The sequence below is a fragment of the Mesobacterium pallidum genome, assembly GCF_019966535.1.
Classification (GTDB): Bacteria; Pseudomonadota; Alphaproteobacteria; order Rhodobacterales; family Rhodobacteraceae; genus Mesobacterium; species Mesobacterium pallidum.
In genome coordinates, this window is record NZ_JAIMID010000002.1 from 455,250 (window position 1) to 570,592 (window position 115,343).

General features: G+C 67.7%; 83 protein-coding genes and 1 pseudogene (2 of these 84 cut by a window edge). 36 read left to right on the plus strand and 48 right to left on the minus strand.

Annotated features, from left to right (window positions below; genetic code table 11):
• From MF270_RS04810 to MF270_RS04820, 3 genes are all read left to right on the plus strand, one after another.
• Positions 1-255 carry the end of a phosphoadenylyl-sulfate reductase gene (locus MF270_RS04810; RefSeq protein WP_238364715.1) on the plus strand. Its footprint begins 522 nt before the window's first position, so the window shows 255 of its 777 coding nt (coding positions 523-777); the start codon falls outside the window, past its left edge; its stop codon occupies positions 253-255.
• Complete coding sequence (locus MF270_RS04815; protein WP_238364716.1) at positions 252-665, plus strand: DUF934 domain-containing protein; 414 nt, start codon at positions 252-254, stop codon at positions 663-665. Before MF270_RS04810 ends, MF270_RS04815 begins: the two co-directional genes overlap by 4 nt.
• A gap of 117 nt (positions 666-782) precedes the next feature.
• The gene (locus MF270_RS04820) at positions 783-1,637 is read left to right on the plus strand and encodes a ferredoxin--NADP reductase (RefSeq protein WP_238364717.1); all 855 of its coding nucleotides are present in this window, start codon (positions 783-785) and stop codon (positions 1,635-1,637) included.
• Positions 1,638-1,714: 77 nt separating this feature from the next.
• Here the strand turns inward: MF270_RS04820 and MF270_RS04825 are convergent, their stop codons facing one another.
• A complete protein-coding gene (locus MF270_RS04825; protein WP_238364718.1) occupies positions 1,715-2,548 on the minus strand; it encodes a translation initiation factor 3 in 834 nt (277 codons plus the stop codon).
• A gap of 245 nt (positions 2,549-2,793) precedes the next feature.
• Here MF270_RS04825 and infC point away from each other — a divergent pair, with 245 nt between their 5' ends.
• The 4 genes from infC to MF270_RS04845 all read left to right on the plus strand — a co-directional run bounded on the left by infC (position 2,794) and on the right by MF270_RS04845 (position 6,408).
• Positions 2,794-3,288 carry a translation initiation factor IF-3 gene (gene infC, locus MF270_RS04830; protein ID WP_238364719.1) on the plus strand — a complete coding sequence of 165 codons (495 nt, stop codon included), beginning with the start codon at positions 2,794-2,796 and terminating at the stop codon, positions 3,286-3,288.
• 97 nt (positions 3,289-3,385) lie between these two features.
• A complete protein-coding gene (locus tag MF270_RS04835; protein WP_238364720.1) occupies positions 3,386-3,979 on the plus strand; it encodes an SAM-dependent methyltransferase in 594 nt (197 codons plus the stop codon).
• Positions 3,980-4,080: 101 nt separating this feature from the next.
• Positions 4,081-4,656, plus strand: coding sequence for a hypothetical protein (locus tag MF270_RS04840; RefSeq protein WP_238364721.1), 576 nt, complete (start codon positions 4,081-4,083; stop codon positions 4,654-4,656).
• 24 nt (positions 4,657-4,680) lie between these two features.
• Complete coding sequence (locus MF270_RS04845) at positions 4,681-6,408, plus strand: methyl-accepting chemotaxis protein (protein ID WP_238364722.1); 1,728 nt, start codon at positions 4,681-4,683, stop codon at positions 6,406-6,408.
• 96 nt (positions 6,409-6,504) lie between these two features.
• On the opposite strand, the gene MF270_RS04850 is transcribed toward MF270_RS04845, so the two are convergent.
• Entirely contained in the window at positions 6,505-8,346 is a 1,842-nt protein-coding gene (locus tag MF270_RS04850; RefSeq protein ID WP_238364723.1) for a feruloyl-CoA synthase, read from the minus strand.
• Between the two features lie 100 nt (positions 8,347-8,446).
• On the opposite strand from MF270_RS04850, the gene MF270_RS04855 reads away from it, so the two are divergent.
• The 7 genes from MF270_RS04855 (at position 8,447) to hpaR (ending at position 14,094) form a co-directional block, all read left to right on the plus strand.
• Positions 8,447-9,223, plus strand: coding sequence for a crotonase/enoyl-CoA hydratase family protein (locus tag MF270_RS04855; RefSeq protein WP_238364724.1), 777 nt, complete (start codon positions 8,447-8,449; stop codon positions 9,221-9,223).
• Complete coding sequence (locus MF270_RS04860) at positions 9,223-9,705, plus strand: MarR family winged helix-turn-helix transcriptional regulator (protein ID WP_238364725.1); 483 nt, start codon at positions 9,223-9,225, stop codon at positions 9,703-9,705. The genes MF270_RS04855 and MF270_RS04860 overlap by 1 nt, the downstream gene beginning before the upstream one ends.
• Complete coding sequence (locus MF270_RS04865; protein WP_238364726.1) at positions 9,696-10,577, plus strand: amidohydrolase family protein; 882 nt, start codon at positions 9,696-9,698, stop codon at positions 10,575-10,577. The genes MF270_RS04860 and MF270_RS04865 overlap by 10 nt, the downstream gene beginning before the upstream one ends.
• Positions 10,578-10,602: 25 nt before the next feature.
• Positions 10,603-11,691 (plus strand): TRAP transporter substrate-binding protein DctP, encoded by a 1,089-nt coding sequence (gene dctP / locus MF270_RS04870; protein WP_238364727.1) that lies wholly within the window; start codon positions 10,603-10,605, stop codon positions 11,689-11,691.
• A 62-nt stretch (positions 11,692-11,753) separates the two neighbouring features.
• A complete protein-coding gene (locus MF270_RS04875) occupies positions 11,754-12,272 on the plus strand; it encodes a TRAP transporter small permease (RefSeq protein ID WP_238364728.1) in 519 nt (172 codons plus the stop codon).
• Entirely contained in the window at positions 12,269-13,567 is a 1,299-nt protein-coding gene (locus tag MF270_RS04880) for a TRAP transporter large permease (RefSeq protein WP_238364729.1), read from the plus strand. Before MF270_RS04875 ends, MF270_RS04880 begins: the two co-directional genes overlap by 4 nt.
• 68 nt (positions 13,568-13,635) lie before the next feature.
• Positions 13,636-14,094 carry a homoprotocatechuate degradation operon regulator HpaR gene (gene hpaR / locus MF270_RS04885; protein WP_238364730.1) on the plus strand — a complete coding sequence of 153 codons (459 nt, stop codon included), beginning with the start codon at positions 13,636-13,638 and terminating at the stop codon, positions 14,092-14,094.
• On the opposite strand, the gene MF270_RS04890 is transcribed toward hpaR, so the two are convergent.
• The 10 genes from MF270_RS04890 to MF270_RS04930 form a co-directional block, all read right to left on the minus strand.
• Positions 14,091-15,434, minus strand: a complete 1,344-nt coding sequence (locus MF270_RS04890; RefSeq protein ID WP_238364731.1) for a type 2 periplasmic-binding domain-containing protein — start codon at positions 15,432-15,434, stop codon at positions 14,091-14,093. The two genes, hpaR and MF270_RS04890, sit on opposite strands and share 4 nt — an antisense overlap.
• The gene (locus MF270_RS04895) at positions 15,431-15,922 is read right to left on the minus strand and encodes a hypothetical protein (protein ID WP_238364732.1); all 492 of its coding nucleotides are present in this window, start codon (positions 15,920-15,922) and stop codon (positions 15,431-15,433) included. Before MF270_RS04895 ends, MF270_RS04890 begins: the two co-directional genes overlap by 4 nt.
• The gene (locus tag MF270_RS04900; protein ID WP_238364733.1) at positions 15,886-17,703 is read right to left on the minus strand and encodes a hypothetical protein; all 1,818 of its coding nucleotides are present in this window, start codon (positions 17,701-17,703) and stop codon (positions 15,886-15,888) included. Before MF270_RS04900 ends, MF270_RS04895 begins: the two co-directional genes overlap by 37 nt.
• Positions 17,704-17,724: 21 nt before the next feature.
• Positions 17,725-17,847, minus strand: a complete 123-nt coding sequence (locus MF270_RS28150; protein WP_272490673.1) for a hypothetical protein — start codon at positions 17,845-17,847, stop codon at positions 17,725-17,727.
• 152 nt (positions 17,848-17,999) lie between these two features.
• Positions 18,000-18,791, minus strand: coding sequence for an efflux RND transporter periplasmic adaptor subunit (locus MF270_RS04905; RefSeq protein WP_238364734.1), 792 nt, complete (start codon positions 18,789-18,791; stop codon positions 18,000-18,002).
• Positions 18,788-20,701 carry a preprotein translocase subunit SecA gene (locus MF270_RS04910; RefSeq protein ID WP_238364735.1) on the minus strand — a complete coding sequence of 638 codons (1,914 nt, stop codon included), beginning with the start codon at positions 20,699-20,701 and terminating at the stop codon, positions 18,788-18,790. The genes MF270_RS04905 and MF270_RS04910 overlap by 4 nt, the downstream gene beginning before the upstream one ends.
• Positions 20,698-22,869 carry a PqqD family peptide modification chaperone gene (locus MF270_RS04915; RefSeq protein ID WP_238364736.1) on the minus strand — a complete coding sequence of 724 codons (2,172 nt, stop codon included), beginning with the start codon at positions 22,867-22,869 and terminating at the stop codon, positions 20,698-20,700. The genes MF270_RS04910 and MF270_RS04915 overlap by 4 nt, the downstream gene beginning before the upstream one ends.
• A complete protein-coding gene (locus MF270_RS04920) occupies positions 22,866-24,686 on the minus strand; it encodes an RND family efflux transporter (protein WP_238364737.1) in 1,821 nt (606 codons plus the stop codon). Before MF270_RS04920 ends, MF270_RS04915 begins: the two co-directional genes overlap by 4 nt.
• Positions 24,655-25,011, minus strand: a complete 357-nt coding sequence (locus MF270_RS04925) for a DUF3467 domain-containing protein (RefSeq protein WP_238364738.1) — start codon at positions 25,009-25,011, stop codon at positions 24,655-24,657. The genes MF270_RS04920 and MF270_RS04925 overlap by 32 nt, the downstream gene beginning before the upstream one ends.
• 67 nt (positions 25,012-25,078) lie before the next feature.
• On the minus strand, positions 25,079-53,809 hold the full coding sequence (locus tag MF270_RS04930; protein ID WP_238364739.1) for a right-handed parallel beta-helix repeat-containing protein: 28,731 nt from the start codon (positions 53,807-53,809) through the stop codon (positions 25,079-25,081).
• Positions 53,810-54,201: 392 nt separating this feature from the next.
• Between MF270_RS04930 and MF270_RS04935 the strand changes: the two genes are divergently transcribed.
• Positions 54,202-54,693: a flavin reductase family protein gene (locus MF270_RS04935; RefSeq protein ID WP_238364740.1), complete on the plus strand. Its 492-nt coding sequence runs from the start codon at positions 54,202-54,204 to the stop codon at positions 54,691-54,693.
• A gap of 50 nt (positions 54,694-54,743) precedes the next feature.
• Here MF270_RS04935 and MF270_RS04940 read toward each other — a convergent pair whose 3' ends face one another.
• The 5 genes from MF270_RS04940 to MF270_RS04960 all read right to left on the minus strand — a co-directional run bounded on the left by MF270_RS04940 (position 54,744) and on the right by MF270_RS04960 (position 60,926).
• The gene (locus MF270_RS04940) at positions 54,744-56,006 is read right to left on the minus strand and encodes an amidase (protein WP_238364741.1); all 1,263 of its coding nucleotides are present in this window, start codon (positions 56,004-56,006) and stop codon (positions 54,744-54,746) included.
• A gap of 74 nt (positions 56,007-56,080) precedes the next feature.
• A complete protein-coding gene (gene rutA / locus MF270_RS04945) occupies positions 56,081-57,163 on the minus strand; it encodes a pyrimidine utilization protein A (RefSeq protein WP_238364742.1) in 1,083 nt (360 codons plus the stop codon).
• Between the two features lie 174 nt (positions 57,164-57,337).
• The gene (locus tag MF270_RS04950) at positions 57,338-58,093 is read right to left on the minus strand and encodes a GntR family transcriptional regulator (RefSeq protein ID WP_238364743.1); all 756 of its coding nucleotides are present in this window, start codon (positions 58,091-58,093) and stop codon (positions 57,338-57,340) included.
• 105 nt (positions 58,094-58,198) lie between these two features.
• Positions 58,199-59,299, minus strand: coding sequence for an LLM class flavin-dependent oxidoreductase (locus MF270_RS04955; protein WP_238364744.1), 1,101 nt, complete (start codon positions 59,297-59,299; stop codon positions 58,199-58,201).
• A gap of 55 nt (positions 59,300-59,354) precedes the next feature.
• The gene (locus MF270_RS04960) at positions 59,355-60,926 is read right to left on the minus strand and encodes an MFS transporter (protein WP_238364745.1); all 1,572 of its coding nucleotides are present in this window, start codon (positions 60,924-60,926) and stop codon (positions 59,355-59,357) included.
• Positions 60,927-61,133: 207 nt separating this feature from the next.
• Between MF270_RS04960 and MF270_RS04965 the strand changes: the two genes are divergently transcribed.
• The 4 genes from MF270_RS04965 (at position 61,134) to MF270_RS04980 (ending at position 65,054) form a co-directional block, all read left to right on the plus strand.
• Positions 61,134-61,820, plus strand: coding sequence for an isochorismatase family protein (locus tag MF270_RS04965; RefSeq protein WP_238364746.1), 687 nt, complete (start codon positions 61,134-61,136; stop codon positions 61,818-61,820).
• 11 nt (positions 61,821-61,831) lie between these two features.
• Positions 61,832-62,719 carry a nitrilase-related carbon-nitrogen hydrolase gene (locus MF270_RS04970; RefSeq protein WP_238364747.1) on the plus strand — a complete coding sequence of 296 codons (888 nt, stop codon included), beginning with the start codon at positions 61,832-61,834 and terminating at the stop codon, positions 62,717-62,719.
• Between the two features lie 5 nt (positions 62,720-62,724).
• Positions 62,725-63,969, plus strand: coding sequence for an MFS transporter (locus tag MF270_RS04975; protein WP_238364748.1), 1,245 nt, complete (start codon positions 62,725-62,727; stop codon positions 63,967-63,969).
• A 161-nt stretch (positions 63,970-64,130) separates the two neighbouring features.
• Positions 64,131-65,054 carry a LysR substrate-binding domain-containing protein gene (locus MF270_RS04980; protein ID WP_238364749.1) on the plus strand — a complete coding sequence of 308 codons (924 nt, stop codon included), beginning with the start codon at positions 64,131-64,133 and terminating at the stop codon, positions 65,052-65,054.
• Between the two features lie 199 nt (positions 65,055-65,253).
• On the opposite strand, the gene MF270_RS04985 is transcribed toward MF270_RS04980, so the two are convergent.
• The 4 genes from MF270_RS04985 to MF270_RS05000 form a co-directional block, all read right to left on the minus strand.
• Positions 65,254-66,237, minus strand: coding sequence for an ABC transporter ATP-binding protein (locus MF270_RS04985; RefSeq protein ID WP_238364832.1), 984 nt, complete (start codon positions 66,235-66,237; stop codon positions 65,254-65,256).
• Between the two features lie 65 nt (positions 66,238-66,302).
• Complete coding sequence (locus MF270_RS04990) at positions 66,303-67,136, minus strand: ABC transporter permease (RefSeq protein ID WP_238364750.1); 834 nt, start codon at positions 67,134-67,136, stop codon at positions 66,303-66,305.
• Positions 67,133-68,005: an ABC transporter permease gene (locus MF270_RS04995; protein WP_238364751.1), complete on the minus strand. Its 873-nt coding sequence runs from the start codon at positions 68,003-68,005 to the stop codon at positions 67,133-67,135. The genes MF270_RS04990 and MF270_RS04995 overlap by 4 nt, the downstream gene beginning before the upstream one ends.
• Before the next feature lie 110 nt (positions 68,006-68,115).
• Positions 68,116-69,420, minus strand: coding sequence for an ABC transporter substrate-binding protein (locus MF270_RS05000; RefSeq protein WP_238364752.1), 1,305 nt, complete (start codon positions 69,418-69,420; stop codon positions 68,116-68,118).
• A 255-nt stretch (positions 69,421-69,675) separates the two neighbouring features.
• Here MF270_RS05000 and MF270_RS05005 point away from each other — a divergent pair, with 255 nt between their 5' ends.
• From MF270_RS05005 to MF270_RS05015, 3 genes are all read left to right on the plus strand, one after another.
• Positions 69,676-70,983 (plus strand): amidase, encoded by a 1,308-nt coding sequence (locus MF270_RS05005; RefSeq protein ID WP_238364753.1) that lies wholly within the window; start codon positions 69,676-69,678, stop codon positions 70,981-70,983.
• Positions 70,984-71,111: 128 nt separating this feature from the next.
• Positions 71,112-71,633 (plus strand): flavin reductase, encoded by a 522-nt coding sequence (locus MF270_RS05010; RefSeq protein WP_238364754.1) that lies wholly within the window; start codon positions 71,112-71,114, stop codon positions 71,631-71,633.
• 12 nt (positions 71,634-71,645) lie between these two features.
• On the plus strand, positions 71,646-72,230 hold the full coding sequence (locus tag MF270_RS05015) for a 3,4-dihydroxy-2-butanone-4-phosphate synthase (protein ID WP_238364755.1): 585 nt from the start codon (positions 71,646-71,648) through the stop codon (positions 72,228-72,230).
• 82 nt (positions 72,231-72,312) lie between these two features.
• Here MF270_RS05015 and MF270_RS05020 read toward each other — a convergent pair whose 3' ends face one another.
• From MF270_RS05020 to MF270_RS05040, 5 genes are all read right to left on the minus strand, one after another.
• Complete coding sequence (locus MF270_RS05020; protein WP_238364756.1) at positions 72,313-73,470, minus strand: M20 aminoacylase family protein; 1,158 nt, start codon at positions 73,468-73,470, stop codon at positions 72,313-72,315.
• Between the two features lie 70 nt (positions 73,471-73,540).
• Positions 73,541-74,674, minus strand: a complete 1,134-nt coding sequence (locus MF270_RS05025) for a sensor histidine kinase (protein ID WP_238364757.1) — start codon at positions 74,672-74,674, stop codon at positions 73,541-73,543.
• The gene (locus MF270_RS05030) at positions 74,671-75,159 is read right to left on the minus strand and encodes a response regulator (RefSeq protein WP_238364758.1); all 489 of its coding nucleotides are present in this window, start codon (positions 75,157-75,159) and stop codon (positions 74,671-74,673) included. Before MF270_RS05030 ends, MF270_RS05025 begins: the two co-directional genes overlap by 4 nt.
• A gap of 14 nt (positions 75,160-75,173) precedes the next feature.
• Complete coding sequence (locus MF270_RS05035) at positions 75,174-77,453, minus strand: sensor histidine kinase (protein ID WP_238364759.1); 2,280 nt, start codon at positions 77,451-77,453, stop codon at positions 75,174-75,176.
• 15 nt (positions 77,454-77,468) lie between these two features.
• A complete protein-coding gene (locus MF270_RS05040) occupies positions 77,469-78,200 on the minus strand; it encodes a response regulator (protein WP_238364760.1) in 732 nt (243 codons plus the stop codon).
• Between the two features lie 295 nt (positions 78,201-78,495).
• Here MF270_RS05040 and MF270_RS05045 point away from each other — a divergent pair, with 295 nt between their 5' ends.
• Positions 78,496-79,965 (plus strand): mannose-1-phosphate guanylyltransferase/mannose-6-phosphate isomerase, encoded by a 1,470-nt coding sequence (locus tag MF270_RS05045; RefSeq protein WP_418887859.1) that lies wholly within the window; start codon positions 78,496-78,498, stop codon positions 79,963-79,965.
• A 7-nt stretch (positions 79,966-79,972) separates the two neighbouring features.
• Here the strand turns inward: MF270_RS05045 and MF270_RS05050 are convergent, their stop codons facing one another.
• The 4 genes from MF270_RS05050 to MF270_RS05065 all read right to left on the minus strand — a co-directional run bounded on the left by MF270_RS05050 (position 79,973) and on the right by MF270_RS05065 (position 83,716).
• Positions 79,973-80,977, minus strand: a complete 1,005-nt coding sequence (locus MF270_RS05050) for a GGDEF domain-containing protein (RefSeq protein WP_238364762.1) — start codon at positions 80,975-80,977, stop codon at positions 79,973-79,975.
• Positions 80,970-81,569 carry a heme NO-binding domain-containing protein gene (locus MF270_RS05055; RefSeq protein WP_238364763.1) on the minus strand — a complete coding sequence of 200 codons (600 nt, stop codon included), beginning with the start codon at positions 81,567-81,569 and terminating at the stop codon, positions 80,970-80,972. The genes MF270_RS05050 and MF270_RS05055 overlap by 8 nt, the downstream gene beginning before the upstream one ends.
• A gap of 89 nt (positions 81,570-81,658) precedes the next feature.
• On the minus strand, positions 81,659-82,396 hold the full coding sequence (locus tag MF270_RS05060; protein WP_238364764.1) for an alpha/beta fold hydrolase: 738 nt from the start codon (positions 82,394-82,396) through the stop codon (positions 81,659-81,661).
• A gap of 63 nt (positions 82,397-82,459) precedes the next feature.
• Positions 82,460-83,716 carry an MFS transporter gene (locus MF270_RS05065; RefSeq protein WP_238364765.1) on the minus strand — a complete coding sequence of 419 codons (1,257 nt, stop codon included), beginning with the start codon at positions 83,714-83,716 and terminating at the stop codon, positions 82,460-82,462.
• Positions 83,717-83,871: 155 nt separating this feature from the next.
• Between MF270_RS05065 and MF270_RS05070 the strand changes: the two genes are divergently transcribed.
• Positions 83,872-84,432 (plus strand): type 1 glutamine amidotransferase domain-containing protein, encoded by a 561-nt coding sequence (locus MF270_RS05070; protein ID WP_238364766.1) that lies wholly within the window; start codon positions 83,872-83,874, stop codon positions 84,430-84,432.
• 45 nt (positions 84,433-84,477) lie between these two features.
• Here the strand turns inward: MF270_RS05070 and MF270_RS05075 are convergent, their stop codons facing one another.
• The gene (locus MF270_RS05075; protein ID WP_238364767.1) at positions 84,478-85,146 is read right to left on the minus strand and encodes a DNA-3-methyladenine glycosylase I; all 669 of its coding nucleotides are present in this window, start codon (positions 85,144-85,146) and stop codon (positions 84,478-84,480) included.
• A 175-nt stretch (positions 85,147-85,321) separates the two neighbouring features.
• Between MF270_RS05075 and thrS the strand changes: the two genes are divergently transcribed.
• The 5 genes from thrS (at position 85,322) to MF270_RS05100 (ending at position 90,276) form a co-directional block, all read left to right on the plus strand.
• Positions 85,322-87,301, plus strand: a complete 1,980-nt coding sequence (gene thrS, locus MF270_RS05080) for a threonine--tRNA ligase (protein WP_238364768.1) — start codon at positions 85,322-85,324, stop codon at positions 87,299-87,301.
• A gap of 434 nt (positions 87,302-87,735) precedes the next feature.
• Positions 87,736-88,044, plus strand: coding sequence for a BufA1 family periplasmic bufferin-type metallophore (locus MF270_RS05085; RefSeq protein ID WP_238364769.1), 309 nt, complete (start codon positions 87,736-87,738; stop codon positions 88,042-88,044).
• 74 nt (positions 88,045-88,118) lie between these two features.
• A complete protein-coding gene (gene bufB, locus MF270_RS05090; protein ID WP_238364770.1) occupies positions 88,119-88,970 on the plus strand; it encodes an MNIO family bufferin maturase in 852 nt (283 codons plus the stop codon).
• Positions 88,967-89,707, plus strand: coding sequence for an HvfC/BufC N-terminal domain-containing protein (locus MF270_RS05095; protein ID WP_238364771.1), 741 nt, complete (start codon positions 88,967-88,969; stop codon positions 89,705-89,707). The genes bufB and MF270_RS05095 overlap by 4 nt, the downstream gene beginning before the upstream one ends.
• Positions 89,704-90,276, plus strand: a complete 573-nt coding sequence (locus MF270_RS05100; protein ID WP_238364772.1) for a DoxX family protein — start codon at positions 89,704-89,706, stop codon at positions 90,274-90,276. The genes MF270_RS05095 and MF270_RS05100 overlap by 4 nt, the downstream gene beginning before the upstream one ends.
• A gap of 7 nt (positions 90,277-90,283) precedes the next feature.
• Here MF270_RS05100 and MF270_RS05105 read toward each other — a convergent pair whose 3' ends face one another.
• The gene (locus MF270_RS05105) at positions 90,284-90,598 is read right to left on the minus strand and encodes an arsenate reductase family protein (RefSeq protein ID WP_238364833.1); all 315 of its coding nucleotides are present in this window, start codon (positions 90,596-90,598) and stop codon (positions 90,284-90,286) included.
• A gap of 182 nt (positions 90,599-90,780) precedes the next feature.
• On the opposite strand from MF270_RS05105, the gene MF270_RS05110 reads away from it, so the two are divergent.
• Complete coding sequence (locus MF270_RS05110; protein WP_238364773.1) at positions 90,781-90,987, plus strand: cold-shock protein; 207 nt, start codon at positions 90,781-90,783, stop codon at positions 90,985-90,987.
• Between the two features lie 8 nt (positions 90,988-90,995).
• On the opposite strand, the gene MF270_RS05115 is transcribed toward MF270_RS05110, so the two are convergent.
• Positions 90,996-91,901 carry a LysR family transcriptional regulator gene (locus tag MF270_RS05115; RefSeq protein ID WP_238364834.1) on the minus strand — a complete coding sequence of 302 codons (906 nt, stop codon included), beginning with the start codon at positions 91,899-91,901 and terminating at the stop codon, positions 90,996-90,998.
• A gap of 93 nt (positions 91,902-91,994) precedes the next feature.
• Here MF270_RS05115 and metF point away from each other — a divergent pair, with 93 nt between their 5' ends.
• From metF to hisD, 3 genes and pseudogenes are all read left to right on the plus strand, one after another.
• Entirely contained in the window at positions 91,995-92,861 is an 867-nt protein-coding gene (gene metF, locus MF270_RS05120) for a methylenetetrahydrofolate reductase [NAD(P)H] (protein ID WP_238364774.1), read from the plus strand.
• Positions 92,862-93,009: 148 nt separating this feature from the next.
• Complete coding sequence (locus tag MF270_RS05125; RefSeq protein WP_238364775.1) at positions 93,010-93,759, plus strand: SDR family NAD(P)-dependent oxidoreductase; 750 nt, start codon at positions 93,010-93,012, stop codon at positions 93,757-93,759.
• A 42-nt stretch (positions 93,760-93,801) separates the two neighbouring features.
• Positions 93,802-94,734: pseudogene (gene hisD, locus MF270_RS05130) on the plus strand (histidinol dehydrogenase); the annotation flags it as partial.
• A gap of 340 nt (positions 94,735-95,074) precedes the next feature.
• On the opposite strand, the gene MF270_RS05135 reads toward hisD, so the two are convergent.
• Positions 95,075-95,422: a hypothetical protein gene (locus MF270_RS05135; RefSeq protein ID WP_238364776.1), complete on the minus strand. Its 348-nt coding sequence runs from the start codon at positions 95,420-95,422 to the stop codon at positions 95,075-95,077.
• Positions 95,423-95,547: 125 nt separating this feature from the next.
• Complete coding sequence (locus tag MF270_RS05140) at positions 95,548-97,428, minus strand: acyl-CoA synthetase (protein ID WP_238364777.1); 1,881 nt, start codon at positions 97,426-97,428, stop codon at positions 95,548-95,550.
• Positions 97,429-97,677: 249 nt separating this feature from the next.
• Between MF270_RS05140 and MF270_RS05145 the strand changes: the two genes are divergently transcribed.
• The 3 genes from MF270_RS05145 to MF270_RS05155 all read left to right on the plus strand — a co-directional run bounded on the left by MF270_RS05145 (position 97,678) and on the right by MF270_RS05155 (position 101,895).
• Positions 97,678-99,279, plus strand: a complete 1,602-nt coding sequence (locus MF270_RS05145) for a calcium-binding protein (protein WP_238364778.1) — start codon at positions 97,678-97,680, stop codon at positions 99,277-99,279.
• Positions 99,280-99,386: 107 nt separating this feature from the next.
• The gene (locus MF270_RS05150; protein WP_238364779.1) at positions 99,387-100,667 is read left to right on the plus strand and encodes a calcium-binding protein; all 1,281 of its coding nucleotides are present in this window, start codon (positions 99,387-99,389) and stop codon (positions 100,665-100,667) included.
• A gap of 64 nt (positions 100,668-100,731) precedes the next feature.
• Positions 100,732-101,895, plus strand: a complete 1,164-nt coding sequence (locus tag MF270_RS05155) for a cytochrome P450 (protein ID WP_238364780.1) — start codon at positions 100,732-100,734, stop codon at positions 101,893-101,895.
• 5 nt (positions 101,896-101,900) lie between these two features.
• Here the strand turns inward: MF270_RS05155 and MF270_RS05160 are convergent, their stop codons facing one another.
• The 13 genes from MF270_RS05160 to MF270_RS05220 form a co-directional block, all read right to left on the minus strand.
• Positions 101,901-102,653, minus strand: a complete 753-nt coding sequence (locus tag MF270_RS05160; protein WP_238364781.1) for a hypothetical protein — start codon at positions 102,651-102,653, stop codon at positions 101,901-101,903.
• On the minus strand, positions 102,581-102,934 hold the full coding sequence (locus tag MF270_RS05165) for a hypothetical protein (protein ID WP_238364782.1): 354 nt from the start codon (positions 102,932-102,934) through the stop codon (positions 102,581-102,583). Before MF270_RS05165 ends, MF270_RS05160 begins: the two co-directional genes overlap by 73 nt.
• Positions 102,927-103,853: an ornithine carbamoyltransferase gene (gene argF / locus MF270_RS05170; protein ID WP_238364783.1), complete on the minus strand. Its 927-nt coding sequence runs from the start codon at positions 103,851-103,853 to the stop codon at positions 102,927-102,929. The genes MF270_RS05165 and argF overlap by 8 nt, the downstream gene beginning before the upstream one ends.
• Before the next feature lie 55 nt (positions 103,854-103,908).
• Positions 103,909-104,400 (minus strand): GNAT family N-acetyltransferase, encoded by a 492-nt coding sequence (locus MF270_RS05175; RefSeq protein WP_238364784.1) that lies wholly within the window; start codon positions 104,398-104,400, stop codon positions 103,909-103,911.
• Positions 104,393-105,571, minus strand: coding sequence for an aspartate aminotransferase family protein (locus MF270_RS05180; RefSeq protein WP_238364785.1), 1,179 nt, complete (start codon positions 105,569-105,571; stop codon positions 104,393-104,395). The genes MF270_RS05175 and MF270_RS05180 overlap by 8 nt, the downstream gene beginning before the upstream one ends.
• Positions 105,572-105,952: 381 nt before the next feature.
• On the minus strand, positions 105,953-107,188 hold the full coding sequence (locus MF270_RS05185; protein ID WP_238364786.1) for a metal-dependent hydrolase family protein: 1,236 nt from the start codon (positions 107,186-107,188) through the stop codon (positions 105,953-105,955).
• On the minus strand, positions 107,185-108,918 hold the full coding sequence (locus MF270_RS05190; RefSeq protein WP_238364787.1) for a hydantoinase B/oxoprolinase family protein: 1,734 nt from the start codon (positions 108,916-108,918) through the stop codon (positions 107,185-107,187). The genes MF270_RS05185 and MF270_RS05190 overlap by 4 nt, the downstream gene beginning before the upstream one ends.
• Complete coding sequence (locus tag MF270_RS05195) at positions 108,915-110,957, minus strand: hydantoinase/oxoprolinase family protein (RefSeq protein WP_238364788.1); 2,043 nt, start codon at positions 110,955-110,957, stop codon at positions 108,915-108,917. Before MF270_RS05195 ends, MF270_RS05190 begins: the two co-directional genes overlap by 4 nt.
• A gap of 11 nt (positions 110,958-110,968) precedes the next feature.
• Positions 110,969-111,745, minus strand: coding sequence for an ATP-binding cassette domain-containing protein (locus MF270_RS05200; protein ID WP_238364789.1), 777 nt, complete (start codon positions 111,743-111,745; stop codon positions 110,969-110,971).
• Positions 111,738-112,763: an ABC transporter ATP-binding protein gene (locus MF270_RS05205; protein WP_238364790.1), complete on the minus strand. Its 1,026-nt coding sequence runs from the start codon at positions 112,761-112,763 to the stop codon at positions 111,738-111,740. The genes MF270_RS05200 and MF270_RS05205 overlap by 8 nt, the downstream gene beginning before the upstream one ends.
• A complete protein-coding gene (locus tag MF270_RS05210) occupies positions 112,760-113,596 on the minus strand; it encodes an ABC transporter permease (protein ID WP_238364791.1) in 837 nt (278 codons plus the stop codon). The genes MF270_RS05205 and MF270_RS05210 overlap by 4 nt, the downstream gene beginning before the upstream one ends.
• A gap of 3 nt (positions 113,597-113,599) precedes the next feature.
• Complete coding sequence (locus MF270_RS05215; RefSeq protein WP_238364792.1) at positions 113,600-114,607, minus strand: ABC transporter permease; 1,008 nt, start codon at positions 114,605-114,607, stop codon at positions 113,600-113,602.
• A gap of 51 nt (positions 114,608-114,658) precedes the next feature.
• A protein-coding gene (locus MF270_RS05220) for an ABC transporter substrate-binding protein (protein WP_238364793.1) crosses the window boundary here: on the minus strand, positions 114,659-115,343 show its 3' end. Its footprint extends 878 nt past the window's final position; the window shows 685 of its 1,563 coding nt (coding positions 879-1,563); the start codon falls outside the window, past its right edge; its stop codon occupies positions 114,659-114,661.

Genomic DNA, 115,343 nt, shown 5'->3' on the forward strand with positions numbered 1-115,343 from the left:
CCCGATGGCCGGATCAAGGTCAACCCGCTGGCCCATTGGCGCCCCGGCGACGTGGCCGAGTACATGGCGCAGAACAACCTGCCGCGCCATCCGCTGGTGGCCCAGGGCTATCCGTCCATCGGCTGCGCCCCCTGCACCAGCAAGGTGGCCGAAGGCGAAGACCCCCGGGCCGGACGCTGGCGCGGGCGCGACAAGACCGAATGCGGCATCCACCTCGTGGACGGCCGGATGATCAGAGAAGGAGACGCCAGATGAGCGTGATCGTGACCGACAAGGGCTTTGGCCCCGAGACCTGGACCGGCGCCTTCGACACCGCCGAGACCATCAGCGCCGAGACAGCCGCGCTCGACGTCGCCTCGGACCAGGATCCGCTGCCGCTGCTGGCGGCCGCGCCGCTCCTGGCGATGATCCGGGTGGATTTCCCCAGCTTTGCCGACGGGCGGGGGTTCACCCTCGCACGACGGCTGCGTCTGGCCGGCTACAAGGGTCGCCTGCGGGCCCGGGGCCACGTGATCGCCGACCAATACGCCATGGCGCGCCGGTCGGGGTTCGACGAGGTCGAGATCAGCGAAGAGCTGGCCGCCCGTCAGCCCGAAGGCGACTGGGTGTTCCGCGCCGACTGGCAGGCCCACGACTACCAGTCGCGTCTGCGCGCCAGCGCCTGAGCGCGGCAGCAGCGCCCCGCGTCGCCGTCCGGCGGCGCGGCGACGCGCCCCCTTTCACCTGATCTGCATCATAGATAAATCAGAGGCATCGGTTGTAGCAGCCGGTGAACAGTGACCATGACCGAGATGAGCCCCGTGACCGAGACGACAGCCAAGCCCGCCCCGAAAGCCAAGGCCCTGCCCGACGCGCAGCGCGTGACCGAGGTCAGGCACTGGACGGACCGGCTGTTCTCGTTCCGCTGCACGCGGCCGGCCTCGATGCGCTTCCGCTCGGGCGAGTTCGTGATGATCGGCCTGATGCAGACCGACGAAAAGACCGGCCGGGAAAAGCCGCTGCTGCGCGCCTATTCCATCGCCTCCCCGTCCTGGGACGAAGAGCTCGAGTTCTACTCGATCAAGGTGCAGGACGGCCCGCTGACCAGCCGGCTCCAGCATATCCAGGTGGGGGACGAGATCATCCTGCGCCCCAAGCCTGTCGGCACGCTGGTCCATGACGCGCTGCTGCCCGGCAAGCGGATCTGGTTCTTTGCCACCGGCACCGGTTTTGCGCCCTTTGCCTCCCTGCTGCGCGAGCCCCAGACCTACGAGGATTACGACGAGGTCATCATCACCCACACCTGCCGCGAGGCCGGCGAGCTGACCTATGGCCGTGAGCTGATCGAGGGGCTGAAGACCGACGAGTTGCTGGGCGAGGTGATCGGCGAGGGCTTCTGGAAGAAGATCAAGTACTACCCGACCACGACCCGCGAAGAGAGCGCCAAGATGGGCCGCATCACCGACCTGATGCGCTCGGGCGAGGCGTTCCGCGATCTGGGCACCGAGGCGCTGAACCCCGAGACCGACCGCGCCATGGTCTGCGGCAACCTCGCCTTCAACCTCGAGATCAAGGAGATGCTCGAAGGTTACGGGCTGGAAGAGGGCGCCAATTCGGACCCCAAGCATTACGTGGTGGAAAAGGCCTTCCTCGACTGACGGCAGGCCCGCCCCCGAACGACGAAGGCCGCGCCCGGCAAGGCGCGGCCTTCTTTCGTTTCAGCCGCCTGGAAGGCTCAGAGCCCCAGCGCCTCGCGCACGCGGGCCAGGGTATCCTCGAGCAGTTCGGGATTGTCCTGCACCTGGCGCAGCGCGGTCTGCAGCAGCGTCTTCTCGGCCATGCCGAGGTCGGAGGCATCCAGCGCCTCGATGACGCGGTCAAGATCAAAGCCTTCGACGGTCAGCGCCTCGGCCAGCGGGTCGGCGGCCCCGGCAGTTGCATCCGCGGACGCGTCGGCCCCGGCTTCCCCGGTCGTCGCGGCCTCGCTTTCGGCGCCAGCGGCGGCAGCTTCGGCGGTGGCCGCCTCTTCGACGGCCGCTTCGGCCGCCGCGATCTCGGCCTGCGCATCGGCGATGTCCTCGGCCGTGGCATGATCCTCGCCCGCCGGCCGGGTCATGTCGCCGATCGCCTGCAGCGCCTCGCTCGTGGTCTCGGCCGCGTCGGCCGCAGCCTCCGAGACCGCCTCGCCGGTGGCCTCCACCGCCGCGCCGACCGCCTCGGCCACGCTGTCGCCCGCCTGCTCGGCCGCGGCCCCGGCATCGTCCACGGCCTCGGCGGCCTGATCCTCGGCCGAGGTCATCGCCTCGTCCGTCGCCTGGCCCAGGTCCTCCAGCGCCTCCTGAACGGCCGCGCCGGCCTCGGCCGCGCCTTCGGTCAGCTCTTCCATCGCGCCCTCGACGGCATCCGCCGCCTCATCCACGGCCGACACGGGCGCCGCGGGGGCAGCCTCGGTCACGGGCTCTTCGGCAACCGGTTCGACCGGCGCGGGCGCCTGCCCGTCGCGCAGCACCAGCGTCAGCCCGACGGCCACGACAACCGCTGCGCCCCCTGCAATCCATGCGTTCTTCATGTGAAACCTCGACTCGGTTCGCCGCGGGTCCGACGGCCGGCCCCGCCTTTGCGCCCTTTGATCCCGCCGCCCGGCCCACCGCAAGTCGAATCCCCGACGATCAAGCGGTTTCCAGCCGATTTGCCGCTTGAACAGAAGGCCCGCAAAGACTACCTTCTGCGCTCAAAATCCAAGGCTATAAAAGGAACGACACCATAGCCCGCCGCCCCCATAACGCGCCCCCGACGCGCGAAACCGGCCCCCGCGTGAACGAGCGGATCAAGGCCACTGAAATCCGTCTGATCGGCCCGAACGGCGAGAACGTCGGCCTGATCGCCCCGGCCAAGGCGCTTGCCGCGGCCGAGCAGGTCGGGCTGGACCTGGTCGAGATTTCGCCCAACGCGAACCCGCCGGTCTGCAAGATCATGGATTACGGCAAGTTCAAGTACGAACAGCAGAAGCGCGAATCCGAAGCGCGCAAGAAGCAGAAGATCATCGAGGTGAAGGAGGTGAAGTTCCGCCCCAACACCGACACCCATGATTACGAAGTGAAGATGCGCAACGTCTTCCGGTTCCTCGAAGGCGGCGACAAGGTCAAGGTGACCCTGCGGTTCCGCGGCCGCGAGATGGCGCACCAGAACCTTGGCCGCGAACTGCTGGAACGCGTCGCGGAGGACGTGAAGGAAATCGGCAAGATCGAGAACATGCCGAAGATGGAAGGCCGCCAGATGGTCATGATGATCGGCCCGGTCAGCAAGTGACCACCGGCCGGGATCGTTGACGCGACCGCCGACAATTCGACGCCCCGCAGCCCGGCTTGCGGGGCGTCTGCGTTTCACCGCAAGCGATCGCGCGCGGATGTGGGAAGACCGGTACAAGGGCAGCGACTACCTTTACGGCAAAGCGCCAAGCCAGGTGCTGCGCACACATGAGGACCTGCTGGTTGCCGGCGGGACCGCGCTGGCCGTGGCCGATGGCGAGGGGCGCAACTCGGTCTTCATGGCCGAGCGCGGCATGCAGGTGACGGCGCTGGACTACGCGCCCTCGGCCATCGCCAAGGCGCGCAAACTGGCCGCAGAGCGCGGGGTGACGGTCGATTTCCGGACCTGCGACGTGCTGGCCGGGGACTGGCCGGGCACCTATGACCTGGTGGCCGGGATCTTCATCCAGTTCGTCGGCCCCGAGGGGCGGCGCAAGATCTTCGACCGAATCAAGGGCGCGACGGCGCCCGGCGGCACGGCCTTGCTGCACGGCTACACGCCCGACCAGGTCGGGCGCGGCACCGGCGGGCCGGGCCGGGTCGAGAACATGTATACCGAAACGATCCTGCGCGCCGCCTTTGTCGGCTGGGAGGTGCGGGACTGCCGCGCCTACGAGGCCGATCTGGCCGCGGGCGCGGGCCAATCCGGGCGTTCTGCGCTGATCGACTTCGTCGCTCGCAAACCCGCGTGACTCACGCATCTTAACTCCTCTGAAAGCCACGTGCGCATAAGGTGCTCCGGCCATTCGTCCCGCCGCACCGGCGGGCCGCAAGTACTGAGGAGTAAACCGCCATGAAACGAACCCTTCCGTTCGTAGCCGCCGCACTGATGCTCGGCGCCACCACCCTGCAGGCAAACGAATTCGAACCGGCCATGCGCAGCTACCTCGAGACCGAGGTGCTGACCTGGGCCATGGACCCGGTGATCGTCGCGCGGATCAAGGAACAGAACACGGCACATGCGTCGCTTGACCAGGCCGCGATCGACGCGATGGATGCGCAATGGCGCAAGGAGGTCGGCGCAGCCGCGACCCCGACCATAGACCCGGTGGTGAACAACGCCGCCTCAGATTTCCTGCGCGACCATGTCGACGGGTCGGTCGGCATCATCTCCGAGATCTTCGTGATGGATGCACATGGGATGAACGCCGCCGCGTCGGGCATCACCTCGGACTACTGGCAGGGCGACGAGGACAAGTTCCAGCAGACCTTCGGCGTCGGACCCGATGCCGTGCATTTCGGCGAGGTCGAGTTCGACGAATCGAGCCAGCGCTTCCAGGCCCAGCTGTCGATCACCATCCGCGATCCCGAGACCGGAGATGCCATCGGCGCCATGACCGTCGGCCTGAATGCCGAAGCGCTGATGTAAGGACCCGAAGGACAGGAGCCGCTCATGGCGCGACAGAACACCCGCCCCGCCACCCGTCGCACGGGCCTTGCCGCGTCGGTCTTCCTGAAGTGCACGGCGCTCATGGCCGCGACCACCCTGATCGTCGCGCTGGTCATGATGGTCCAGGAGATGCGGCACACCCGGCAGATCGCGGTCGGCGGCATCCTGTCCCTCGCTGCCCAGTCAACGCGCACCGCGGCCGAGGACCTGGCCGCGCCGGTCGCCTTCAAGGCGGCCGATCGGGTCGAGGCGCTGATCGCCTCGACTCTCGAGGCGAATGCCAGCGTGACCGTCTCGGCGCTTGTGCTCGACGCCGGGGGGGTGGTGCTGACGAACTCCGGCGGCAGCGTCTCTCAGGCAGTCCAGGACGCCGGGCGGGCGGCTCTGGCGCAGGCGGCCTCCGTGACCAGCCCGGACGGGATGATCATGGCCGAGCCGATCCTGAAGGGTGAGAACGTCCTTGGCAGTGTCGTGATCGAATGGACGGCCGACCGCGTCATGGCCGACATCTCGCGCCAGAGCACGCAGCAATTGCTGACCACCCTGGCGATCTTTGCGGTGTTGACCACCCTATCGACCCTGCTGCTGCGCGTCATGCTCAGCAAGCCGCTGCAAGGCGTGTCGGAGGCGATCGCCGCCGCATCCGAGGGGACCTATGACCTGAACGTGCCGACCTCGGCCCGGTCGGACGAGATCGGCGACATCTCGCGCAACCTGGAGACGCTGCTGGCCAAGCTGCAGGCCGCTCGCGCGGCCGAGCGCGAGACAGAGAAGTCGCACGAGGAACAGAACCACGTGGTGCAGACGCTCAGTGTCGGGTTGACGGCAATGGCCTATGGCAACCTCGCCTGCCGCATCGACACGCCCTTTCCGCCGACCTACGAGGCGATCCGCAGCGACTTCAACCTGGCCGTGGACAACATGCTCGACGTGATCCGCGACGTGCAGGTCTCGGCCGGGACGATCCTGTCGGGGGCGCAGGACCTCAGCCAGTCCTCGGACGACCTGTCGCGCCGGACGGAAGCGCAATCAGCCACGCTGGAGGAGACCGCCGCCGCGCTGGAAGAGCTCTCGACCAACGTCGCCTCGACTTCGAACGGGGCTACCGAGGTCGCGACCCAGGTCGATGACGCCCGCAACGCGGCCCACACCAGCAGCGCGGTGGTGCGCAGCGCCGTCGAGGCGATGATCGAGATCGGCAAGAGTTCGAACCAGGTCAAGGACATCATCAGCCTGATCGACGACATCGCCTTCCAGACCAACCTGCTGGCGCTGAACGCGGGCGTGGAGGCGGCGCGCGCCGGGGACGCGGGCAAGGGCTTTGCCGTGGTCGCCAGCGAGGTGCGCGCGCTGGCGCAGCGCAGCTCGGACGCGGCGCGGCAGATCGGCCAGCTGATCGCCGGATCCTCGCGCCAGGTCGAGGAAGGCGTGGTGCTGGCCGGCAAGGCCGGCGACACCTTCCAGTCGATCAGCGACCGGATCACCGAGATCGCGAACCTCGTCAGCGGAATCGCCATCAGCGCGCGAGAGCAATCCTCGGGCCTGACCGAGATCAACTCGGGCATGGGCGAGCTGGACCAGGTGACCCAGAGCAATGCCCACATGGCCGAACAGACGGCCAATTCGACCCACAACCTGACCTCCGAGGCGAAGCAGCTGATGGAGCTGGTGTCGCGCTTCCAGCTCGACGGGGCGCAGGATCGGGCCCGGCACAGCTCCCGCGCGGCCTGAGCCGGCAAGGGGCGGCGCGGCCCCCCTGCCCACCGCCTGAAACCAAAACACCCGCGCCGGGACCGGCGCGGGTGTCTCCTGTCATCGGCAGATGGTTCAGGCGGTCTGCGGCGCGTCCGAGACGATCACCGCGGGATCGTCGGTATACAGCACTTCGGTCAGTGCCGCGCGGTGGCGCAGCACGGCGCGCTGGTTGACCGAGCCCTTGTCCGTCACCTCGCCCTTGTCGAGGTCGAGCGGATCGACCAGGAACATCGCCCGTGGCACCCGCAGCGAGGACCCGGTCGCCTTGGCATTGTAGGCCGCCAGCCGCTCGGCCACCTTGCCGCGGATCTCGGGATGGGCAATCAGCTCGGCGTCGGACATCTCGGCCCCGCCCGCGACCGCCGCCTCGAGCGCGGGACGGAACGGCACCAGCAGCGCGGCCAGTTCGTCATGCCCCTCGCCCACCACGACCACGTCGCGCGCCAGCCCGCCCAGCGCATTGGTCAGCGTCGCGCGCAGCGCGCCCACGGCGACCCAGGTGCCGGTCCCCAGCTTGAAGTTCTCGGCCACCCGCCCGTCAAAGAAGAACCCCTTGGACGGGTCCTCCGGATCGGCAAAGCGCAGCGCATCGCCCAGGCAGTAGAACCCGTCCTTGTCGAACGCCTCCTCGCTCAGCGCCTTGTTGCGCCAGTAGCCCGGAGTGACCGACGGGCCCTTGACCCGCGCCTCCCACTTGCCCTCGTTCGGGACCAGCTTCAGCTGCAGCTCTTTCGCCGGCACGCCAACGTTGCCCGGCCCGGCCGCCGGATCGGTGTTGAACAGCGCAAAGGGCGCGGTTTCCGTGGCGCCAAGGCCGGTCGCCAGGATCACCCGCTGCCCTGTGGTCTTGATCGACATCTCCTCGAGCTCGTCCCAGGTGTGCTGCGCCATCGCCGCCCCGGCATAGTACATCAGCTTGAGATCCCTGAAGAAGGCCTGGGCCAGCTCCGCATCGTCACGCATCGCCTCGAGCAGCATCTCGTAGCCCGCCGGCACGTTCCAGTACCAGTTGGTGTTGATCTCGCGCAGGTTGCGGATCGTCTCGGCCATGCCGTCCCGGGTGGGCCGCCCGCCGTCGATGTAGAAGGTTCCGCCGTTGTAGACCGCCGCGTTGAACACCAGGTTGCCGGCCGCCACGTGGTTCCAGGGCGCCCAATCGAGGATGATCGGCGGCTCGTCCCGCAGGTAGTCATAGCAATCGGTCATCATCTCCATGTTCGCACAAAGCATGAGGTGCGTCTGGATGACCGCCTTGGGCGAGCCCGTGGTCCCCGAGGTAAAGAGAAACTTGGCCACGCTTTTCGGGGCGACCGCGGTGCGCACGGCTTCGACCCGGTCCGAGGCCTCGGTGGCCAGCATGTCCTGCCAGCTGATGTGCAGCCCCGCGCCCGACTTGCCCAGCCGCGGCAGGTCCGGGAAGACCGCCTCGACCGCTGCGGCGTAGTCGTCCATGTTCTCGGCAAAGACGGCGCCCGGCGTGATCTGGTCACGCACCGATTTCAGCTTTTCGAAATCCTTGGAGACCAGCGAATAGGCCGGTGCGATGGCGGCCGAGGGGATGCCGACGAACTGCGCGGCCAGCGCCATCATGCCATGGGCGACCGAGTTGCCGGACAGGATCACCAGCGGCCGCTCGACCGAGAGCTTGAGGTCCAGCAGCACCTGGCCGATGGCGTACATCTTGAGGTAAAGCTCGCCATAGGTGACGCCGGCCCAGGCCCCCGTGGCGTCCCGCTCGGCCATCCACAGCCGCTTGGCATCGTAATCGGCCCAGAACCGGACCCGGTCGGCGATCCGCGCCGGGTAGGTCAGCAGCTCGCCCTCCTGCCAGACGATGATCGAGCCGTCGCTGCGCTTTTCCCATTTCACATCCGGCTGCCAAAGCCGGACCGGACGGATCGGTGCGTCGGTCATGTCGTGCCTCCCACTCGACAAAATAGTTTACGCGGAAATGTTTTCCACGGATAATGTTTGGCAGGCGACCCCGAGTCGCACAAGGGAGGAAAATCACCGAATGGAGTACCTGACGCAGGAATTGCGCGGCGATGTTGCCGTGATCGGTCTGAATCGTCCCGAGAAGAGGAATGCCATTTCCGACCGGTTTGTGGAAGAGCTTGCGACCGCGATCCGCTGGGCCGAGGACACTGCCAAGGCCGGCGTCATCTACGGGCACGGCCCTCATTTCTGCGCCGGGCTGGACCTGGCCGAGCATGTCAAGAAGACCCCGTTCGAAGGCGTGCACGGCTCGCGCCGCTGGCACGAGGTCTTTGGGTGGATCCAGAAGGGCAAGCTGCCCTGGTTCGCCGCGCTGCATGGTGCGGTGGTCGGCGGCGGTCTGGAGCTGGCCTCCTCTGTCCACGTCCGGGTCGCTGACTCCACGGCGTTTTTTGGCCTGCCCGAGGGGCAGCGCGGCATCTTCGTCGGCGGCGGCGCCTCGGTGCGCAGCGCCCGCCTGATGGGCGTGGCGCGGATGCAGGACATGATGCTGACCGGCCGCACCGTCGATGCGGACACGGCCGAGCGCTGGAACCTCGTGCAATACGTGGTCCCCGAGGGCGAAGCGGTCGAAAAGGCCGTGGCCCTGGCCGCACAGGCCGCGACCAATGCCGAGATCTCGAACTACGCGATCATCAACGCCCTGCCCCGGATCAACGACATGGCCACCGACGACGGCCTCTTCGTCGAAAGCTTCGTCTCAAGTTTCACCGCCACCAGCCCCGAAGCCGAGGCGCGCCTGAACGCATTCCTCAGCAAGAAGGCCGGCAAGGTCGCGCGGCCGGGCGAAAGCTGATGAACCAGGTCGCGCGGACGACCACGGCCGAGGCCGAGATCGAGCTGGGCTCGCTTTCGGGGTCGCTGGGGTTCCTGCTGCGCCTCGCGCAGGTCCGGGTGTTCGATGCGTTCTTCGAGGACCTCGCCGGCGAAGGAATCAAGCCGGGCGAATTCACCCTGCTCTGGGTGCTGTCGCTGAACGGCTCGCTGGCGCAGGGGAGCCTCGCCCGCGTGCTGTCGATCAAGCCCGCGCATATGACCAAGCTGGTCAGCCGGCTGGTCAAGGCGGGTCTCGTGCAGCGGGCCCCGTCGCGCGAAGACCGCCGCGTGGTGGACCTGTCCCTGACACCCGAGGGGACGGATTTCGTGGCCCGCCACAAGCCGGCCTTCATGGCCTTTCACACCCGCGAACGGGACCTGCTGTCCCCCGAGGATTTCGACGCCCTGACCGGCCTGTTGCGCCGCTTTACCGGGCTGGAAAAGGAAGACACATGCCGCTGAATCTCGACGACCTGATTGCCATCGACGTCCACACCCACGCCGAAGAACCCTGCTGCACCCATCGCGACGATGGCTACAACGAGTTCCAGGCCGGGATGGCCCGGTATTTCAAGAACCCGGCCGGGGCCGAGGGGATGCTGCCCACGGTGCAGGAAACGGCGCAGTATTTCCGCGAGCGCAGGATCGGCGCGGTGATCTTCCCCGTCGACGCCGAGCGCGAGACGGGCTTTCGCCGCTATTCCAATGAGGAAGTCGCGACCATCTGCGCCGAGAATGACGACATCCTGATCCCCTTTGCCAGCATCGACCCGTGGAAAGGCAAGATGGCCGCCCGCGAGGCGCGGCGCCTGATCAAGGATTTCGGCGTGCGTGGCTTCAAGTTCCACCCGACCTTCCAGGGCTTCTGGCCCAATGACCGCATGGCCTATCCGTTCTACGAGGTGCTCGAGGAAGAGGGCGTCGTCGCCCTGTTCCACACCGGCCAGACCGGCGTGGGCAGCGGCATGCGCGGCGGAATGGGGATGCGGTTGAAATATTCCAACCCCATGGCCATCGACGACGTGGCCGTCGATTTCCCCGATCTCAAGATCATCATGGCGCACCCCGCCTTCCCCTGGCAGGAGGAAGCACTGGCGGTCGCCCAGCACAAGCCCAACGTCTACATCGACCTCAGCGGCTGGTCGCCCAAGTATTTTCCCGAAATCCTGATCCGTTATTCCAACACGATGCTGCGACACAAGATGCTGTTCGGCAGCGACTGGCCGGCGATCACGCCGGACCGCTGGCTCAAGGATTTCGAGGCTGCACCGTTCCGGGATGAGGTTCGCCCGCTCATCCTGAAAGAAAACGCAAAGAGGTTGCTGAACCTCTGAAGGGCGCATCATGGGAGGACATGAGATGAAGAAAGCTCTGAAACTGACCGGGCTGGCCCTTGCGGCCGGGATGGCCTGGACCGCGGCCCAGGCCGAGAACCTGATGCTGGCCCCTGCCGCACCGGGCCCGCACCCGGCACATTACATGTACGAAAAATTCGCCGGTTTCCTGTCCGAGGAAACGGACGGCGCCTTCACCGGCACCATCATCGGGCCGGAAGTTGTGTCGCTGCCGCAGATGAAGGACGCGCTGCAGACCGGCCTGGCGCAGGTCGGCAACTCGCTGCCGCTGTACTTTGCCGCCGATTTCCCGCTGACCGGCAAGGCCGGGGACCTCGCGCTGCTGGGCCGCAGCTCGCACGCGATGGGCTGGGCGATGACCGAGTTCGGCGTCACCTGCGCGCCCTGCCAGGACGAGTACAAGAAGTTCGGCGCCGTGTTCATGGGCTCGGGCTCTTCGGACGTCTACGTGCTGCTGACCACCAAGCCGATCCGCACCCTCGATGACCTCAAGGGGATGCGCCTGCGGTCGGGCGGTGCGCCCTACTCGCGCTGGGCCGAGCATTTCGGCGCGACCCCGGTGAACCTGCCGGTGGGCGACACCTTCGAGGCGATGAGCCAGGGCACCATCGACGGCACCATGGCGTCGATCGTCGACATGCTGTCCTATCGCCTCGTGGACGTGGCCAAGTACGTGACCAACGTGCCGCTCGGCACCTATCACGTCACCAGCAACTTCACGATCTCGGCCGACGTCTGGAAGGGCCTTTCGGCCGACCAGCGAATGAAGCTGGCCCGCGCCGCCAACCGCGGCAACCCGCAGCTGACCGACCGCTGGGGCTTCCAGCTGCCCGCCGCCGCGCGTGAAGCCGTCGCTGGCACCGACATCGAGGTGATCGAGCCCGCCGAGGACTTCCTGGCCGCCTCGAACGCCTTCGCCGAAGAGGACGCCGCCGCCCGCGCCGCCGAAAGCGCGGAATCGGCCCAGTTCGCCGAGCTGGTCGAAAAGTGGACCGCCATCGTGGACGAGATCGGCAACGACCCCGAAGCCCTGGCCGCCCGCGCCTGGGACGAGATCTGGGCGAAGGTCGATTTCGAAACCTACGGGATGTGATCCTCTTGTGTCGGCCCGCCCCCTGCGCGGGGGCGGGTCGTCCTTCATCAAGAAAGACCGACATGGCACGCCTCGTCACATTCGCCGCCCAAGTGGCCAAGGTCATGGGCTATCTCAGCGCGCTCGCCGTCGTGGCGATGATGCTGCACATCTGCCTCGACGTGGTCCTGCGCAACGCGTTCCGGGTGTCTCTCGACACCGTGCCCGAGATCGTTGCCCGCTACTACATGACCGCCCTGGCCTTTCTGCCACTGGCCTGGCTCGAGATCCGCCGCGACATGATTTCCGTCGAGCTGCTCGATTTCGCCCTGACCCCCGGCACCCGCCGCGTGTCGGATTTCCTGGTGATGGTCGTGGCCACGGTGGTCTATGCCCTGCTGGCCTGGACCAACTGGGGCAAGGCCCTGGCCGAGACCCGGACCGGCACGCTGGTCGAGATCGCCACCTACAAGATGCCGGTCTGGCATTCGTTCTATTTCCCGGCCGTGGGCTTTACCCTGGCGGCGCTGATCTGCGCCCTGCTGTCCATCGGCCGCCTGCACCCCTATATCGGCACCCCGCTTGAAGAGGCCGCGAAATGAGCGTCGAAATCGGTCTTTGGGGCGTCGCCGCGCTGGGAGTGCTTCTGTTGCTGCGCCTGCCGGTGGCACTGGCGCTGATCATCGTGTCCTTCTCGGGGATCTGGGCGATGATCGGGTTGCGTCCGGCCATGGGCATCCTGACCAACACCCCCTATTCCTTTGTCGCCAGCTGGACCATGAGCGCGGTGCCCATGTTCCTGCTGATGGGCTTCGTCGCCTTCCACACCGGCCTCACGGCCGGGCTGTTCGAGGCGGCCAAGGTCTTCCTCGCCCGGCTGCCCGGGGGGCTCGCGATCTCGTCGATCTTCGCCTGCTCGGCCTTTGCCAGCGTCTCGGGCTCGTCGGTCGCGACCGCCGCCGCCATGGGCCGCATCGCCATCCCCGAGATGGTGCAGGCCGGCTACCGTCCGTCGATCGCCGCCGGCTCGATCGCCGCGGGCGGCACCATCGGCGCGCTGATCCCGCCGTCGATCCTGATGATCATCTACGGCATCATCGCCGAAACCTCGGTCACGCAGGTCTTTGTCGGCGGGCTGACCATCGGCATCCTGACCGCCATCTCCTACGCCGTGGTCGTGTTGGCGATCAGCTACGCCCGCCCCGACGTGATCCCGCCCCGCGCCCCCGTCGCCCCCGGCGAAGGTGCCCGCGTCTTCGTCCAGCTGCTGCCCATCGGCGCGCTGGTCCTGCTGGTCTTCGGCGGGCTCTTCTCGGGGCTCTTCACCGCGACCGAGGCGGGCGCGGTCGGCGCGCTGGGCACCGTTATCATCGCCGCCGTCACCGGCCGGCTGACCCGCACCGCGATTTCGCGTTCGCTGATCGAAACGGTGACGACCACCGGCTCGTTGCTGATCATCGGCATCGGCGCGACCATGTTCACCCGCTTCCTCGGCCTTTCGGGCGTGCAGAATTTCATCGCTCTGGCCGTGGCCGGGGCCGACCTCAGCTATCTCAGCCTGATGCTGGTCATCGTGGTGATCTACCTGATCCTCGGCACCTTCATGGAGCCCTTCGGCGCCATGCTGGTGACCCTGCCGGTCTTCCTGCCGGTGCTCGAGGCGCAGGACATCTCGCTCGTGTGGTTCGGCGTGCTGGTGGTCAAGCTGCTCGAGATCGGGATGATCACGCCGCCCGTGGGGCTGAACGTCTTCGTCATCCGGAACGTCGCCTCGGACTACGTGACGACGACGCAGGTCTTCAAGGGCGTGATCCCCTTCCTCGTGGCCGATATCGTCGTGGTGGCACTTGCCATCGGCTTTCCCGCGCTGGTGCTGTTCCTGCCCGGGCTCATGTGACGTTTTCCTTGTAAACCGACCCGTTCTGCCGCAAGGGGAACGGATCGGAGGAACGGGAACAGAGGCGCATGGCAGACCACCGGGACGGGTTCGAGCTGGCGGATACGCAGCGCACACTGGCCATCGCGCTCTTGCGCGCGCGCGAGACGGTGATGGAACGGTTCCGCCCCATGCTGGGCAGCGTCGGCGTGACCGAGCAGCAATGGCGCGTGTTGCGCGTGCTGCAGGAGACGGGCGAGACCGACGCCAGCCAGCTGGCCGCCCACGCCTGCATCCTGCCTCCGTCGCTGACGCGGATGCTCAAGACGCTCGAGACGCGCGGGTTCCTGACCGTGCGACGCGACCCGGACGACGGGCGGCGCCAGCTGATCTGCCTGACGCCCGAGGGCACCGATTTCCTGCACCAGGTCGCCCCGCAAAGCGCCGAGATCTACGCCCGCATCGAGGCCGCCATCGGCCCCGACCGGGTGCAGGCGCTGCTGGATGAGCTCGACCACCTGGTGCAGGCCCTCGGCCCCCGCGACTAGCGGTTGCGCGGCGTGCCCCGCACGTTGCGGAAGAAGGTCTTGAGCTTGTCGCTTTTCGGCGTGTCCTGGAAGGTCTCCTCGTAGGCCTGGTCCAGCAGCGACGGGTAGCCCAGCGTCTTGCGCGCCAGGATCTCGAAGAAACTCGCCACCCGCAGCCGCCGTTCGATGTCGATGGCCGCACCCGCCTCGCAGGTCGCCTTGCCCTCGGTGCCGAAGGCGGCGGCGAGGCTCTCGAAAGCGCTGGGCGTCAGCACGGCAAGCGCCCGTGCCTGCCATTTCGACACCCGCGAACAGACCGCCACGTCCTGCATGGCCTTGCCGAAGATGGCATAGCGATCCTCGGTATAGGTCTCGACCCCGCCGTCGAATTCGCAGCCGGGGATGGCATCGGCCTGCTCGCGGATGATCTCGCGATCGCCGAGGTAGTAGTGGAACTGCTTGCTGCAGAAATCCCGCGCGGCCGCGTCGTGGCTGTCGTAGATGCGCACCGGCCGGATGTCGGGCAGCTGCGCCAGGTTGGCCGGGGCGGTGGGCTCGGGTGCCTCCTCGGTGGCCTCGTCCTTGCCAGCCGCGACCCTGGCCGCCGCCGCCGTCTCGGCAACCACCTTGTCGAGGGCCGCTTGCAGTTCCTCGTAGGGGTCGCCTTCCTGCGCGCAGACGACGGTTCCGCGCTGGGTGGCCACCAGCACGCTCTTGTAGGCCGGCAATTCCTGCGCTTCGATCAGCGCGGACAGGCCGTAGGATTGCGCGGTGGTCTGCCCGACCATGCCGATCAGCCCCCGGGTGCCGCAGGCCGATTGCGGCGGCCCGAAATCCCGCGGGGTGATGTAGGAGATCCCGGTCAGGTAGATCGGCGCCGACACCACGAGGTCGACGCGGCGCTCGTTAGTGATCGTGGCCGGATCGCAGAGGATGTCGAATTCGGCCCCGAGACCGGTAAAGCGGATGTCCCCGCCCGCGGCCCGCCCGTTCCGTCGCGCCTCGTCGATGTCGAAGACGCCGATGTCGTCGATGCCAAGCTCGGGGTCGGCGGATACCATCTCGGTCAGCACGGCATCGCAGATCTTGATCACGTAGCCGGTGTAGCGGTCGCGCCCCAGGGGCCCGAGCGCGGCATGGGTGGCCACGTCTATCATCCGCTCGGACCGGTAGGAGAAGGGCCGCGAATGACTGCGCACGCCGACGCAAAGCTTCTTGCCCTGCGCGCGGCAGCTGTCCTGCCCGGCAGCGTCGAGCGTGGCCCGCGCCGCATCGCCGCCCGCCCCGGGCCCGTCGGCCGCGCCCCCCGGCGTCGCAAGGGCCAGGGCCAGGATCAGCGCAAACGGGCCTGGACGCATCATTCTCCCGCGACCTCCTGCGAGCCGCGGGTCATCCGGCCGCCGGTCTCGCGCATCCATTGCATGCCGCGCTTCAGCCGCCCCGGCGCAGGATCCGCGTCGAACACCTCCTCGGGGGTCTCGGACCCCTCGAGGAACAGGCCGAAGAAGAACAGGAACCAGATCACGACGGCGCTTTCCGACACGACCTCGCGGGTGAAGCGGTCGAAGAACTCGCCTTCGACCAGGTAATAGGGCCCCTGGCCAAAGGTCATGCGGATCAGGAAGGCGGCCAGCAAGACGAAGATCGCGATGCAGGTGAAGGCCGCGAACATGGTGCGCCGGGCGCTCCAGTTGTCGTGCTGGTCCATCATCGCGATGGCACCGAAGCACAGGACGAAGCCGCTCAGCATCATCGACATCAGGTAGGGGCCGTTGCCGCGCACGAAAAAGATGATCTCGGCCTTGCTGACGGTCAGCCCGCTGGCGATCCAGAGGTTGACGAAATCCACCAGCCCCAGCCCCACGAACAGCAAGGCGACGGCAGGATCGAGATGGCAAAGAAGCGGATGAAGGGAAAGCGCTTGAAATCCCACGGCTTCCAGGAATTGGCATCCTTGCGCATTTCCCACATCAGCAGCGCGGCCGAGACCGCCATGAAGACCGCGACGCCCCATTTCAGCACCGTCCACAGCGCCGATTTCGCGTAGATCCCGAGCCGCGCGTTGATCATCGCCTTCTTGGCGTCGCGGACGATTCCGGCGCAGATCGTGGCGGCGTCGCCGCCCGCCGGCAGGGCCGCGCAGGTCCGGACGGTCGCGGGCCGAGGCGCCAGCAGGGTAAAGGCCGAGGGCCGTTCGCTGACGGCGACGAGCCCCCTGGACTGGTCGTAGCCCAGCGCCACGGCGACCCGTTCGCCGGTTCCGGAATCGGTCGCCCAGCCCGCCCGGCATTCAAGCGGCACCGCGCCCGCGTCCTGCACCCAGAAGGCAGTGCAGATGGTCACCCAGTCCGCCTGTTGCGCGGCGGCCCGCGCGGATTCCGTGGTCGCGCCGGCCGCGTGCCGGTCGACCCGCGTCTCGATCTGCGGGTCCAGCCCGGCCGTGTTGGCCGAGCTGGGCAGGCGCCAATCGCACAGCATGTAGGCGCCGAGGCTCAGGAGGAACCCGCAGAGCATCGCGAGGAAGACCGACATGGCAAAGGAATTGTGCTCGGCGTTGTATTCGCGCTGGATATGGTCCTGCAGCACGCCGTAGGGGTCGTCGCTGCGGGTCTCCTTGATCGAGCGGTTGTTGCGGATGTAATGCACCGCGAACAGGGCCGAGGCGCTGTTCTTGAGCAGAAGCGCGCGCTGCTGGAAATCCGACATCGCGCCTTCGAACTCGTCCACGCTGTCGAAATCGCCGGGCTCGCGCAGCCCCTTGAGCCGGGCGCGCAGCTTGTCCCTCTCGGCCTCGAAGGTCTGGACCAGGGTGTCCACCTTGGCCAGGGTCTGGGCGGGAAAGTACAGCTGGCTGACCGCGCCGCTCACCGAAGGCGCCAGGAAATCGACCGCGTAAAGCGCGTCGCGGGCCTGGTTCATGTCGATCCGGTCCTCGATCCGGGCATGGATCGCCGGGTCCCAGCCGGCCTCGACCTGGGTGAACTCGCTCAGCAGCGGGGTCGGCACGTTGCACTTGATCTTGTCGGGCTGCGCGGGGATGCGGGCGGCGGCGCGCCCCTTGCGGCGCTTGCGCAGCTTCTCGCGTTCGACCCGTGCCTCTTCGGCTTCTTGCAGGAAGGTCTGCCAGCGGATGCCCGACAGGTCGTGGATCACCCGGAAGATGCCATGCGGGATGCCGGCCAGCCGCTGCGCGAGGCCGCGCAGGGTTTCCTCGACCGGGCGCATGGCGTTGATCGAGAACAGCGAGATCAGGAAGGCCGAGATGAAGATCGGCTTGCCATAGCCCAGCTCGGACAGGTTGAACGGGTCGGTGACCGGGTTCAGCACCCCGCCCGTCGCGCCCACCTGGCCGCGCGCGAACTCGGCCCTCGTGACCAGCTCGAGCAGCTCGGCCCAGCTGAGCAGCACCGCGTAGGCGAGGATGTAAAGCAGCGAGTACAGCAGGTATCCCGCGATCCATTCCCGGCCCGAGCACAGATCGGACACGCGCGCATCACGCAGGATCGGAAAGACGGCAAAGGGGTCGTTCTGGCCGACCCGCGAAAAGTTGCGGTTGGCTTCGACCAGCAGGGTGCAGGCGCCGAGGATGACAACGCCAACGTAGATCCACTGGTCCACGTTCCCGTTCATGTCAGGGGCGACGCGGTGGCGTCAGACGCATTCTTGAACGGACGGGTTGCAGGGCCCTGCCTCGACCTCGTCCGGTGCCGAAATGGCAAAGCCGAAGGCCAGGGCGAGAGCAGCCGCAGCGGCTATCATCAATCTTGCGGGCATGATTCGACATCCAATGGCTTGAAAAACATTCGCAATGGTATCATGAAACCGCTTTTGGAACAACTTTTGAGGGAATGCCCCACGACAGCCGCACAACCCCGCGTAAACGTTGGCTTTCCCGACGCCACCCCCGCGCGTAGCCTCCGCGGTTCCTACCCCTGTTCGAACCCCAAAAGGCAGCGCGTGCCGGCGGTAAAGGCGCCGTCGGCATTGTCGATCCGCACCCGCAACCCGAAGCTGCGCGAGGCGGCGTCGATCACCGGGTCCACGGCCGTGACCTCGCCCGCACGCGACGTGTCGCGGTCGGCATCCACGACCGTGACGGCGTCGCCCCGCGCGACCTCTCCGTAGGCGGCAGCGGGCAGCAGCGCCTCGGCGTACAGCGTGGAGACGTTGACGATTTCCAGCATCGGCTCGTCGGCGGCCGCGTATTCGCCCGGGTCCACATGGCGCGCGAGGACGCGGCCCGACACCGGTGCCACGATGGTGCGCAGGGCCAGCGCGGCCTCGGCGGCCTCGACTTCGATGCGCGAGGCGAACTGCGCATCCTCGGCTTCGGCCAGCTGGGCGCGGGCGACTTCCGTTTCGGCCAGCACTTCGTTCAGCTGGTTCTGCGAGGCCACGCCGCGGTCCGACAGCGATTGCAGCTGCGCCAGCCGCCGCTCGGCATCGGCCAGCTGCGCCTGCCGGGCGAGGATCGCGGCCATGCTTTCCGATCGGTGGCGAGCGGCGGCCAGCTGCGCCTCCTGCACCCGGCTCTCGATGCGGCCCAGCACTTGCCCGGCCTCGACCCGGTCGCCGCGGTCGACGCTCATCTCTTCGAGCAGCCCCGCCACGGGCGGCGCGATCTCGAGCTCGTCGGCAGGGCGCAGGATGCAGCTGATCGCCTCCTGCCCAGCCACCGGCGATGCAGCCAACAGGGCCAAGAACGCAAACCGTTTCATTCCAGCCCCCCGGCAAATGCCATCATGTCGTCCAAGCCATCCTCCATCCGGTTCAGATCGGCGCGCTGGCGGGCATGGACCGCCTCGACCCGCGCTTGTGCGCGGTCGAAATCCCGCACCGTCGGGCGCGCCGGCGGGTCCTGCCCCAGGATCGGATCCTCGGCCGAGAGCAGGTATTCGTAAAGCCCCGGATCGCCCTGTCGCGCGCAGCGGCCGATCAGCTGGCGGTCGATCCGCCCCGCCTCGTGCCGTTCAGTCAACAGGACGGTCAGCCCCCCGGCCGCGCGGGCGGCCTCATCCAGCCGGATGTCCGCCCCCCGCCCCGCCATGTTGGTCGCCACCGTGATCGTGCCCGCGATGCCCGCGCCGGCGATGATCTCGGCCTCTTCGGCGTCCTGCCGGGCCGAGAGGACCCGGTGCGGCAGGCCATGGGCGGTCAGCGCCGCACTGGCCTCCTCCGCCGCCTCGACGGTGCGGGTGCCGATCAGCACGGGGCGAGCCTCGGCCCGGTGCTCGGCGGCCAGTTCGGCCACGCGGACCCACTTGGCCGCGAGGTCCGGCAGGATCTCCACCCGCCCCTGGCGGCGCTGGCTGGGGCGGTGTGTCGGCACGGGCATGACCGTCAGGTCATAGGTCGCCCGCAGCTCGCGCGCGGTTTCGGCCAGCGTGCCCGACAGGCCCGAGAGCCGCAGGTAACGGCGAAAGAACCGCTGGAAGGTCAACCGGCCCAGCGTCGCGCGTTCCTCTCCCGGGGGCAGCCCCTCCTTGACCTCGACCATCTGGTGCAGCCCCTCGGACCAAGTGCGGTCGGGCATGACGCGGCCGGTGTTCTCGTCCACGATCTCGACCTTGCCCTCGCGCAAGATGTAATGCACGTCGCGCGTCAGGATGTGCAGCGCGTAAAGCGCACGTTCCGCCAGCTCGCGCGCGCGACGGCGGCCGGACCAGACGCCGCCCAGGTCTTCGGAGGTGCCGGCGACCACCGCCTCGCCCTCCTCGGTCAGCGACACGGGCCGGTCGCTGCCGGGGGCGAGCGTGTAGTCGGTGCCTTCGCCCAGCAGCCGCGCCAGCCAGACCGCCTGCTTCGCCACCGTCGCCATCTCTGCATTGCCCGAGGGGGCCGAGATCACCAGCGGCGTGCGCGCCTCGTCGATCATCACGCTGTCGGCCTCGTCCACGATGGCGGACCAGAGCCCGCGCATGATCGGCGCCTCGCCCCGGCCCCATTGCGCGTCCAGCTTCAGCCCCAGGGTCGAGGCATCGCCATGGGCGATCCGGTCCTTGAGGTGGTCAAAGGCGATTTCCTTGGACGAGGCATAGACGATGTCGCAGGCGTAGATCTCGCGCCGGTCGGGCGGGGTCGCGTCGGGGTCGATCCCGCCGCAGGTGAGGCCCAGCCAGTCGAACAGCGCGCGCCCTTCCTCGAGGTCGCGCAGCGCGAGGTAATCGTTGGCGGTGATGACGTGGACGGGCCAGCCCTCGGCCGCCTGAAGCGCGGCAGCCATAATCGTCACCAGTGTCTTGCCCTCGCCGGTCGCCATCTCGACGCCGGTGCGGTTCGACAAGGCGGTGGCGGCGACCAGCTGGACCGGGTGCGGAAAAAGGCCGGTGGCGCGGCGGGTGACCTCGCGCAGGGCGGCGAGGCGTTTGGGCGGATCGCCCGCGCCGCGACGGGCGGCAGAGGACAGCGCCAGCCATTCCGATTTCAGCGCGGCGTCGTCCAGCCCGGCGCATGGCGCGGCATGCCGCTCGGCCCCGCGCGCCTGCGTCCAGGCGTCCCGCGCGCGCAGTTTCGTGGCGACTGGGGCCAGGGCACCGCGCGCAAATTGGCCCAGGTCGAACCCGTCACGTTTCGGCGCAGCGGTCCGGATGTGATCCGGGAACGGCGGCAGGGCGCGTTGCAGGCTCATAGCGCGAGCCGCGACAGGAAGGTCTGGCGGATCGCCCGCCAGATGCGCGGCGCCAGCGGCGTGAGGCCATGGTCGAAGCGGACCCAGACCAGCTGGCCCACTGCCACGTCGGAAAAGGCGAGGTCGGTGGTGATCTCGGCCAGGTGGAAGGGCTGCGCGGTGCGGCGGGCATTCTCGTCCGAGGGGTCCATGACCAGGGGCCCGCCAGCGGCCTGCGAGAGGCCCGGGTGGTCCAGCTGCCGCGTCGCCTCGGGCGCCAGAGCGGTGAGCGTTGCAGGCAGCGCGTCGAAGCCCCGGCCGGGGATCAGCAGGGTAACGGCGGCAGGCGCGGCGCTGACAAGGTCGATGCGGGAGGCAGGCACGGCCGCCCGCAGGTCGACCCGCGCGGCATCGGGCAGAAGGAAGCCCAGCTCGGCCCCTTCCGACAGGCCCCGGCCGGGCACGAAGATCTCGGGCCGGGCAAGGAAGCGGCCGGGCGCATCCGCCGCGACGGCAAGGCGAGCAAGGTCGGCCTGCAGCTCGGCCTGCTCCTCGGCCAGGTAGCCGATCTCGGCCCGGGTCCGTGCGGCCTGGTCGCCGGTGGCGGCGTCCGCCTCGAACCGGGCGAGCCGCGCGTTCGCGGTCTCCAGCCGTGCTTCGACCACGGCCAGCTGGTTTTCAGCCAGCGGCGCGCCGAGGCGGGCGAGAACCGCGCCGCCATCCACATGCGCGCCCGAGGGGACGGCACGCGTTGTGATCAGCGCCTGCACCGGCGCCGCGATTCGGGCAGAGTCAGGCGCGACCACGGTAGCCGGCGCGACGGTGCCATGGGGCAGCGGCACCAGTGTCAGCAGCGCGGCCGGGATGCCGACCAACAGCAGGGTTACGCCCCAGGCCTTGCGCCGGTTGGTCGTCAGCCGCGGGTTGGTGACCAGGTGCCAGACCCCTTGCGCGATGGGCAGCACGATGGTCGAGGTCACCGACCAGGTCGCCAGCGCCAGCCCGACGACGCGGTAAGTCTGCGCCACAAACAGTGCGATCGAGAGGGTGAGGAAGATCCGGTAAGCATAGGAAAGCGGATGATAAAGCGCGAACCACCAGGTCTCGGACCGGGTGCGGGCGGGATTCTCCCAGCTGTCCATGCCGTAGAGCTTGGCGTGCAGCAGCCAGCCCCACCATTTCTGGCTGCGCCCGGCCAGGTTCTGCACGCCGATGAGGTCCGACAGCATGAAATAGGCGTCGAAACGGAGCAGCGGATTGCCGTTGAAGAGGAAGGTCGAGACCCCCGCGATCAGCAGCGTGTTGAAGGCGATGGCCGTCGCCGCACCCGTCTCGGCGTTCAGCCAGACGAACATGGCGAGCGTGGCCAGCAGCGCCTCGGCCATCATGCCGGCGCCGCCCACCACCAGCCGCGCCCGGCGCGAGCGGAAGGCGGCGGCCTCGGACGCGTCGACGTAGGGCGCGGGCAGGAAGACCAGGAACATGATGCCGAATTCGCGCACCTGCCCGCCCCAATGGCGCACGGCCCAGCCGTGGGCCATCTCGTGCAGGGCCTTGGCGAAGGGGAAGACCAGCGCCGCCACCAGCAGGTTGTCGGCCGCCAGCGCGCGGTCGATGATCGCGCCGCTCAAGGTGTCCCAATGGGTCACGGCCTGCACGGCAAGCCATGTGACGGCCATCAGCCAGAGCAGCAGGCCGACCCAGGAAAACAGCGGCCGCACAAAGGGATAGGTGGCGTTTATGATGCGGACGGGATCGAATAGCGGCACCCGGATGAAGAGCGGGGATTTCAGCTTTTGCACGATCTTCTGGCGCTGCATCCGCCGGGCGCGGTGGCCGAATTCGGCCAGGCTGGGCGCGGTGCCGGCGTTCAGCGCATCGGCCTGGTGCAGCTGGCCCAGCAGCCGGATCGTTTCGTCCTGCCCCGGCGCGCCGTCGCCGAAGCGGTCGAGCACCCGGCGCCAGATCGCATCCAGCGTCTGCCGCCCGTCAAAGGCGCCGATGATCGCGTAACTCGCCGCATCCAGGCGAAAAAAGCGGTTGGTCTCGGGGGCCGACAGGATGTGCCAGACCTCGCCCTGTTCCACCCGCCGCGTCACACGAACGCCGGGGCGCAGGCGCGGCGCGATGCCCTCGACCTTGTACCAATAGGGCGAAAAGAGCGGCGCGTCCTGGGTGGGCGCGCTCATGGCCAGAGGCTCCAGAGCTTGAGGCGCAGGCTTTCGGCATAGGGTTTGGCCCAGGTCAGCACCCAGAGGTCGCGGCCGGTGACGACCTTGGCGACGCCCTCCATCCCGAGGCCGAGGTCGGGGGGCACCTCGCCCGTCAGCTCGGCGTTGACGCGGAAGGTGTTTTCGCCATCCCGCGCCTCGGTCAGCGGGGTCACCTGCGTGACCTCGAAGGGCAGCGCGCGGTCCGGCATGGCCGAGAGGCGCAGCGTGCCCGCCTGCCCCACGGCGACGCGGTCGATGGCGGCGTCGGGCACGTGCAGCGTCAGGCTGCGCCGTTCCAGCGGGGCCAGCACCATCAGCTCGGCCCCGCGCGCGACGGGGGCGCCGACCTTGCCCTCGGTCTGGTCCAGCGTGACCGTGCCGTCGAAGGGCGCGCGCATCCGCCCCGCCTCGAGCTGGGCATTGACCAGCGCGAGCTGGGCGTCGATTTCGGCGATCTCGGCGGTCAGGACCGACAGGGCGGCGCGGTCGTTCTGGGCCACGGCCGCGTCGCGCTCGATCTCCTTCTGGCGGCGGGTCGCCTCCTGCCGCAGGCGGTCGAGCTGCAGCTCCTGTTCGTCGAGGCGGGCGAGTTCCTGCCCCTGCACCACCCGGTCGCCCACGCGCACGAGGCGTTCGTCGAGGAAGCCGTCGAAGGGGGCCGAGATGACGACGCGGCCGTCCGAGGTGATCTCGGCATCCGCCGTCACGCGCGCGGGCGCTGTGACGGTGGCCCCGGCGATCACCAGCCCGATCAGCACCAGCGCGGCCAGCTTCCAGCCCAGCGCCTTGGGGCCAAGGACCTGGCCAAGCGCATGGGCGATGCCCTCGAAAGCCCGGGTGATCCAGAAGCGATCGTCGCGGCGCTTGACCTCAAGCAGGGGCGCCAGCGCGTCGCCGGCGATGTCGAGCGCGGCAAGGTGGCGGGCGGCGGCGTCCGGGTCGGCGAATTCGGCCAGGATCACGCCCCAGGGGTCCTGGATGTCGCCGATGGGTAGCGCCGCGACCGAGCCGCTGCCGCTGGCCCGGGCCAGCGCCTCGGACTGGCGGCGCGACAGGGCGGCGGCATCGTCGCCCGCGGGCCAGGTGACGGCGTCGCGCTGGTCCAGCGCCTCGTCGGCGGCGGCGGTCAGCAGGTCGAGCGCGCGGGAGCGGCCGGCGGTGTCGGCCACATGGCTCATCGCCTCGATCTTCGCCCCCCGCCGCCTTGCGCGGGCGATGGCGACACGATCGGCGCCGAAGGCCAGCGCCAGCTCGGTCGCGGCGGTGCGGGCGGCGTCCTTGTAGCCGCGTGTTTCCAGCGCCCGGGCCAGCAGGCGCAGGGCGCGGATCGGGCCGTCATCGCGAGTCGCCTGGGGTGCCACGGGCAGGTCGCGCAGGGACTGGCGGTGCAGATGCGCCTCGACCCCCGCCGCGCCCCACTGCAGGCGGGTCAGCGCGCGGGTGCCGGCCTCGGGCGTCTCGGCCGGGATCTCGGCCGCTGCAACAGCGAGGGTGCCGCCCGCGTTGATCGCCATGGCGACGGCCACGCGCCCCGGCCCGGCCTGGCGCAGGGCGGGCTTGCCATGTTCGGCCACGGCGCCCACGGCGGCGCGCACCGGCTCGGACGGGTCCCAGTCCGACGGCGCACGGCCCTGAGGGCGCAGAACCCCGTCGGGTTCGCGCACGAGCAGGAGGACCGAGGCGCCCTCTCCCAACTCGCGGGCCTGGCCCGCCGTCCAGCCCATGGCAAAGAGCACATGGGCAGACAGCGGCGCGGCCGGTTCAGACGTCGAGTTTGCCGAAAAGCTGTTCATATTCCTTGACGCGCCGATCGAGCAGGAGGGACAGGCGCTTGGCCGCGTAGGGCGAGAGCACGATGCGGTCCGAAAGGCGCACGACCAGCTCTTCCTGGCCGGTGGCGTTCCAGGTCTGGTTGGTGCCGAAGAGCAGCGTCATTTCCTCGCGCGTGGCCAGCACGTTGACCACGTTGGCAAAGGACGAGCCCATGTCGCTGTCGTCCCAGCGCACGCGCGGGACGGCGGTCCCCAAGGGGGGCATCTGCGGCGCGCTGGTCTCGGCCTTGGCCTCGGCCGCGTCGTCCTTGGGCGTGGCCTTGGCCTTGTCCTTGGTCTCGGTCATCTCAATATCCTGACATAATAATCGGTTAGGTGTCACGCGTTCCGGCAGAGCCGAGGCCGAAGCGGCCTCAGCTCCAGTCGATCGCCGCCTGAGGGTGCGCCAGCAGCATCTGATCCGCAAGCCCCGTCTCGTCGCCCGCGCCGGTATCTATCGACAGCACGGTTTCCTCGAGCGCGAAGGTGCCGCCGGCCAGGATGGCCCCCCGCGCGCCGTAGATGCGCAGCGTGACGTCGCCCTCGGCCAGGTCCAGCGCCTTGGCCAGGAAGGCCATGCGCCGGCCCGTGGGGATGAAGGCCTCGCCCTCTTCCAGCACGCCCGAGGCGGACTCGATCGTGTAGAGGAAGGACACAGGCTCGGTCGCGGCACGGTCAAGCCGCACCACGAATTCGGCCCGGTCCCAGCCGCCGGGGGCAGTGCCAAAGCCCGACCGCTCGACCGACAGCGTGGGCTGCCAGATGCGGATCGGCTCGGACAGCACCAGCGGGCTGGTCGTCGCCTCGCCCGGAGCGCCCCAGTCGACGGTTTGCGACGGGGCTGCGGGCGCGGCGGTCACGTTGACCGTCACCGACAGCAGCGTCTCGTAGCCGCCCTGGTCGATGGCCGCCACCTCGAAGACCCGCACCCCGGTGCTTGCGCCCGCAGGCACGGACCAGTCGACCCGGCCCGTCGGAGAGACGGTCAGCAGGCCCGGCCCGGACCGTTTTTCGAACGTCAGCGCGCCGCCGTCCGGGTCCTCGGCCCGCCAGCCGAGGAACAGGGTGAGCGTCTCGCCTGCCGTCACGTTCTGCGCCGGCGGCGTGTTGGTCCAGACCGGGGCCCGGTTCACCACGTCGATCAGCAGCGGGGTGCTGGTGGTCGCGCCGTGTTCGTCCGTCACGTTCAGCGTCCAGCTGATCGTCTCGGTCGGCTTGCCGTACCAGGGCGACCAGGTGATTTCCCCGGTCGCGGCGTCGATGGACGCCTGGCCCGGCGCCCCGTCGAGGCCGTATGTCACGGCGTCGCCCTCGACATCGTTGACATGGGCCGAGGCGTCGAAGGTCAGCAGGCCGCCCGCGAAGACCTGCGGCGTGGGCAGGCCGTTCACCCGCGGCGCGAGGTTGACGTCGATGGTAAAGGACGTCTCGGTCTCGGTCCCCGCCGCGTCGATGGCCGCCACGGTGAAGGTCTTGAGGCCCGTGGACACCCAGACCGGCAGGTCCCAGGTGAAGAGGCCCGTCGCGCCGTCCAGCGCGCCCGTGCCGGGGCCGCCGCGCAGCTCGTAGGCCAGCACGCCGCCCTCGGGGTCACTGGCAAAGGCGGTGAGGTCGATGGTGACCACGTCGCCTTCGTTCGCATCGCGCGGCGGGATGGCGGCCCATTCGGGCGCGCTGTTGGTCACGTCGATGCGCAGCGTTTCCAGCGTCTCGGCGCCCAGTGCGTCGATGGCGGCGATCACCACCTCGACCGGGCCGGTCGGCTGGCTCAGCGGCACGGTCCAGTCGAACCGGCCGCCGGCATTGACGCTGGCCCCGGCGGGACCCGAGCGCATCTCGAAGGTCACGTCCGTGCCCTCGGGATCGGTCACGCGCCAGCCCAGGAACAGGCGGATGGCATCGCCCGCATCGGCCGCCTGGTTCGGGATCGGATCGGTCCAGACTGGTGCCGCGTTGGTCACCTCGAGCGTGATGGTCTGCACCGTCTCGAGGCCTGCGGCGTCGATGGCGGCCACGTCGAAGGTGACCGGGCCCGACGGCTGATCCAGCGGCACATCCCAGCTGAGACGCCCCTTGGCGTTCAGCGTGGCGCCCGCCGGGCCATCGCGCAAGGCAAGACTGATGTTGCCGCCATCCGGGTCCTCGACCCGCCACTTGAGGAAGATGCGGAAGTTGTCGCCCGCATCCGCCGTCTGAACGGGCGGCGTGTTGGTCCAGACCGGCGCCCGGTTGATGACCTCGATATCGAGGTCCGAGCTGGCCTGCACGCCGTGTTCATCCGTCGCGGTCAGTGTCCAGGTGACGATCTCGCTGGGCTTGCCCAGGCGCGGGGTCCAGCTGATGACACCCGTCGTGGCGTCGATCGAGGCGCTGCCGGGCGCGCCGACCAGGCCGTAGGTGACCGCGTCCCCCTCGACATCGTTGACGAAGGCCGAGGCGTCGAAGCTGAGCGCACCGCCCGCAAAGACCTGCGGCACCGGCAGCTCCCATATCTTGGGCGCGAGGTTGATGTCGATGGTAAAGGAGTTCTCGGTCTCGTTCCCGGCCGCGTCGATGGCCGCCACGGTGAAGGTCTTGATCCCGGTGGACACCCAGACCGGCAGGTCCCAGGTAAAGAGGCCGGTGGCCCCGTCCAGCGCGCCCGTGCCCGGTCCGCCGCGCAGTTCGTAGGCCAGCACGCCGCCTTCGGGGTCGCTGGCAAAGGCGGTGAGGTCAAGCGTGACCGTCTCGCCTTCGTTCGCGTCCATCGGAGGGATCACCAGCCAGTCGGGCGCGGCATTGGTTACCACCACGTCGAAGCTTGCCGTCGTCTCGACCCCGGCGGCATCGATGGCCGCCACGGTAAAGCTGACCGGCCCGGAGAGCGTGTCGCCCGGGATCGACCAGTCCAGCCGTCCGCCGGCATCGACCGTGGCCCCGGCCGGGCCGCTGCGCAGCTCGAACGTCAGATCCGTGCCCTCGGGGTCGGTCGCCCGCCAGGCCAGGAACATGCGGAAATCCTCGCCCGCATTGGCCGGCTGGTCGGGAACCGCATCCCAGACCGGCGCCGCGTTCGCGACATTGACCGTAACCGTCAGCTCGGATGCGTTGCCCGCCGCGTCGATGGCGGCAAGGGTGATGTCGACCGCGCCGTTCGGCATGCTCGCCGGAACGGCCCAGTCGATCCGGCCGCCTTCGTTCACAGTGACACCCGCCGGGCCGTCGACCAGCGCGAAGGTCAGCGCGCCGCCCTCGGGGTCTTCGGCGCGGAACGCCGTGAAGAGGCGGAAGTCGCTGCCGGCATCCACCGATTGCACCGGCGGTGCATTGACCCAGACGGGTGCGGCGTTGGTGACGTCAAGCGCGGCCGATTGCAGCGTCTCGTTGCCCGCGGCATCGATCGCCGCGATCTCGAGCTGGACAAGCCCGTCCGGCTGGTCCAGCGGCACGGCCCAGGTCAGCTCTCCGGCCGGGGTCAGGGTGGCACCCGCCGGGCCGCTGCGCAGCTCGAACGTGATGGCGCCGCCCTCGGGGTCCTCGACGCGCCAGCCGAAGGCCATCGAGAAGGTCGTGCCCGCCGTCGCCTGCCGCACCGGCGGCGTGTTGGTCCAGACCGGTGCCGCGTTGGTCACATCGATGCGCACGATCCGGGTGTTGGCATTGCCAACGTTGTCCATGGCCTCGACCGTGAACTCGTAGCGGTCGGTGGCGGCATCCAGCGGCGGCGTCCAGGTGAACTGGCCGGTGACCGGGTCGATGGCCGCGCCCGCCGGGCCGCTGATCAGCGTGTAGCCCAGCGCGCCGCCCTCGGGGTCGAAGACATAGGCCGCGACATCCACGACCGCCTCTTGTCCGGCGTCGGTGGCGACCGGGGTGATGTAGGTCCAGCTCGGGTTGCGGTTGGTCACGTCGATGCGCAGGGTCCGCTCGTGGTCGAGCCCCTCGTCATCCACGACCGCCACGTCGAACACGACGCGGTCGGTCGGCTGGTCCACGGGCGCGGTCCAGCTGAAGAGGCCCGTCACCGGATCCAGCGTCGCGCCGGCCGGACCGCCGCGCAGCTCATAGGTCAGCGGATCGCCGTTGGCATCGCTCGAGATCGCGGCAAGGTCGATCTGGAAGGTCTCGCCCGCGAACATGTCCTGCACCGGGATGAAGGACATGACCGGCGCGATGTTCCCCTCGGTCACGTTCAGCGTCACGATGGCCGTGGAGGAGGTGAGCGCATTGCCGGTCGAGCCCGCCGGATCGCCGGTGTCGGTCACGTTGAATTCGAAGGTCACCTGGCCCGAGAAGGTCGCAGGGGCGAGGTATTCGAACACCAGGTCGCTGATGCGGGTCAGCGTGCCGGTGGCCGGCGGGGTCGTGATCTCGGCCCGCAGGTTGGCGGCCGGGGTCTCGAGGTCGGTGCCCGAGAGCACCAGCGTGGTGGTCACGCCGCCGGTCACCTCGACCGTCTGGGCGGTCGCGGTGGGGGCGTCGTTCACCGGGATCACGCTGATCGACACGGTGGCCGAGGCGGTACCCAGCTTGCCGTCGTCGACCACGAAGCCGAAGGTATCTCCTTGCGTCGAATCCGCGTCGGGGCGGTAGGTGACCGTGCCGGCGACGGGGTCGAAATTCTCGAGCGTGCCGTGCTGCGGCGCGCTGGTGATCGTGTAGACCAGGTCGTCCCCGTCCACGTCGCTGGCGGTCAGGGCGATCAGGACGCTGCCGTCCTCTGTCACGTTTGTGACCACCGGGGTGGCCACCGGCGCGGTGTTCGACGACCGGTCGACCTCGAAGATATGGACGTAATCGCCGCCCTCGGTGCCGTTGTCGTCGCCGTCCAGCCGGTTGCCGGCGGTGTCGTAGATCGCCAGCGTGCCCGACAGGGTCAGGCGCCACATACCATCGGCCAGCGGGGCGTCGAAGCCCAGCACCAGGTCGGTTTCGGGGAAGGAATAGGACGGAGTCACCGCCACGACCACGTCGTCGCCGGTGTCGAAGATGCCGTCCACCCCGGCGCCGCGCAGCTCGTAGTTGGCAGGGCTCCGGGCCGAGACCAGTTCCAGCGCCTCGCTCGTCTCGATCGAGATCGAGGTGAAGGCAAGGTCGGTCGTGCCGCCGGGCGCCGGCAGCGCGGGGATCGACACCACCGTCGGCGGGGTCACGTCGCCCGAGTCGCCCTGGAATTCCAGCGCGCCGATGTCGAAGTAGTTCAGCCCCGGCGCGCGCGCCCAGTCGCGGGTCGCGCCATCGGTCGGGATCGCCCCGTTCAGGTTCGAATAGACGAAGGTCTCGCCATTGCCGGCCGACAGACCGACGCGGGCGCGGCTGTCATTGTTGCCGGCGCCGTATTCGAATTCGACCGTTCCGTCGTCATGCAGGATCACGGCAAAGTTAAGCTGCTCGGTGGTCGGCAACCCTTCGGTCGTGCCCGCCCAGCGGAACTTGACCCAGCTGTCATCGACGGCCTGGCTGCGGAACACCCCGTCGGTGCCGCTCGTGTAGGTCCGCATCTCGGTCCAGAAGGGCGCGATGATCGGCCGGGACAGGAAGTTTTCCTCGGTGTTGGGGTAGTTCGGGCTTTGCGTGCCGAATTGCAGGTAGCCGTCGCTGACCACGCGGACCGAGGTGTATTCCTGGCCCTGGTAGTAGAAGCTGAACGGCAGCGCCTCGTCGCGGTAGCTGTTGGTCGTGCGCAGGCCGATCTCGGCCCCGTCATAGGCAAAGCTGCCGGTGCCGGGTGTTTCGATGAAAAGCTCGAACCCGTCGCCGGTGTTGGCGGTGGTCGGGTCGTCCGACCGCACGCGGCCGAAGAAATCGTGCAGCAACGCGCCGTAGGCCGTGCCGCTGTCGATCGCCAGGCTTCCCGCGTCGAGGTTGAAGTTGTCGTCGGCCCCGCCGCCCAGCGCGCTGTCGAGCCCGCCCAGCACGTTGTCGGCCCCGTCGATGTCGAGGAAGACCGGATCGCCCTCGACGCTGCCCAGCCCCTCGCCCGAGGCGGCGCGCCAGGCCGCGAGGTCGGTCTGCACGATGGCGCCCCAGGTGCCCACATCGGCCACGCCGGTGCCGCGGAAGAACAGGTTGTAATCCGAATTGACCGTGCCGCCGGTGCCGGTGACGCGGATCACGCTGCCCTGGTCCGATTGCAGGATGTTGTTGCGCAGGAACACGTTGGGCGTCGAGGCCGTGATGTCCAGCGCCGTGCCCACCGACTGGTAGATCGTGTTGCCGATGATGCGGGTGTAGCCGTTGCCCTGGTGCAGCACGCCGACGTTGGTGTTGTCGTAGATGACGTTCTGGCGCAGCGTGTGGGCGGTGTAGGTGCCGCTGTCCATCTGCACGCCGGTCGCGTTGGAATAGACCTTGTTACGCAGGAAGGTCGCGCTGCCCGAGCTCGATCCCGACAGGCCCAGCGTGTTGCCGAAGACGCGGTTGCCCTCGACCAGCGCATAGCTCGACCGGATGCCTGTCGCGCCGCCGTAGACGATGTTGTTCACCGCGGTGCCGTTATAGACCTCGATGTTGACGTCGCTGTTGCCGAAGACGGTGCTGTCCTCGATGCGCGAATTGGCTTCGCTGAGGTAGACGCCGTCGCCGCTGTTGTCGCGGATGATCGCGTCGCGAACCGTCACCTCGCCGCGGACGCTGACCGCCGCCGAAGTGCTGGTGCTGCCATAGGCCTCGAAGCCCTCGTAGACCGACCCCGGCCCCGCCGAATCGTTGTCGTCGACATAGAGCGCATAGTCGTTGTCGTAGAAGACGCCGCCGGTCATCTGCACCCGCTCGGCCGTGATGTAGGCGGCGTAGCTGGTCGAGTTGAGGCCGGTCTGGCTGATGTCGAGATCGATGAACGTGAGGTCCGTGTTGCCGGTCAGCGCCCGGAGGCCCTCGCCCTGGGTGCCGACGATGGTCACCGCGTCGAGCGTGATGAATTCGCTGCCCGCGCCCGTGTCCATGTGCACGCCGCGATAGCCGCCGGTCAGCGTCAGGTCCGAGATGGTGACGTGGTCGGCGCCGGTGAACTCGATGCCGTCCGCGCCGTTTGCGGTGCTGTTGCGGGTCAGCGTGGTCAGGCCCGCGCCCGCGCCGATGATCTCGACCGGGTTGCCCTCGGCGCCGCTGTCCTCGATCCCGAGGAAGATGTCCTGGGCGATGACGTAATTGCCGCTGTCGATCCAGATGCGGTCGCCCGCCTCGAGGTCGTAGGCGCGCACCAGCGCGCCAAGGTCGGCCATCGGCGCATCGGCCGACTTGCCCGAATTGGCGTTGTCGCCCACCGCGGTGGTATAGACATCGCCGGTCAAGTCGTCGTCGTTGATGTAGAAATCCCGCCCGCCGTTGACGATGCGGAAGCCGTTGTCGGACACGTCCGTCAGCCCGCCGCCAACCTGGGTGACGCGCAGCAGCGCGGTCTCGCCCACCGTTTCCGGCGAGGCGGTCCAGTCGACATAGCCAAAGCCCGCGCGGTTGACCGTCACGGCCCCGGCGATCGGCGTCCAGCTGGCGCCGTTGTTGGTCGACAGCTCGAGGTCGAACTGCGGCGAGGCGGCCCCGCCCGGGTTCGCCCGGTAGAGCTCGATCGCGCCCAGCTGCGGAGAGCCGAAATTGCCGTCGTCGCGGATCAGCTCGACCGTCATCACGCCGTCCACGGCGGTCACGCCCGACAGATCGATGGCGGTGCCGAAATAGGTCTGCCCCGCCAGGGTGCGGAACGATTGGTTCGTCGCAACCTCGACCCCGTTCACCAGCACCGAGAAGCTGTCCACCGTGTTCGACGCGGACATGCCGTGCAGCCGCAGCCTGTAGGTGCCATCCGCGACCGGCAGGTCGTAGCGCAGCGTGTTGGAGTTGATCTGCCGCGTCAGGGCAAAGACGCCATCCGGGATCTCGGCATAGGCGCCGCCGGTCATGTAGGTATAGGTGTTGTACTCGGTCCCGCCCGAGACATAGGTCGCGGGCGAGCGGAACTCGACCCCGTCCTCGGCCAGCACGGTGCCCGAGGTGGCGCGCATGGCCAGCACAAGCTCTTGCGCCATCAGGTCGCCGGCGTGGAAGCCAAGGCGGTAGGTCTCGCCCTCCTCGAGCTTTTCGCCGCCGTTGGGCGACAGCACCTGCAGCACCGCGCCGCCCGATTCCGTCGCCTCGCCCGTGTTGCCATAGGCGCCGATATTGGCCCGGCCGCCGTTCTGGCCCGGCTCGCGCGCGAAGAGCGATCCCGGATCGCCCGCATCCACCCCCGCGGCCGCCGCGAGGAGGTGGAAGTCGAGCCCGGCGGCATCGACGAACTGCGCCGCCGCCTCGAAGGAATGTTCGTCGCGGCCGGTCTGGTAATGCACCGTCTCGGCATCGGCATAGCCGACCCCGGCCCAGGTCAGGGCCACGGCGCTGCCGCTGAGGTCGTACTGGTTGTAATCCGACCGGTAGCCGAACTGCGCGGCATTCCCGACCTGGACTGCCGTGCCCGCGGGCATCTGCACCAGGTTGTTGCGCACATGTGCATTGGTGGCGCCACCGGTCAGGTGGATGCCGATCTCGCCCAGGCCGCCCATCACGATCGTGTTGTTCTCGATCATGTGGCCGTTGCCTTCGCCGACGTAGATCCCGGTGCGGATCGCATCGCCGAAGATGACGTTGTTCTGAACGAAGACGGCATTGCTGTAATAGGGCGTCAGGCGGATGCCGAACTCGGACCCCGAGATGCGGTTGCGCTCGATCACGCCGTAGGGCTGCGTGCCGAAGCCGATGCCGGCATAGGTGTTGTCGACTGCGACGTTGTCGCGGATGCGCGCGTTGTAGCTGGCCTGGATGCCGGTGTTGTTGCCGCTGACAAAGCTGTTCTCGAGCACGCCGAAGGACGACCGGATGCCGACGCCGGTGTTGTCCATCGAGGTGATGTTGCTGCCGTAGACCGAGTTGAGGTCGATCGCGATGGTCGAGGTCGATCCCTGCGTGCCGGTGACGGTCACGTTGCGCACCTCGCCCGAATAGGAGGTGAGCGCGGTAAAGCGGCTGTCGGCCACGGTTAGCCCGTCGACCAGGGCGCTGGCCGCCTCGGACCCGATGTAAAGCCCGTAGCCGCTGGCATCGATGCTGCCGCCCAGCACCTGGACACGGTCGCCGCGCAGGTTGACGGCATAGCCGCTGGCCTCGGACCCGTTGGTCACCGCCATGTCGGTGACGATGCCGTCATGGCTGCTGTTGTCGTACAGGATCGCCTCGTAGTCGAAATCGGTCGCGGTGATGCGCGTCAGCTCGACGAAATCCGAGTTGAGCACCCGGATGCCGCGGTCGCCGTTGGTGATCGAAAGATCGCTCATGCGGATGTAATCGGCACCCGAGATGACGAAGACATCCGCGTCGGACACGCGGCTGTCACGGTCGAACAGGGCCACAGCACCCGGCGTGGTCGGGCCGATGATGTCGAGGTATTGCGACGCGTCGCCCGCATCCTCGGCCCCGATGACGATGTCGCGGGTCATCAGGTAGGTGCCGGCGTCGATGAAGATCCGGTCGCCCGGCTCGAGGTCGTAGGCGTCAAGCAGGTTGGCCAGCGACGCCATGGGCGCATCTGCCGATTTTCCGGTATTGGCGTCGTTGCCCACCGCGGTGGTGTACTGGTCGCCCACCAGACTGCCGTCGTTGATAAAGAAGTCCCGTCCGTTGTTGCCGATCTGGATCGGGCCGGTCGCCTCGCCCAGGGCGCCGCCCTGCTCGGCCACCACGCGCAGGCGTGTCGCGGTATCGGCAAAGCCCGCGTCGGGCGTCCAGTCGAACTGGGCCATGCCGTAGCGGTCAAGCGCGATGCCCGAGCCCACGGTGGTCCAGGTCGTGCCGCCATCGGACGAGGCCTGCAGCGCCACGGTCGGCGCGGCCACGCCGCCCGCCACCGGGCGCATGATCTCGAGACCCGCGTAATAGACCGTCGAGATCGAGGTCTCGCTGAGGGTCAGCGTCAGCCCCTCGCCGCCCGCCACGGTGACGGTCACGTCGAAGGCCGCCGCGCGGTTGCTGCCGCCGGTCGCGCCCGCCGGGGTCGCGTCGGTCAGAACCTCGACCCCGTTGGCAAAGACCGAGAAGGTGTCGTTCACCGGGTTGGACTGGCTGGAATAGGCGTGCAGGCGGATCGTGTAGGTGCCGTCGGCCAGCTCGGGGAAGTAGAGGTTGATGTTGTCCCCGTACAAGTAGGTGCCGTAGATCGCGTCCGGCCCCGCGTCGGGGTTGGTCTGGTCGATGCCCGACGAGGTCCGTGTGCCGGTGCTGGCCCCGTTCCACGGGGTCTCGACCGCGCCGTTCCAGACGCCCTTGCCGGGCTCGTAGACAGGGACGGCCTGGGAAATGTAGCCCAGGTTGATGAGCTGAACCGGCGCCGCGTCGCCCAGGCCGTCGGTGCGGATCTGGACGGTGGTGGGTTCGCCCACCTCGATCTTGTTGAACTGGTTCGGGCCGTAGACCTGCATGACCTGCGCGGCCGAGCCCGCCGCCTGGTCGGTGCCGCCCCAGGCGCCGATATTGGCGCGCCCGCCCGAGGACGCGCCTTCGCCGATCCAGGGCCGGAACAGCGAGGCACCGTCAAGCGCCGGGCTGCCCGCGCCGATGGTGAAATCGTCATCGGCCGAGCGGTCGCCCGCGATCTCTTCGAAGCGGACGGCATCGGCCAGCAGCGGCCGGCCGTCCAGCGCGGTCGCGGTCACGGTCAGCGTGTCGGTCGAGATGGTCGCGTAACCGACCAGGCGCCACGGCACCGTTTCGCCGTCGATGATGGCACCGGGATCGTAGCGCTGGTCCTTGTGCGACGTGATCACGTCAAGCCCGTCGTCGGTCACGGTGTAGCGCGCGGTGAAGCTGGCGCTCGAGACCTCGTCCCAGGTCGCCCAGATGCGGTAGGTCGCGCCGGCGGTCAGGCCGGTCGCCGTCCAGGTCGCGCTGCCGCCCGGATCCACCGTCACCTGCGAGCCGCCGCGGCCCCGGGCCGCGTCGAGCGTCGTGGTGCCGGTCGTGGCAAAGCCTGCGTCGGTGTTGTCGACCACCTGGGACGACAGGATCGTCTCGCCGTCGAAGCCCAGGATGTCGTCCGCCCCGTCGGGGTCGGCAAAGCCCGGATCGCCCACGCGCGAGCTGGCGTCGCGGCCGGTGGCATAGAACCAGGCCGTCAGGTCTTCGGTATCAAGCCCGCCCCAGTTCGCCAGCCCGGCCCCGGTGGTCAGGTGGAAGAGGTTGTAATCGCTCTGGAACCCGGCCTGCGAGCCTTCGTCCACCACGAAGGCGGTGGCATCCGCCCCGTCCATCGCGAAGATGTTCGAATTGATGTCGACCGCGCCCACGGTCGAGGTCTGGATCGCCACGCCGTCCAGCAGGAAGGTGTTGTTGGCGATGGTCAGGTAGTTGTCGCCGTTGATCTGGATCCCCACCGGCGCGTCGCCGTAGATCAGGTTGTTGTAGACCCGCGCGCCGCCCGAAGAGCTGAGGTTCAGCGTCACGTTCCGCGTCGTGTTGTCGAAGATCCGGCTGTCCGCCAGTATGGTGTTCTGCCAGTTGCCGCCCAGTTCGACCCCGGTGCCGTTGTTGTAGATCGTGGCGCCCATGACATGGGCGCCGTAGACTGCTTCGATTCCCATCAGGTTGTGATGGAAGGTGCCGCCGATCGCGCGCGAGCCGGTATAGAGGTAGACCCCCTCGTTCGAGTAGTGGTTGTAGACGTCCACGTCGGTGACGACCGAGTAATTGGACGCGTAGATCCCGCGCGTGGAATTCTCGTAGACGATCGAGTCGGTGATCGTGCCGGAATCCATGTAGATGCCGCTCTGGTTGGTGAAGTAGCGGCCGCCCTCGATGCTGTTGTTGCCGTTTTCGACCTGCACGCCGTAGGAGGTGTTGCGCTCGAAGATGCCGCCGCGGACGATGGTGTTGTCGCCGCGCACCCGGATGCCGTCGGACGCCAGCATGGCATGGATGTCCTCGAACAGGTGGTCGTGGCTGCCGTTGTCGGCCTCGATCCCGGAATAAAGCGGATCGATGATGTCGAGATCGCGCAGGATGACGTCCTGCGAGGTGCCGCTGAGGTAGATCGAGTGGTAGCCCGACCGGACTTCGAGGTTCTCGACCTGGATGAAATCGCCGGTGATCTCGAAGCCGAAGGCGCCGCCCGAGGTCGAGCCCCGGTCGAACGAGGCAATGGCCCCGGCCATGTCGGGCCCGCGGATGATCAGCCGTTCGCCCGCGCCGGTGCCGCTGCCGGAATCGCTGTCGTCGATGACGATGTTTGCGGTCAGCGCATAGTCGCCGGTGTCGACATAGATGATGTCGCCCGCGCCCAGGTCATAGGTCTCAAGCACGAGGCGCACGGAATCCATCGGCGTCGCGGCCGAGAGGCCATCGTTGGCCGAATTGCCCGCCGCCGTGGTGTACTGGTCGCCCACGGTACTGGAATCGTTGACGTAATAGGCGGTGATCGGCAGCACGATGCCGAACGGGTCGCTCACGTCCTCGAGCGCCGGCGTGTCGGTCGACCGCACACGGATCGTGTAACTGTCGACCGCCTGCCCGGCCGGAACCGACCAGGTGAAGCTGCCGTCGTTCGCCTCGCCCACGGCGAGATCGACGAAGGCGCCACCGTTCTGTGACACGGCGATGTCGACATTGCCGGCGAAACCGGCCGCGCGCCAGGTGATCTCGACGTCGTCGCCGCGCTGGATCGTGTCGCCCAGGACCGGGCTGGTGACCAGCACGTATTGCGCCGGGCTTTCCGACGCCTGGTCGGTGCCGCCATAGGCGCCGAGGTTGCGGAAGCCGCCGTTCTCGACCGGCTCGGCGCCCACGAGCGCCACCGGGTCGGCCCGGTCGATGCCCGGCGATTGCGCCGCGCCCGCCGTCCGCAGCGAGGCCAGCCAGACCGGCAACCCGGTCACCGCGTCGCGCACCGGCGCGAGGTCGGCGGTCATTTCCTGGCTGTAAAGGCTTTGCAGGTGGAAATTGTCGTCCCGCCCGTCAAGGCTGCCCGCGCCGTTGTAGCCCAGCACCCCGTCCGCGCCGAAGATGTCGACGAAGAGCGGATCGCCTGTCAGGCTCTCGCTGTCGCCGAAGCTGGCCGCGCGCCAGGCGGCAAGCGTGTCGCGGGTGACCCCCTGCCAGCGGCCCACATCCGCGTTGTTGGTGACGTGGAACAGGTTGAAATCGCTGTCGAACCCGACCTGCGCGCTTGGGTGCACCTCGATCCCGACAGTGCCGAGCCCGTCGGCCACCACGATGTTGTCGCGGAAGGTGGCGTTGACGCCCGACTGCTCGATCTCGACGGCGACGCCGCCGTCGTTCTGCAGCACCGTGTTCGACCGCACGGTCGAGCCGCCCGAGACGTTGACCCTGAGGCCGATGCCGGCATTGTCGTAGATCAGGTTGTTCAGCACGTCGAGCGCGATGCTGCTTTCCACGAAGACGCCGTTGACGTTGCCGTAAACCACGTTGCCGATGACATCCGCGTCACGCGCCGCGTAGATCCCGTAGCCGCGGTTGTCGTAGACGCGGTTGCCCACGATCTGGCCGTTGTTCGAGTAGGCGTAGATGCCGCGATAGCTGCCCGAGACCACGTTGGCATAGGCATCGGCGCCGTAATAAAGCTCGATCGCGTAGCTGGTGTTCAGCGTGCCGATGTTGTGGAAGCTCGAGCCTTCGACCGACACGTTGTAGGCGGCGTAGATCCCGCGCCGCTGGATGTTCGTCATCTCGAGCCCGAGCGCCAGGCTCAGGTCGCTGTCGCCGATGGTGAACATCGTGCTGCCGACCGAGTTGGTGACGCTGGCGCCATATTCGGCATTGGTGACGCTGGAATTGGTCATCACGCCGTCGCCGACATTGTTCAGCACGAAGCCGTAATCGCCGATGCCGTCCATGGTGACGTTGTCGATCAGCGCGATGCGGCCGTCGATGTTGATGCCGTCGCCGCCGATGCCCGTCAGCGTGGCGGTGTCGATCTCGCTGACCGCGCCGCGCAGGTAGACGCCGTCGCCGCCGATGTCGGTCAGCACCAGGTTGTTCAGCACGCCGTTCGGCAGGCCTTCGGTGATCCGCAGGCCCTCTTGCAGCGCGTTGGTGACGCTCAGCCCGTCGACGGTCAGGTCCGTCGAGCCGGAATGCACCCAGAGCCCGCGGTCGACATCCTGGATCGAGATGTTCTCGATCGAGATGAAGTCGGCATCGTAAAGCTCGATCCCGTGCATGCCGCTTTGCTGGCCCAGGACCGGGCGCAGCAGGGTCGTGCCGACGGTCGAGCCGCGCAGGGTAAAACCTTCGTCGAGGCCGAGGCCGAAGTCATGGGTGCCCGAGACGATGAAGGGCGCGAGCAGCGGGTAATCGCCCGTGTCCACATGCAGGATCGACCCGGCGCCCAGGTCATAGGCGCGCAGCAGGTTGATGGGCGAGGCCTTGGGCGCGCTGGCCAGCTTGCCTGTGTTGCGGTTGTCGCCCACGGCGCCGGGGGTAAAGGTGTCGCCCGCGTTGCTGGCGTCGTCGACCCAATAGGTCGTGCCGTCCTCGGGCACGGTAAAGGCCTCTTCGGCCCGGTCGTAGACCTTGGGCTGGTCGGCCAGCGCGATCTGGATGCGCAGCCCGTAGGTGCCGAAATCGATGCCCGAGGTTTCGGGGATCCAGATGTATTCGCCATCGTTCGGCGTGGTCGCCGCGATGGTGGTCAGGAAGGCCGGGCCATCGGCCGTGTCCTGCCACAGCTCGATCCGCACGGGCGATCCGGCAGTGTCGCCGAAGCTTTCCCAGGTGATCGCCAGCGGTTCGGCCTTTTCCCAGTCGGTGTAAAGCGTGGGCCAGGTCAGTTGCAGGCGCGGCAAATCCTCGGTGCCGGCGCCGAGACGCGCGGTTTCCGGCACCGCGCCCGCGTCGAGCCCGTGGCGCGACGAGGTCATGAAGGCAAAGGCCGCATCCAGCCGTGCTTGGTTAACGCCCGTGCCGTCCCGCGCCGCCTCGAAGCGGAAGGTGACCTGGCGCACGCCGGCCGGGATTTCCACCCGGTCGGCCAGCCGTTCCCAGCGATCCGCCGGGTTGGTGCTGTCGATCCGCTGGACCGACCCGATCTGCACGCCGCCCGCGTCGCGGAAGGTTAGCAGGATCGCACCTGCATCCGCAAAGGGCCCAAGCCCGTCCGACCGCATGCGCCCGCCAAAGACGAGGTCCACGAGGCCCGCGTCGATCTCGGCCGCGCTGAATTCGCTCAGGTCCAGTGTCACGGTCTGCTCGGCAAAGCCCAGCGCGCTCGAGCCGGGCGTGAACTGGCCGCCGCCCTGGAAGCCGTCCGTCGGGGTCTGGGTGCCGGTCGCGTTGACCGTCCAGCCGGTGAGGCCCGTTTCGAACCCGGCGTTGACCAGCAGGTTCGGGACAAACCCGTCGCGGTCGGCCAGCAGGGCCGGGTCGCCCGCCTCGGCCCCGGGGCTCGAGATGCGCTGCCCGCGCAGCGTGGTCATCAGCGACAGGTCGCCCGCGCCACGGTCGGCAAAGACCGGCTGCGCGCCCAAGGGGTTGATGACCGTCGTGCCCGTCGAATGCAGATCGTAAAGCGCAAGGTCCATCTGCCAGTCGAGGATGTCGTCGTACCCCTTGGTCCAATAGACCAGGTCGGCGCCACCTTCGGCATGCAGCACGTTGTAATCGCTGAAGAACCCGGCTTGCGACGAATCCTCCACGTAGATCCCGGTGCCGCTTTCGACCGAGATGACCGAGGACAGGATCTCGACCTCGGAGGTGCCGTTGCGCAGCCGGATGCCGTCGCCCTGCGGCGCGTCGATGGTGACCGCCTCGATCTGCACCTCGACCTTGCCAGAGACGTCGATGGCGGCCACGGAAGTCCGCTGGAAGACCGAGCGCAGGATCTCGACCCCGCCGTTGGCTTGCACGCCGATCCCGCTGTCGAACACGCTGAGGTGCATGATGCGGCTGAAGATGCCGCTGACCCCGGTGCCGCTGCTGCGGACATGCACGCCGTCCGACAGGTCCGCGCCGGTGACAAGGCCCGAGCCGCTGACCGCGATGTTGGGGCTTTCCACGTCGGTGTTCACAAGCCGCGCGTTCGACAGCTGCACCCCGACCGAAGCGCCATAGACGCTGTTGCGCCCTGTGGCGCCAAAGGCATCCGCCTCGGCCATGACGGTCGAGGTGACGCCGGTCGCGCCGCTGATCGTGTTGCCATAGATCACCGCTGCCGCGTCGTAATAGAGGCCGATGGACGACCCCGCGATGCGGTTGCCGGTGATCGCGCCGGTCACAGCGGCCTGGATCGACAGGGCGGTCGTGCCGCCAAAATGGTTGCCCTCGATCCAGCCGTCGAGCGCCGCGTCGATCTGGGTCCCGCCCAGCAGCTCGCTTCCGCGCAGGGTCAGGCCGCTCTCGCCGCCTAGCGTGGTGGCGCCGGTGACGGTGACGCGGGTGATGGCGGTGCCGGTATTGCCGCTCAGGTCGAGCCCGCCCAGCTCCAGGTCGCGCAGGACAAGATCGCTGACGCCCGAGGCGGTAACGTCGTTGGCCGCAAAGCCCGACAGGGTGACGCCATTGGCGGTCACGGTGACCGTGCCGGCGATCTCGGTGCCCTGCCCGGCCGCGATCAGCGTGACGCCCGCGGTGCCGATGGTCAGGTTGCCCGCATGGCTGCCCTCGGACAACACCACGACCGTTCCGGCCGAGGCGGTGTTGATCGCCAGCTGCGCCGCCGAGACGGACCCGACGGTGACGATGGCGCCCGGCATCTGCCCCGAAAAGGTCACGAGGCCGCGATGCAGCACGCCTTCCCCGGCCGACTGGCCGGTGCTGAAGCCGACATAGGGCGTGCCGGAATTGCTCAGCGACAGGTCGAGGTCGGTCACGAGGTCGGTCTGCGGCAGGCTTTCGGGGTTCAGTATGCCGCCGGGGATCAGGCTGATCCAGCTGCTGCTCTGAAGCACGCGGTGCTGCAGTTCGACCGAGCTGCCGGCGCCCTCGGTGCGGATGGTCTGCCAGACCAGGTGCGCGGCGCCGTTCTTGGCCGCGATCTGCGGCGTGGCGGCGATGGCGTCGGGCGCCTGGCCGGTAACGGTCTGGGCGGTAAAGCCGACGCCGGTGTAACGGCTCACGCCGATGGTGTCGGGCACGCCGTCTTCGCCGTTGTCCTCGGTGTAGGCAACCAGGATGTCGCCGTTCAGCCAGGCGACGCTTGCCGAATGGGCCGGTGCGTTCAGCACCAGGCCCCGGTTCGACCAGCTGCCGCCAAGGTCGGTGACAAGACGCACCTGGGCGTCATTGCCCAGGCCCGTCGAGTAGACCAGCGCCAGGTCGCCCGAGCTGTCCACGGCCACGTCGAAGCTGGCCACGCCACCGGGATTCGCGGCCGAAACCGGCCCCGCCGACCAGCTGCCGGTGAAGACCTGCGACAGCACGCCCGCGCTGGTCGAATAGACCACCAGCGGGTCGTTCGCCCCGTCCACCACGACCTGCAGGTCGCGCACGGCACCGGCGGTGCCCAGCGTCACGCCGCTGCCCAGCGCATCCCAGCCCGTGCCGTTCCATTCGCGTGCGACCAGCCTGTCGTTGCCGCCCACCGTCTCGATCCAGGCCAGCACCGGCCGGCCGTTGTTGTTGATGGCCATCGACAGGTTCGACAGCGTGGCATTGCCCGCCACGGCCAGGCCGGCGCCGGTGACCGAGCCGTCCATTTCCACCCATGTGTCCCCGAGGAGACGCGCAAGACGGACTCCGCCCCCGTCCCGCGGGTCGAGCCAAGCGGCAAAGCGCCGCCCGTCATTGGCCTGCGCCGTGGCGGTGCTGCTGTCGGCCAGCGCATTGGCGCCGGTCAGCTCCAGCCCCGGAAGGCCCGACAGGGTCGACCAGCCGCCGCCCTCGACCACGCGGCCTGGCAGGGCCTGGGCCACGGGGGCCTCCGGCACCTCGGGCGTCAGCACCGGGTCGGCGCTGCCGGCGCCAAGGCCCGCGCCGTCACCGTTGCCGCCGTAATCCACCACGTCGCCCGCGCCGGGGCCCGCGATGATGTCGTCATCCCCGGCCTCGCCGAAGATCAGGTCGTTGCCGGCCCCGCCGAAGAGCTGGTCGTCGCCGGTGCCGCCGAAGATCCGGTCGACCTCGTCCGTCGCGCCGTCGTTGCCGCTGGTGGTGCCGAAGATCAGGTCGTCATCGGCGCCGCCATCGACGATGTCGCGGCCAAAGCCGGCCTCGATCTCGTCGTCGCCTTCGCCGCCGTCGATCACGTCGTCGCCGGCGTTGCCCTGGATCGTGTCGTTGCCGCCCAGGCCCTCGATCCGGTCCGCATCCGCGCCGCCGATCAGAACGTCATGGCCGTCGTTCGAGCCGATCAGCACGTCTTCGCCGTCGTTGCCCCGGACCGTGTCGCCCGTGCCGCCGCCCGCGTAGAGGTAATCGTCGCCCGCGTCGCCCTGCACGAGGTCGGCGCCGAGACCGCCATCGGCATGGTCCTCGCCCGCGCCGCCGAAGATCTCGTCGTCGCCTTCGTTGCCGAACAGGCTGTCGATGCCGTCGCCGCCCGAGAGGCTGTCATCGCCCAACTCGCCATGCAGGCTGTCGCGGCCGGTGAGGCTGGTGAGGCTGTCGTTACCGCGCCCGCCGTAGCCCAGGTTGTCGCCTTCGCCCAGGTGGATCGTGTCGTCGCCCGCCAGGCCATAGGCGGTGTCGTCGCCCGCATCGCCGACGATGGAATCGCCAAGGCCCGTGCCCGCCACCACGTCCGCACCGAACATCAGGTCGCCGCCCGCGCCGCCGATCAGCACGTTCTGCATGCCGCTGCCCGCGCGCAGCACGTCGTCGCCGTCGTCGCCTTCCAGCCGGTCGGTCCCGGCGCGGCCCAGCAGCGTGTCGTCATCGGCGCCGCCGTAAAGGGAATCGTCCCCTTCGGCCCCGTCCAGCACGTCGGCGTCATCGCCGCCGGTCAGGCTGTCGTTGCCCGCCTCGCCCAGCACCAGGTCTTCGCCGGCGCTGCCCGCGAGCACGTCGTCGCCCGCGCCGCCGCGGATCACGTCGCGGCCATCGTCGCCGATCACCGTGTCGGCGCCCGCCTCGGCGTAGATCACGTCGTCGCCCGCATCGCCGTGGATCGCGTCGTCGCCGGTGCCGCCGTAGACCTCGTCCTGGCCCGCGCCGCCCGAGACGCTGTCGTTGTCATCGCCCGCGCGGATCAGGTCGTCGCCGTCGTTGCCCTGGATCTGGTCCGCCCCGGCTTCGCCGAGGATCGTGTCATGGCCCCGGTCGCCCAGGATCGTGTCGTTGCCGACGCCACCGAAGATGTGGTCCTGGTCGTCGCCGCCATGGATCGAATCCGCGCCCGCGTTGCCTTCGATCGAATCGTTGCCGCCGTCGCCCAGGATCGTGTCGCCCTGCGCGCCGCCGGTGATCGTGTCTGCGCCCGAGCCGCCGCCGATCCGGTCCGCGCCGTCCTCGCCGAAGAGGCTGTCCTCGCCCGAGCCGCCGGTGATCGTGTCGTCCCCGACATCGCCCCAGACCGTGTCGTTGCCCGCGTCGCCCGCGAGGTTGTCGTTGCCGGCCGCGCCGAGGACCAGGTCCTCGCCCTCCTGCCCGCGCAGGGTGTCGTTGTCGTCCTCGCCGTAAAGCGTGTCGTTGCCGCGCCCGCCCAGCATGCTATCGGCGCCGAGACCGCCGTACATCGTGTCGTTGTCGTCGCCCCCGTCCATGGTGTCGTTGCCGTCCTGGCCATACAGCAGGTCAGCCCCCGCGCCGCCGACGATGGTGTCGTTCAGCGCGCCACCCTCGACCAGGTCGTTGCCCGAGCCCGCGTCGATGCTGTCGGCGCCCGCGGCCCCGCGGATCGTGTCCGCCCCGGCCCCGCCGAGCACCACGTCGTTGCCGCCTTCGCCCAGGATGGAATCGTTGCCGCCCTGGCCGGCGACATAGTCGTTGCCGACACCGCCGACGATGATGTCAGCGCCGTCCGAGATGCCCGGCAGGGCCGTTTCGAGGAAGGTGTAATCGACATCCGGCTGGTAGTTCGCCGCACTCTTGTAGGCCGCGAAGAAATCGTCGTTGAGGTTCTTCTGCCCCTCGCGGAACGGGTTCAGCGCCGCGTCGCCGACGATGAAGTCGTCGCCATCCGCGCCCTCGGCATCAAGGAAGGACGCCTGCCCCGGCAGCGGCGGGGTCGGCGACACGCCGGCGTCGTAGCCGCCGATGATGGTGTCGTTCTCGCTGCCGCCGATCAGGATATCGTCGCCTTCGCCGCCCCAGAGCTTGTCGAGCCCGTCCTCGCCAAAGATCACATCCTCGTCCGCGCCGCCCAGAAGCTGGTCGTTGCCGGTCTGGCCATACAGCACGTCCCGGCCGCCGCCGCCCCAGATCGTGTCGTTGTCGGCCCCGCCGCGCAGCACGTCGGCGTTGTTGGCGCCGATGATCAGGTCGTTGCCCGAGCCGCCGTCGATCTCGTTCTCGCCGGCGCCGTTCACGCCGTTGCCCGACAGCGTGTCGTTGCCCGACCCGCCGATGATCGTGTCGTTGCCAAGGCCGCCGATGATGGAATCCGCCACTTCGGAGCCGCGCAGGATGTCGTCGCCGTCGCCGCCGTGGATGCTGATCGCGACCTGGCCGCCGCCCTCGAAGGCAAAATCGCCGATCATCGCCAGCGTGTCGTTTCCGCTGCCGAAATCGCCGATGATGCGGGTGATGTTGGTGCCTTCTCCGCCGTAGGTCTGGATGATCCCGAAGGCCTCGACCTTGTATTCGCCGCTGGGCAGGGCGGTGACCTTGTATTCCTCTTCGGTGATCCCGGTGAAATCGCCGCCCCGGTGGGTCTGGCCCCTTGTGCCCACGTTGAGGACAAGGTCAGTGCCCTCGATCGTGGCCAGTTCCGGCGGATCGATCTCGATGCAGGTCGGGATGTCGAAGTCGAGCAGGGTGATGTCCAGCACGTTGATGCTGGAGCTCGAGAAGATGTATTCGAAGACGATGTCGAGGTAGAAGGCGAAGCGCCCCGACACATCGAGGAAGCACAGCGGCCCGCCGTGGGCGATGTTGGCCGCGATCTCGCCGAAGCGGACCTTGCCGTCGCCCGTGCCCTCGGGCTGTTCCTGGCCGGGGTCTAGATGCTTGATCCCGTCGTGCAGGTCGAAGTTGATGGTCGCGCTGACCCCCGCCTCGGCGCCGACGCTGAGGCCGGGGAAGCCGACCGAGGCGCCGCCGAAGAGCTTGCCCTTGAGCCAGGCCTCGGGCACGTCCTCGGACCCGCCGTTGCGGTCGTCGAAGTAGAAACCCGATGCCAGCAGGTCGAGGTTCTCGACCCCGCCCCCGGCCTCGATGAAGCGGCGCGCACCGTAGGTGTCGTAGCCGAACGCGAGGTCCACACCGGCGTAAAGGCCGCCGCCGAACACCAGGTTGATGGGCGGCGCGTACCAGACGGGGATCGACTGGCGGTATTCGAAACCGACCGAGAGCGTCGGCATGTTGTAGTGGATCAGCGTGACGTCCTGCCCGAACAGCAGCCCCAGCGCCGAGGCCGGGTTGTCGAGGATCGGGAAGGACAGCGTGCCGGTCGGGATCTCGTCCGCGCCCTGGAGTTCGCGCGACAGGCCCCCGGCGCCGGCGCTGCTCATCTGGCTTTGCAGGTTGGCCTTGGACGACAGGATGGCGCCCGCGTCCAGCTTGGTCACGTCGAAATTGTCGCCGGTGAAGAAGCTGCCGAAGGCGTCCTTGGACGAGCCGGCGTTCATGTTGGCGCCCGACAGGTTGATCGATTCCGCCAGGGTGATGTAGCCCGCATTGGCGATGGACCGCGCCTCGTTGACGATGTTCAGCACGCGCACGGTCGAGGCGATGAAGTCGACCACCTCGTTGTCGCCGAACAGAATCCCCGCAAGGTCGATCAGCGTGACCGGCCGGCCGAAGACATCCGACAGCAGCGGCAGCGGCTTGTTCAGGATCTCGAGCAGCGGCTCGATTGGTTCGAGGAAATCCAGCACCGGCTCGAAGATCGGCAGCAGCGTGTCGCGGATGAAACCGCCGAGGTCGAGCTGGATGTTGTTCAGCGCGATCGAGGCCGGGTCGACATTGGCCGAGCCGATGGACCAGTCGGCCGCCAGCTCCGCCGTGAGCGACGGGAAGGCCGCGTAATCGCCGAAGCCGACCACGAGGTCGAGGTCGGCATTGGCCGTCAGGTTCCAGATCGGCGTGATCGTGGCCGAGCCGAAGCTGCTGAGGTTGACCCGCGGAGCCCCGCCGATGTCCAGCCCGATGCTGCCCGAGATGCCGGTCGGGTCCTTGGTGTGGGTCGAGCCGTTGACCTCGGTCGTGCCCTCCCCGGTCGAGATCGTCGCCTCGAGGAAGCCAAGCCGCCCCGTCGCCTCGAAATTCTCGGACAGGGTCGCGCTTAGGGTCGCCTCGAACTCCGGGTCGCCCTCGCCGGCGTCCGAGAGCAGGTAGAAGCCCGAGTTGCGCGACAGGCCAAAGCCGAAGTCGAGCGCCCAGTCGAGGTTGACGTCGATGGACGCATCCTCGCCGTTGTCGCCGCCGATCTCGAGCCCCAGCCAATCCATGCCGAGGTCCAGGTCGATCTCGCCCGAGGCGAGGTTTTCGACCCCGGCCAGGTGCAGCACGAGGTTGACGTCGTTGATGTCCAGCACGTTGCCGGTGAAGGTGTCGCCATAGGTCCAGGCGTGGACGGTCGCGCCCTCGGTGTACTCGAGGTCGATGGCGGCGGGCGCGATGCCGAAGACGGTGTTCATCGCGTCGATCAGCGCGTCAAAACCCGGATCGGCGCCGTTCGACCCGCCCAGGATCTGGTTCACATTGGCGCGGAACTGGGCGATGAAATTGGCCGCATCCCCCAGCTGGTCGCCGATCAGCGGCAGGTCGATGCCCAGCAGCTCACCACGCAGGATGTCCTCGATCGTCTTCAGCGCCAGGTCGATGCCCGCCTGGATGCCCGCGAAGGACCCCAGCAGGTTCATGTTCGCCACTTCGGCGGCAAAGTTCGGCGCAGTGATGGTGAAATCGGAGCCGGAAACGTTGGTGCCGGCGGCCAGCTTGCGCAGGATCTCGCCCAGGTCGCCCGTTTCGATGTGGATGGCGCCGATGTTGTTGCCTTCAAGCGGGAAATCCACTGGAAGATCAACGACAAAGACCACGTCGCTGGTCATCTGCAACGCGTTGCGCAGGGCCGTGCCGCTGGCGATCAGCGTGTCGATGTAGTGCCGCGTGGTGGCCGGGTTCAGCCCGAATTCCAGCGTGCCGCGATTGGCCGCGTCGCTGGCGCCGGAATCGTAGGCCGCGCGGCTGATCCGCGCCTCGCCGTCGCGCACGAAGACGCCCAGCGGGCCGATTGCCAGTTCGAAGTCGAGGTTGGTGCCGCCGGCCCAGAGGCCCAGCTCGATCCCCGAGCCGCCGCCCAGGAAGCTGCGCGGCGTGCCGCCCGAGAGCTCGATGCCGAATTGCAGGTTCGCCTCGGCCACCGCGTCGTAGCTGAGGTCGAGCGAGGCATTGGCGTCCACGAGGTCGCTGATGTTGTTCAGCCCGCCCAGCGAGCTGACGCCCAGATCGCCCAGGTCCACGCCAAAGGTCGTGCTGGCGGCCGATTGTGCCTGCAGGGTGATGTCAAAGACCAGCGCCGCGTTCAGGCTGTCCCAGGTCAGGTTCAGCTGCGAGGCATCGGCGAGGATGCCGATCTGGTTGATCAGGATGTCCTCGAGCTTGGTCTCGAGATCGGCGAGCCCCGCCGCCGGGTCGGCCCGGAACGTCTCGGCCGCGGCCAAGAACTGGTCGGCCAGCGCCACCAGGTCCTTCAGCGAATCCCCGATCACCGGGATCTTGGCGCCAAAGCCCGAATCCTCGAACCAGGCGACCAGCATCTGGCCCAGCTCGATCAGCGCATCGGCCACGTCGTCGGCCGAGAGGTTGCGGATATCGGCCAGGTCCCCGAGGTCGGGGAAGGTCACGTCCCAGTTGCCGGGATCGAAGAGGTCCGGCGCGGTGATCCCGAAGGTTTCGCTGCCCGAGAGCGAGAACAGCGTCGCCGCCGGTCCCGAAAGTCCCACGTCGGCGGTGAAGGAGCCCGCGACCGAGGTGCTGAGCCCGTCCGATCCGGTGAACAGCGTGTAAAGCTCGCTGGGGTTGGCGGTGATGTCGCGCAGGTAATGGGTGCCGGACACGAGGTCCAGCGTCACCGCGCCGTCGAAATCGAGCACGCCGTTGGTCAGCTCGAGGTTGACGATGCCCAGCTCGGCCGCGGCGCTCAGCGCGCCATCCACGGCGATGGTGGCGGTGCCCAGCAGGTCGTCCACGTAGAGCCCGTCGAGGATGCTCGAGGTGGCGATCTGCAGCGCCTGCGGGGCGCCGACCTCCTGCCGGGTGCCAAAGCCGATCTCGGCGGCGCCGCCGGCGTCCGTGGGCGCCGGTTCGATGACAAAGAGGTCGATGTCGTCGGTGATCATCAGGCTCAGCACGCCATCGGTGCCGGCATTGGCGATGACGGTCGACAGGCCCGCCGCCTGGCGCGCCACGTTCATCGGGTGCAGCGCCAGGTTGATGTCGGCGACCAGGTCGCCCCGGTTGAGGTTGGTCGCGGTGCTGGCGGCCGAGACGGTCACCGTCTGCGTCGGCCGGTCGCCGATGGTGATACGCAGCACCGCGTCGTTGTCCAGCTGCCCGTCGGCCGGCAACTGGCCGTCGCCCGTCAGGTAGACGGTCGTGCGGTCGCGCGCGGTGCCGAAGCCCAGCTTGGTATGGGCCGGGTCGGTCGCATCGGTGGCAAAGGCCATGCGGCCGCCCAGGCTTGAATCCATGGTCATGCGCAGCAGGCCGCCGGTCACGTCCACGTCGATCGCATCGGGCGACAGCGCGGGGCCGCGCCCGCCCTCTGGCAGGATCGCCCCGGCGCTGAGCGCGGCCGAGACGGCGACCTGCAGGTCGGCGGCCAGGTCCGCGACCGTCGCGTTGGTCGAGGTGCGGTCGGCGTCCAGCGTGACCTCGAGCCGGCTGTCGTCGGCCAGCACGAGCGAGAACCGCGCCCGCGTGCCAGGGTCGAGCCGGCCATTGGCGGGCGGCACCGCCAGCGCGGTCAGCGCCGTCGTCACCTTGGTCAGATCAAAGCCAAAGCTGACCTGCAGCGCCCCGGTGCCGGTCAGCGAGATGCTGCCGTCCGAGGTGAGCGAGGCAAGCCCCGCGAAATCCTGGTCGAAATCGAACCCGGCATTCACGCCCGCAAAGGTGTGGTTCAGCGTCAGGACGAAATCCAGCCGGTCATTCCAAGAGGTATAGGTCGAGGTCAGCCCGCCCGGCGGCACACCCGCGCTGGCCGCCAGCTGGCTGACCAGGTCGTCGAGGGATTCAAAGTTGCGGAAGCCGCTGGCGTCTTCGAGCAGCTCGTTCACCTGCTCGTTCAGCGCCACGCCCCAGTCGAGCAGGTCGGCCAGCGAGGCATCCGCAAAGGGCACCTTGGCCTGCATGAAATCGGCGCCCGACAGGCTCGAGAGCCAGCCGGCGAAGGCCTTGAGCGCGCTCAGCAGCGCGTCACCGTCGAGGTCCGAGAAATTGCCGAGCTCGTTGGCCAGCGTTCCGCTCATGACCATCGTGGGCGCCTCGCCCGACAGCGGGTTGCCCTGGAAGGTAAAGACGGCGGTGCCCGAACCGATGCCCGACAGCCCCGCGGTGGCGACGATGGCGCCCTGGATCTGCGCCGGACCGGCCTGGAGGTTCAAGAGCCCCTCGGCCGAAGTGCCCAGCATCTCGGCCAGGGTCAGCGGCGCGGGCAGCGTGCCGTTCGGCTGGGCGACCCCGCCGGTTACCTCGGCCGCGAGCGACAGGGTCGAGCTGTTGCCGAGCGCCAGGTCCACGACGCCCAGCCGCAGCGAGCTGCCGCCGGTGGTGTCGATCTGGGCGTCGACGCCCGCGTTGAATTCATCGACCCGCAGGAACACCGCGTCCTCGGCCGCGCGCAGCCCGTCAAGGTCGACGCCGATGGTCAGCCGCATCTGCACGGTCGCATCGCCGTTCAGCTGCGCATCCATCGAGAAACCGGTGGTGCCGTCGGCAAAGGTGATCGCCTCTCCCGCAAGGTCGCGGCTGAGTTCGAAGCCGATCTGCATGACGAAAAGGTCGCGGTTCGTGACCACGCCCAGCAGGTCCGCCGTCTGCTCTTGCGCGGCGGTGATCATCCCGGCGTACATGTTCGCCCGGTCCACCACGACCGACAGCGCGCTGGTCGCCAGCGCCTCGAGCGCATCGGCCGCCTGGGTCGCGGCATCCTCGGCCGCGGCGGTCGGGTTCTGGAAGAATTGCGTGATCGCGGTGGCCGCGCTGCCCAGCCCGTTCTCGAGGTCGAGGATCTCGGCCAGGGTCTTGCCGACCAGCGGCAGCTCGGTCTGCATCAGCGCGGTCTGGCTGGCCGATTGCGCGAACTGGTCCAGCCACGGCCCCAGCTGGCGCAGCGCGTCCAGCGGGTTGCCCTGCAACAGGCCGCTGCTGAGCAGCGAGCCGATGTCGCTGGGCAAGAGGTTCTGCAGGTCGGTCTGGTCAAAGTTGATCGTCGGCGCCGTGGCCGGCTGGTCGATCCGCCAGGCAAAGCTGACGGGCACGGTATCGACGCCGCCGGTGACGCCGATCTCGGTGCTGGCCTCGATCTTGCCGTTGACCACAGGGGTCGAAAAGACGCTGGTCCCGGAGGCCGCGAGCAGCTGGCGCAGGGTCGTGCGCCCGTCGATCGTGCCAAGGTCGGCCAGCTGCGTGGTGAAGGTCGCGTCGGTTGCCGGGTCGAGCGTGCCATCGGTGTTGCGCTTGGCGATGTTGACTTGCGTGTTGCGCGCCTCGACCCGCAGGGGGCCAAGCGAGGCGCCGGCCGTGAAGGGCGCGGGCGTCGTCACCCGCGCGCCCAGCGCCAGCGAGGTGGCCGGGCCGGCCACGAGGTAGAGCCTGTCCTGCAACGCCAGCGTCGGGTCCATCAGGATGCCGAAGCGCAGCGTCAGGTCGCCCTGCCCCTGCACTTGCGCGGTGCCTGAAAGGTCGATCTCTCCGACGCCGCCAAGGGTTTCCTGGATGCCGACATTCAGCGTCTCGTTGAAGGCCGCGCTGTCGGTCAGCGAAACCTCGAGCGCGGAACCGTTCAGCTCGACCAGGGCGGAATCGAACAGCGCCTGCAACGCGGCCTGCAGGCTGCCCGGGTCCGAGAAGCTGCTGATCGTGTCGATGGCGTCCTGAATTTCCTGCGCGAAATCGGCGATGCGCGCCAACTCGTCGCCAAGGACGGGGATGCCCCGGGCAAAGCCGCGCTCGGCCAGCTTGGCCAGCGCCGAGGGCAGCGCGTTCAGCGCGTCAAGCAGCGTCTGCTCGGACAGCGACTCCCACTGGGTCACGTCAAGGAAGGTGGCCGCGTTGGTGGTGAAGGTGCCGATGTCCGACAGGTCCGACCAGGTGGCGGTCAGGTCGCGCGGCAGGCCGGGGATGAAGGCGCTGTCCAGCGGCAGCGTCAGGTCGAGCGAGCCGCCAAGTTCCGCATAGGCGCCGGCATCGACGATGGAACCATTGAGCGCCAGCAGCGTGATCGTCGGGTCTCCGTCGCCCTGCGCCAGTCGCAGGGTCACGTCGGCATTGGCCGACCCGCCCGTCACGGTCAGGTCAAGAAAGCCGACCTGCGCCGCCGCGTTGATCCCCGTCAGCGAGGTCTGGATGCGGATCGCCGGCGCGCCGTCGCCCGCCATCAGGAACAGCGACGGCGTCCCCCCGCGCACGTCCACGCCAAAACCCAGCTGGCCCGACAGGGTCGCGTTGACCCCGGCCACGGTCGCGCTGGCCTCGAGGTCGATGGCGCCCGACTGCGTCCAGGCCACGTCCACGTCGCCATTGCGCGTGGTCGAAAAGCCGACGTCGAACACCGCCGCGTCATCGCGCCCGTCGCCGTCGAGGTCGACGCGCCGCAGGCCAAGGTCGGTCAGCGAGGCATGGCTCAGCACCGCCGCGCGCAGCTCGTCGATGTCGGTGAAGCTGCCCAGCCCGTCCAGCAGCGACTGGATCGAGGCGCCGGGATCGACCATGCCGGCTAGCGAGTCGCCAAAGAACGGCAGGTCGCCCAGCAGGTCGGAGGCGTTGAGGTTGCCGAGGAACCCGGTCGCCGCGCTGAAGAGGCCGGTGAAATCCCCCTCGGTCACGTCGCCGAAGCCGCCCAGCACGTCCAGCGGGCCCGAGACGTCGGCATTGGTCAGGTCGTCCAGCCAGTCCAGCTCGAACAGCTCGGCCGAGCCGAAGCCCGCATCGCCGGTGATGTCGACCGAGGCATCGCCCGACATCTCGACCGAGGCGCTGAGGCCGATGTCGCCGGTCAGGTCCGCCACGCGCAGGGCCGCGCCCGTGGTGGCGACCGTGGCGGTCGCGTTGACGGACGCGTCCACGTCGGCGGCAAAGTCCACGAATCCGAAATCGACCGTTGCCGCGAGGTCGGTCATGGTGCCCGTGGCCGAGGCGCTGATCGTGGCCGGCGCCACGTAGAAGCCGGTACCGTCGATCCCCAGCTCAAGCTGGATCGTGGCGGAAAACGCCGTACTCACCTGCCCCGTCACGTCAAGGCTGACGCCCAGCCCGCCATCATCGGCCGACAGGTCCAGCGCCGTGTCGCTGGCCGCGATGGTGCGCGTGATGTCCACGTCAAAGACCGCGTCGGCCCCCGTATGCCCGATCACCACGCTGACGTCGCCAAAGGCATCGCTGAAGGCGCCGTTCAGCGCCGCCACCAGCTCGTCCCCGGTCGGGTCGATGTCGGTGGCCAGGTAGGTTTCGATCTTGTCGGTCAGGTAGGTTTGCACCGTGGTCCCGAAATCAACCGCGGTCCCCAGAGTCCGGTTGATGACGGGCACGGATTGCGCCAGCGCCTGGTGGGATTGAAGCGTGCTCGCCCAGGTCTCGAGCGCCTGCACCCCGGCGGTCAGCGCCGCCGCGTCCCCGGTGAGATCGGCGTTCAGCAGGATGCGCGGCTCCAGCGCCTCCATCTCGGCCTTGCGTCGCGGCGCGGCCTTTCCGGCCACCGCCTTGCGACGGGGCTTGGACGAATCGGGCAGCGTCAGCCTGATGCCATTCCAGCTTGCCGATGCCTTCGTGAGTGCTGCGGAGGACGTGCCCCCGAACAATTGGGACCTGCGACCGCTCCAGCGACGTCTCATCGTTAAGTACCCTTGCAAAATGGCCTTGCCGGGGAAAAGCGTTGGGGACCGGTCAAAGCAGCTAAGAATGCAGGTAACCTAGCGGGAACCGACCCGTTCTGGCAAGCCCGCAGGGCCTGTGTCCTATGGGGGAATACCGGTATTGGCGTCCCCATGAGGCCCCGCATCGCGCCCGGCCCAGGCTGCCGGTCTGCACAGCTTTTGGCCAGCGCCGGACCCGGCCGCCCGGCCCCCGCACCGGGCCGCCAGTGCAAAACGCCGCGCGGACAAGGGCTTGCGCAGGCGGGTCAAGAAATCCTCAGCCCGCGGATGCAGGAAGCTTGCTTGTATTCGCCGGCCCGTTCGGGCGACCTAAGGCCCAAGACAGACCCTTTCGGAAGGACACAGGCACAATGGGCATCGAGGCAACCGGCGGCGAGATCGACATGGGCAAGTTCTGGCGCACCCTGGGCGAACGCCCGATCGGCGCCACGCTGGTCACCGCGCAGTCGGCAGATGGCCCCACGGGCTTTCTTGGCCTGTCGGCGGCGCATGTGACGGCGAACCCGCCGACCATGCTGGTGTCGATCGACAAGAAGACCTCGGCCCTGGCCGGGGTGATCGAGAACGGTCATTTCGCGGTCAACTACCTGCCCGAAGGCTGCGCCGAGATGGCCAATGCTTTCGGCGGCAAGGGCGAAAAGGTCTTCGAGGACGGCGCCTGGGACACGCTCGCCACCGGCGCGCCGGTCTACACCGAGGCGCTGGGAGTCTTCGATTGCGAGGTCGAGACGGTCGTGGAACACGGTGACATCTCGATCGTGATCGGCACCGTCAAGGGCATCCGCGCAAAGGGCGAAGGCGCGCCGTTGATCTTCTTCCGCGGGAAATTCCTGAGCGATTGATTGAGGTTGGCGCAGCGGGGTCGCCCGCCGCGCCGCCGGGGTTGATGAGGTTACAGCAGCGGGGCGACCCGCTGCGCCGCGGCGATCACGCGGCGATCCTCGGCCCGCCGCCCGACCAGCGACACGCCCAACGGCAGATCCTGCCCCGAGACCGGCAGCGTCATCACCGGCACCTGCAACGCCGTCCACATGGCATTGAAGAGCGGATTGCCCGGCCCCTTCCCCGGCGGTGCAAAGCCTGGGGCCGAGGGGGCGAGGATGGCGTCGAACCCCTTCGACATCTCCTCGAACGTCATCCGCAGCCGGGCCAGCGCGTCATAGGCCTCGAACATCTGGCGCGGCGTGTGACCGGCGCGCCGTTCGACCCGTGCGTGGAAATCGTCGTGCAGCAGCGCGGGCCGCGTCACGGCGAGGTTGAGGAAAGCCGCCGCCCCTTCGGAGTGCATCACGCAGCGGTGCAGGTCGTCGATGCCGGCAAAGTCCTCGGGCAGATCGAACGGGATCACGTCGGCGACCGGCGCCAGCCGCTCGGCCAGCGTGCCGAACAGCGCCAGCGTCTCCGGCTCCAGCTTGTCCGCGTAGGGCGTCAGGCACAGGCCCAGCCGCAGCCGCGCACCCGGCGCGGGCGCCTCGGGCAGGCGGTAGACATCGGCGAGCAGCGCGATGTCCTCCACCGACCGCGCGAAGAGGCCAATGGTGTCGAGGCTGACGGAATAGCGCTTGACCCCCTCGGTCGAGATCAGCCCCCAGCTGGGTTTCAGCGCCACGTCGCCGCAGAAGGATGCCGGCCGGATGGTCGACCCGCCGGTCTGGGTGCCCAGGCCCAGCGGCACGTGGAAATCCCCCACGGCGGCGGCGGTGCCCGAGGACGACCCGCCCGGCGTGCGCGTCACGTCATGGGGATTCGCCGTGGCGGCCCAGCGCCCGGCGGCGGCGAATTCGGTCGTGTCGGACTTGCCCAGCACAATGGCCCCGGCGGCGCGCAGCACCTCGACACAGGGCGCGTCATTGGCGGGGCGGTTGGTGCCATAAAGCGGCGAGTTATGCGTGGTCGGCAGGTCGCCGGTGTCGATCATGTCCTTGATCGCGATGGGAATTCCGGCCAGCGGACGCGGATCGTCCGGGGCGATGGCGGCGGCCTGCGCCTCCGCCTCGGGGTTCAGCGTGATCCAGGCGCGCACCTCCTTGTCGCGCGCGGCGATGCGCGCCAGACAGGCTTGCACGAGGTCCAGCGACGTCAGCCGCCCTGCCCGCATCTCGGCCCGCGCCTCGCTCGCGGTCAGCCGCGCGAGATCGGTCGTCACATCCTTCATCGTCCCGTCCTTTCCATGTGCAAACGGGCGGCAAGGGTCCCCGCCCCGCCGCCCGCCGGGTCAAGCCGTGCTGCTCATTCCGCGGCCAGAGCGACCGTTTCGCGCGATTTCATGCGCGGCTGGATTTCCTTGCCGAAGGCGTCGAGCCCCTCGAGGAAGTCGTCGAAGACCATCATGATGCCCTTGACGCCCGGCACCGCCGCCGCCTCGTCCAGCATCCGGGCGACGCTTTCGTAGGAGCCGATGATCGTGCCCATGTTGAAGTTCACCGCGCCTTCCGGAAGGTTGATCGTCGCCGCGGTCGAGTTCGCGCCCGCTGACTGGTCGGCCGCGCCCTGCACGCCCATGTAGGCCAGCGCCTCCATGTCCGCGCCCTCGCGGTAGGCGGTCCACTTGGCCTGCGCTTCCTCGTCCGTCTCGCCCGAGATGACCATGAACAGCACGTAGGCGCCGACGTCTCGCCCGGTCTTGGCGGCGGCGTCCATCAGGCGTTTCGACGTCGGCTCGAACGACGTGGGCGTGTTGACCCCGGTGCCGAGGACGAAGGAGTAATTCGCGAGGTTCGCGGCGAATTCCATGCCGGTGTCCGACTGGCCGGCGGCCACGATCTCGATCGGGCTCGACGGCGGCGGCGAGAGCTTGCAGTCTTCCATGGTGAAGTGCTTGCCCTTGAAGTCCGAGGTGCCGGTGTCCCAGAGCTCTTTCATCACGGTGACGTATTCCGTCGCGTACTCATAGCGATAGCCGAAATACTCGTCGCCCGGCCAGACCCCCATCTGGGTGTATTCGCCCGGCGCCCAGCCGGTCACGATGTTCACGCCGAAGCGGCCCGGCGCCACGCTGTCGATGGTCGAGGCCATGCGCGCGACGATCGCCGGCGGCAGGGTCAGGATCGCGGTCGAGGCGAAGAGCTTGATCTTGTCCGTCACCGCGGCCAGCGAGGCCATCAGCGTGAAGCTTTCCAGGTTGTGATCCCAGAACTCCGTCTCGCCGCCGAAACCGCGCAGCTTGATCATCGAGAGGGCAAAATCCAGCCCGTAACCCTCGGCCTTCTGCACGATCTGCTTGTTCAGCTCGAAGCTGGGCATGTATTGCGGCGCGGCTTTCGAGATCAGCCAGCCGTTGTTCCCGATCGGGATGAAGACACCCATATCCATGTCACGATTCCCCGTTGTAACGTGATTACATGTACGGACTTTTGCAGTCGCCATTGAGGGAAGCGAGACATTCCGGTCGCACAGTATGCAAAACCCGGCGCACTTCGGGTTTTGCCCGTTTAATGCGCGCCGCAGCGCGGCATTTGCCCCGCTGGAAGCAGGGCGAAAACGCGGTCAGGTCGACTGGATTCGGGTCTGGTAGGCAAAGGACTCGGCGGGGTAGAACTGCATGGCGAATTCCTGCATCCGCCCGCCCGAGGCGATGTAACGGCGCGACAGGCGCATGCAGATGTCGCCCTCTTCCCGCCCCAGCGCGCGGGCCACGTGGGCCGGCATGGGGATGGCCCGGATCTCCTGGTGGATCTCGCGGATGCGTTCGCCGGTCGCCTTCTCGATCAGCATGAACAGCGCAACACGCAACACGTCGATGCTTTCGATCACCGAGCGCAGGCGCGGTTCGAGGTAAACTTCGTTCCAGCACATGGGCTTGTCCTCTCCGGCGATGAAACGCAGACCGGCCGCATGGTAGTATTTCCGGCCCGGCCGGCAGCCCATCTGCACGGCCAGCTGTCCCCGCGCCTCGATCACCTCGCGGTGGCTGAACCGCAGCTCGGTCTCGCGGGCAAAGTCGAACAGGTCGCCCCGCGTCTCGGTGGTGAAGCGGCCGAACATGTCGTCGCGCGCCTGCTCAACCCGGGTGCCGACGCCCTTGCGGGCCGACACCCGCCCCCGCGCCCGCATCTGCCCGATGGCCTGCCGGACGGTGTGGCGCGAGACCTTGAGCATGGCCGAAAGGTCCGCCTCGGTCGGCAAGAGCGACCCGACCGGGAAACGCCCCGCGGAAATCTCTTTTTCAAGAAGGGAGGCAACCTGGAGATACAGGGGGGAGCCGTCGTCCCGGCTTAGGGAAACATCAGAAAAGTCTTCCATTATCACGCAATTCAAGTCTGGACTTATGCAAGTCTAGAGGCGTGATCCGCAGCTGGCAAGTCCAAGCTGCAAGGGGCGCGGACATCCCTGCCCGCGCCCGCAAGGTCATTCCGCCGCGAGCTTGCCAAGCTCGGGGTTGCGCGACTTCATCAGCGGCTGGATGTACTGGCCGAACTGCTCGATCCCGATGATGAAATCGTCGAAGGTCAGCATGATGCCCTTGAGGCCCGGCGTCGCGGCGATTTCGTCCAGCATGGCGGCGACCTGCTCGTAGGACCCGATCAGCTTGAGCATGCCGGTCGGCTGCGGATTCTTGATCGCGCGCACCAGGTTCGCGGCGGTCGAGCCGTCCTTGGCCACCTTGTCCTGGCCGGCCTGGGAGGCCTGCCATTCCAGCGCCTCGATGTCGGTGCCCTCCTTGTAGAGGTTCCACTTGTCCCAAGCCATCTGCTCGGTCCGGTCGGCGATGACCATCAGCAGCAGGAAGGCGCCGGTGTCGCGGCCGTGCTTGTCGGCAAAGCTGTTCACCTTGGCGACCATCTCGCGGCTTTGCTGGGTTTCGTTGATGTCCCCGCCCGCGCCGACAAAGTTGTAATCGCCGTACTTGGCGACGAATTCCATGCCCTTCTCGGACTGGCCCGCACCGACGATCGGGATGCGGCCCTTGGCCGGCCCGGGCGAGAGCTTGCAATCGTCCATCTGGAAGAAGTCGCCCTTGAAGTTCGACACGCCGTCGCGCCACAGGTCCTGCATGACCTGCACGTATTCGGAGGCGTAGTCATAGCGGCGGGCAAAGTGTTCCGGCGTCAGTTCCAGCCCCATCTGCTGGTATTCCTTGGGCTGCCAGCCGGTCACCATGTTCACGCCGATCCGGCCGGGGGCGATGGAATCGATGGTCGTGGCCATGCGCGCGGTCAGCGCCGGCGGCAGGGTCAGCATGGCGCAGGAGGCAAACAGCTTGATCTTCTTGGTGACGGCGGCCAGGCCGGCCATCAGCGTGAAGCTTTCCAGGTTGTGCACCCAGTATTCCGACGGACCGTTGTAGCCGCGCAGCTTGATCATCGAGAGGGCGAAATCCAGCCCGTAGCGTTCGGCCTGCTGAACGACGATCTTGTTCAGCTCGAAGCTGGGCATGGTCTTGGGCGAGGTGGTCGAGATCAGCCAGCCGCGGCTGCCGATCGGGATGAAGACGCCAATCTCTGTCATGGGTGGTTCCTTTCCTGTTGGTGTCTGGCCCCGGGTGGCGGGGCCGTTACTGATGTCAGGCAGCGGTGCCCGACACGTCGGTGTTCGCGTCGTGATCAGTCTCCGCTGCAGCGCGGCGTTCGCCAATCGACTTATTTCGGAGAGGGGCTTGAGTTTTTCTCATCGGCGCGACGGGGGCCGCCGGGGCAACGGGCAAGGTCGCGGGGGCTTCGGCCACGGCGGGCGCCGCGCCCGTGTCGCGGTAACGCCAGAGCACCGGCAGCGACAGCAGCGGGATCAGCCCCATGGCGGCAAAGGCCCAGTGGAAGTCCGCCTTTTGCAGCGCCCCGCCGGGCGTCTGGATCACCGCAAGCAGCGCGGCCGAGATCGAGATGCCAAGCCCCATGGTCAATTGCTGGAATACCCCGGCCGAAGACACGGCGCGGCTGAGCTCCCCGTCCTGCAGGTCGGTATAGGTCAACGTGTTGGCCGCGTTGAAATACAGCGTCCGGATCGCCCCCGTGATCAGCACCAGCGCGATCAGCAGACCCAGCGGCCAGGCGGTCGAGACCCCGGCAAAGGCCAGCAGGCTCAGCGTGCCCAGCAGCGTGATCGCGATCAGAACCCGGCGGAAGCCGAACCGTGCCACGCAGCGTTTCAGCAGCGGTTTCGAGGCAAAGCTGCCCAGCCCCGACAGGGCCGCCAGCAACCCCGCGTGAATCGGCCGGAAGCCAAGCCCGAGTTGCAGGAAGAGCGGCAGCAAGAAGGCCGAGGAGTTGATCCCGATCCGCCCGATTCCCCCCGCGATGACCCCGGTGCGGTAGGAGGCGTTCGAAAACAGCCGCAGGTCCAGCGCCGGCCGGTCCAGCCCCCGCGCATGGCGGCGGTAGACCTGGAAGACGGCGAGGCTACCGGCGACCAGCACCACGGCGCCGACCAGGCCGAAGCCGGGATGCGACAGCGCCTCGACCCCCAGTTGGAACAACACCAGCGACAGGCCGGCCAGGGCGAAGCCGCCCAGGTCAAAGGCCCCTGCCCCCTCGGGCGGAGTTGCGGGTATCAGCCGCAGCGCGCCGATGATGGCGGCCAGGCAGATCGGCGCGTTGACGAAGAACAGCGTCCTCCACGGCGCGAATTCGATCAGCGTGGCGCCGATCAGCGGGCCGATCAGCGGCCCGATCAACACCGGGATCGTCAGCCATGTCATCCCGTCCAGCGTCCGCCCCGGCCCGAAGGCGCGCAGCACGATCATCCGGCCGACCGGCGTCATCAGTGCCCCGCCAAAGCCCTGCAGCATCCGCAAAGGCAGCATCGTCCAGAGCCCCGGCATGGCCGCACAGGCCATCGACGCGGTCATGAACAGCGCCACCGACCAGCAGAACACCCGCCGCGCGCCGAAGCGGTCGGCGAACCAGCCCGAGACCGGCATGAAGACCGCGAGGCTCAGCAGGTAGGCGGTGATCAGCAGGTGCAGCGACAAGGGCGACTGGCCCAGGTCTCTGGCGATCAGCGGAATGGCGATGGTCAGCAGCGTCGTGTCGACGCCCTGCATGAGAAACGCGCAGGCCACGACGAACGCGATGGCGATGCGATGGGATTCCTTGGTCGGCGGCATGTGCGGCCCTTCGTCCTTGTTACCCTCTGGCATCTGCGCTGACCGGCAAACGTTCAAACGAGAAAAGTTTTCAGAGCGCCCAAGGAATTCTCAGCCCGGCCCCAAGCGCGTCGCCGCGCGGCCCTGGACCCCGGGCTGAACCTTTCTCAGCCCCCTGTCGCAGATTTTCGCAGTAACGGGCCGCGCGGGGCCGGTCCTATGGTCATCTCAACGCTCACGAGGACCAAAAAGGATCGCGCCATGACCCGCGTATGGGATGACTTCCTGACCGAAGACGACAAGAAACTTGTGGCCCGCCGCAACCTGCGAGAGCCGCACGGGCCCGGCAAGGTGAACGCGCTGCTGGTGATCGACATGCAGGTCACCGCCTGCGGCATCGACGCGCCGATCGTTGACCAGCTGGACGAGTACCCCGGCAGCTGCGGCCCCCATGCGTGGAAATCCATCCCCGTGCAGCAGCGCCTGCTGGCCGCCGCCCGCACCGCCGGGATGCCGGTGATCTATTCCAAGCACATCTTCCACGGCTATACCGGGATGAAGCAATCGGTGGCCGGCGTCTTTTCCGCCACCGACCCGCGATCCGAGATCCCCGATTACGTGGCGATGGAAAAAGGCGAGATCCTGGTCGAAAAGCAGACCCCGTCCTGTTTCGCCTTCACCAACCTGCACCTGATCGCGCAGCAAAAGGGCATCGACGGCTTCCTCGTCGTCGGCAATTCGACCTCGGGCTGCGTGCGCGCCACCTGCGTGGATGGCGAGGCGATGGGCTACAAGATGCAGGTGATCGAGGAAGGCGTCTTTGACCGGATCGAGATGAGCCATGCCGCCGCGCTCTTCGACATGCAGTTCAAGATCTGCGACGTGATCGACGAGGCCCGCGCGTTGGAGATCATCGACGCCCCCGCCGCGCTCAAGAAATCCGCCTGAAGGGGGCCGCCATGACCGGGTTCACCGCTGCCGCCATCCAGCTCGGGCCGGCCTCGGCCACGATTGCCGAGACCACCGACCGGATCGAGATGCTCATGAGCCGCGCCGCGGCCCATGGCGCGAAACTGGCCGTGCTGCCGGAACTGGCCCTGTCGCCCTATTTCGCGGCCGAGATCCAGGACGTCAGCCAATGGGTCGAGCCCGCCGCCAATCTCGACGCGCTCGAGCGGATCGCGGCGCGGGCAGCGGACCTGTCGATGGCGGTGGTCGTGTCCTACGCCGAACACGACAGCCGCGGGCTTTACAATTCGATGGCCTTCTACGACGCGCAGGGCCAGCGCAAGGGGCTGTTCCGCAAGGTCCACATCCCCGGAACGCACAAACCCGATCCGGCCAAGTCGCTGAACATCCTAGAAAAACACTATTTCACTCCCGGCGACCTGGGCTTTCCCGCGCATGACCTCGGCATGGTGCGCGTGGGCGGCCTCATCTGCTACGACCGCCGCTTTCCCGAAAGCTACCGGTCCCTCATGCTGAACGGGGCAGAGCTGTTTTGCTGTGGCTACAACACGCCGGTGCTGGAAGGCACGACGCTGGACGGCGCCCGCCGCGCGTCGGAACTGGCCATCTGCGGTGGTGCTTATTCCAACGGCACCTGGGCCATCGCCGCCGGCAAGGCAGGGGTCGAGAACGGGCATACCTACATCGGCGGGTCCTTCATCTGCACCCCCACCGGCGAGATCGTCGCGCAATGCCAGTCGATGGAGGACGAGGTGATCGTCGCCCACGTGGACATGGGCCTGCAGGCCAGCATCCGGGGCCGCTGGGCCTTCGACATCAACCGCATGGAAGACGCCTACACCCTCTCTCCGCCGCAACCGCTGAGCGGCGCGGCCTGACAGCCATGGGGCTTTTCGCGGGGAACGGCCAGGCCTCGGCCCTGGCCCATCCGCCCTTTCGCCGGTTCTTCGCCGCCTCGCTGGTGTCGATGCCGGGCAACTGGATGCAGATCACCGCGCAGGCCTGGCTGGTTCTGACGGTCCATGACAGCCCGATGGCGCTGGCCTGGATGACGACGCTGCAATTCCTGCCGATATTGCTCTTCACCCTGATGGGCGGCGCGCTGGCTGACCGGCTGGCGCGGCGGCCGCTGATGATCGCCACCCAACTGGTGGGTGCCGCCCAGACGCTGGCGCTGGCGCTGCTGGTCGCGACGGGCCATTTCGAGCTATGGCATTTGTACGGACTTGCGGTGATCCTGGGCTTTGTCAACGCCATCGACGGGCCGCTGCGGCAGGCGATGATCGCCGACCTCGTACCGCGCGAGGCGCTGGCCCACGGCATGTCGCTGGGGGCGCTGTCGCAAAACGTCGGCCGGGTGATCGGGCCTGGGTTGGCCGGCCTCGTGATCGCCTGGGCCGGGGTGCCCGCGGCCTTTGCCATCAACTGCGTGACCTACCTGGTCTGCGCCGCCCTGCTGACCACGATCCGCATGCCGGTCATCGCCGTGCCTGCCGGCGCCCGCGTCAGCCTGGTCCGCGCCACCCGCGACGGTCTGCGCTACGCGATGACCTCGCACCCGGTGCGTTTCGTGCTGGTCGCCACGGCCTTCATCGGGGTCTTCGGACAGAACTTCACCACCATGATCCCGCTGGTCGCCACCTACCTGCTCGACGCCTCCCCCGCCGAATTCGGCCTGCTGAACTCGGCCCTGGGTGGCGGCTCGCTCTGCGCGATTCTGGTGCTCGCACGCAGCGGCGCGCCCACGGTGCGGCGCATCCTGCTGTCGGGCCTCAGCTTTGGCGTGCTGCTGATGATCATCGCTCAAAGCGGCGAGATGTGGCTGAGCTGCGCGCTTTTCGCCGTGGTCGGCGCCTCGGCGGTGATCTTCTCGACCTCGGTCCAGACGGCGCTGCAACTCGTCGCCCCGCCCGACCTGCGCGGCCGGGTGGCGGCGATGGTGACGTTCCTCATCGTCGGCACCTCGCCCATCGGCGCGCTGATGACGGGGGGAATCGCGCAGAACGTGTCCGTCTCGGCCGCCATCGCCACCAACGGGGTGCTCTGCGTCCTGGGAATCGCCATCGCCCTGTGGATCGGCGCGAAACAGGCCGTGATTTTTGAACCAGAGCGCGTCTCTGCTGAATAAGTCCGTACATGTTGTGCGCATTCCGCGCCCCCGCTCGCCCAAAAATGCAGCGGGCGTTCAGGTTTTTCCAGTCGTCGCCCAAAGAACGCGGCACGCCACTTGCGAGGGACCCGCGGCTTGGCTGACATGAGACCCAGAGGGAGACGACATGAGGATTGACCATGCGCAAACGCGTGCCCCTGAATGCCATTCGCGCCTTCGAAGCCACCGCCCGTAACGCATCCGTCGCCAAGGCCGCCGACGAGCTTTGCGTGACCCCGACCGCCGTCAGCCACCAGATTCGGCAGCTCGAGGATTTCCTGCAGGTGCAACTGTTCATCCGCAAGAATTCGCGGATCGAGCTGACCACGGACGCCCGCGCCAACGTGGCGCGGATCAGCCAGGCGCTGGATCTCATCAACGACGCCGTGCTGACGCTGGAAAAGGCCGAAGAGGACGTGCAACGCCGCATGTCCGTCTCGGCCTCGGTCTCGGTCACCTCGCTCTGGCTGATGCCACGCCTCAGCGATTTCGTGAAGCTTTCACCCAACGTCGACCTGAGCGTGCGCACCTTCCTGACCCGCAAGGAAGCCGAGGCGCAGGACAGCGACCTGCGCATCTGCAACTGGCACAGCGACCTCGACTGCCAGATCGAACCGCTGATGGAGGAAGAGATCGTTCCCGTCTGCGCCCCCGCCCTGGCCGAGCGTTTCGGCGGCGACACGCGCGACATCCTCGCCTCGGCCCCGCTGGTCCACGTGGACCGCGCGCAGGACGCGCTGGACGGCACCTACCCCGACTGGGCGCGCTACCTGACCGAATACGGCGTCCAGCGCGCCGACCTCAGCCACGGGCTGCGCTTCAACCAGGGCGTCACGGCGATCGAGGCGGCCGAGGCCGGCGTCGGCGTGATCCTTGGCCGGTCGCTGCTGATCGAACAGTCCCTCGCCCGCGGCACGCTGGTGCAGGTGGCCGAGACCTACCCGATCCGCTCGCCCTATTACATGCTCTCGCCCTGGCGGCAGGAGGCCAAGGCGACGATCCAGACCTTCAAGGACTGGCTGGTCGAAAAGGTCCGGACAAACCAGCTGGTCCACGCGGTCTGATTTCGCCTTCCCCCAAATGCCAAAGGCCGCCTTCAGAGGCGGCCTTTCCAATTGACGCGGATCGGGCACCGAGGATGCCTGATCCCACTTCATCTTGCCCTTAAACTCCAGGGGTCGCCATTGTCGCGCCATTGGTCCGAGAGACAATGGCGACGGGCTGGCCCCTGGCGCGCTCAGCCAGGGGCGCAACCGCCTGAACTCACCCCAACACGTGCTCGTCCGACGCCTCCCAGCTCATTACGCCGGGTTCGCCGATCTCGGGGCTTTGCGCGAAATAGGTCGGCGCATCCATCAGCACGGTGTAATCCTCGTCGTCCTTGGTGATCGTGATCCGCACCTGCGTGCCCTGGTACTCGATCATGCCGATCACCCCCTCGAGCGCCCGCATCCCCGGCATCCGCCCCAGCCGGCACTGGTCCGCGCGGACCGAGACCTCGCGCCCCTCGGACCGGATCACGTTATGCCCGCCGAGGAAGCGTGCGACAAAGGCGTTGGCGGGCGTCTCGAAGACCTCGCGGGCAGGCGCCGCCTGCATGATGACCGCGTCGTTCATGACCACGATCAGGTCGGCCAGCGCCAGCGCCTCGTCCTGGCTGTGCGTCACGTGGATAAAGCTGATCCCCAGCTCCTTCTGGATGCGCTTCAGCTCGGCCCGCATGCGGATGCGCAGGAACGGGTCGAGCGCCGACAGCGGCTCGTCCAGCAGCAGCACCTTGGGCCGGGTGATGAGCGAGCGCGCGAGCGCCACGCGCTGCTGCTGCCCGCCCGAAAGCTGGTTCGGCAGCCGTTCGGCCAGGTGATCCATCTGCACCAGCTCGAGGTATTCACGGGCCTGATTGCGCCGCTCTTCCTTGGCCACGCCCCGCACTTTCAGCGAGAACGCCACGTTGTCGAGCGCCGAGAGGTGCGGAAACAGCGCGTAGTCCTGGAACATCATCGACGTCCCGCGTTCGACCGGCGGCTTGTTCGTGATCTCGGTCCCGTGGATCAGGATCGCGCCCTCGGTCACATCCTCGTGGCCCGCGAGCATGCGCAGCGTGGTGGACTTGCCGCAGCCCGACGGCCCCAGCAGGCAGCAATAGGACCCACGCGGGATGCGCAGCGAAATGTCGTCCACCGCCGGCGCGCCCGGCCCGTAGCGCTTGGTCACGGCGACCAGCTCGGCGTCGAAGCGATGCCCCATGGTGGCCTGTTGAAGCTTGGGCGCCTTGGGAGAGATCTCGGCGGGGTCCTGTTTCAGGGCAAGGTTCATGCGGCGGTCCTCATGGTGCGACGTTTGGCAAGGCGGCTCAGGGCAAAGATCGTGAGCCCGACAAGCGTGAAGGAGAAAAGCGTGGTGACGGTGCCGATCGCGAACAGCACCGGCGTGGCCGAGGCGGTCAGCAGGCCCGTCACCTCCATCGGCATGGTGTTCCCGGTGCCGACGTTCAGCTGGGTGCGGGCGGTTTCCTCGTAGGACGAGGTGAGGGAGGCCATCATGATCCCGATGATCCCGGGCAGGATGATCGGCACGATCACATCCGTGAACCGCTGGCGGGCATTGGCGCCAAGGTCGGTCGCGGCCTCCTCGTAGCTGGGGTTGAAGCGGCCGAGCACGATGAACATGATCAGCAGGCCAAAGGGCAGCGTCCAGGTCAGCTGCGCGCCGATGCCGGAGGTGAACCAGTTCACCCGCCAGCCCAGCAGGTTGAAGGTCAGCGCGATGCCGAAGCCGACGAAGATCCCCGGCAGCACCATCGAGGTGATGGCCGAGTAGAAGACAAAGTTCGACCCCGGGAACTTGCGCCGGTAGGCCATGCCGGCCGAGACGGCGATGATCGCCGAGATGACCGCGACGATCAGCGCCAGGCGGATCGAGCGGCGGAAGGACGCGGCGATGTCGCCCATCCCCTGCCCGCCGGTGCCGCCGAACAGCACCTCGTACCAATGGGTCGACCAGCCGGTCATCGGGAAGGACATGCCCCCGTTCGGGCCCTGGAACGACAGGATGTAGACGCAGGCCATGGGCGCGTAGAGAAAGACGATGAAGAGCCCCAGCAGCGTGGCGAGAAAGTAGAAGGATCGGGGACGGCGCGCGGTCATCGCTGCAGCTCCTTTCGGATATCGGCAAAGCGCAGCAGCACGCCCACCAGGGCCAGGACGATCACCAGCATCACCACGGACTTCGCGGCGGCCGGCGGGTACATGAAGGCGTTGAGCTCGGTCACGATGGCCATGGTGGCCGTGTTGACCTGCCCGCCCGACATCTGCTTGACGATGAAGGCGTCGCCCATGACGGCGGTGACGACAAAGATCGTGCCGATGGCGATGCCCGGCCGGATCAGCGGCAGGATGATGTCGCGGATGATCTGCCATTCCGAGGCGCCGGCATCCTGCGCCGCCTGGATGACCGAGGGCGGGATCTTGCCCATCGAGTTCACCATGCAGACGATCATCGGCAGGGTCAGCAGGTGGACATAGGCGATGAGCACCGCGAATTCGGAATACATCAGCCAGCTCAGCGGCTCGGAGGTGATGCCAAGGCCCATCAGCGCCTGGTTCACCAGCCCCTCGCGGCCCAGAAGCGGCACCCAGCTGACCGCGCGGATCGGGCCCGAGGTCCAGAACGGGATCGCCACCGTCGCCAGCAGCATCAGCCGGACGGTCATGGTGCGCACATGGAAGGCCAGGAAATAGGCGATGCAGAAGCCCAGGAGCGCGGTCACCGCCCAGACGATGGCCACGAACTTGAAGGTCTTGGCGTAAAGGTCGCGGGTCAGCTGCGAGGTCAGCACATCCTCCCACGAGCCAAGGTAGAGCTCGGGGAAGACCCGGGCGAAGTCGTAATCGAGGAAGCTGACGACAAAGATCAGGCCCAGGGGCAAGAGGACCATGGTGGTGAAGATCAGCGCCATCGGCGCGACCTGGATCATCGACACGATCCTGGGGGGTATCGGGTTGGCGAGGCGCATGGGGGTCCTTTGGGCTTCGGGCTTGGGGTCCGGAAAGGCCGCGGCGGCGAGAGGAGCCACCATCGCGACCGGGCAGGCCCGGGCAGGGAAACCCCTGCCCGGACGCTGGATCAAGCGGCGATGAAATCCTGCCAGCGGCGGACGAGATAGCGGTCCTCGTCCATTAGGGTGTTCCAGATGCCGATGTTGCCCATCCGGTCCCAAAGAGAGCCGCCGTCGCGCACGACCCCGGCCTTTTCCATGACCTTGCCGAAGGGGTTCAGGATGTCTTCGGACGCTTCCTTGCCCTCGTACCAGTAGCCGTATTCGTTCTCGGTCATGTAGCCCTTCACGTTGTCGGGGACCGAGTTGTAGAAGCCCTGGCGCGAGATGAAGGCGCCGGCCCAGCCCGAGTTGTACCAGTTCATGTATTCGATGGCGCAGTCACGCTGCAGGCCCTCGAGGTGGTTCATGCCCATCATCATGATGTACCAGCCACGGTAGCCTTCCTTCATGCCGTTGTACTTGCACTCGATCCCGCGGGTGCGAACCTCGGTCACGGCGGGCGACCACATGGATTGCAGCACCACCTCGCCCGACGCCATCAGCTGCACCGACTGGTCGAAGTTGGCCCAGAAGCTGCGGAAATGGCCGTCGCGCTTGTACTCGATCAGCTTGTCGACGGTGGCGTCGATCTCGTCCCGGGTCATGTTGCCCTTGTCGACGTAGGACACCTCGCCCATCGCCTCGAGCGCCATGGCCGCGTCCGGCACGCCCACGTTGACGCCGTCCTGCAGCGCCACGCGGCCCGAGAACTCGGGGTTCAGCAGCTCGGCCCAGCTTTCGATCGGGCGGCCGATCAGGTCGGGGCGGATGCCCAGCGTGTCGGCGTTGTAATAAAGCGGCACGCCCACCAGCCATTCGGTCGGCTCGAGCGAGTATTCGCTGCCGGTCTCGTCAGTGTAATACTGCGCCTTGATCGGGGCATAGCCCTGCAGCGACGCCTTCTCGCCGCTGGCATATTCGCCCTTGGTGAACAGCGGGACGGTCTTGTCCCAGTACTTGTAGTCGGCCACGTTCAGCGGCATCAGCACGCCCCGGCCCACGAAATACTTCATGTTGGTGTTCGGCACGTCGGTCACGTCGACCGTCTGCGGCTGGGTCAGCAGGCGGTTGATATGGGCCGTGTTGTCCGGAACCGTCTGCATGTCGACGGTAAACCCGAGGTCGGCATTCGCTTGCTCGGCGATGTTCGGGATCGTCGAATACGACTGCCCGATATGGGTGATCGTGATGTCCTTGATGTTCTGTGCCCAAAGCATGGGCGCCGGAAAGGCCGAGGCGGCTGCCGCCGCGGCCCCGGTCTTGAGAAGCGAGCGGCGCGAGAGCTTGGTTGCTCCGGCGGCGCTGGTGGTCTTGCGCTTGATATCTTTCATGTTTCCCCCTGCGGAAAGCAGTTCTGTTGTCCCTTTCGATCGCGGCGCCAGCCCTGGGAGGCAGGCCGGCACCCCGTCGAAATCGCGGTTTTCGGTAGGGAAAGTGTCATCCCGAGGCGGCCGAAACGGCAAATGAGAAAAAGTTCCCGAGCGGGTGAGGAAAGCTGCGCTGCACTGCGGCAAGGCCTGTGCTTATGCTGGTGCAGATGCGGCGGCGCACCCGCCGACAAGCCCACAAGACCAAGGAGGACCGCGATGTCCGATGCCCCACTCACCCCCGCCGATTGCCTGACGGCCAGCGCCATCGCGGCCGATGTCATGGCCGGCACCCGCAGCGCACTCGAGGTGGCCGAGGCCTGCCTCGCCATCACCGCGGCGCGCGAGCCCGAAGTGCAGGCGTTCGAGTACCTCGACCCCGCGCTGGTGCGCGCCCAGGCCCGCGCCGTGGATGCAGCCCCCAAGGGGCCGCTGGCAGGCGTGACGGTGGCCGTCAAGGACGTGATCGCGACCAAGGACATGCCCACGGGGCAGAATTCGCCGCGCTACGCGGGCTGCCAGACCGGCGTCGACGCGGCCTGCGTGGACACGCTGCGCCAGGCGGGCGCGATCATGCTGGGCAAGGCGGTGACGACGGAATTCGCCGCCACCAACCGGGGCGGCAAGACGCGCAACCCGCTTGATCCGCGCCGCACGCCGGGGGGGTCGTCCTCGGGCTCGGCGGCGGCGGTGGCGGCAGGCATGGCCTCGATCGGGCTCGGCACGCAGACCGGCGGGTCAACCATCCGGCCCGCGTCCTTCAACGGGATCTGGGGGTGGAAACCGACCTGGAACACGATCTCGCGCGAGGGGCTGAAGCTTTATTCGCTGACCTGCGATACGCTGGGGCTTTATGCCCGGGACGTGGCCGATTTCGACCTGCTGGCGGATGTCTTCGACCTCGACGACGCGCCCCGTCCGGACACGCTGCGCGGCCTGCGAATCGGGCTCTGCCGCACCCCGGTCTGGGACCGGACCGAGCCGTCGATGCGCGACGCGATGGAGCAGGCGGCGATGATCCTGCGCGCCGAGGGGGCCGAGGTGATCACGCTCGACCTGCCCGAGATCTTCAACGGCCTCAAGGATGCCCATTCGGTGATTCTCGGCCGCGAGGGGCGCACGGCCTTCCTGAACGAAGTACGCAACACCCCCGGTATCCACGACGAATTCGTCGCCCTGGCCGAGAATCGGCGCCAGATCACCCCCGCCGAGGCCCGCGCCGCCTATGGGCTGGCCGATGCCTGCCGCGCGGCGCTGGATGACGTGATGCGCGGGGTCGACGTGATCATGACGCCCTCGGCCTGCGGCGAGGCGCCGATGGGGCTCGAGTTGACGGGCGATGCCTCGATGAACTCGCTCTGGACGGTGCTGCAGGTGCCGGTCGTCTCGGCCCCGGGGCTGCTGGGGCCGGCGGGGATGCCGCTGGGGATTTCCTTCGTCACGCGCCGCTACACCGACCGCACCGCGCTGGCCGTGGCCGGCATGGCGGGCGAGGCATTTTCGCGCCCCCTCGCGGCGGTCGCCTAAGGCCAAGGCAGCGGGCCTGAGATTTGCTCAGCCCCCCTGCCCGGCTTTCTCACTACGCCGCGCCGCGGCAAATCCGTAGGCTTTCGACACCGCCCCCGACCCGGGCCCCGAATGAAAAGGACCAAGGCATGTCTGCCCAGACCCTGACCCCGCCCGAGATCGCCGCCGATCTCATCGACCAGGCCAGCTTTCGCGACGGCATGGCGCGGCTGGCCGGCGCCGTGAACATCGTGACCACCGACGGGCCCGGCGGGCGTGCGGGCCTGACCGCCTCGGCCGTCTGCTCGGTCACCGACACGCCGCCGACGCTGCTGGTCTGCGTCAACCGCGGCTCGTCGGCCGCGCCCGCCTTCCTGGCCAACGACGCGATCTGCATCAACACCGTCGGCCCGGCACATCAGGACCTGGCCATGCTGTTCGGCGGCAAGACCCCGATGGACGACCGTTTCGCCCAGGCCGCCTGGACGCGCGGCGCCTCGGGCGCGCCGGTGCTGGACGGGGCTGTCGTGTCCTTCGACTGCCGGGTCAGCCTGCGCCAGGTCGTCGGCACGCACGAGGTGATCTTTGCCGAGGTTCTGGGCGTGCAGACCGCCGAGGACTCCCCGGCCTCGGCCTACTGGGGCCGGAAATTTCACGAGCTGCGGGTGTGAGTGATGGGCTTCATGACTGACGAAATCGACGTGCAACCGCTGGACGCCGCCCTCGCCGCGCTGCAAGCCGGCCGCCCCGTGGTGCTGACCGGCGCCAGCGATGGCGGCCCGGTGATGGTGATGGCGGCCGGGGCGATCACCGCCGACTGGGTCAATCTGCTGGCCACCCATGCGCGGGGCCTGCTGGGCATGGCGATAACCTTCCAGCACGCGGCCAAGCTGGGCCTGACGCTGCAACAGCGCCGCAACGTGGCCCGCAAGGTGCCGCTCTATACCCTGTCGATCGAGGCGGCGGCGGGCACCACCACCGGCATCTCTGCCGCCGAACGGGCGGCCACCATCCTCGCCGCCGCAGCGCCGGATGCGGACGACCGCAGCGTCATCACGCCCGGCCACATCTTCCCGCAGGTGGCCGAACCGGGCTCGGCCGGCCAGGCCGAGGGCGCGGTCACGCTGCTGCGCCGCGCCGGGCTGCCGCCGGTGGCCGCGATCTGCTCGATGCTGGACGCGGGTGGCAATGATGCCGACCTCGCCTGCGCTCGCGCCAAGGCGGCCGAACTTGGCCTCGTCTGTCTCGATATCAGCGCGCTCGGCTGAGCCCGCACCCTACCGCGCGCTGCTGGTCCCCTGCGCGTCTCGCGAAGCCCCCGCCGGAGACACGCCGGCGGGGGCTTTCCGTTCAGGCGGCGCCGCGCTGCTCGACCAGGCGGGAAAAGATGCTGGCGCCGATGGGCAGCAGCTTGTCGTCGAAGACGTAGCCCGGGTTGTGCAGCGGCACGTCCCCGTCATGGCCCACGGTGAAATAGGCGCCGGGCACCAGCGCCAGCATGTCGGCCATGTCCTCGCTGCCCATCGCCGGTTCTTTCTTGTCGGCCACATGCTCGGCCCCGACCACGTCGCTTGCCGCGGCCTTGATCATCTCGCAATGGGCCGGGTCATTCTCCAGCACGTCGAAGACGTTGCGCAGATCGAGCGTGATCTCGCTGCCATGGGCCAGCGCATAGCCGTCGCAGAGCGCCTGCATCCGCTCCCCGATCAGCTCCATGTCGGCGCGGTCGAAATAGCGCACGGTGCCGGCCAGCGTCGCCGTGCCCGGGATCACGTTGTAGGCGCTGCCGGCATGGAACTGCGTGACCGACAGCACCGCCGCATGGGTCGCCGGCACGTTGCGCGAGACGATGGTCTGCAGCTCGCCCACCAGCGAGGCGCCGATGGTGACCGGGTCGCGCGACATGTGCGGCGCGGCGCCATGACTGCCCTTGCCCTGCACGGTGATGTCGAAGAAGGAGGCGCCCGCCATGGCCGGCCCGGGCTTCACCCGCACCTCGCCCAGGGCATCGAAGGGCGAATTGTGCAACCCGTAGATCTCGTCCACCGGGAAACGGTCGAACAGCCCCTCGGCGATCATCCGGCGCGCGCCTCCCAACCCTTCTTCGGCCGGTTGGAAGACAAAGACGACGCGGCCGTCGAAATCACGCGTCTCGGCCAGGTAGCGGGCGGCGCCCAGCAGCATGGTGGTGTGCCCGTCATGGCCGCATCCGTGAAAGACACCGGGTGTGCGCGAGGCGTAGGCCAGGTTGGTCAGCTCGTCCATCGGCAGCGCGTCCATGTCGGCGCGCAGGCCGATGGTGCGGCCCGGCCCCTTCCCGTCCAGCACGCCGACCACGCCGGTGCCGCCGATGCCGCGGGTGACGGTGATCCCCCAACCTTCGAGCATACGGGCCACGAGGTCGGCGGTGCGATGTTCCTCGAAGCCGATCTCGGGGTGGGCATGGATGTCGCGCCGGATCGCGGTGAGCTCTTCGGCATAGCTGTCGATCAGGGAAAGCGTGGGCATGGGGCGTCCTGTGGCTGGGTGCGCCGACAGTTGACCGCGCCTGCCCGGCAGGGTCAAGCGCGGCCCCGGCTCAGGGCAGCGGGAAAGGCACCTCTGTATCCTCGGTCAGCTCGGTCGCGTCCGGCTCGCCCTCGACCGCGCCCATGGGCAGGCGCATGACAAAGGTCGACCCGCCGCAGGGCGCCGGTTCATGCCAGATCTGCCCGGCATGTCGGCGCACGATCTTGCGGCAGGTCGCCAACCCCAGGCCCGAGCCCGGAAGGTCCCCGGCATTGGCGCCGCGGGTGAAGGGGGCAAAGATCTTTTCGCGGTACTCCTCGGGTACGCCGATGCCGCTGTCGGTCACGCGAAACGTGGCCTGGCCCGGGATTTCCTCGGTGACCCGGACCCGGACCAGCGGGTCCTTGCCGCCATACTTGATGGCATTGGCCAGAAGGTTCTGGATCACTTGCGCCAACGGGGCCGGTTCGCACCAGACCGACAGCTCGGCGATATCTGTCTCGAGCCGCCCGCCCGTCAGCTCGAGGTCGCGCGCCACGGCGCGGCGGGCGCGGTCCACCAGCTCGGCCGCGCGGACCAGCTTGCGGGTTTCGTCCTTTTGCGCGTTCACATGCACCGCGAGGCTTTCGACCAGCTGCGACAGGTCCGCGGCGCTGCGGTCCAGCAGCGCGATGGTGTCCTGCACTTCGGGGTCGGCATGGTCCAGCAGGTCCTCCTTGAGCGTTTCGGCCAGGAAACGGATGTTGCGGATCGGCGCCTTGACGTCGTGCAGCAGCACATGGGTGAACATCTCGAGGTCATGGCGCTGTTCCTCGAGCTGGAACTGCATGCGCGCCACCCCGACGGCGGTCTGGATCACGTGCTCGAGCCGCCCCTCGGTCAGGGCGGACTTGGCCAGGTAGTCGTTGGCGCCGTTCTTGATCGCGGTCTTCGCGATCTCCTCGTTGCCGTGGCCGGTCAGCAGGATGATCCCGGCCTGGGGCCACTTCGCTCGCAGGGGCTGCAACGCCTCGGTGCCGCTGGCGCCGGGCAGAAGGTGGTCGAGCAGGATGAGATCCATGTGATCCTCGACCAGCGCCAGGGCCGAGGCCGCATCGGCGCATTCGATCGGATTGCGCGCGATGCCCAGCCGGCGCATGGTCCGGCGTAGCGACATCCGATCGCCGCGGTCATCGTCGATGATCAGGGTCGCGAGGGATTTCATGCGTTGGGCGTCTGGCCGGGCAGCAGGTACATGTCGGGCAGGTCGATGACACGCCAGTACCATCCCAGGGTATTGAGAAGGTTCAGGAAATCAGGGCCGACATTGCGCTTTTGCACGAAGCCGGCAACCTGGTGCTCGTAGGCGGCGGTCAGGTCGCGGTCGTCGTTCGACGTCGTCAGGACAAAGACGACGGCCCGGCGCAGGATCGGGTCGGCCCGCACTTCGCGCAGGAATTCATGCCCATCCATCAGCGGCATCTTGAGGTCGAGAAGAATGACGTAGTGCCGCGGCGCGCCACGGTCACGCAAGAGCGCAAGCGCCTCGATCCCGTTGCGGGCGCGCTGCACCGGGTTGGCGATCCGCGCATTGCGCAGCGCCCGCCGCACGGCCTTGGCATCGCCGTCATCATCTTCGACCAGGATGATGTTGGCCAGACCGCCGTCCGCCGGGTCACGCAGCAACTTGTCGAGGTTTCCGGGAGTCATGACGTCGGATCCATTCATGCTGCGGCCTGCTTTCCTTCGTTCGGGAGGTTCGTGGGCCAGGCAAGGCGGAACGTCGTTCCGGACTGCCCGTCCGAAATCACCGTGATCTCGCCGCCGACAAGGTCGAGATGCTTGCGCACCATCGCCAGGCCCATGCCGCTCGTGTCCATCTCGTCCCGCGACTTGAGCGTCTGGAACATGCCGAAGATCTTGTCGTGGTAGCGCGGATCGATTCCCGGCCCGTCATCGGCCACGGTGAACTCCAGCCCGTCACCCTGCTCGGTCACGCCGACGCGCACCTCGCCCGCGGGCTTGTCGTGGTGACGGATGGCATTCGACACCAGGTTGACAAGCACGGTCTGCAGCGGCAGCCGATCGACCGTGATCTTCGAAAAGGCGGGGTCGAAGCTGACCTCGATGCCGTCGCGTTGCGGCAACAGTTCGATCACGCCCTGGACCAGCTCGTCGCCCGACACGAAATCCTCGGGCAGCGCGATCCGGCCGATCCGCGAATGGCTCAGCAGGTCGTCCAGCAGACGCTCCATCCGGCGGACGCGGCTGCGCATCAGTTCCATGCTCTCGCGCGTGTCGTCGTCGAGGTATTGCTCGAGATCCTCCTCGAGCCATCGCGAGGCGTTGTCGATCACCCGCAGCGGCGCCTTGAGGTCGTGCGAGGCGACATAGGCGAACTGGTCCAGCTCTTCGTTCGAACGGCGCAGCGCGGCGATCAACGCCTCGCGCTGCCGCTCGGCGGCGCGTTCTTCGGTCACGTCGCGGACCACGCCGATGAAATGGGTCCGGTCCGCGTAGCGCGCGGCGCTGACCGATATGCCAAGCGGCACGTGTGTTCCGTCCTTGCGGATGCCGTAGATGTCACGGTCGGGTGCCATCATGCTCCCGGCGGTGTCAATCTCGGACTTGTCGACGAAACCCTGGTGGAGCACCCCGATCTCGTGCGGCATCAGCATGGCCAGCGGATGCCCCACGAGTTCCTCGCGCGCATAGCCGAAAATCTCGACAAAGGCGGGATTCACCTCTTCGATCAGGCCTTCCGTGTTGATCGTGACGATCCCGTCCGCAGCGGCGTCGACGACAGAACGGGCACGGGCCGAAATGCGCACCAGCTCGTTCGACATGACCGAGAAATTCTGTGCCAGCACCGACACCTCGTCCTGGCCGTTTGTCTTGACGGTGATCGGCTGCGTCCAGTCCCGGCGCGTGCGGATCGATTCGGTGAGGCCAAGCAGCGGCGCCATCAGCCGCCGCGCCATGGCCCAGGCCATCATGGCCGCCAGGACGGTCATCACGATGCCGTTCTTGAGGTTGTCCCAGAGCACCGCGTTGGCCTCGGACAAGAGCGCGGCTTCGGGGATCTGGGCCAGCACGTTGACACCAAAGGGCACGCCGCGGCCTTCGATCACGGTGGGAACGATGGCAAAGACCATGCCGTCTCGGATGCCGCTCAGCCCCCATTCGATGCCCGTTTCCACGAGGTCGGCCTGGGGCGGCGGCGTCCAGGCCGGGTCCGTGTGCAGGACCATCTCCTGGTTTTGCATGCCGACGTTCAGGTGCATGACATCCAGGCTGTCTGTCACGACGAAGAGGTCGTATTTCTCGGCCGCTTCGGGCAGGGAATGACGGATCAGCGCCTCGTAATCGGCGTTGATGATGACCGCGCCCAGCAACACGCCCTCGCCGTCGCGGATGGGCCGGACATAACGGGTCGTGATGGTGCCATCGGACACGCCGTGGTCGATGTTCTCGCTTATGGCCGAGAAGTATGGCTTGTGGTTCGGGTTCTCGATGAGCGGCTGGATATAATCGCGGTGGCCCTTGGTCTGCAACCGCTCGAATTCGACCATCTCGACGCCATCGGCCGTCTGGTCGATGCGCAGGATCTCTTTCCAGTTGCCTTCCCGCGACAGGATCCGCATCTGCGTGTAGGTCGGTCGGCGCGAGATGGCGGCGCGCATGTATTCCGCCAGCTGCGGGGCGCGCGGCAGGCTCTCTTGGTTTATCGGCATCCCGTCGGCCAGGATCTCTGTGGCCTCGAGCAGGATCCGCTTGACCGGCGGGATGTCGGCCAGAGTGTTGGCATCGACCACCAGCAGGTTGAAACTGTTGCGGATGTTCTCGGCCGAGACATCCGCCGCAAGGTGCAGACGGTCGAGCAGCGGCGAATATTCACGGTCCCGCACCTGCAGGTAGTTCGACACGGTAAAGAAGATGGCCGTCACCACGGTCGCCCCGGCGACCACGGCAACGACCTTGGACGTCAGTGAGCGCAACACCATGCCTAAAGCCCGGCCCTACTGCGGCCAACGGGGCGCTTCGAGGCGTGCCGTGCCGCTTTTTTCCAGGTCTTCGGCCACCGTCATCAGGTCGTCGAAGAGCACCGTGAGATCGCCGCAGCCCCGTTCCAGCGCGGTGAGGCTCGACAACATATCCGGATCGTCGGCGGCCCTCTTGCGCAGGTCGCGGGTCGATTTCAGCACGTGTCCGATGATGCCGCGCATCTCGGGGCCGCAGGAATTCCGGAACCGCAGCATGGCCTTGCGCAGGTTGCCCTGCATCACCTTGGCCTCGCCCAGCGCCGTCAGAAGGATGCGCCGTTCGAAGGCCGAGGACAGCGACTTGCGCAGCGCGCCGACGCCGAGTTCTTCCTTGATGAGGTAGTCCGCGCAGCCCTCGCGCATCGCCTCGACCGCGATGTCGTGGCGGGCAAAGCTGGTCACCATGATCGGGATCGCCTGGCTTTGGTCCTCGTGCGCCAGCAGCATGCGTAGGGCGTCCAGCCCCGTCTCCATCCCCAGGTGGTAATCGATGAAGACGATGTCGAAGGCGTCGTCGTCCATGCGGGCGCGCATTTCGGCCAGGCTGCCCGCCTCGGAGAAATCGAGGTGCAGCCCCGCCTTGGTGCACAGCCGTCGCAGGCGCTTGCGATCGATCGGGTTGTCGTCGAGCACGAGCGCCCGAAGCATGGCCCCGTCTGCACCCGGAGCAATCGTCGGAGCATGGTCCTGCGTGGCAACAGAAGTCATCGGGTTACCCTTTCCCTCAAAAGGTCCAGCCCACCCGAACGGAGCGGTCCGACCCAAGATTACACAACGTCAACTGCAAAACTGCGCGCAGGCGCTGAACAAACTGTTAACGGGACCGACAACAAAGCGGCCAATTCTAGGCAGTTTCGCCCATAGGTTCCCATTCCGGCCGCCGCACAGCCTGCGGCAGATATGCCCCAACCCCCAGGCGAAGCGGCGCCCGGGCCGGGATGGACTTGCATCGGCGTCCCGGGTACGGATCATCTGGCGCGGCGATCCGGGCGCGGGTCGCTGCATGGTCGCGGCAGCGCAAAATGGAAGGGGACCACCCTTGATCTATCCGGTTATTCTTTGCGGCGGGTCGGGCACCCGGCTTTGGCCTCTGTCGCGCAAGAGCTTTCCCAAGCAGTTCGTGCAGCTGACGGGGCCCGAGACCCTGTTCCAGGCCTCGGTCCGGCGTCTCACGGGCGAGGGATTCGCCGCGCCGATCGTGCTGACCAACGCCGACTTCCGCTTCATCGTGGTCGAACAGCTGGCCTCGGCCGGGATCGAGCCGGGCGCCATCCTGATCGAGCCCGAGGGCCGCAACACCGCGCCCGCCGTTCTGGCCGCCGCGCTGTACATCGCCGCCAAGGACCCCGATGGCCTGCTGCTGGTCGCGCCTTCGGACCACGTGGTGCCTGACATGCATGCTTTCCACGCCGCGGTCGAGCGCGGGGTCGAGGCGGCCGAGGCCGGGCAGCTGGTCACCTTCGGCATCCGGCCCACCCATGCCGAGACCGCCTATGGCTACCTCGAGCTCACCGCGGCGCCCGACGGCAGCGGCGCGCCGGTGGCCCTGTCGCGCTTTGTCGAAAAACCCGATGCCGCGCGGGCCGAGGACATGCTGGCGGCAGGTAATTTCCTGTGGAACGCCGGGATCTTCCTGTTCCGCGCCCGCGACATCCTTGCGGCCTTCGAGACCCATGCGCCGGGTCTTGTCCGTCCGGTGGGCGACGCGGTCGCGCAGGCCGAGCCCGACCTTGGATTCCTGCGGCTTGCCCCGGGGCCCTGGGCCCGGGCCGAGGATATCTCGATCGACTACGCCGTGATGGAGCGGGCGGGCAATCTCAGTGTCGTGCCCTTCGACGCCGGCTGGTCGGACCTGGGCGGCTGGGACGCGGTCTGGCGCGAAAGCGGGCCGGATGCGGACGGGGTCGTGACCGGCGGCGCGGCCACGGCCATCGACTGCGAGGACACGCTGCTGCGGTCGGACAGCGAGCGGCTCGAACTGGTGGGGATCGGGCTGAAGAACGTCATGGTCATCGCGATGAACGACGCGGTGCTGGTGGCCGACATGGGCTCGGCCCAGCAAGTCAAGCTGGCGGTCAGCGCCCTCAAGGCAAAGAACGCCTCGCAAGCCACGGAATTCCCGCTGGATCACCGCCCCTGGGGCTGGTTCGAAAGCCTTGTCGTGGGCGAGCGGTTCCAGGTCAAGCGCATCCACGTGCTGCCCGGCCAGGCGCTGTCGCTGCAAAGCCACGTGCACCGGTCCGAGCACTGGATCGTGGTCGAGGGCACGGCCCGTGTCACCGTCGACGACAGCGTCACGCTGGTGACCGAGAACCAGTCGGTCTACATTCCGCTGGGCGCAAAGCACCGGCTGGAGAACCCCGGCAAGGTGCCGATGGTGCTGATCGAGGTGCAGACCGGGTCCTACCTCGGCGAGGACGACATCACCCGCTATGATGACGTCTACGCCCGCGGCCAGGGCAGCAAGGGCTGAGGTCGGATCATTCCGCCGCCGTCGTCGATCCATCGCCCAGATCCGGCAGGCCGGGGTCGAAAAAGCAGTGCTGCGCCCGCCCGCGCCGCTTGGACATGTAAAGCGCCGCATCCGCGTCATCGAGCATCTGCGCCGCATCGGGCACATCGTAGAAGGACGACAGTGCCGTGCCGGCCGAGGCCGAGATGCGGCAGATGTTGTCCTGGTAGCGGATCGGTTTCTCGAGCCGGCTGATCATGCGCTGCGCGATCGACTCGAGCCGGCCGCGATCCGCCAGCCGGTCGAAGATCAGCACGAATTCGTCCCCGCCGACCCGGGCCACGGTGTCGTCGTCGCGCGTCTCGTCCACGAGGATGCGCGCGACCTGTTGCAGCACGTGGTCCCCCGCCGCGTGGCCAAAGGTGTCGTTGACGGTCTTGAAGTAATCGAGGTCGAGATGCATCACCGCGAATTCGTGCCCCAACCGGATCATCCGGTCGAGCACGTGATCCATCGCCCGGCGGTTCTTGAGACCGGTCAGCGTGTCGGTATACGCCTGTTCCTCGGCAGCGATCTTGGCGCCCTGCATGCGCAGGGACATGTCGCGCATCGCCTCCATGGCGGCGGTCTTGGCCTCGATCAGGTAGAGCATCTCGACCGTCAGGTCGGTCGAGGCGAAATCGCCCGAGGTCAGCGAGAACTGCTCGACCCCGTCGAGGATGTTGATGCCGAAGGACAGGTTCACCACCAGCTCTTCGCCGGCATGGGCCGCGACGCCCTTGAGCCCGCTGCGCGGCGGGTCGCGGAACTCGAGGTGCAGCTTGCTGCCCACGGCGCGGCGCAGCTCCTCGACCGAGGTCAGCACGCGCGGCCGCTCGATGCGGAACACCTCGAGGAACCGCTCGCCCACCAGCGCGCGGCCCGGGCGCAGCTTGGCCAGGGTCGGACCGACGTGCAGGATGTGACCCGAGGCGGACAGGCGGACATGCATGGGGCATAGGATGTCGAGGCTGCTGTTGAAGCGTTCAGCCATGGCCAGTGTCCCCGCTGCCGGCCAGGCGAAAATCGCGTCCCTCGGCGTAGTCGTGTTCGACCAGCGCGATATCCACGATCTCGTCCCCGCGGCGCCGGTCGCGGAATTCCAGCATCACAAGCGCGCCGTAGTCGTCGGCCAGCGCCCGCAGGATGCCGATCATGACATGGCCCCAGCCCGGCTCTCCGCCCCGGCAGGTGAGCGAGAAGCGGCCGCCGCCATGTTCGCGCAGCTCCATCTCGGGCAGGTCGAGGTCCGAGACGGCCAGCCGCGCCCGCCCCGGCAGGTCGTCGAGCGAATGCAGGAAGTCGATGAAATCGACCCCGCCGAACCTGAGCAGACGACGCAGCCGTTCCACGTTGGGATGCGACACGAGGTAGGTGCCGATGTTCTCGAGCACCTCGCCCCGGTCACGCGTCAGCGCGGCCTGAACGGCCTCGAGCAGCGCCCAGGTCACCTCGTCGTCGTAGTCCATCATCGCCTCGATATCAGGCGTGTCGATGGCCGCATCGGCCGCGACCCGTTTCCACGTGGCCTCCCCGTAGGTGTCGCGGACAAAGTTCTGTATGGCCCTGTTGATCAACCCGTGCATGCGTCACTACCCATGATCCCCCGCGATCATCTGGCGCCGCCCGGGTAAATAAAAAACCCTACGCTTAGAATTGTGCCTATTTCACGGGGTCAGGGCAGCACTTCGGCCAGTGCGGACTCGATCAGTGCCAAACATTCGGGCGTCGAAAAGCGGTGATCGGCGCCTTTGACCAGGGTGAGGCGCACATCGTCGCCGGTGACGTGGTCAAGCAGGCGCAGCGCGGTGGCTCGGCTGACCGCCTCGTCCTCGGTCCCTTGAAGGAAGCGTACGGGGAAGGGCAGCGGCAGGGGATCGCGCAGCACCAACTGGCTGCGGCCATCCTCGATCAGGCGGCGGGTGATGACGAAGGGGTCGCCGTAGTCCGAGGGCACCTCGACATGGCCGACCATCTCGATGGCAAGGCGCTGCGCCTCGTCGAAGCTGGCCCAGTAGCCGTCTTCGGTGAAATCGGGGGCGGCGGCGATGCCGACGAGGCCGGCGATGCGATCGCCCATGCGTTTCGTGGTCAACAGCGAGATCCAGCCGCCCATGGACGAGCCGACCAGCACCAGCGGGCCCGATGTGGTGGCGCCGATCACCTCGGCCGCGTCGGTGGCCCAGTCGCCGATGCACCCATCGGTGAAGCGGCCCGAGCTTTCCCCGTGGCCCGAATAGTCGAACCGCAGGAAAGCACGGCCCTGCGCGCGCGCCCAGGCCTCGAGGTGGACGGCCTTGGTGCCCTCCATGTCGCTGGCGAAACCGCCAAGGAAGACAACCGTGGGCCCCTGCCCTTCGGTCTTGTGATAGGCGATGCGCCGGCCCTGCGGCGTCTCGAGGAAATCGGTCATCTGGACCCCCGGGAATTGCGTTGGGCCGAGCCTAGCAGCCCGGCCCCGGGGTGCAAGCATGCCTCAGCGTTCGACCTCGTCGAGGCCAAGTGCTGCCACCGGCGCGAGGGCCGCGAGACCGGCAAACAGCAGCAGCCCGACCTCGGGGCCCAGCAGCGCGGCCGCCCCGCCCAGCGCGCCGACGGCCAGCAGGATCGACCCGATCACGGTGTTGGCGACGGCCGACCATGCGGCGCGGCGATCCTCGGGGGCCATGTCGACCAGGTAGGTCGACCGGCCCTGCCGCACGCCGTGATAGGCGATCATCAGCACGAAAAGCACGGCGGGCATGGCCCAGACGGCCCCCGCCAGCCCCGCAAGGTCGAGCGCCAGCGCGGCCAGCATGGCCACAGCGCCAACCGCGCCCGACAGCATCAGCACCCGGCGCGAGGAGCGGTCGGCCATCCGCCCCCAGATCCAGGACGACACCAGAGAGGCGGCGGCCGAGGCGAGCACCAGCGCGCCCAGTTGGCCGAGCTGGCCGCCCTCACCCCCGCCCAGCAGGACGAGGTACGGCGGCGCCAGCGCGGTCGAGACCAGCAGGCCCCGGACAAGGATGAAGCGGCGCAGCTGGGGGTTGTCGCGCAGGATCGCCCAGTCGACCCCGCCGCCCTGCCTATCCGGGTCGCTCGCCAGTTCCTCGAGCGTCGAGAACAGCATGGCGGCGGCCAGCCACAAGAGCGCCGCCAGCCCGATGGCACCGATCACCACGCCTTGGCTTTGCGCCAGGCCCGAGATCAGCAGCACGGCAAAGGCCAGCACGCCGATGCTCGCGGCCGAGGCGGCAAAGCCGGTCACCCCGCCGCGCCGGGTCTTCCGCACCGTCTTGCCCAGCACCTCCTTGTAGGACACGGAAGCCATGGCGCGGCTGACCGCCAGCAGCGCCAAGAGCCCTGCGATGGCCCACCCGGCCGCCGCACCCGTGAGCGTCAGCGCGGCCAGCACGATCAGCGCAGCGGCGATCCCCTGCCCGGCCGAGCCGATCACCCAGGCCCATTTGCGGTGCCGCATCCGCGCGACCCAGCCGGCCAGGAAGACCTGCGGCAGCAGCGCCCCGGCCTCGCGGATCGGCACCAGCGCGCCCACCAGGTAGGCCGGTGCGCCCAGCGCGGTCAGCAGCCACGAGAGCACCAGCTTGGGGTTGATCAGCCCGTCCGCGATCTTGGTCATCGACAGGCTGGCGATGTGACGCAGTCCGTTGCGCGCCTCGGTCCGGCTGTCGGTCGCCTCGGCACCGCTGAGGGTCTCGAACACGGTCTCGCTGGCGTGGCTGTCGGTCATGGGCTGGCTCCGGGCTGGCTGGGACCTTTTGCAAGATAGGGCAGCAGGGGAAAAGTCACAGCCCCAGAGACGATGGAACATCGGCCCGCCTGTCCCGTTGGTGAGGCAAGGCGGCGGGACGATCCGGCCGCGACACAGAATGTAAGGAGGGCACCATGACTGCCATTGCAGACGCAAAGATCCTGATCATCGCCACCCATGGCTTCGAGCAATCCGAACTGGAATTTCCGCGCGACCAGCTGCGCGTCAAGGGCGCGACCGTGCATGTCGCCTCGCTGGACGGAAAGGCGATCAAGGGCTGGGAGGGCTCGGACTGGGGCCGCGAGGCCGAGGCCGACCTGGCGCTGGCCGATGTGGACATCGCGGGCTACGACGCCGTGGTCCTGCCCGGTGGCCAGATCAACCCCGACCTCTTGCGCGTCGAGGACACGGTGATCGAGACCATCCGTGCCGCCCATGACGCGGGCAAGGTCATCGCCGCCGTCTGCCACGCGCCCTGGCTGCTGGTCGAGGCAGGCATCATCAAGGGCCGCGCCGTGACCTCTTACCCCTCGGTCAAGACCGATGTCGTCAATGCCGGCGGCAAGTGGGAAGACAGTTCAGTCGTGGCCGACCAGGGCATCGTCACCAGCCGCAATCCGAACGACCTGAAGGATTTCGTCGGCAAGATTGTCGAAGAGATCGAGGAAGGCCGCCATATGCGCGACGCCGCCTAAGTCCGTGACAAGACGGCCCCCGGTCTCCCCGGGGGCCGTCTTGCGTCAATCCACCGTCTTGGCCAGCACCCGGCTGATCGTGGTCAGCGGCAGCCCAGATTGCGCGGCCCAGGTGTTGAACGCCGCCTGCACCGCCGCCATGTCGCGCTGCGAGCTGGGCGCCTTGTCCACCACGCCCTCGGCCACCAGGCGCCCGACCACGCTGCCCGACAGGATGTAGCTGTCCACCCCCAGCCGCCGCAGCGCATAGGCGCCGACCTGCCCGCCCAGGCGCGATCCGTTCTTCTTGAGCCAGAGCAGCAGGCCCGCGAAATCCGTCGCCGGCCAATCGGCCAGCTTGCGTCCGAAACTGCCGGCCTCGGCCGCAACCTCCTGGATGAAGACCGCGTTCTGCTGGATCGCCCGTACCTTGGGGGCCGAGCGGATGATCCGCGTGTCGGCCAAGAGCTCGTCGTACCAATCCTCGGACATCATCGCGACCCGGCCCACGTCGAAGTGATGGAACGCCTCGAGAATGCCCGGCCACTTGTTGCGCACCACGGTCCAGGCGAGGCCGGTCTGAAAGATCCCCTCGGCCATGGTGGCCAGCACCTGGCTGTCGGGCAGCGCGGCGACCTCGTCCGGGGTCTTGATGGCGGGCACATCGTCCATCACCGCCTCGCGGCTGCCCTTCCGGTCGATGGCAATTTGCAGGATTTCGTCGAAGGAACGCATGGTGGCTTCCCGATCAATGGAACATTCACCGAACATATCGCGCCTTTTCCGCCACGCCAACAGCGCCGTGCCGCGACGCTTGACACCCCTGCGCGCGAGGGCCAAAAAGCCGCGCACGACATATACCCGCAACCGGGCGTTCCGTGGGCGCCAAACCGACGAGGAGAGCCAGATCATGGCCCAGATTTCCCTCACCTTCCCCGATGGCAATGCACGTGAGTTCGAGGCCGGCGTCACGCCCGCCGAGGTCGCGGCCTCCATCTCGAAAAGCCTGTCCAAGAAAGCGATCTCGGCCCAAGTCGACGGCGCGCACTGGGACCTGGCCTGGCCGATCACTGCGGACGCGCAGATCGCCATCAACACCATGCAGGACGAGGATGCCGCGCTCGAGCTGATCCGCCACGACCTGGCGCATGTCATGGCCCGCGCGGTGCAGGAGATCTGGCCCGACACGAAAGTGACCATCGGCCCGGTGACCGAGAACGGCTGGTTCTACGATTTCGACCGCGCCGAGCCCTTCACGCCCGAGGACCTTGGCCAGATCGAGGCCAAGATGAAGGACATCATCAACGCCCGCGACGAGGTCAGGACCGAAGTCTGGGACCGCGCCCGCGCGCGCAAGTTCTACGAGGACAGCGGCGAGCCCTACAAGGTCGAGCTGGTGGACCGCATCCCCGAGGGCGCGGACATCCGCATGTACTGGCATGGCGATTGGCAGGACCTTTGCCGGGGTCCGCACCTGCAACACACCGGACAGCTGCCCGCCGATGCCTTCAAGCTGATGGGCGTCTCGGGCGCCTATTGGTTCGGGGACGTCAAGCGCCCGATGCTGCAACGCATCCAGGGCGTGGCCTTCCGCAACCGCGACGACCTGAAGAAATACCTCAATTTCCTCGAGGAGGCCGCCAAGCGCGACCACCGCAAGCTGGGCCGCGAGATGGACCTGTTCCACATGCAGGAGGAAGCGCCGGGGCAGGTCTTCTGGCACCCGAACGGCTGGACCATCTACACCACGCTGCAGGATTACATGCGCCGCAAGCAGCGCGCCGGCGGGTATAACGAGATCAACACGCCGCAGGTCGTCGACCGCAAGCTGTGGGAAGCCTCGGGGCACTGGGACAAGTACCAGCACCACATGTTCATCGTCGAGGTGGATGAAAGCCGCGACGGCGAGGATGATGACGCAGGGGTCAAGAACAAGGACCAGACGCGGATCAACGCGCTGAAGCCGATGAACTGCCCCTGCCACGTGCAGGTGTTCAACCAGGGCCTCAAGTCCTACCGCGACCTGCCGCTGCGCCTGGCCGAATTCGGGTCCTGCGCGCGGTTCGAGCCCTCGGGCGCGCTGCATGGCATCATGCGGGTGCGCGGGTTCACGCAGGACGATGCGCATATCTTTTGCACCGAGGCGCAGATCCAGGAGGAATGCGCGCGGTTCATCGACTTCCTTGCGGACATCTATCGTGAACTCGGTTTCCCCGAGTTCGAGATCAAGTTCGCCACCCGGCCCGAAAAGCGTGTCGGCACCGAAGAGGCCTGGGATTACGTCGAGGGCGCGCTGGAGAACGCGATCAAGGCCGTGGGGCGGGACTATACGCTGGAACCCGGCGATGGTGCCTTCTACGGGCCCAAGCTGGATTTCTATCTGACCGACGCGATCGGCCGGGTCTGGCAATGCGGCACCTTCCAGGTCGACCCCAACCTGCCCGAGCGGCTGGACGCCAGCTATGTCGACGCCAGCGGCGAGCGCAAGCGGCCCTTCATGCTGCACCGGGCGACGCTGGGGTCCTTCGAGCGCTTCATCGGCATCCTGATCGAGGAACATGCCGGCAAGCTGCCGTTCTGGCTGGCCCCGCGCCAGGTGGTCGTGGCCGCCATCACGTCCGAGGCGGATGACTATGTGCACGAGGTCGTCGCGGCGCTGAAGGCGCAAGGCGTGCGGGCCGAGGCGGATGTGCGCAACGAGAAGATCAACTACAAGGTCCGCGAGCATTCGGTGGGCAAGGTGCCGGTGATCCTGGCCGTCGGCCACCGCGAGGTCGAGGAGCGGACGGTGACCGTCCGACGCCTGGGCGAGAAGCAGACCCAGGTGGTGACGCTGGACGACGTGGTCGGTCAGCTGGCACTCGAGGCAACCCCGCCGGACCTGCGCTGAGCGGCCGGCCGGGGATGGGGGGCGCTGCCCCCCACGTCGCCTCTGGCGACGCTCCCCCCGAGGTATTTATCAAACAATGAAGCAGGGGCCGGGCGCGAAAGCATCCGGCCTTTTCGTTTCTGGGTGGGCGGATGGGCTGTAACGTTGCTCACGCGGGCGGCCATGCGGCGGCGCGGCGTGAAACATTGTGACGGATCGCCCGGCGCGAGGCGCGGGCGACGGGAGCGTTTTGTTACAAAAACCTGCTTAACCCAGTGATACGGCCCGAGATGGACTTTCCGTCTTCACACCCGATGACAGCGCCGTGATGCACGGGCCTGTGAGTGGCTGATGCCACCTTGCGTTGCCTAGTCTTGCCTCAGCCACCCGGTTCGGGGGCCACCGCCCGATACCGGGCGGACCCAGACAACAAACTGACTTTGAAGGGAAAATCCATGTCCAAGACGCTCAAGACCGCTGCCGTTGCCGGCGCCCTCGCCGCCGCGCTGAGCGCCCATGTCACCACCGCATCCGCCCAGGCGCAGGAGAAATGCTTTGGCGTGTCGCTGGCCGGCGAGAACGATTGCGCCGCCGGCCCCGGCACCACCTGCGCCGGCACCTCGAAGGTCGACTACCAGGGCAACGCCTGGACCCTGGTCGAGTCGGGCACCTGCGCCGAGATCGAGCTGCCGGCGATGGCCGATGGCACCGCGCGGATGGGCTCGCTCGAGGCGCTCGAGCGCGACCTGCCGATGGACAGCTGATCCATCACCCCTTGCCGCGCGCCCTGGCATCCCGGGGCGCGCGTGCGCATCCCTTGCCCCGACGAGGCCCGCCCATGTTCGACCAGCATCGCCCCGCCCTGCCGCCGCGCCCCGGCGTCGGCTACAAGCCACAGCATTTCGCGGCGCTGATGGACGACCCGGCCCCGGTCGGCTGGCTGGAGATCCATGCCGAGAACTATATGGGCGGCGGCGGTCGCCCGCTGGCGCAGCTGCGCGCCCTTGCGGAGCGGTTCCCGGTCTCGATCCACGGTGTGGGCCTGTCGATCGGCGGCGAGGGGCCGCTGGACGCGGCGCACCTGGCGCGGCTGAAACGCCTGTGCGACACGGTCCAGCCGGCCAGCTTTTCCGAACACCTTGCCTGGTCGACCCATGGCGCCGAGTTCCTGAACGACCTGCTGCCTTTGCCATACACTTCTACCACGCTGGCTCGCGTCGCGGATCACATCGACCGGGTGCAGGAGGTGCTGGGCCGGCAGATGCTGCTCGAGAACCCCTCCTCCTACCTCGCCTTTGCGGACAGCACCTGGTCCGAGACCGATTTCCTGGCCGAGCTTGTGCGGCGCACCGGCTGCGGGCTGCTGCTGGACGTGAACAACGTCTTCGTCTCGGCCACCAACCTCGGCTACTCGCCGCAAGGCTATATCGACGCCTTCCCGCTGGACGCGGTGGGCGAGATGCACCTGGGCGGCCACGATGCGGACACCGACGATCACGGCGCGCCGCTGCTGATCGACAGCCACGGGCGCGAGGTTGCGGACCCGGTCTGGGCGCTGCTGGACCACACGCTGGCGGCCAGCGGGCCGAAGCCGCTGCTGATCGAATGGGACACGGACGTGCCCGATTGGCCCGTGCTGCGGACCGAGGCCCTGCGTGCCGCCGAAGCCCTGGCCCGGGTGCCCGCATGACCGTTGCCCACTTTCGCGCCGCGCTTCTTGCGCCCGACATGGCCCCGCCGCCCGGGTTGACCGATGGCGCGGGCCGTCCCGCCGGACGCCGGTTCGACGTCTATCGCAACAACGTGGCCGTGGGCCTGGCCGAGGCGCTGGAGACCGGCTTTCCCGTCCTGCGCAAGCTGCTGGGGCCGGAGACCTTCCGCCAATTCGCCGGGCTGGCCCTGCGCGCCCATCCCCCCCGGTCGCCGCTGATGATGGAGTACGGGCAGGACCTGCCGGACTTCCTGGCGGGTTTCGCGCCGCTGGCGCACCTGCCCTACCTCGCCGATGTCGCGCGGCTCGAGTTGGCGCTGCGCCGCGCCTACCATGCCGAGGATGCGACACCCGTGGCGCCCGAAACGCTCGCCGCGCTGCCGCCCGAGCGGCTGATGGCGGCCCGGCTGCGCCTCGCGCCAGCGGTTCAGGTGATCCGCTCGCCCTGGCCGATCCATGCGATCTGGGCCTTAAACATGGCGGGCGGCCCGAAACCGGTGGCCGGCGCGCAGGACGTGATGATCGGCCGCCCGGACCTGGACCCGGCCCCCTGGCTGCTGCCCCCGGGCGGGGCCGATGCGATCGCCGCGCTGCGGTCCGGGGCCCGGGTCGAGACGGCCCTGCAAGGGGGCGGCGAGACCGATCTTGCCGGGCTCTTCACCTGCCTGCTCGCGGCCGGCGCCATCGTTCACGTGTCAGAGGAGGAATGCCCGTGACATCCTTGATATCCCTATATGATTTCGCCGTGCGCCAGGTCATAAAGCTGGACGCGCTTTTGCCCATTGCCGCGCGGTTCCTGTTTGCCGCCGTGCTGCTGGTCTACTTCTGGCGCTCGGGCACGACCAAGCTGGGCGACGGCCTCTTCGGCTTCCTCTCGCCCTCGACAGGCGCCTATGCGCAGATCTTCCCCAAGACCTTCGAGGCCGTCGGCTACGATGCCTCGCAGCTTGGCCTCTTCCACTGGGCGGTGGTCACCGCGGGCACCTGGGCCGAGTTCATCCTGCCGCTGCTGATCGTGCTCGGCCTCTTCACCCGTCTCGCCAGCCTCGGCATGATCGGCTTTGTCGTGGTGCAAAGCCTCACCGACCTTTACGGTCATGGCGGCATCGAACACGCCGCCACGCTGGGCGCCTGGTTCGACCGCGCACCGGACGGCGTGATCCTGGACCAGCGCGCCTTTTGGGTCTTCGGCCTGTCGGTGCTGGTCATCAAGGGCGCGGGTGCGCTGTCAGTCGACCATCTGCTGACCGCCCGCCAGGGCCGCGCCTTGCCCGCGTCGGCGTGATCCGGGGTCAGCCCGCCAGCGCCGCCTGCACGTCCTTGGACCAGCCCAGCCACATGGCGTCGCCGTCCACGATCAGGGGCCGTTTCATCAGCGTCGGGTGCTCGGCCAGGAGCTCGAGCGCCGGACGCTGCCGCTCGGATTCCGCCAATCCTCTCCAGGTGGTTGATGAACGATTGAGCAGCTTGTTGCCGAATTCGTGAAAAGCTGCCTGCATGACATCGGCCGGCACACCGTCATTCCTGACATCGCGAAACTCGACATCTTCCAATGACTTCAATGCCTTGCGGCATGTGTCACAGGTCTTCAGACCAAAAAGTATCATGCGCCCTCCGAAAATCGGCATTTTGTGCTGTCGCTTGATTTTTGCATTCGTCGTGCAATCCTCTCACATACGACTCAAGGTTATTTTCGCAAGAGCCGGCAAATTTCAACGGCTTAAAGGTCGAGTTTCCGACAGGTCGAGGACCCGCCCTTAGCGGGAGAAGTCGAAGAAGGAAATCAACGATGCCCAACGGCACCGTCAAGTGGTTCAACACTACCAAGGGCTACGGATTCATCGCGCCGGAAGAGGGTGGCAAGGATGTTTTCGTGCATATTTCAGCAGTCGAGCGCTCCGGGTTGACCGGGCTGGCGGACAATCAGAAGGTCAGTTACGAGCTGCAGGAAGGCCGCGATGGCCGGCAGCTGGCCGGCGACATCAAGCTGCTCTGACCTCTCCCTCAGGCCGATTGCAGCCGGCGGGCCTCCTGCCCCGCAAGGCGGATGAGATCGGCCATGAAGGGTTTTTCCAGGTCCTCGACCCGGGTCGCGGCATAGAGCCGCCGGGTCAGGCCGCCCTGCGTGAGCGGGCGTGTCACGTAGTCCGAGGAATATTTGACCTCGCGCACCACCCAGTCCGGCAGCACGCTGACCCCGCGGTTCGACGCGACCAGCAGCAGGATCACCGCCGTCAACTCGGCCTGTCGCAGCGCGGCGGGCTCGACCTTGGCCGGCATCAGCAACTGGCTGAAGACGTCGAGGCGAGACCGTTCCACCGGGTAGGTGATCAGCGTCTGGTCGCGGAAATCCTCGGCCTCGATCCAGTCCTTTTCGGCCAGCGGGTTCGATTTCGACGCCACGAACACCGGCTGGTAATCGAAGAGCGGCGAGAAGGCGACGCCCTTCAGCTCTTCGGGATCGGACGAGATCACGACGTCCACGTCCTCCTTGACCAACGCCGGCAGCGCGTCGAAGGCGAGGCCAGGGCGGATGTCGACATCCACATCCGGCCAGGACTTGCGGAACTGCTCGAGTACCGGGAAGAGCCATTCGAAACAGGCATGGCATTCGATGGCGATGTGCAGCCGGCCCGATGAGCCGTCGCGCAGCCCCATGAACTCGGCCTGCAGCGCGTCGATCTCGGGCAGCACCTTTTCGGCCGCGCGCAGCAGGCGCTGGCCGGCGGCCGACAGGCGCATCGGCTTGGATTTGCGTACGAAAAGCTCGACGCCCGCCTGGTCCTCGAGCCCCTTGATCTGGTGCGACAGCGCCGATTGCGTGATGTTCAGAAGCTCGGCCGCGCGCGCGAGCCCGCCCGCCTCGTGGATCGCCCGGACCGTGCGCAGGTGCCGGAACTCGATATGCATCTTCATGTCGGACTCATGATCATTTTGAGAATTATGAGTTTGTCTCACATCACCCAGTTTGCCACAAGAGGGCAACAGAGATTGGAGAGTCCCATGTCCGCCCCGCAAATCAGTTTCGAATTCTTCCCGCCGCAAAACCTCGAAGCCTCCTTCCGCCTGTGGGACACGGTGCAGGTGCTGGCGCCGCTTGATCCGCGGTTCGTATCGGTCACCTATGGCGCTGGCGGCACCACGCGCGACCTGACCCGCGACGCGGTCAAGGCGCTGCACCGCGCGGCCGGGCTGAACGTCGCCGCGCACCTGACCTGCGTGAACGCGACCCGCGCAGAAACCCTTGCCGTGGCCGATGAATTCGCCGCCGCCGGCGTGACCGAGATCGTCGCGCTGCGGGGCGATCCGCCCAAGGGCAGCGGCGCGTTCCAAGCGCATCCCGAGGGTTTTGCCAATTCGATCGAGCTGATCGAGGCGCTGGCCGAGACGGGCAAATTCAACATCCGCGTCGGCGCCTACCCCGACCCGCACCCCGAGGCGGGAAGTGGCCAGGCCGATGTCGAGTGGCTGAAGCGCAAGATCGACGCCGGCGCGTCCGAGGCGATCACGCAATTCTTCTTCGAAGCCGAGACCTTCTTCCGCTTTCGCGATGCCTGCGAGAAGGCGGGACTCGACGCGCCGATCGTGCCGGGCATCCTGCCGATCGAGAACTGGGCCGGCGCGCGCAACTTTGCCCAGCGCTGCGGCACCAAGATCCCGGGCTGGGTCTCGGACGCCTTCGACAAGGCGACCCGCGACGGGCGCGCCGACCTGCTGGCGACGGCGCTTTGCGCCGAGCTCTGCGATGACCTGATCCAGGGCGGCGTGGACAAACTGCACTTCTACACGCTGAACCGGCCCGAGCTGACCCGCGACGTCTGCCACGCCCTGGGCGTGACCCCGCGCGTGCGGCTGGAAAAGGTGGCCTGAGGCTCGGCACCACCCTGTCCCGGAAGATCTTTCTCACGAAAGATCTTCCTCCGCGGCGCCGGGGCCCAAGATTATTCGTGAGAATAATCTTGTTCGGCGGGTGCGGTCCGGTCAAACCTTCACTTGGTATACCAAGGGGAGAACAAGCATGACCAGGACCGCACTCGTGACCGGGGCCGCCCGGGGCATAGGACTGGCCACGACGAAGCATTTCCTGGCGCAAGGCTACCGCGTCGCCATGATCGACCGGGACGCCGACGCGCTGCTGGACGAATCCGCCGCGCTCGAGGGCGCCTTTGCGGTCGTCGCCGATGTCTCGCAGCCCGATCAGGTCGACCGCATGGTCGCCGAGGTGCTGGCCGAAACCGGCCGGATCGACGCCCTCGTCAACAACGCCGGCGTCGCCGATTTCGGCCCCATCGAAGACACCGATTTCGCCCGCTGGCGGGTCGTGATGGAGACGAACCTCGACGGTGTCTTCCTGGTCAGCCAGGCCTGCACGGCGGCGCTGAAGGAAACCCGCGGCGCCATCGTCAACATCGCCTCGATCAGCGGGTTGCGCGCCTCGACCCTGCGGGTGGCCTATGGCACCTCAAAGGCGGCCGTCATTCACCTGACCAAGCAGCAGGCGGCCGAGCTGGGCGAACACGGCATCCGCGCCAATTGCGTCGCCCCCGGCCCGGTCAAGACCAAGCTGTCGATCGCTGTCCATTCGCCCGAGATCATCGCCGCCTACCACGACGCGATCCCGCTGAACCGCTACGCGTCCGAGGACGAGATGGCCAACGTCATCGGTTTCCTGTGCTCCGAGGCCGCCTCCTACGTCACCGGGCAGATCGTGGCGGTCGACGGGGGGTTCGATTCGACCGGCATCGGCCTTCCCGCGCTGCGCGTCTGACGGGCAACTCCCCCCAAGGGTCGATCGGGGCACGCGACTCCCTTGCCCGGCGGGCATTTCCCGCCGGTCGCCTCGGCCCAGATGTCGGTGCTGACGGCCAAGGTCGCCGGCATGCCCCGCGTCGCCGCTGCCGCCCCGCCGCAGAACGGCGGCCCCCACCCGGCCGTCGTCGCCGCCCAGCACATGGCCGGCGCGGACGAGATCTACCTGATGGGCTGCATCCAGGCCGTCGGCGCGCTGGCGCTGGGGACCGAGAGCATCGATCCGGTCGGCCCCGGCAACGCCTACGTGGCCAAGGCAAAGCGCCAACTCTTCGGCCGCGGCGGCATCGACCTCGTTGCCGGGCCGACCAAGACCATGGTGATCGCCGACGAGACGGTGGATGCCGAGCTTTGCGCGACCGACCTGTTGGGCCAGGCCGAGCACGGCTTTGTCAGCCCGGCCTGTCTTGTCACCAATTCGCGCGCCCTGGCCGAGGCGACGCTGGCCGAGATCGACCGGTTGCTGGCGATCCTGCGGACCGCCCGCACCGCGCGGCCCAGCTGGGAGGGTTCCGAAGAGGTGATCCTCTGCGACAGCCACGACGAGATGCTGGCGGTGGCGGATGACCTGGCCTGCGAGCATGTGCAGGTCATGACCGACCGGGACGATTGGTACCATGACACCCTGCGCAATTACGGCGCGCTGTTCTTCGGGCCGCGCACCAACGTGGCCTATGGCGACAAGGTGATCGGCACGAACCACATCCTGCCGACCCGGCGCGCAGGGCGCAATACGGGCGGGCTCTGGGTCGGCAAGTTCCTGAAGACGCACAGCTACCAGCGGATCACCAACGACTCCGCCTCGGCCGCGATCGGCGCCCGCGGCGCGCGCCTGTCGCTGCTGGAAGGCTTCACGGGCCATGCCGAGCAATGCAACATCCGCGTCCGGCGCTACGGCGGTCGGCACGTGCCCTACGCGGGGGCGGCGGAATAGGAACGCGTGATGCAAAGGGATTTGCACCTCGCGCCAAAGGTGCGGAACAGGTGAAGGCGAGGGGCGCTGCCCCTAGCGCTCCCCGGGATATGTCTGGAAAAATGAAGGGGTTCAGAGCGCCCCTTCCTTCATCTTTCCCCAAATATGCCCGCCGGAGGCGTCCGTGGATCGCACAGGCGTGAGGGGCCAGCCCCTCACACTCCCCGGAGTTTAGGGGCACAATGAAAAGCGGATCGGCGCGCCCGTTCTTTCATTATTCCACAAGTACTCCCGCCGGAGGCATCCCCGGTACCCGTATGCGACCAGGGACGAGGGCATGCCAAGCCAGGCCCGCTTGCCCTCAGGCGACCTGCTTGCAGGTCTGTTCCACGTCGGCGCCGAAGGCCTTCCACTTGGCCCAGAACGCCTCGTTCCGGGGATTGTCCGACTGGCGCATGTCCTGCACCCGTTGCGGGTCGCGCCAGAATTTCGTGGCGCGGGATTGCTCGGAGGCGCTGAGGTGGCGGTTCGCCATGGCCTGGACACAGCCGCAGAGCGCATCGCTGCGCGCCTTTCGGTCGCTGGCCATGCAGGCGCGGCTCATCGGGCCGCTGGCCGAGATCGAGACCACGCGGCCCGGGCGTGGACCCGACGTGCCGCCGCAACTGGCGAGGACCGCCAGGATCAGAAAAACCGTGAATATCCGCATCGCCTCGTCCGCCTCCATCTCAGTCGCAGAGGTCCTTTGTTGCCCACCACCATGCGGGCAACCGCGGCAAAGTTCAACATGTCCCACGCGGGTCGCATGTCACGGATTTGTCAGAACGGGCGCGCTCAGCCCTCGGCCCAGTCCCAGGGGCGGGTGAAGGCGCCGAGGCATTGCGCCACCGCCTCGTCCTCGGCGCGGGGGGCAAGGCGCGCGACGAGGCCGCGCTTCTTGTCGTCCACCACCTCGGTCACGCGGGGGCTCACGCCCGCCTCTTCCAGCGCGGCGTTGTAGATCCGGGTGATCGCGCGCTTGCGCAGATCGGGCTTGAAGACCTTGCCCACGGCGGTCTTGGGCAGTTCGTCCAGCACTTCGACATGCTTGGGATGGGCCGCGCGTTCATGGACGTGGCGCTTGGCGTAATCGCGCAGCTCGTCGCCGGTGACCGTGCCGCCCGAGACCAGTTCGACATAGGCGCAGGGCACCTCGCCCGCATGGGCGTCGGGCTGGCCGATGGCGCCGGCAAAGGCGACGTCGGGGTGGGTCAGCAGCGCCTCTTCGATCTCGGCCGGGTCGATGTTGTGCCCACCGCGAATGATGAGGTCTTTCGCGCGCCCGGTGATCCAGAGGTAGCCATCGGCGTCGATCCGGCCCAGGTCGCCCGTGCGCAGGTATTTCTGGAAATGGTAGAGATCGGCGTTCTTGGCTGCCTCGGTATAGGTGTTGCCGGGCCAGACGCCGGGGTTCGAGATGCAGATCTCGCCCACCTCGTCAGTGCCGCAGGTGACGGGCGCGCCATCCTTGACCGTCACGATCGAGATGTCGGTATAGGGGAAGGCGACGCCGACGCTGCCAACCTTTTTCTCGCCGTCCACCGGGTTGCAGGCGACAAGGCAGGTCGCCTCGGTCAGGCCGTAGCCTTCGATGATCTGCATGCCCGTGGCGGAGGTGAAGCGGTTGAACAGTTCCAGCGGCATGGGCGCCGAGCCCGAGAACGCGTTCTTGACCGTCGAGATATCGGCATCGACCTTGCGCTGCATCAGCGCAGAGACGGCCGTGGGCACGGTGATGACGAAGGTGGTCTTCCAGCGTTCGCAGAGCTTCCAGAAATTGTCGAAGACGCCGTCGCCGCGATACCCGGCCGGGGTCGGGAAGACGACATGCGCGCCGGATTTCAGCGCCGCCATCAGGATCACGTGGCAGGCAAAGACGTGGAACAGCGGCAGCGGGCACATGATGCTGTCGGTTTCCGAGAACAGCAGCTCGTGCCCGATCCAGCCGTTGTAGACCATGCCGGAATAGCGGTGCTGCGCGACCTTGGGCATGCCCGTGGTGCCGCCGGTGTGGAAATATGCGCCCACGCGGTCCTGTTTCGGGTCGTCGAAGGTGAGCGTCCTGGGCTGCTTCTTCATCTCGGTACGCAGGGATTTCACCTCGGCATGGTGTGTGCCGGGGATCGCGGGGCGGATGAAGGGAACGATCCAGGACTTGGGCGGCGTCAGGTAGCGGTTGAGGTCCACGGTCAGGATCGTGTGGACCTGCGGCGCGTGGCGCACCGCCTCGGCCGTCTTTTGGGCGATGTCGGTCTTGGGGAAGTTGCGCAGGGTCACGACGACGCGCGCCTCGGTCTCGCGCAGGATGGCGCCGATCTGTTCGGGTTCGAGCAGCGGGTTGATCGGGTTGGCGATGCCCGCGACCATCGCGGCCAGCGTGACCACAGCCGTCTCGGTGGTGTTGGGCAGCACCAGCGCCACCACGTCCTTGGGCCCGATCTTGAGCGACCGGAAGAGGTTCGCGGCCTGGTTCACCTGCGAAAGGAACTCGGACCAGGTCAGCGTCTCGGCGGGGTCATCGACGCCCGATTGCAGCTGGAAGGTCACCGCCGGGCGGTTCGGAAAGGCCGCCGCCGTCTCGGACAGCATCTGGTGAATGGTCGTTGGCACCGGTCGCTGGTCCCACGGGACCTGGGCGGCAATGGCGATGGCATCCTCGCGGCTGGCGAAAGTCATGTGGTGTCCTCCCCTTGCGCCGGTTCTCCGCACGCATCCTTGTCGCGGAGTCTGGGCGCGGAACCGCCCCGGTGCAAGGGGTTTGGCGCAACGTCACGGGGCGCCTGACGTGGGGGCGCCGGATCGGCGCGCCGCCGCCCATGCCTGCCGCGCGCCTGCAATAGGGCTTGCCTGAATCGCGCAGATCAGGCGGATTGGAGCGATTACGTTTCAGGACTACCGCCAGACCTTTTCACCGGAGATCACCCCATGGCCGTCATCGTCCATTCAAGCACCACCACCGGCATCCTCGCCACGGCCAGCGGCGACACCTATGTCACGCTCGTGGATCGTTTCGTGTCGAACACCGTCGACGCGGTCGATTTCCAGGACTTCGACAATATCGAGTATTTCGTCCACGGCGCCGTCATCGCCGGCGACGACGGGATCGTGTCCTCGGGGGCTGCGAACAACATCGATGTGGCGATCAGCGCCAGCGGCAGCGTCATGGGCGGCGGCGACGGGATCCAGTTCTTCGGCCCGGGTAGCGACACCTTCGGCAACTCCGTCATCAACCACGGTTCGATCGTCGGGCAAAGCGGCGAAGGCGTGGATTTCCGGTCCAACGGGTCGATCATCGTCAACACCGGCACGATCTGGGGCGACTCCATCGCCATCTTCATGTCCGGCGACAGCAACGAGGCCATGAACGCGGGCATAGTGGCCTCGAATGCCTCGGGGATCCAGATCACCGGCGACTCGGCGCGGATCACGAACTCGGGCGAGGTGACGGTCCAGGGCTTCCATGGCCTGTTTGTCGTCGGGATCAATGGCATCATCGAAAACGACGGCCTTGTCACGGCGCGGGACACCGGGATCGACATGACCGGCGACAACGGGTCGATCACCAATACCGGCAGGATCATCGGCGAAATCGGGATTTCGGTGATGACCACGACCAACGCTGTGGCCGCGCCGATCGACATTGCCAACCACGGCATTGTGCAGGGCCGGTCCGTCGGCGTTCAGCTCCAGGCAGGCGAGACGGGCGACCGGTTGACCCTGACCAACAGCGGCACCATCAGCGTGTCGAACCTGGACGGGCTGGCCATCCAGGGATCGAGCACGACCGACATCATCCGCAACACCGGGCTGATCGACGGTGACGTCGACCTCGGCGACGGCAATGACGCGTTCCGCAGCGGCGCGGGGCTGATCAGCGGAACGATCGACGGCGGCACGGGCAACGACACCATCGGCGGCGGGGCCGAGGACAACCGGATCGAGGGCGGCGGCGGGGCCGACCTGATCTATGGAGGCGCGGGCGATGACAGCCTGTCGTCCAACTGGGGCGGCGACACGATCTTTGGCGGCGACGGAGATGACACGATCGACGCCGGCAACGGCTACGACCTGGCCTGGGGCGGCGCGGGGCACGACCGGATCGACATGGGCAGCGGCCAGGACACTGCCCATGGCGGCGCGGGCGACGACACGATCCGCGCCGGGGGCGACGGCGGCGACGTGCTCTTCGGTGACGCGGGCGACGACGTGATCGTCTCGACCGGCGCGGGCGGAGACCAGATCCACGGCGGGCTGGGCAATGACACGATGACCGGCGGCGACGGCAAGGACACGTTCCATTTCAACAAGGCGGCCGGCCATGACGTCATCACCGATTTCGCCGATGGCGAGGACAGCCTGGACCTGACGGTCTTCGGCACCGGCTTTGCCGCGATGAACGCCGCCGGGGCGTTTTCCGAAGGGGTCGGCGGCACGGTGATCGACCTTGGCGTGATCGGCGCCGAGGGCTCGATCACGCTGTTGGGCTTTGCGCTGTCCGACCTCGGCGGGGCCGATTTCGCCTTCTGACCCCGGGCAACGACCCCGGCGCCGCGCCGCGCCCATCCCTGCCCGGCCCTTGACTGCCGCGTGCGCAGCGCCGTTAACTATTACTAAACATTTCAAGGGATTTTCACATGACCAATGTCATTCGCGCGCAGGCCCTCAGCGCCCCATTCGCGATCAATTATTCCGGGATCTACATCGCGGCGGATGACGCTCAGATCATTGTCGACGGCAATGTATACGCGCTGGAAGGCCCCGCGCTCCACGTCGTGGGCGACCGCGCGGATATCGACCTGTTTTCAACGGTGTCCAACCTTTATGGCGTAGGCCTTATGGCCGAAGGCGACGATGTCGACATCCGGATCAGAATGGACGGCAGTGCCGAAGGGGAACTGATCGGCGTCCACACAACCGGCAAGAACACCACGATCAACTCCGAAGGCGGCATCTTTGGCTTTACCGGCGTCCTTGTCGAAGGGTTGGACGATGGGCAGGCGGACCGCCTGACCGTGATCAACTCCGGCGTCATATCGGCCCTGGGCACCGGCATCGGCGTGACGTCGGGCGATGGGCTGGACCGGCTGGTCGTGCAGAATTCCGGGCACATCCTGATCGAGGAGGACCCGGCCGAAGAACTGGACGGGGATGCCATCGCGGGCTCGTCCGCCGCCGATTTTGTCCGCAACCGGGGCTATATCGAAGGCCATGTCTCGCTGGGTGACGGCGACGACATCTATCGCGGCGCAGGAGGGTCCATCGACGGCGTGATCGACGGCGGCCTCGGCAACGACACCATCGGCGGCGGGGCCGAGGACAACCGGATCCAAGGCGGCGGCGGGGCCGACGTGATCTACGGCGGCGACGGGGCGGACAGCCTGTCGTCCAGCTGGGGCAACGACCGGGTCTTTGGCGGCCTCGGCGGCGACACGATCGATGCCGGCGCTGGCGCGGATGTCGCCTGGGGCGGTTCGGGCTTCGACCTGATCGACATGGGCAAGGGCGCGGACACGGCCTATGGCGGCGCCGGGGACGACACGATCCTCGCCGGCGGCGACGGTGGTGACAAGCTGTTCGGCGGGGCGGGCGACGACGTGATCGTCTCGACCGGCGGCGGCTGGGACAAGATCAGCGGCGGCTTTGGCAACGACACGATGACCGGCGGCGGCGGGCAGGACAGGTTCGATTTCATCCTGTCCGACGGGGCCGACGTGATCACCGATTTCACCGACGCGGAGGACCTGCTGGACCTCACGGCCTTCGGCACAGATTTCGACACCATGGAGACGGCAGAGGCATTTTCGGACACCGGCAGCGATGCGGTGATCGACCTCACGGTCATCGGCGGGACCGGATCGATCACGCTGCTGGGCTTCGACATGGCCAACCTCGACGCGGCCGACTTCCTGTTCTGACGGCCGGTTGACAGATCAACCGCCGCTCTCCACCCTGCCCCGGCGCAGGGAGGAGAGACTGCCCATGTCGGACGCACCCGTCTACGAGATCGACCCCAAGAGGTTCTGGGAGGACCCCTACCCCGACCTTGCGCGGATGCGGCGCGAGGTGCCTGTGGCGTTCGTGCCGCAGCTGGGCGCGACCCTGCTGACCCGGCGCGACGACATCTTCGTCAACGAAAAGAAGATCGAGGTGTTTTCCTCGGACCAGCCCGAGGGGCTGATGACCCGGCTCATGGGCCAGAACATGATGCGCAAGGATGGCGCGGCACATATGGCCGAGCGCAAGGCGGTTTTCCCGACGATCTCGCCCCGCACGGTGCGCGACGTGTGGAAGGCGCAGTTTGTCGAACAGACGCAGGCCGCGCTGGACGAGATCCACCCGCAGGGCCGCGCCGACATGGCCCGCGACATCGCCATGCGCATCTCGGCCGAGGCGCTGAAGGCGGTCACGGGCCTGACCAACATGCCCTGGCGCGAGATGGACAGGGTGAGCCAGGGGATGATGGACGGTTGCGCGAACTACGCCGGCGACCCGGAGGTGGAGGCGCGCTGCAACGCCTGCACCGCCGATATCGACCGCTATATCGACGACCGCCTGCCCGAGTTGCAGGCCGCGCCCGACCACTCGCTGCTGTCTGTCCACCTGCAAGCTGGAATGAGCGAAGAGCAGTACCGCGCCAACGTCAAGCTCGCCATCTCGGGCGGCCAGAACGAGCCGCGCGACGTGATCGCCGGGCTGACCTGGGCGCTGCTGACCCACCCGGACCAGCTGGCGCTGATCGAAAGCGGAGAGAAGACCTGGGCCGATGCCTTCGACGAATACACCCGCTGGATGGCGCCGGTCGCCATGTCCCCCCGCCGCGTGGCGCAGCGGTATGAATTGCACGGCGTGACGCTGGAGCCCGAGGACCGCGTCTTCCTGATGTTCGGCGCCGGCAACCGGGACGCGGAGGTCTTTGCCCGGCCCGATACCTTCGACATGACGCAGGATGCCTCGGCCTCGCTCGCCTTCGGCGCGGGGCCGCATTTCTGCGCCGGGGCCTGGATCTCGCGCTGCCTGATCTCCGAAGTTGCGATGCCGATGATCTTCGACCGGCTGCGCGGCCTGCGGCTGGACGGAGAGACCAGGATCGGCGGCTGGGCCTTCCGCGGCCCGATCACCATGCCGGTGGCCTGGGAGGTGTGAGGGGCTCAGGCGGGCCGGATGCCGATCCACGGGCGGCCCGGGCGTTCGCGATGGACCGCGATCCAGCGATCCGGGTCCGCCTCACACCAGCGCGTTAGCTCCTGGTCGAGCGGTCGGTCCAGATTCCCCAGCACCGCGCCGGAGGCGAGGTCCACCCGCGCCAGCCGCGTCACGGGCAGGTGGCGATCAACCACCTTGCCGATCCGCTCAAACTGAGCCCGGCGGATAGCGTCGCCTGCGGGAAACGACGCGCGAAACGTCATCGCGCTGGCCGCGATGAGATCCTTCTCGGGCGCATCCTTCGTGCCCGCAATCGAGATGGACCGCCCCAGTTGGTCGGTGACCGAGGGCGGCCCACCATATGAAATTGAATACAGCGGCTCGGGGTGCTTCCAATGATTGTATGCGACGGATACGGCCATCTGCCGACCAGAACTGACCACGCCATGATCGGCGGTGAAGGCAACGGATGCCGCGTCCTTCACCCCGAACACAAGCGAAACGAAATGATCGTCCAGCGATTTCGGCGTCACCTCGCGCAGGCCCTGAACGCGGAAGTTCTCCCCGTGGATCCGCGCAATCAGTAGCAACTCAGGAAATTCGGCCTGGCACCCGGCCAGGATGGCGCGCGATGTCTTGATGGTGATCCGTTCGGCACCCAGAACCCAGTGCGTCGTGCCGCCGTTCAGGTCTTTATAGTGCGTCGCGTCGGGGTCTGTTTCCTCGGGCAGCGCGCCGTTGATCGTGACCCCGGCCAAGCGGCAGAACTGCGCCGGGAGAGCTCGCCGTCCCAAGGCGGGCCATCGTCCCAGTCCAGCACGGTCTCTCCCCGCACCGCGTCTTCGCCCGGCTCGGGTGCGATCTGCACCGACAGCGCGCCACCCCGATACCGCACGTAGACCGCGCGGCCGTCATGGGTTTCGCCATAGAATTGCGCCGGGTAGGCCCCGCCGCCCGAGAGGCTGGCGAGGTCCAGGTTCAACGGCGCCGGCGGCCGGGGCGTGAAGAAACGCCCGTCCTGCCCCGTGTCCTCAGACACCGAGACAATGGCGCATGATCGCCTTTTGCGCATGCAGCCGGTTCTCGGCCTCGTCGAAGATGACCGAGGCGGGGCCGTCCATCACCTCGGACGTGGCCTCATCGTCGCGATGCGCGGGCAGGCAATGCATGAACAGCGCGTTGGGCTTGGCATGGGCCATCAGCGCCGCGTTGACCTGGTAGGGCCGCAGCTGGTTGTGCCGCCGCTCGCGCGCGCTCTGCGGGTCGTGCATCGACACCCAGGTGTCCGTGACGACGAGGTCGGCGCCGGTGACGGCCGCCACCGGGTCGCGGGTGATCTCGACCTTGACGCCCTTGGCACGGGCCTCTTCGACAAAGACCATCTCGGGGTCCAGCGTCGGCGGGCCGGCAAAGGTCAGGTCGAACCCGAACTGCCCGGCGGCATGGGCGAAACTGGCGAACACGTTGTTGCCATCGCCGCACCAGGTCACCTTCTTGCCCGCGATCGGGCCGCGATGTTCCTCGAAGGTCTGGATATCGGCCATGATCTGGCAAGGATGCGTCCGGTTCGTGAGCCCGTTGATCACCGGCACATCGGCATATTCCGCCATCTCGAGCAGGGTCTGCTCTTCGAAGGTGCGGATCATGATCAGGTCGACATAGCGCGACAGCACGCGGGCGGTGTCGGCGATGGTCTCGCCGTGCCCCAGCTGCATGTCCGCGCCCGAGAGCACCATGGTCTGCCCGCCCATCTGCCGTACGCCCACGTCGAAGGAAATGCGCGTCCGGGTCGAGGGCTTTTCGAAGATCAGCGCGACCATGCGGCCATCCAGCGGCAGGGTGTCGTCGGGCGCGCCCTTGGGGCGGCCACCCCGGGCGGCCTTCATCGCCTTGGCGCTGTCGATGATGGCCCGCAGGTCGCCCGCGTCGGTGGCGTTGATGTCAAGGAAGTGCGTCATGTCTATCGTCTTTCGTCTTGTCGGTCGGGCGTCTCTCGGCCCGTAAATCAGGCGCTCAGTCCGGGTGGAAGGCCAGGACCAGCACGGGTTTGTCTTCTTCGCTCTGCCGGATCTCGTCACCCACGAAGCCCGCCGCGCGGTAGGCGCGCACGGCCCCCGCGTTGTCCGGCGACGGGTCCATGACCACGGCCGCCGCGCCCTGCGCCAGCAGCGCCTTTGCCCGGGCGCGCAGGTAGCGGGCGGCATGGCCCTGCCCCAGCATCGACGGCTCGCCAAGGAAGGTATCCATGGCGCGGGTGCCTTCGGGGAAGTCCGCGTAATGCGGCATGGGCCAGTGATGGGCCGGGTAGTCCTGCACATAGGCAAAGGGCTGCCCGGCATGGGTCACGATGCGCATGTCGGTGGGGCCGGTGTCGATGTCGCTGTCGATCATCGCGATCTCGTCGTCCGGATCGCCCCACCAGGCGCGCACATGCGGCTGGGCCAGCCAGCCCCGCATCAGCGGGTAATCGGCGCGCGTCAGCGGGGCGAAGCCGTAGTCAGCCATCGCCGCCCACCTGCGCGGCGGCCTTGTCCAGCAGCTCGACGGCGGTCGCGATATCCTCGTCGCTGATGGTCAGCGGCGGCAGCAGGCGCACCACGTTGTCGGCGGCCGGCACGGTGATGACGCCATTGGCATAGCCGGCGGCGACCACGTCGGCGGGCGCAACCTTGCACTTGAGGCCCAGCATCAGGCCCTGGCCACGGACGCTTTCAAAGACCTCCGGGTGGCTCGCCACCAGCCCTTCGAGTTTCTGGCGCAAGAGGCCGCCCTTGCGGTTCACCTCGGCCAGGAAGCCGTGATCGGTGATGTGATCCAGCACCGCCGCGCCCACGGCGCAGCCCAGCGGGTTGCCGCCGTAGGTCGAGCCGTGCGTGCCCGCGACCATGCCCTTGGCGGCCTCTTCCGTCGCCAGCACGGCGCCCAGGGGGAAGCCCCCGCCGATGCCCTTGGCCACCATCATGATGTCGGGCGTCACACCCGCCCATTCATGGGCAAAGAGCTTGCCGGTCCGGCCGACGCCGCATTGCACCTCGTCAAGGACCAGCAGCACGCCGGTCTCGTCGCAAAGCGCGCGCAGCGCCTTCAGCGCGCCCTCGGGCAGCGGGCGGATGCCGCCTTCGCCCTGCAGCGGCTCGACCAGCACGGCGGCGGTCTTGTCGGTGATCGCGGATTTCACCGCCTCGATATCGAACCACGGCAGGTGGACGAAGCCTTCGAGGATCGGCCCGAAGCCCTTGACCATCTTTTCCGACCCGCTGGCCGCGATGGCGGCGGAGGAGCGGCCGTGGAAACAGCCCTCGAAGGTCAGGATCTCGACCCGCTCGGGCGCGCCGCTGTCGTAATGGTACTTGCGCGCCATCTTGACGGCCAGCTCGCAGGCCTCGGTGCCCGAGTTGGTGAAGAAGACCGTGTCGGCAAAGGTCGCATCGACCAGCTTGTCGGCCAGCCGCTGCTGCTCGGGGATCTTGTAGAGGTTCGAGACATGCCACACCTTGCTGGCCTGCTCGGTCAGCGCGGCGACCAGCGCGGGGTGCGCATGGCCCAGCGCGTTCACCGCGATGCCGGCGCCGAGGTCGAGGAAACGTCGCCCGTCCGCCTCGATCAGCCAGGAGCCTTCGCCCCGGGCGAAGGACAGGGGCGCGCGGTTGTAGGTCGGCAGAACGGACGGGATCATGGCATGGGTCCTTGTCTCAGAAGCCTTTTCGAAGTGCCGCAAGGGCGCAAGGCTGTCAACGATTTGTAAGGGAGAATGACGGGCACGGGGGATCTCCCCCCGAAGTCGGAGGTCTCAGGCAGCGCGTCGGCGTCGCGCGGAGATATGAACCGTGTTCGTCATGAAGGCGCTCATAGCCGAGCACGCGGGGCTTGGGAAGGGGGAAACCTGGGCGCGACGGATCGGGGTGGGCGCCTCGGGGACAGGGACGGCCTTGGGGGCGCTGCCCCCAAACCCCCGAGGTATTTTCAAAACAATGAAGAGGGCGGGCGCGGGCGGCAGGGGCCGGCGTGGCCCCGTGGGCGCCGGGCGGGGAGGACCGCCCGGCGCAGCTGTGGCGTATCAGAACAGCGCGGCGTCGTCGCGCATGACGGCGCCGGCCTTGAGCACGGCGACCACCTTATTGCCCGTTTGCGAAAAGCAGGACAGGCCGTCCAGCGGGTTGGCGTCGAGCACCAGCACGTCGGCGAAGGCGCCGGGGATGAGTGCGCCCACCTGCCCTTCGAGGCGCAGGACCTTGGCGTTGTTGACCGTGGCGCAGCGCAGCGCCTCGGCGGTGCCGAGCTCCTCCTCGTGAATCATCAGGCCGTCGCCCTGGTAGGTCTTGGGCGACCAGCAGAGGTCGGTGCCGTAGCCGATGGTGACGCCCGCGTCATGGGCGATGCGCAGCGATTGCTTGCCATAGGCCAGCACCTCGGCGTTCTTTTCCTGGTTCTCGGGCGCCCAGCCGAAATCCATGCCGTGGATGCCGTCGGCCACGTAGGTGATCAGCGTCGGCACCAATACCGCGCCCCGTTCCGCCATGAAGGCCGCGGTTTCCGGGCTGAGGAAGTTGCCGTGTTCGATCGAGCGCACGCCGCAGTCGACCGCGCGGCGGATGCCGGCATCGGCGTAGACATGGGCCATGACGTAGCGGCCGCAGCGGTCGGCCTCGTCGGTGATCGCGCGGATTTCGTCCAGCGAATATTGCGGATGGTGCAGCTTGTCGGCGGGCGACGACACCCCGCCCCCGGCCATGATCTTGATCTGGTCGACGCCCTGGCGCGCGTTCTCGCGCACCGCCTTGCGGACCGCGTCCACGCCGTCGGCGATCACCGAGGTGCCGGTGCCATTGGCCGCCGCGCAGGAGCAGTAGTCGGCCATCGCGCGGTGGTCGCCGTGGCCGCCGGTCTGCGACAGGATCTTGGCCGAGACCTGCATGCGCGGGCCCTTGAAGATGCCTTTTTCGACCGCCTTCTTGTGCCCGTAATCGGCGCCGCCGGCGTCGCGTACGGTGGTGAAGCCGCGCTCGACCATCTCGGCCAGCTGCTGGCCGGCGCGGGCCGTCATCTCGGAGGGCAGCGTGTCGCCGCCGTCGTTGAACTGGCCGATAAAGACATGGGTATGGGCATCCAGGAGGCCGGGCGACAGGTAGCGGCCGGCGACCGAGACTTGCGGCATGTCGGCGGGCAGCTGTGCCGCCGGGGTCAGGCTGTCGATGCGACCGTCCTTGACGACGAGGGCGAGGCCTTCGCGGATCTCTCCGGCGACGACATCGACGATGTGGCCATCGGTCAGGGCGTAGTGGGTCGGGGTCATTCTGCGGCCTCCTTGCGGGCGGCTTCGTTTTCCGTGCCAAGGGTGCGGACGGAGTATTCGTCGAGTCGGGCGAGCGGTTCGATCTGGCCACTTTCGGTGACATAACCGTTGGCGAGATCATAGGCGGCGGCGGCGGGGTCGCGCTTGGCGGGGTCGCCCCAGCCCGAGCCGCCGGCCGCGAAGTTGGCAAATGATTCGCCGGTTTTCAGCACCTTGCGGTACATGCCGACCTTGAGCTGGCGCGGCTGATCCGGCCAGAGCACCATGTGGTTCATCAACTGCGACGGTTCCCCGCCATGCAGCGCCCAGGTGCGGGTCTTGCACTTTTTCTTCATCGACAGGATCTCGGTGTCGCCCGCCATCTGCACGTCGCGGCGCACGCCGAGCCCGCCGCGGTACTGGCCCAGCCCGCCCGAGTTCTCGACCAGCTCGAGCCGGGTGTGGAACAGGTTGGTCTGCCGCTCCATCACCTCGATCGGCGTGTTGCGCACGGTCGAGGTCGAGGGGTGCTGCAGCGCGTTGGCGCCATCATGGACATGGGTCGCGCCCCAGCCGATGCCCTCGTTGTTCGAGATCACGAAGGGCCGTCCGGTGACGTAATGCTTGCCCACGGCCATGAAGCCCGGCTCGTCCCCGCCCGAGCTGGCGGGGATCCAGTCGATCACCGGGGCCAGCGCCTTGGCGATCATCTCGAAGGCGACCATCTTGGACCAGCCCACGTAGGTCGCCGCCGGATAGGTGGCCGAGAACAGCGTGCCCTCCGGCACCTCGACCCGCAGCGGCGCATAGCTGCCGTGGTTCGACGGGGTGCCAGGCTGGGTGAGGTACTTGAAATAGGTCTTGGCCATGGTGATCGTCCCGCCGATGGGGATGTTCACCGGGCCCGCGACCTGTGGATCGGTGCCGGTGTAATCGACGATGAACTCATCGTCGGTTATCGTCACCGTGCAGACCATCTTGATCGGCGTGTCGGTCACGCCGTCATCGTCCAGCCATTCCTCGGAACTCCAGGTGCCGCGCGGCAACCCGGCCAGCGCCTCGCGCGTCTTGGCATCGGAATAGTCGATATAGGCATCGACCGCAGCCGCGACCCGGTCCTTGCCGAACTTGGCAAAGATCGCGGCCACCGCCTTTTCGCCGGTGCGCAGGCAGGCGACCTGGGCGTTGAAATCGCCCTCGATCGCGTCGGGCAGGCGCGAGTTGGCGCGCAGGATCGCCCAGATCTCCTTGTCGAGCTTGCCTTCCTTGATGACGCGGACACCGGGCATCAGCAGCCCTTCCTGGTGGACATCGGTGCTGTCGAGCACGTAGCCCGCATCCTTGGCGCCGATGTCGAGCCAGTGCGCCCGCACGCAGAGCCAGATGTCGATCCCGCCCGAGCCCAGGAACACCGGCGTCACCAGCAGCGCGTCCGAGGTATGGGCCGAGTTCCAGTAGGGCGTGTTCAGCATGATGACGTCGCCCGGCCGCAGCTCGTCATGGTCGAGCGTCTCGATCAGCTTGCCCAGCGCGTAGTCGTTGGCGCCGATGAAGCTGGTGATGCCCGCCGCCTCGGCGATCATCCGGCCCTTGGCATCGGCGATCGATATGCCGAAATCGAGCACCTCGTAGATCACCGGGTTGAAGGCGGTGCGCACCAGCGTGCGGCGCATCTGCTCGGCGGCAGAGATGAACAGGCCCGAGATGATCTCGATCTCGGCCGCCTTGGACGTGGGTTTGGAGCGGCTCATGCGCGGGCCTCCTGTCGGGTAATGGCGATCATGCCATAGGGGTCGATGCGGGCCACCTGGCCCTTGAAGATGGGCAGGGACGAGCCTTCGTCGGTGATCAGCACCGGGCCGGGATAGTCCGTGCCGGACACCAGGTTGTCGCGGTTGTAGCGCTTGCAGGCGACAAAGGCCGCGGCCTCGGGGTCGTACATGCGGTGATCGGCCGACCCGTCGCCCTCCAGCGGGGCCGAAACCTTGGACGAAAGATCCGGTTTCTGCGTCGGCAGCACCAGCTTGACCATCAGCGACACCACCTCGCAGGCATTGGCGAAGGTGTGGCCAAAGCGGTCGGCGTGCATGTCGGAAAAGCGCTGGAACAGCGTCTCGGCCGTGTCATCGAGGTGGTATTCGACGTTCAGCGTGTGTTCCTGCCCGACGAAACGGATGCGGGCAAAGAAGTTGACCGTGGGGTCCACCGGCTCGCCGATCTTTTCCGACAGCTCGGCGGTGGAGCGGGTGGCGAGATCCTCGGCCGTGGTCTTGAGGCCGGCGATCATCCTGGGCCCGACTTCCTCCATCACCGAAGTGGCGTCGGAGAAGTTGAGGTCGGACGCCATCATCCCCCAGGCCGAGAAGACCGAGGGCAGCGGCGGCACGACCAGCTCGGCCATGTCCAGCTCTTCGAACAGCATGGGGCCAAACAGCGGCCCGCAGCCGCCAAAGCCGAGCATGGCGAAGTCGCGCGGATCAAGCCCCTTTTCCAGCATCATCTCTTTCACCGAGGAGGAGGTGCGCGAGATCAGCACGTCAAAGATCGCCTGCGCCGCTGCCTCGATCGAGATGCCGAGCTTGTCGCTGATGTTCACGCGGATCGCCTCGGCCGCGGCGTCCAGCGCCACGTCCATCTTGCCGCCCATGAAGTTGGTGGTGTCGATATAGCCCAGCATCACGGCGGCATCGGTCACGGTCGCATCCGTGCCGCCCCGCCCGTAGGACGCCGGCCCGGGCACCGCGCCCGCCGATTGCGGACCGACGCGCAGCAGCGTGTCATCGACATAAGCGATGGAGCCGCCGCCCGCGCCCAGCGTGCGCAGGTCGAAGATCGGTTGCAGGATCGGGAATTCGTCGATCCGCGCCTCGAACACGTCCACCGGCTTGCCGTCCACGACAAGGCAGGCGTCCAGCGAGGTGCCGCCCACGTCAACCGAAATCAGGTTCGGCCGCTCGGTCGCGTTGGCGACGTAAAGCGCGCCCGACACGCCCCCGGCGGGGCCCGACAGTACCGTGGCGATCGGCTCTGCCTCGGCCAGGCCAAAGGTCAGCGCGCCGCCCGAGGAGTTCATGACGTATTTCTTGCCCCGGAACCCCTCCCCCTCCATGCCGCTCGAGACGCGGCCAAGGTAGTTCTTGAGGACAGGCTTGATGTAGGCGTCCATTACGGCGGTCGAGGTGCGTTCGTATTCGCGGTACTCGTTGGCCAGCTGCGCGCCGGATGTGACCTCGCAGCCCGGGAAAGCCTCGCGGATCAGGCGCACGGCCTCGGCCTCGTGGGCGGTGTTGGCGTAGGAATGAAGGAAGCTGACGGCGATGGCCTTGCAGTCGCCCTGCTCGTAAAGCTCGCGCGCGGCCTGGATCACGGCGCCCGCGTCCAGCGGCGTCACCTCGTTGCCCTGGTAGTCCATCCGGCCGGGCACGCCGCGGATGTTGCGCCGCTCGACGATCTGGCGCGGTCGGTCAAAATCGAACCGGTACATGTCCTGGAATTCCAGCGCGCCGCGGGCGATTTCGAACAGGTCGCGGAAGCCTTCGTTGGTGATGATGCCGACCGTGGTGCCCTTGCGCTCGAGGATCGCGTTGAGGCCCAGCGTGGTGCCGTGGATGAACTCGAAAACCTGGCCGGCGGGCACGTCCAGCCCCGCAATGGCCGAGATCACGCCCTCGGCCGGGTCATGCGGCGTGGTGGGCAGTTTGAAGGCGCTCAGTTTCTTGTTGTCGAAATCGAATTGCACGACGTCGATGAACGTCCCGCCGATATCGATCGAGAGCTTGTACTTGTCCATTATTTCCTCGTTCAGTAGACGGCTTCGAGCAATTGCCGGGTGTAGTCGTGCTGCGGGTTGGTCAGCACCTCCTGCGCAATGCCCTTTTCGACGACCTTTCCCTTGTGCATGACGTAGACCCGGTCGCAGAGCAGCCGCGACACGTTCAGGTCATGCGAGATGAAGACCATCGTGAGATTCCTGTGTTCGATCAGGGATTTGAACAGCTCGAGCACCTGCGCCTGGATCGACACGTCCAGCGATGACAACGGCTCGTCGCAGACCAGCACCTCGGGCTCGACCGCGAGGGCGCGGGCGATGGCGATGCGCTGGCGCTGCCCGCCCGAGAACTCGTGCGGGTAGCGGCCTGGGTCCTCGGAGCCGAGGCCGACCTCGGCCAGCAGCTCGCGCACCCGGGCGTCCATCTGGGCGCGGCTGAGGTGACGCTTGTGCAGGATCAGCGCCTCGCGGATCGAGGCGCCCACCGTGGCCCGCGGGTTGAGCGAGCCGTAAGGGTCCTGGAAGATGATCTGCACCTTGGACTTGAACGCAAAGCTGTCGGCCTTGGTAAAGGCGCGCACGTCGGCGCCGCGAAAGTGGTAGCTGCCCTCGTCAAAGCCCGTGAGGCGCATGATGACATTGGCCACGGTCGACTTGCCCGAGCCGGATTCGCCCAGGATGCCGACGACCTCGCCGGAGTTCACGGTGATCGACACCGGCCCTAGCGCGAAGCTGCGGTTCTGGACGAAGGCACCGCTGGAAAAGCTCTTGGTCAGTTCCAGCAGCTCGATGACGGGTTGCTCAGCCATGACGGGCCCCCTTTCCCAGCACGCAGGCCGAAAAGCCGGTGCCGCGGTCGGTGTTGGTGACAAGCGGCGCGCTGCGGCAGATGTCCTGCGCAAAGGCGCAGCGGCCGGCAAAGGCGCAGCCCGTGGTGCCAAAGCCTGCGCCCACCGGCTCACCGGGGATCGAAGCGATGTCGGCCAGGCGCTTGTCGCGCCCCGGCACGCAGTCGAACAGCGCCTGGGTGTAGGGGTGGATCTCGCGCGCGCCGATGTCGGCGGTGGCGGCCACGTTCAGCAGCTGGCCACCGTAGAGCACGCCCAGCCGGTCGACGGATTGGCGCAGCAGTTCCAGGTTGTGACTGATCAGCAGCACGGCCAGGCCGCGGGTGCGCGAGCGTTCCAGGATCAGGTCCATGATCCGCCGCTGGGTGAAGGCGTCGAGCGCGGTGGTCGGCTCGTCCGCGATCATCAGCTCGGGGTCTTGGCTCAGCGCGATGGCGATGACGATGCGCTGCCGCATCCCGCCCGAGAACTGGTCGGGGTATTGCCGGAACGCCAGCTCGGGCTCGGGGATGCCGACCTCGGCCAGCAGGGCCACGGCGGCGTCCTGCGCCTTTTGCGACCGCATCGGGTAGCCCTTGGACAGGTACAGCGCCTCGGTCAGCTGGCGGCCGACCCGCATCGACGGGTTCAGCGATGAGTACGGGTCCTGCGGGATATAGCCGATTTCCTTGCCCAGCATCTTCTTGATCGCGCGGCGGTAGCCGTTCAGCGGCAGGGCCCGCCCGTTGAAGCGGACGGTGCCGCCGGCGAGATACGTGTCTTCGTGCAGGCCAAAGACGGTGCGGGTGAACAGTGTCTTGCCAGACCCGCTTTCGCCGACGATGCCGAACACCTCGCGCGGCATCACCGACAGCGACACGCCGGTGACCATCTTGCGGTCGTTCTGGCGCAGCGCGATGGTTACGTCCGAAAGGTCAAGCAGCGGGGTCATGGCGGGGTCCGTTTCGGTCGTCATCTCGGGGGCGGGTGCGGTCATCATGCGCGCCTCTGCGACGTGGGGTCGAGTTCGCGGCGCAGCATGTCGCCGATGATGTTGAAGCTGAGCGCGGTGAAGAAGATGGCGAGGCCGGGGAAGATGACGATCCACCAGCCGTTGCGCACATAGTCGCGCCCGTCGGCGATCATCGCGCCCCATTCCGGCGTCGGGATCTGCGCGCCCACGCCGATGAACGACAGGCCCGAGATCGCCAGCATGACCGCCGCGATGTCCAGCGTCACCTGGATGATCAACACGTCGAAGGCGTTGGGCAGCACGTACAGCACCACCTTGCGCCAGGCCGGCACGCCCAGGGTGTCGGCGGCGGCGATGTACTTGGCCGACAGGATGTCCTTTGTGATCATCCGGCTGAGCCGCGCATAGGTCGGCCACCACGAGAACACCAGCGCCCAGATCGCCGCCTGAAGCGAAGCACCCATGGCGGCGGCAAAGCCCAGCGCCAGGATCAGCGGCGGAAAGCCCAGCCAGATGTCGGCCAGCCGCATCAGCAGGTTGTCGACCCAGCCGCCGACAAAGGCGGAAAAGATGCCGATGGTGCAGCCGATGACCAGCACCACGGCGATCACCGACAGGGTCGACAGCAGCGTCAGCTGCGCGCCGGTCAGCAGGCGCGAGAGCACGTCGCGCCCGGCCCCGTCGGTGCCCATCCAATGGGTGCCCGAAGGCGGCAGCAGCTTGGCGCGGAAGTCGATCACCAGCGGGTCATGCGGGGCCAGGAGCCCGCCGAAGACCGCCGTCAGAACGATGATCGCGGCGATGACGATGGCCGTCCATTCGACCCAGGATTTGGGGTAGCTGCGCGGCGTGGTCAGCATGTCTCAGCCCTCCAGGTGTTTGCGGGGGTTGATGGCGTAAAGCAGCAGGTCCACGACGAGGTTCGCGACAAGGAAGAACAGCCCGACCACGAAGACCACGGCCACGACGCCATGGATGTCGGACTGGGTCACCGCCTTGACCGCGTAGCGACCGATGCCGGGGCGGCCGAAGATCTCTTCGACCAGCACGGTGGTGCCCAGCATCCAGCCGAACTGCATGCCGAAGACAGTGAGCGCGGGCGTCGCGCCGTTCGGAAAGACATGGCGGAACATCACGCGGCCTTCGCTGGCGCCCTTGGCCCGGGCGAGCGTCACGTAATCTTTCTTGAACTCGCTGATCATCGAGGTGCGGGTGATGCGCACGCCCACGGCGGTGAACAGCAGCGCCAGCGCGAATGCGGGCAGCATCAGGTGCGCCAGCGCATCGAAGAACACGTCGAGCCGCCCCTGCATCAGACTGTCGAGCAGGGTGAACCCGGTCTGGCCCTCGAACCGGCGATGCTCGAAGCTGAGCCGCCCGGCGACGGGGAAGAGCTTCCAGTCGGCGGCGACCTTCTGCTGCAACAGGATCGCCGTCCAGAAGATCGGCAGCCCGGCCCCGGCGATCGACACCAGCCGCACCAGGTCGTCGAAACGCGAGCCGTTGAAGCGCGCGGTCAGCAGGCCGACCGGCAGCGAGACGACAAGGTTGATGACCATCGCCACCAGCACCAGCTCGAGCGAGGGCGGAAGCTCTTGCGCGATGTCCTGAAGGATCGGCTGGTGGGTGAACCACGAGGTGCCGAAATCGCCGCGCAGCACGTCCCCGAGGTAGATGAAGAACTGCGTCGCGACCGGCTTGTCCAGGCCCATCTCGGCGCGGATCTCGGCGATCTTCTCGGCGCCCGCGTTGGGCCCTGCCGCCACGTAGGCCGGGTCCCCCGGCACGATGTGGCTAAGCAGGAAAGAGATGAGGACGAGCACGAACAGGGACAGGAGGGAAAAGGCGATACGCTGTAGTATGTACGTCATGTCTGGTCCTGGCCGTGCTCGTCTTGGGGAGAGGGGTGGCGGATGCCGGCCTTACTTCAGGCCGATATCCATGTAGTTGAAGGTCTGGTGGTGGGCGACGTTGTAGACGTAGCCCTCGACGCTGTCAGACAGCGCGACGACCGAGCCGGGCAGCGACACGGTGATCGCCACGTGATCCGCCCCGACCAGCTCTTGCACCTGCGCATACAGCGCGGCGCGTTCCGCCGGATCGGCCGAGGAGGCGGCGGCGTTCAGCAGCGCGTCCACCTCTGGGTTCTCGTATTGCGCCCAGTTCAGCCCGCCCTTGGCCCCGGTCAGCGCCCCGTTGAAGTTGCCGTTCAGCACGGCATGGGGGTCGGGGAAGTTCGGGAAGGAATAGAGCATGTTGAGATCGGCGGTCGTTTCCACCGAACCGGTGGTCGCGGCCTGGGCCGGCCAGGTCATGCCCTCGGCGGTCAGGGTGATGCCGATCTGGCCGAGGTTCGATTGCAGCTGCTCGACGGCGGCCTGCTCTTCCTGGATATCGGGCAGGTAGCGGACCAGCAGCTCGGTGCCTGCCCAGCCGTTTTCCTCGACCATGGCGCGCGCGGCGTCGAGGTCGAAGGGCAGCTCGGTCCCTGCGGCGTGGCCCATCCAGCCCACCGGCAGCGGGCCGTCGGGTAGCGTGCCGAAGCCCATCAGCACCTGGTCGAGGTGCAGCTGGCGGTCGAAGGTCTGCGCGATCATCTCGCGGAAG

Coding starts and splice junctions, on each gene's coding strand:
- argF (WP_238364783.1), bottom strand. CDS start 103,853: ATGACGCACTTCCTTGACATCAACGCCACCGACGCGGGCGACCTGCGG.
- metF (WP_238364774.1), top strand. CDS start 91,995: ATGTCCGCCCCGCAAATCAGTTTCGAATTCTTCCCGCCGCAAAACCTC.
- MF270_RS04880 (WP_238364729.1), top strand. CDS start 12,269: ATGAGCGTCGAAATCGGTCTTTGGGGCGTCGCCGCGCTGGGAGTGCTT.
- bufB (WP_238364770.1), top strand. CDS start 88,119: ATGTTCGACCAGCATCGCCCCGCCCTGCCGCCGCGCCCCGGCGTCGGC.
- MF270_RS05060 (WP_238364764.1), bottom strand. CDS start 82,396: ATGACCGATTTCCTCGAGACGCCGCAGGGCCGGCGCATCGCCTATCAC.
- MF270_RS05035 (WP_238364759.1), bottom strand. CDS start 77,453: ATGGTGTTGCGCTCACTGACGTCCAAGGTCGTTGCCGTGGTCGCCGGG.
- MF270_RS04825 (WP_238364718.1), bottom strand. CDS start 2,548: ATGAAGAACGCATGGATTGCAGGGGGCGCAGCGGTTGTCGTGGCCGTC.
- MF270_RS05145 (WP_238364778.1), top strand. CDS start 97,678: ATGGCCGTCATCGTCCATTCAAGCACCACCACCGGCATCCTCGCCACG.
- MF270_RS04875 (WP_238364728.1), top strand. CDS start 11,754: ATGGCACGCCTCGTCACATTCGCCGCCCAAGTGGCCAAGGTCATGGGC.
- MF270_RS05135 (WP_238364776.1), bottom strand. CDS start 95,422: ATGCGGATATTCACGGTTTTTCTGATCCTGGCGGTCCTCGCCAGTTGC.
- MF270_RS04990 (WP_238364750.1), bottom strand. CDS start 67,136: ATGACCGCGCGCCGTCCCCGATCCTTCTACTTTCTCGCCACGCTGCTG.
- MF270_RS05200 (WP_238364789.1), bottom strand. CDS start 111,745: ATGGCTGAGCAACCCGTCATCGAGCTGCTGGAACTGACCAAGAGCTTT.
- MF270_RS05040 (WP_238364760.1), bottom strand. CDS start 78,200: ATGACTTCTGTTGCCACGCAGGACCATGCTCCGACGATTGCTCCGGGT.
- MF270_RS04995 (WP_238364751.1), bottom strand. CDS start 68,005: ATGCGCCTCGCCAACCCGATACCCCCCAGGATCGTGTCGATGATCCAG.
- rutA (WP_238364742.1), bottom strand. CDS start 57,163: ATGGATATGGGTGTCTTCATCCCGATCGGGAACAACGGCTGGCTGATC.
- MF270_RS04985 (WP_238364832.1), bottom strand. CDS start 66,237: ATGGGGCATCGCTTCGACGCCGAGCTGGTCGCCGTGACCAAGCGCTAC.
- MF270_RS04980 (WP_238364749.1), top strand. CDS start 64,131: ATGCGCAAACGCGTGCCCCTGAATGCCATTCGCGCCTTCGAAGCCACC.
- MF270_RS05210 (WP_238364791.1), bottom strand. CDS start 113,596: ATGCTGACCACGCCGCGCAGCTACCCCAAATCCTGGGTCGAATGGACG.
- MF270_RS05075 (WP_238364767.1), bottom strand. CDS start 85,146: ATGCGTTCCTTCGACGAAATCCTGCAAATTGCCATCGACCGGAAGGGC.
- thrS (WP_238364768.1), top strand. CDS start 85,322: ATGGCCCAGATTTCCCTCACCTTCCCCGATGGCAATGCACGTGAGTTC.
- MF270_RS04890 (WP_238364731.1), bottom strand. CDS start 15,434: ATGATGCGTCCAGGCCCGTTTGCGCTGATCCTGGCCCTGGCCCTTGCG.
- MF270_RS04905 (WP_238364734.1), bottom strand. CDS start 18,791: ATGAAACGGTTTGCGTTCTTGGCCCTGTTGGCTGCATCGCCGGTGGCT.
- MF270_RS04900 (WP_238364733.1), bottom strand. CDS start 17,703: ATGAACGGGAACGTGGACCAGTGGATCTACGTTGGCGTTGTCATCCTC.
- MF270_RS04940 (WP_238364741.1), bottom strand. CDS start 56,006: ATGAAGGATGTGACGACCGATCTCGCGCGGCTGACCGCGAGCGAGGCG.
- hpaR (WP_238364730.1), top strand. CDS start 13,636: ATGGCAGACCACCGGGACGGGTTCGAGCTGGCGGATACGCAGCGCACA.
- MF270_RS05150 (WP_238364779.1), top strand. CDS start 99,387: ATGACCAATGTCATTCGCGCGCAGGCCCTCAGCGCCCCATTCGCGATC.
- MF270_RS05070 (WP_238364766.1), top strand. CDS start 83,872: ATGACTGCCATTGCAGACGCAAAGATCCTGATCATCGCCACCCATGGC.
- MF270_RS04920 (WP_238364737.1), bottom strand. CDS start 24,686: ATGAACAGCTTTTCGGCAAACTCGACGTCTGAACCGGCCGCGCCGCTG.
- MF270_RS05055 (WP_238364763.1), bottom strand. CDS start 81,569: ATGCACGGGTTGATCAACAGGGCCATACAGAACTTTGTCCGCGACACC.
- MF270_RS04925 (WP_238364738.1), bottom strand. CDS start 25,011: ATGACCGAGACCAAGGACAAGGCCAAGGCCACGCCCAAGGACGACGCG.
- MF270_RS05065 (WP_238364765.1), bottom strand. CDS start 83,716: ATGACCGACAGCCACGCCAGCGAGACCGTGTTCGAGACCCTCAGCGGT.
- MF270_RS04860 (WP_238364725.1), top strand. CDS start 9,223: ATGAACCAGGTCGCGCGGACGACCACGGCCGAGGCCGAGATCGAGCTG.
- MF270_RS04845 (WP_238364722.1), top strand. CDS start 4,681: ATGGCGCGACAGAACACCCGCCCCGCCACCCGTCGCACGGGCCTTGCC.
- MF270_RS05110 (WP_238364773.1), top strand. CDS start 90,781: ATGCCCAACGGCACCGTCAAGTGGTTCAACACTACCAAGGGCTACGGA.
- MF270_RS04840 (WP_238364721.1), top strand. CDS start 4,081: ATGAAACGAACCCTTCCGTTCGTAGCCGCCGCACTGATGCTCGGCGCC.
- MF270_RS04815 (WP_238364716.1), top strand. CDS start 252: ATGAGCGTGATCGTGACCGACAAGGGCTTTGGCCCCGAGACCTGGACC.
- MF270_RS05085 (WP_238364769.1), top strand. CDS start 87,736: ATGTCCAAGACGCTCAAGACCGCTGCCGTTGCCGGCGCCCTCGCCGCC.
- MF270_RS04820 (WP_238364717.1), top strand. CDS start 783: ATGACCGAGATGAGCCCCGTGACCGAGACGACAGCCAAGCCCGCCCCG.
- MF270_RS05020 (WP_238364756.1), bottom strand. CDS start 73,470: ATGCCCACGCTTTCCCTGATCGACAGCTATGCCGAAGAGCTCACCGCG.
- MF270_RS05115 (WP_238364834.1), bottom strand. CDS start 91,901: ATGCATATCGAGTTCCGGCACCTGCGCACGGTCCGGGCGATCCACGAG.
- MF270_RS04865 (WP_238364726.1), top strand. CDS start 9,696: ATGCCGCTGAATCTCGACGACCTGATTGCCATCGACGTCCACACCCAC.
- MF270_RS05000 (WP_238364752.1), bottom strand. CDS start 69,420: ATGAAAGATATCAAGCGCAAGACCACCAGCGCCGCCGGAGCAACCAAG.
- MF270_RS04970 (WP_238364747.1), top strand. CDS start 61,832: ATGACCGGGTTCACCGCTGCCGCCATCCAGCTCGGGCCGGCCTCGGCC.
- MF270_RS05010 (WP_238364754.1), top strand. CDS start 71,112: ATGTCTGCCCAGACCCTGACCCCGCCCGAGATCGCCGCCGATCTCATC.
- MF270_RS05045 (WP_418887859.1), top strand. CDS start 78,496: ATGGTCGCGGCAGCGCAAAATGGAAGGGGACCACCCTTGATCTATCCG.
- MF270_RS04930 (WP_238364739.1), bottom strand. CDS start 53,809: ATGAGACGTCGCTGGAGCGGTCGCAGGTCCCAATTGTTCGGGGGCACG.
- MF270_RS05025 (WP_238364757.1), bottom strand. CDS start 74,674: ATGAAATCCCTCGCGACCCTGATCATCGACGATGACCGCGGCGATCGG.
- MF270_RS05180 (WP_238364785.1), bottom strand. CDS start 105,571: ATGATCCCGTCCGTTCTGCCGACCTACAACCGCGCGCCCCTGTCCTTC.
- MF270_RS04855 (WP_238364724.1), top strand. CDS start 8,447: ATGGAGTACCTGACGCAGGAATTGCGCGGCGATGTTGCCGTGATCGGT.
- MF270_RS05140 (WP_238364777.1), bottom strand. CDS start 97,428: ATGACTTTCGCCAGCCGCGAGGATGCCATCGCCATTGCCGCCCAGGTC.
- MF270_RS05015 (WP_238364755.1), top strand. CDS start 71,646: ATGACTGACGAAATCGACGTGCAACCGCTGGACGCCGCCCTCGCCGCG.
- MF270_RS04915 (WP_238364736.1), bottom strand. CDS start 22,869: ATGAGCGCGCCCACCCAGGACGCGCCGCTCTTTTCGCCCTATTGGTAC.
- MF270_RS05095 (WP_238364771.1), top strand. CDS start 88,967: ATGACCGTTGCCCACTTTCGCGCCGCGCTTCTTGCGCCCGACATGGCC.
- MF270_RS05050 (WP_238364762.1), bottom strand. CDS start 80,977: ATGGCTGAACGCTTCAACAGCAGCCTCGACATCCTATGCCCCATGCAT.
- MF270_RS28150 (WP_272490673.1), bottom strand. CDS start 17,847: ATGCCCGCAAGATTGATGATAGCCGCTGCGGCTGCTCTCGCCCTGGCC.
- MF270_RS05175 (WP_238364784.1), bottom strand. CDS start 104,400: ATGGCTGACTACGGCTTCGCCCCGCTGACGCGCGCCGATTACCCGCTG.
- MF270_RS05195 (WP_238364788.1), bottom strand. CDS start 110,957: ATGGACAAGTACAAGCTCTCGATCGATATCGGCGGGACGTTCATCGAC.
- MF270_RS05185 (WP_238364786.1), bottom strand. CDS start 107,188: ATGACCCCGACCCACTACGCCCTGACCGATGGCCACATCGTCGATGTC.
- MF270_RS04975 (WP_238364748.1), top strand. CDS start 62,725: ATGGGGCTTTTCGCGGGGAACGGCCAGGCCTCGGCCCTGGCCCATCCG.
- MF270_RS05190 (WP_238364787.1), bottom strand. CDS start 108,918: ATGAGCCGCTCCAAACCCACGTCCAAGGCGGCCGAGATCGAGATCATC.
- MF270_RS05105 (WP_238364833.1), bottom strand. CDS start 90,598: ATGATACTTTTTGGTCTGAAGACCTGTGACACATGCCGCAAGGCATTG.
- MF270_RS05125 (WP_238364775.1), top strand. CDS start 93,010: ATGACCAGGACCGCACTCGTGACCGGGGCCGCCCGGGGCATAGGACTG.
- MF270_RS04910 (WP_238364735.1), bottom strand. CDS start 20,701: ATGAGCCTGCAACGCGCCCTGCCGCCGTTCCCGGATCACATCCGGACC.
- MF270_RS04850 (WP_238364723.1), bottom strand. CDS start 8,346: ATGACCGACGCACCGATCCGTCCGGTCCGGCTTTGGCAGCCGGATGTG.
- MF270_RS05215 (WP_238364792.1), bottom strand. CDS start 114,607: ATGACGTACATACTACAGCGTATCGCCTTTTCCCTCCTGTCCCTGTTC.
- MF270_RS04955 (WP_238364744.1), bottom strand. CDS start 59,299: ATGACAGAGATTGGCGTCTTCATCCCGATCGGCAGCCGCGGCTGGCTG.
- MF270_RS05005 (WP_238364753.1), top strand. CDS start 69,676: ATGTCCGATGCCCCACTCACCCCCGCCGATTGCCTGACGGCCAGCGCC.
- MF270_RS04965 (WP_238364746.1), top strand. CDS start 61,134: ATGACCCGCGTATGGGATGACTTCCTGACCGAAGACGACAAGAAACTT.
- MF270_RS04835 (WP_238364720.1), top strand. CDS start 3,386: ATGTGGGAAGACCGGTACAAGGGCAGCGACTACCTTTACGGCAAAGCG.
- MF270_RS05030 (WP_238364758.1), bottom strand. CDS start 75,159: ATGACTCCCGGAAACCTCGACAAGTTGCTGCGTGACCCGGCGGACGGC.
- dctP (WP_238364727.1), top strand. CDS start 10,603: ATGAAGAAAGCTCTGAAACTGACCGGGCTGGCCCTTGCGGCCGGGATG.
- MF270_RS05205 (WP_238364790.1), bottom strand. CDS start 112,763: ATGATGACCGCACCCGCCCCCGAGATGACGACCGAAACGGACCCCGCC.
- MF270_RS05155 (WP_238364780.1), top strand. CDS start 100,732: ATGTCGGACGCACCCGTCTACGAGATCGACCCCAAGAGGTTCTGGGAG.
- MF270_RS04960 (WP_238364745.1), bottom strand. CDS start 60,926: ATGCCAGAGGGTAACAAGGACGAAGGGCCGCACATGCCGCCGACCAAG.
- MF270_RS04935 (WP_238364740.1), top strand. CDS start 54,202: ATGGGCATCGAGGCAACCGGCGGCGAGATCGACATGGGCAAGTTCTGG.
- MF270_RS04950 (WP_238364743.1), bottom strand. CDS start 58,093: ATGGAAGACTTTTCTGATGTTTCCCTAAGCCGGGACGACGGCTCCCCC.